This window comes from Novosphingobium acidiphilum DSM 19966, from assembly GCF_000429005.1.
GTDB classification, from domain to species: domain Bacteria; phylum Pseudomonadota; class Alphaproteobacteria; order Sphingomonadales; family Sphingomonadaceae; genus Novosphingobium; species Novosphingobium acidiphilum.
In genome coordinates this window covers 1-115343 of the sequence record NZ_AUBA01000010.1, presented here as the reverse complement: position 1 = coordinate 115343, position 115343 = coordinate 1, and the positions used below count along the sequence as shown (strand labels likewise).

General features: G+C 64.7%; 107 protein-coding genes, 1 tRNA gene and 1 riboswitch (1 of these 109 running past the window's edge). Of the genes, 45 read left to right on the top strand and 63 right to left on the bottom strand.

Annotation, left to right across the window (positions count from 1 at the left end; all coding sequences use genetic code 11):
* The 4 genes from G404_RS0110620 to G404_RS20615 form a co-directional block, all read right to left on the bottom strand.
* A protein-coding gene (locus tag G404_RS0110620) for a 5-(carboxyamino)imidazole ribonucleotide synthase (RefSeq protein WP_028641060.1) crosses the window boundary here: on the bottom strand, positions 1 to 765 show its 5' portion. The gene continues 294 nt to the left of window position 1, outside the view; 765 of the gene's 1059 nt are visible here — the first part of the coding sequence; it begins with the start codon at positions 763 to 765; its stop codon lies beyond the left edge, outside the window.
* A gap of 13 nt (positions 766 to 778) precedes the next feature.
* On the bottom strand, positions 779 to 1264 hold the full coding sequence (purE, locus tag G404_RS0110615) for a 5-(carboxyamino)imidazole ribonucleotide mutase (RefSeq protein ID WP_028641059.1): 486 nt from the start codon (positions 1262 to 1264) through the stop codon (positions 779 to 781).
* Entirely contained in the window at positions 1261 to 1962 is a 702-nt protein-coding gene (gene gpmA / locus G404_RS0110610; protein WP_028641058.1) for a 2,3-diphosphoglycerate-dependent phosphoglycerate mutase, read from the bottom strand. The genes purE and gpmA overlap by 4 nt, the downstream gene beginning before the upstream one ends.
* A gap of 151 nt (positions 1963 to 2113) precedes the next feature.
* Positions 2114 to 2263 (bottom strand): hypothetical protein, encoded by a 150-nt coding sequence (locus G404_RS20615; protein ID WP_169719700.1) that lies wholly within the window; start codon positions 2261 to 2263, stop codon positions 2114 to 2116.
* Between the two features lie 125 nt (positions 2264 to 2388).
* On the opposite strand from G404_RS20615, the gene G404_RS0110600 reads away from it, so the two are divergent.
* The 3 genes from G404_RS0110600 to G404_RS0110590 all read left to right on the top strand — a co-directional run bounded on the left by G404_RS0110600 (position 2389) and on the right by G404_RS0110590 (position 4470).
* Positions 2389 to 2463: transfer RNA gene (locus tag G404_RS0110600), tRNA-Thr, on the top strand.
* 61 nt (positions 2464 to 2524) lie between these two features.
* Positions 2525 to 3553, top strand: a complete 1029-nt coding sequence (locus tag G404_RS0110595; protein WP_028641056.1) for a threonine aldolase family protein — start codon at positions 2525 to 2527, stop codon at positions 3551 to 3553.
* Positions 3550 to 4470 carry a DMT family transporter gene (locus G404_RS0110590; protein WP_028641055.1) on the top strand — a complete coding sequence of 307 codons (921 nt, stop codon included), beginning with the start codon at positions 3550 to 3552 and terminating at the stop codon, positions 4468 to 4470. The genes G404_RS0110595 and G404_RS0110590 overlap by 4 nt, the downstream gene beginning before the upstream one ends.
* Here the strand turns inward: G404_RS0110590 and G404_RS0110585 are convergent.
* Positions 4380 to 5210, bottom strand: a complete 831-nt coding sequence (locus G404_RS0110585; protein WP_036521068.1) for a Rossmann-fold NAD(P)-binding domain-containing protein — start codon at positions 5208 to 5210, stop codon at positions 4380 to 4382. The genes G404_RS0110590 and G404_RS0110585 overlap by 91 nt on opposite strands.
* Entirely contained in the window at positions 5210 to 6478 is a 1269-nt protein-coding gene (locus G404_RS0110580) for a M48 family metalloprotease (RefSeq protein ID WP_245584491.1), read from the bottom strand. Before G404_RS0110580 ends, G404_RS0110585 begins: the two co-directional genes overlap by 1 nt.
* A gap of 135 nt (positions 6479 to 6613) precedes the next feature.
* Here G404_RS0110580 and pepN point away from each other — a divergent pair, with 135 nt between their 5' ends.
* Genes pepN through G404_RS20940 form a run of 4 tightly spaced genes read left to right on the top strand, consistent with a single transcriptional unit; the run spans position 6614 to position 10382 of the window.
* Positions 6614 to 9229 carry an aminopeptidase N gene (pepN, locus tag G404_RS0110575; RefSeq protein WP_028641052.1) on the top strand — a complete coding sequence of 872 codons (2616 nt, stop codon included), beginning with the start codon at positions 6614 to 6616 and terminating at the stop codon, positions 9227 to 9229.
* Positions 9226 to 10026, top strand: a complete 801-nt coding sequence (pgeF, locus tag G404_RS0110570; RefSeq protein WP_028641051.1) for a peptidoglycan editing factor PgeF — start codon at positions 9226 to 9228, stop codon at positions 10024 to 10026. Before pepN ends, pgeF begins: the two co-directional genes overlap by 4 nt.
* 24 nt (positions 10027 to 10050) lie before the next feature.
* Complete coding sequence (locus G404_RS20085) at positions 10051 to 10260, top strand: GIY-YIG nuclease family protein (protein ID WP_281170269.1); 210 nt, start codon at positions 10051 to 10053, stop codon at positions 10258 to 10260.
* Positions 10257 to 10382 (top strand): hypothetical protein, encoded by a 126-nt coding sequence (locus G404_RS20940; protein WP_281170268.1) that lies wholly within the window; start codon positions 10257 to 10259, stop codon positions 10380 to 10382. The genes G404_RS20085 and G404_RS20940 overlap by 4 nt, the downstream gene beginning before the upstream one ends.
* 12 nt (positions 10383 to 10394) lie before the next feature.
* On the opposite strand, the gene G404_RS0110560 is transcribed toward G404_RS20940, so the two are convergent.
* The 3 genes from G404_RS0110560 to galE form a co-directional block, all read right to left on the bottom strand.
* Positions 10395 to 11006, bottom strand: a complete 612-nt coding sequence (locus tag G404_RS0110560; protein ID WP_036521065.1) for an HAD family hydrolase — start codon at positions 11004 to 11006, stop codon at positions 10395 to 10397.
* Between the two features lie 94 nt (positions 11007 to 11100).
* Positions 11101 to 11226, bottom strand: coding sequence for a type B 50S ribosomal protein L36 (gene ykgO, locus G404_RS0110555; RefSeq protein WP_008069451.1), 126 nt, complete (start codon positions 11224 to 11226; stop codon positions 11101 to 11103).
* 71 nt (positions 11227 to 11297) lie between these two features.
* Complete coding sequence (gene galE, locus G404_RS0110550) at positions 11298 to 12302, bottom strand: UDP-glucose 4-epimerase GalE (RefSeq protein ID WP_028641049.1); 1005 nt, start codon at positions 12300 to 12302, stop codon at positions 11298 to 11300.
* A 163-nt stretch (positions 12303 to 12465) separates the two neighbouring features.
* Here galE and G404_RS18795 point away from each other — a divergent pair, with 163 nt between their 5' ends.
* Entirely contained in the window at positions 12466 to 13230 is a 765-nt protein-coding gene (locus G404_RS18795; RefSeq protein WP_245584490.1) for a DUF4136 domain-containing protein, read from the top strand.
* Positions 13231 to 13267: 37 nt separating this feature from the next.
* On the top strand, positions 13268 to 14407 hold the full coding sequence (locus G404_RS0110540) for a M14 family metallopeptidase (RefSeq protein ID WP_028641048.1): 1140 nt from the start codon (positions 13268 to 13270) through the stop codon (positions 14405 to 14407).
* Between the two features lie 189 nt (positions 14408 to 14596).
* Here the strand turns inward: G404_RS0110540 and arsC are convergent, their stop codons facing one another.
* Genes arsC through panC form a run of 4 tightly spaced genes read right to left on the bottom strand, consistent with a single transcriptional unit; the run spans position 14597 to position 17179 of the window.
* On the bottom strand, positions 14597 to 14938 hold the full coding sequence (arsC, locus tag G404_RS0110530) for an arsenate reductase (glutaredoxin) (RefSeq protein ID WP_028641047.1): 342 nt from the start codon (positions 14936 to 14938) through the stop codon (positions 14597 to 14599).
* Between the two features lie 44 nt (positions 14939 to 14982).
* Positions 14983 to 15492, bottom strand: coding sequence for a (2Fe-2S)-binding protein (locus tag G404_RS0110525; protein WP_028641046.1), 510 nt, complete (start codon positions 15490 to 15492; stop codon positions 14983 to 14985).
* Positions 15493 to 15503: 11 nt separating this feature from the next.
* On the bottom strand, positions 15504 to 16271 hold the full coding sequence (locus G404_RS0110520) for a class II aldolase/adducin family protein (protein ID WP_028641045.1): 768 nt from the start codon (positions 16269 to 16271) through the stop codon (positions 15504 to 15506).
* A gap of 17 nt (positions 16272 to 16288) precedes the next feature.
* Complete coding sequence (gene panC / locus G404_RS0110515) at positions 16289 to 17179, bottom strand: pantoate--beta-alanine ligase (RefSeq protein WP_028641044.1); 891 nt, start codon at positions 17177 to 17179, stop codon at positions 16289 to 16291.
* Between the two features lie 187 nt (positions 17180 to 17366).
* Between panC and G404_RS0110510 the strand changes: the two genes are divergently transcribed.
* From G404_RS0110510 to G404_RS0110495, 4 genes are read left to right on the top strand one after another with little or no spacing between them, the layout of a single operon-like run.
* Positions 17367 to 18185, top strand: a complete 819-nt coding sequence (locus G404_RS0110510) for a division plane positioning ATPase MipZ (RefSeq protein WP_036521105.1) — start codon at positions 17367 to 17369, stop codon at positions 18183 to 18185.
* Positions 18182 to 18475: a J domain-containing protein gene (locus tag G404_RS0110505; protein ID WP_028641042.1), complete on the top strand. Its 294-nt coding sequence runs from the start codon at positions 18182 to 18184 to the stop codon at positions 18473 to 18475. Before G404_RS0110510 ends, G404_RS0110505 begins: the two co-directional genes overlap by 4 nt.
* Positions 18426 to 19883: a phosphoglucomutase/phosphomannomutase PgmG gene (gene pgmG / locus G404_RS0110500; protein WP_051280525.1), complete on the top strand. Its 1458-nt coding sequence runs from the start codon at positions 18426 to 18428 to the stop codon at positions 19881 to 19883. The genes G404_RS0110505 and pgmG overlap by 50 nt, the downstream gene beginning before the upstream one ends.
* A gap of 46 nt (positions 19884 to 19929) precedes the next feature.
* The gene (locus tag G404_RS0110495) at positions 19930 to 22371 is read left to right on the top strand and encodes a ligase-associated DNA damage response DEXH box helicase (RefSeq protein ID WP_028641040.1); all 2442 of its coding nucleotides are present in this window, start codon (positions 19930 to 19932) and stop codon (positions 22369 to 22371) included.
* Positions 22372 to 22493: 122 nt separating this feature from the next.
* Here G404_RS0110495 and G404_RS0110490 read toward each other — a convergent pair whose 3' ends face one another.
* The 4 genes from G404_RS0110490 to G404_RS20080 all read right to left on the bottom strand — a co-directional run bounded on the left by G404_RS0110490 (position 22494) and on the right by G404_RS20080 (position 25175).
* Positions 22494 to 22928: an ExbD/TolR family protein gene (locus G404_RS0110490; protein ID WP_028641039.1), complete on the bottom strand. Its 435-nt coding sequence runs from the start codon at positions 22926 to 22928 to the stop codon at positions 22494 to 22496.
* A 78-nt stretch (positions 22929 to 23006) separates the two neighbouring features.
* Positions 23007 to 23534, bottom strand: coding sequence for an ExbD/TolR family protein (locus tag G404_RS0110485; RefSeq protein WP_028641038.1), 528 nt, complete (start codon positions 23532 to 23534; stop codon positions 23007 to 23009).
* Between the two features lie 111 nt (positions 23535 to 23645).
* A complete protein-coding gene (locus G404_RS0110480; RefSeq protein WP_028641037.1) occupies positions 23646 to 24413 on the bottom strand; it encodes a MotA/TolQ/ExbB proton channel family protein in 768 nt (255 codons plus the stop codon).
* Between the two features lie 99 nt (positions 24414 to 24512).
* Positions 24513 to 25175 (bottom strand): energy transducer TonB, encoded by a 663-nt coding sequence (locus tag G404_RS20080; protein ID WP_084601245.1) that lies wholly within the window; start codon positions 25173 to 25175, stop codon positions 24513 to 24515.
* Between the two features lie 370 nt (positions 25176 to 25545).
* Between G404_RS20080 and G404_RS0110470 the strand changes: the two genes are divergently transcribed.
* Together G404_RS0110470 and G404_RS0110465 are read left to right on the top strand one after the other, a co-directional pair.
* Entirely contained in the window at positions 25546 to 26469 is a 924-nt protein-coding gene (locus tag G404_RS0110470) for a hypothetical protein (protein ID WP_245584489.1), read from the top strand.
* Positions 26470 to 26552: 83 nt separating this feature from the next.
* On the top strand, positions 26553 to 27869 hold the full coding sequence (locus tag G404_RS0110465) for a homoserine dehydrogenase (protein ID WP_028641035.1): 1317 nt from the start codon (positions 26553 to 26555) through the stop codon (positions 27867 to 27869).
* A 10-nt stretch (positions 27870 to 27879) separates the two neighbouring features.
* Here G404_RS0110465 and G404_RS0110460 read toward each other — a convergent pair whose 3' ends face one another.
* Positions 27880 to 28344: a hypothetical protein gene (locus G404_RS0110460; RefSeq protein ID WP_245584488.1), complete on the bottom strand. Its 465-nt coding sequence runs from the start codon at positions 28342 to 28344 to the stop codon at positions 27880 to 27882.
* 115 nt (positions 28345 to 28459) lie between these two features.
* On the opposite strand from G404_RS0110460, the gene glpX reads away from it, so the two are divergent.
* Positions 28460 to 29449, top strand: a complete 990-nt coding sequence (glpX, locus tag G404_RS0110455) for a class II fructose-bisphosphatase (protein ID WP_084601243.1) — start codon at positions 28460 to 28462, stop codon at positions 29447 to 29449.
* A gap of 56 nt (positions 29450 to 29505) precedes the next feature.
* Complete coding sequence (locus G404_RS18790) at positions 29506 to 29904, top strand: TM2 domain-containing protein (RefSeq protein ID WP_245584487.1); 399 nt, start codon at positions 29506 to 29508, stop codon at positions 29902 to 29904.
* Positions 29905 to 30068: 164 nt separating this feature from the next.
* On the opposite strand, the gene rpoC is transcribed toward G404_RS18790, so the two are convergent.
* Complete coding sequence (rpoC, locus tag G404_RS0110445) at positions 30069 to 34349, bottom strand: DNA-directed RNA polymerase subunit beta' (protein WP_028641032.1); 4281 nt, start codon at positions 34347 to 34349, stop codon at positions 30069 to 30071.
* An 87-nt stretch (positions 34350 to 34436) separates the two neighbouring features.
* The gene (gene rpoB / locus G404_RS0110440) at positions 34437 to 38606 is read right to left on the bottom strand and encodes a DNA-directed RNA polymerase subunit beta (RefSeq protein ID WP_028641031.1); all 4170 of its coding nucleotides are present in this window, start codon (positions 38604 to 38606) and stop codon (positions 34437 to 34439) included.
* A 369-nt stretch (positions 38607 to 38975) separates the two neighbouring features.
* On the opposite strand from rpoB, the gene G404_RS0110435 reads away from it, so the two are divergent.
* The 3 genes from G404_RS0110435 to rplL all read left to right on the top strand — a co-directional run bounded on the left by G404_RS0110435 (position 38976) and on the right by rplL (position 40472).
* On the top strand, positions 38976 to 39182 hold the full coding sequence (locus G404_RS0110435; RefSeq protein ID WP_156906273.1) for a hypothetical protein: 207 nt from the start codon (positions 38976 to 38978) through the stop codon (positions 39180 to 39182).
* Between the two features lie 342 nt (positions 39183 to 39524).
* Entirely contained in the window at positions 39525 to 40040 is a 516-nt protein-coding gene (rplJ, locus tag G404_RS0110430) for a 50S ribosomal protein L10 (RefSeq protein ID WP_028641029.1), read from the top strand.
* 60 nt (positions 40041 to 40100) lie between these two features.
* A complete protein-coding gene (gene rplL / locus G404_RS0110425; protein WP_028641028.1) occupies positions 40101 to 40472 on the top strand; it encodes a 50S ribosomal protein L7/L12 in 372 nt (123 codons plus the stop codon).
* 85 nt (positions 40473 to 40557) lie between these two features.
* Here rplL and G404_RS0110420 read toward each other — a convergent pair whose 3' ends face one another.
* From G404_RS0110420 to G404_RS18785, 4 genes are all read right to left on the bottom strand, one after another.
* A complete protein-coding gene (locus tag G404_RS0110420; protein WP_051280522.1) occupies positions 40558 to 41880 on the bottom strand; it encodes an NRAMP family divalent metal transporter in 1323 nt (440 codons plus the stop codon).
* A gap of 43 nt (positions 41881 to 41923) precedes the next feature.
* Positions 41924 to 43132, bottom strand: a complete 1209-nt coding sequence (locus tag G404_RS0110415) for an MFS transporter (RefSeq protein WP_051280520.1) — start codon at positions 43130 to 43132, stop codon at positions 41924 to 41926.
* Between the two features lie 177 nt (positions 43133 to 43309).
* Positions 43310 to 44824 carry an aldehyde dehydrogenase gene (gene adh, locus G404_RS0110410; RefSeq protein WP_425411635.1) on the bottom strand — a complete coding sequence of 505 codons (1515 nt, stop codon included), beginning with the start codon at positions 44822 to 44824 and terminating at the stop codon, positions 43310 to 43312.
* Between the two features lie 179 nt (positions 44825 to 45003).
* Entirely contained in the window at positions 45004 to 45441 is a 438-nt protein-coding gene (locus tag G404_RS18785; RefSeq protein WP_028641024.1) for a c-type cytochrome, read from the bottom strand.
* Between the two features lie 73 nt (positions 45442 to 45514).
* Here G404_RS18785 and G404_RS0110400 point away from each other — a divergent pair, with 73 nt between their 5' ends.
* The 4 genes from G404_RS0110400 (at position 45515) to G404_RS0110385 (ending at position 50377) form a co-directional block, all read left to right on the top strand.
* Positions 45515 to 46930 carry an MATE family efflux transporter gene (locus tag G404_RS0110400; protein ID WP_028641023.1) on the top strand — a complete coding sequence of 472 codons (1416 nt, stop codon included), beginning with the start codon at positions 45515 to 45517 and terminating at the stop codon, positions 46928 to 46930.
* A 122-nt stretch (positions 46931 to 47052) separates the two neighbouring features.
* Entirely contained in the window at positions 47053 to 47340 is a 288-nt protein-coding gene (gene groES / locus G404_RS0110395) for a co-chaperone GroES (RefSeq protein ID WP_028641022.1), read from the top strand.
* Positions 47341 to 47386: 46 nt separating this feature from the next.
* Complete coding sequence (gene groL / locus G404_RS0110390) at positions 47387 to 49030, top strand: chaperonin GroEL (RefSeq protein WP_028641021.1); 1644 nt, start codon at positions 47387 to 47389, stop codon at positions 49028 to 49030.
* Between the two features lie 96 nt (positions 49031 to 49126).
* Complete coding sequence (locus G404_RS0110385) at positions 49127 to 50377, top strand: cation:proton antiporter (RefSeq protein ID WP_028641020.1); 1251 nt, start codon at positions 49127 to 49129, stop codon at positions 50375 to 50377.
* 89 nt (positions 50378 to 50466) lie between these two features.
* On the opposite strand, the gene G404_RS0110380 is transcribed toward G404_RS0110385, so the two are convergent.
* The 7 genes from G404_RS0110380 to G404_RS0110350 form a co-directional block, all read right to left on the bottom strand.
* Positions 50467 to 51144 carry a type 1 glutamine amidotransferase domain-containing protein gene (locus G404_RS0110380; protein WP_028641019.1) on the bottom strand — a complete coding sequence of 226 codons (678 nt, stop codon included), beginning with the start codon at positions 51142 to 51144 and terminating at the stop codon, positions 50467 to 50469.
* Positions 51145 to 51264: 120 nt separating this feature from the next.
* On the bottom strand, positions 51265 to 51783 hold the full coding sequence (locus tag G404_RS0110375) for a GNAT family N-acetyltransferase (protein ID WP_028641018.1): 519 nt from the start codon (positions 51781 to 51783) through the stop codon (positions 51265 to 51267).
* A gap of 10 nt (positions 51784 to 51793) precedes the next feature.
* Positions 51794 to 52996 carry a DUF445 domain-containing protein gene (locus G404_RS0110370; RefSeq protein WP_211230770.1) on the bottom strand — a complete coding sequence of 401 codons (1203 nt, stop codon included), beginning with the start codon at positions 52994 to 52996 and terminating at the stop codon, positions 51794 to 51796.
* A 53-nt stretch (positions 52997 to 53049) separates the two neighbouring features.
* Entirely contained in the window at positions 53050 to 56469 is a 3420-nt protein-coding gene (locus tag G404_RS18780) for an efflux RND transporter permease subunit (RefSeq protein ID WP_051280546.1), read from the bottom strand.
* A 22-nt stretch (positions 56470 to 56491) separates the two neighbouring features.
* On the bottom strand, positions 56492 to 57697 hold the full coding sequence (locus G404_RS18775) for an efflux RND transporter periplasmic adaptor subunit (protein WP_425411631.1): 1206 nt from the start codon (positions 57695 to 57697) through the stop codon (positions 56492 to 56494).
* A 320-nt stretch (positions 57698 to 58017) separates the two neighbouring features.
* The gene (sciP, locus tag G404_RS0110355) at positions 58018 to 58317 is read right to left on the bottom strand and encodes a CtrA inhibitor SciP (RefSeq protein WP_028641016.1); all 300 of its coding nucleotides are present in this window, start codon (positions 58315 to 58317) and stop codon (positions 58018 to 58020) included.
* On the bottom strand, positions 58310 to 58657 hold the full coding sequence (locus G404_RS0110350; RefSeq protein WP_156906272.1) for a hypothetical protein: 348 nt from the start codon (positions 58655 to 58657) through the stop codon (positions 58310 to 58312). Before G404_RS0110350 ends, sciP begins: the two co-directional genes overlap by 8 nt.
* A 149-nt stretch (positions 58658 to 58806) precedes the next feature.
* Between G404_RS0110350 and mnmA the strand changes: the two genes are divergently transcribed.
* The 5 genes from mnmA to G404_RS20360 all read left to right on the top strand — a co-directional run bounded on the left by mnmA (position 58807) and on the right by G404_RS20360 (position 64341).
* Positions 58807 to 59964, top strand: coding sequence for a tRNA 2-thiouridine(34) synthase MnmA (mnmA, locus tag G404_RS0110345; protein WP_245584486.1), 1158 nt, complete (start codon positions 58807 to 58809; stop codon positions 59962 to 59964).
* A gap of 107 nt (positions 59965 to 60071) precedes the next feature.
* The gene (locus G404_RS0110340) at positions 60072 to 61448 is read left to right on the top strand and encodes a cytochrome P450 (RefSeq protein ID WP_028641013.1); all 1377 of its coding nucleotides are present in this window, start codon (positions 60072 to 60074) and stop codon (positions 61446 to 61448) included.
* Positions 61449 to 61647: 199 nt separating this feature from the next.
* Entirely contained in the window at positions 61648 to 61908 is a 261-nt protein-coding gene (gene rpsT, locus G404_RS0110335; protein ID WP_028641012.1) for a 30S ribosomal protein S20, read from the top strand.
* A gap of 481 nt (positions 61909 to 62389) precedes the next feature.
* Positions 62390 to 63910 carry a chromosomal replication initiator protein DnaA gene (gene dnaA / locus G404_RS0110330; RefSeq protein ID WP_028641011.1) on the top strand — a complete coding sequence of 507 codons (1521 nt, stop codon included), beginning with the start codon at positions 62390 to 62392 and terminating at the stop codon, positions 63908 to 63910.
* A 146-nt stretch (positions 63911 to 64056) separates the two neighbouring features.
* Positions 64057 to 64341: a hypothetical protein gene (locus G404_RS20360; RefSeq protein WP_169719699.1), complete on the top strand. Its 285-nt coding sequence runs from the start codon at positions 64057 to 64059 to the stop codon at positions 64339 to 64341.
* Between the two features lie 286 nt (positions 64342 to 64627).
* On the opposite strand, the gene gyrB is transcribed toward G404_RS20360, so the two are convergent.
* The gene (gene gyrB, locus G404_RS0110320; RefSeq protein ID WP_028641010.1) at positions 64628 to 67153 is read right to left on the bottom strand and encodes a DNA topoisomerase (ATP-hydrolyzing) subunit B; all 2526 of its coding nucleotides are present in this window, start codon (positions 67151 to 67153) and stop codon (positions 64628 to 64630) included.
* 138 nt (positions 67154 to 67291) lie between these two features.
* On the opposite strand from gyrB, the gene G404_RS0110315 reads away from it, so the two are divergent.
* Together G404_RS0110315 and G404_RS0110310 are read left to right on the top strand one after the other, a co-directional pair.
* Entirely contained in the window at positions 67292 to 68698 is a 1407-nt protein-coding gene (locus G404_RS0110315) for a M20/M25/M40 family metallo-hydrolase (RefSeq protein ID WP_036521059.1), read from the top strand.
* 10 nt (positions 68699 to 68708) lie between these two features.
* Positions 68709 to 70136, top strand: a complete 1428-nt coding sequence (locus tag G404_RS0110310) for a M20/M25/M40 family metallo-hydrolase (RefSeq protein ID WP_036521058.1) — start codon at positions 68709 to 68711, stop codon at positions 70134 to 70136.
* A gap of 27 nt (positions 70137 to 70163) precedes the next feature.
* Here the strand turns inward: G404_RS0110310 and G404_RS0110305 are convergent, their stop codons facing one another.
* The gene (locus G404_RS0110305) at positions 70164 to 71000 is read right to left on the bottom strand and encodes an SGNH/GDSL hydrolase family protein (protein WP_036521092.1); all 837 of its coding nucleotides are present in this window, start codon (positions 70998 to 71000) and stop codon (positions 70164 to 70166) included.
* Between the two features lie 95 nt (positions 71001 to 71095).
* On the opposite strand from G404_RS0110305, the gene G404_RS0110300 reads away from it, so the two are divergent.
* Positions 71096 to 71644, top strand: a complete 549-nt coding sequence (locus G404_RS0110300) for a DUF2939 domain-containing protein (RefSeq protein WP_028641006.1) — start codon at positions 71096 to 71098, stop codon at positions 71642 to 71644.
* 10 nt (positions 71645 to 71654) lie between these two features.
* On the opposite strand, the gene G404_RS0110295 is transcribed toward G404_RS0110300, so the two are convergent.
* Positions 71655 to 72773, bottom strand: coding sequence for an alpha/beta fold hydrolase (locus G404_RS0110295; protein ID WP_036521056.1), 1119 nt, complete (start codon positions 72771 to 72773; stop codon positions 71655 to 71657).
* Positions 72774 to 73025: 252 nt separating this feature from the next.
* On the opposite strand from G404_RS0110295, the gene G404_RS0110290 reads away from it, so the two are divergent.
* Entirely contained in the window at positions 73026 to 73694 is a 669-nt protein-coding gene (locus G404_RS0110290) for an HNH endonuclease (protein WP_084601236.1), read from the top strand.
* Here G404_RS0110290 and G404_RS0110285 read toward each other — a convergent pair.
* From G404_RS0110285 to G404_RS0110275, 3 genes are all read right to left on the bottom strand, one after another.
* Positions 73667 to 74905, bottom strand: a complete 1239-nt coding sequence (locus G404_RS0110285) for a tetracycline resistance MFS efflux pump (protein WP_028641003.1) — start codon at positions 74903 to 74905, stop codon at positions 73667 to 73669. The two genes, G404_RS0110290 and G404_RS0110285, sit on opposite strands and share 28 nt — an antisense overlap.
* A 44-nt stretch (positions 74906 to 74949) precedes the next feature.
* Entirely contained in the window at positions 74950 to 75972 is a 1023-nt protein-coding gene (locus G404_RS0110280) for an NAD(P)H-dependent flavin oxidoreductase (protein ID WP_028641002.1), read from the bottom strand.
* A 170-nt stretch (positions 75973 to 76142) separates the two neighbouring features.
* On the bottom strand, positions 76143 to 77399 hold the full coding sequence (locus G404_RS0110275) for an aspartate kinase (protein WP_028641001.1): 1257 nt from the start codon (positions 77397 to 77399) through the stop codon (positions 76143 to 76145).
* Positions 77400 to 77479: 80 nt separating this feature from the next.
* On the opposite strand from G404_RS0110275, the gene ubiG reads away from it, so the two are divergent.
* Complete coding sequence (gene ubiG / locus G404_RS0110270; protein WP_028641000.1) at positions 77480 to 78220, top strand: bifunctional 2-polyprenyl-6-hydroxyphenol methylase/3-demethylubiquinol 3-O-methyltransferase UbiG; 741 nt, start codon at positions 77480 to 77482, stop codon at positions 78218 to 78220.
* Here ubiG and pnuC read toward each other — a convergent pair.
* The 9 genes from pnuC to G404_RS0110225 form a co-directional block, all read right to left on the bottom strand.
* Positions 78190 to 78768, bottom strand: coding sequence for a nicotinamide riboside transporter PnuC (gene pnuC / locus G404_RS0110265; RefSeq protein ID WP_028640999.1), 579 nt, complete (start codon positions 78766 to 78768; stop codon positions 78190 to 78192). The genes ubiG and pnuC overlap by 31 nt on opposite strands.
* The gene (locus G404_RS0110260) at positions 78768 to 79877 is read right to left on the bottom strand and encodes a phosphotransferase enzyme family protein (RefSeq protein WP_028640998.1); all 1110 of its coding nucleotides are present in this window, start codon (positions 79875 to 79877) and stop codon (positions 78768 to 78770) included. The genes pnuC and G404_RS0110260 overlap by 1 nt, the downstream gene beginning before the upstream one ends.
* 32 nt (positions 79878 to 79909) lie before the next feature.
* Positions 79910 to 82192 carry a TonB-dependent receptor gene (locus G404_RS0110255; protein ID WP_028640997.1) on the bottom strand — a complete coding sequence of 761 codons (2283 nt, stop codon included), beginning with the start codon at positions 82190 to 82192 and terminating at the stop codon, positions 79910 to 79912.
* Positions 82193 to 82221: 29 nt separating this feature from the next.
* Positions 82222 to 82331, bottom strand: a riboswitch (TPP riboswitch).
* A gap of 71 nt (positions 82332 to 82402) precedes the next feature.
* On the bottom strand, positions 82403 to 82843 hold the full coding sequence (locus tag G404_RS0110250) for an acyl-CoA thioesterase (RefSeq protein ID WP_028640996.1): 441 nt from the start codon (positions 82841 to 82843) through the stop codon (positions 82403 to 82405).
* An 84-nt stretch (positions 82844 to 82927) separates the two neighbouring features.
* The gene (locus G404_RS0110245; protein WP_028640995.1) at positions 82928 to 83275 is read right to left on the bottom strand and encodes an arsenate reductase; all 348 of its coding nucleotides are present in this window, start codon (positions 83273 to 83275) and stop codon (positions 82928 to 82930) included.
* 10 nt (positions 83276 to 83285) lie between these two features.
* Positions 83286 to 84311 carry an aromatic ring-hydroxylating dioxygenase subunit alpha gene (locus G404_RS0110240; protein WP_245584485.1) on the bottom strand — a complete coding sequence of 342 codons (1026 nt, stop codon included), beginning with the start codon at positions 84309 to 84311 and terminating at the stop codon, positions 83286 to 83288.
* Positions 84312 to 84313: 2 nt separating this feature from the next.
* Positions 84314 to 84826, bottom strand: a complete 513-nt coding sequence (locus G404_RS18770) for a GreA/GreB family elongation factor (RefSeq protein ID WP_051280516.1) — start codon at positions 84824 to 84826, stop codon at positions 84314 to 84316.
* The gene (locus G404_RS0110230; RefSeq protein ID WP_028640993.1) at positions 84823 to 85359 is read right to left on the bottom strand and encodes a GNAT family N-acetyltransferase; all 537 of its coding nucleotides are present in this window, start codon (positions 85357 to 85359) and stop codon (positions 84823 to 84825) included. The genes G404_RS18770 and G404_RS0110230 overlap by 4 nt, the downstream gene beginning before the upstream one ends.
* A gap of 16 nt (positions 85360 to 85375) precedes the next feature.
* Positions 85376 to 85687, bottom strand: coding sequence for an antibiotic biosynthesis monooxygenase family protein (locus G404_RS0110225; protein WP_028640992.1), 312 nt, complete (start codon positions 85685 to 85687; stop codon positions 85376 to 85378).
* A 77-nt stretch (positions 85688 to 85764) separates the two neighbouring features.
* On the opposite strand from G404_RS0110225, the gene aroC reads away from it, so the two are divergent.
* Complete coding sequence (gene aroC / locus G404_RS0110220) at positions 85765 to 86835, top strand: chorismate synthase (RefSeq protein WP_028640991.1); 1071 nt, start codon at positions 85765 to 85767, stop codon at positions 86833 to 86835.
* A gap of 32 nt (positions 86836 to 86867) precedes the next feature.
* The gene (locus G404_RS0110215; protein WP_028640990.1) at positions 86868 to 88178 is read left to right on the top strand and encodes a dicarboxylate/amino acid:cation symporter; all 1311 of its coding nucleotides are present in this window, start codon (positions 86868 to 86870) and stop codon (positions 88176 to 88178) included.
* Here the strand turns inward: G404_RS0110215 and G404_RS0110210 are convergent, their stop codons facing one another.
* From G404_RS0110210 to dapB, 3 genes are read right to left on the bottom strand one after another with little or no spacing between them, the layout of a single operon-like run.
* Entirely contained in the window at positions 88179 to 88577 is a 399-nt protein-coding gene (locus G404_RS0110210) for a hypothetical protein (protein ID WP_028640989.1), read from the bottom strand.
* Positions 88574 to 89266, bottom strand: coding sequence for an endonuclease III (nth, locus tag G404_RS0110205; RefSeq protein ID WP_028640988.1), 693 nt, complete (start codon positions 89264 to 89266; stop codon positions 88574 to 88576). The genes G404_RS0110210 and nth overlap by 4 nt, the downstream gene beginning before the upstream one ends.
* Entirely contained in the window at positions 89263 to 89991 is a 729-nt protein-coding gene (dapB, locus tag G404_RS0110200; protein WP_028640987.1) for a 4-hydroxy-tetrahydrodipicolinate reductase, read from the bottom strand. The genes nth and dapB overlap by 4 nt, the downstream gene beginning before the upstream one ends.
* 113 nt (positions 89992 to 90104) lie before the next feature.
* Between dapB and G404_RS0110195 the strand changes: the two genes are divergently transcribed.
* Complete coding sequence (locus tag G404_RS0110195) at positions 90105 to 90815, top strand: NAD-dependent deacylase (RefSeq protein WP_028640986.1); 711 nt, start codon at positions 90105 to 90107, stop codon at positions 90813 to 90815.
* Positions 90816 to 90914: 99 nt separating this feature from the next.
* Here the strand turns inward: G404_RS0110195 and G404_RS0110190 are convergent, their stop codons facing one another.
* From G404_RS0110190 to G404_RS18765, 6 genes are all read right to left on the bottom strand, one after another.
* On the bottom strand, positions 90915 to 91676 hold the full coding sequence (locus G404_RS0110190; RefSeq protein WP_028640985.1) for a HesA/MoeB/ThiF family protein: 762 nt from the start codon (positions 91674 to 91676) through the stop codon (positions 90915 to 90917).
* A gap of 161 nt (positions 91677 to 91837) precedes the next feature.
* Complete coding sequence (locus G404_RS0110185) at positions 91838 to 92893, bottom strand: ribonucleotide-diphosphate reductase subunit beta (protein WP_028640984.1); 1056 nt, start codon at positions 92891 to 92893, stop codon at positions 91838 to 91840.
* An 82-nt stretch (positions 92894 to 92975) separates the two neighbouring features.
* Positions 92976 to 93356 (bottom strand): PepSY domain-containing protein, encoded by a 381-nt coding sequence (locus G404_RS0110180; protein ID WP_028640983.1) that lies wholly within the window; start codon positions 93354 to 93356, stop codon positions 92976 to 92978.
* Between the two features lie 75 nt (positions 93357 to 93431).
* On the bottom strand, positions 93432 to 95441 hold the full coding sequence (locus tag G404_RS0110170) for a ribonucleoside-diphosphate reductase subunit alpha (protein ID WP_425411630.1): 2010 nt from the start codon (positions 95439 to 95441) through the stop codon (positions 93432 to 93434).
* 528 nt (positions 95442 to 95969) lie between these two features.
* Positions 95970 to 97559 (bottom strand): L-aspartate oxidase, encoded by a 1590-nt coding sequence (gene nadB, locus G404_RS0110165; RefSeq protein WP_028640981.1) that lies wholly within the window; start codon positions 97557 to 97559, stop codon positions 95970 to 95972.
* A 451-nt stretch (positions 97560 to 98010) separates the two neighbouring features.
* Positions 98011 to 98988: an ABC transporter ATP-binding protein gene (locus G404_RS18765; RefSeq protein ID WP_051280514.1), complete on the bottom strand. Its 978-nt coding sequence runs from the start codon at positions 98986 to 98988 to the stop codon at positions 98011 to 98013.
* Between the two features lie 98 nt (positions 98989 to 99086).
* On the opposite strand from G404_RS18765, the gene G404_RS0110155 reads away from it, so the two are divergent.
* From G404_RS0110155 to G404_RS18750, 8 genes are all read left to right on the top strand, one after another.
* Positions 99087 to 99308, top strand: a complete 222-nt coding sequence (locus tag G404_RS0110155) for a zinc-finger domain-containing protein (protein ID WP_028640980.1) — start codon at positions 99087 to 99089, stop codon at positions 99306 to 99308.
* Positions 99309 to 99350: 42 nt separating this feature from the next.
* Positions 99351 to 100793, top strand: coding sequence for a metalloprotease TldD (tldD, locus tag G404_RS0110150; RefSeq protein WP_028640979.1), 1443 nt, complete (start codon positions 99351 to 99353; stop codon positions 100791 to 100793).
* A gap of 65 nt (positions 100794 to 100858) precedes the next feature.
* Complete coding sequence (locus G404_RS0110145; RefSeq protein ID WP_028640978.1) at positions 100859 to 101287, top strand: hypothetical protein; 429 nt, start codon at positions 100859 to 100861, stop codon at positions 101285 to 101287.
* 41 nt (positions 101288 to 101328) lie between these two features.
* Positions 101329 to 101841 carry a GNAT family N-acetyltransferase gene (locus G404_RS0110140; RefSeq protein WP_028640977.1) on the top strand — a complete coding sequence of 171 codons (513 nt, stop codon included), beginning with the start codon at positions 101329 to 101331 and terminating at the stop codon, positions 101839 to 101841.
* Between the two features lie 22 nt (positions 101842 to 101863).
* Positions 101864 to 102331 carry a redoxin family protein gene (locus G404_RS18760; RefSeq protein WP_051280512.1) on the top strand — a complete coding sequence of 156 codons (468 nt, stop codon included), beginning with the start codon at positions 101864 to 101866 and terminating at the stop codon, positions 102329 to 102331.
* Between the two features lie 147 nt (positions 102332 to 102478).
* Entirely contained in the window at positions 102479 to 103165 is a 687-nt protein-coding gene (locus G404_RS18755; protein ID WP_084601234.1) for a PilZ domain-containing protein, read from the top strand.
* A gap of 94 nt (positions 103166 to 103259) precedes the next feature.
* Positions 103260 to 104873, top strand: coding sequence for an NAD(P)/FAD-dependent oxidoreductase (locus G404_RS0110125; protein WP_245584483.1), 1614 nt, complete (start codon positions 103260 to 103262; stop codon positions 104871 to 104873).
* Between the two features lie 116 nt (positions 104874 to 104989).
* Positions 104990 to 106816 carry a hypothetical protein gene (locus G404_RS18750; RefSeq protein ID WP_245584482.1) on the top strand — a complete coding sequence of 609 codons (1827 nt, stop codon included), beginning with the start codon at positions 104990 to 104992 and terminating at the stop codon, positions 106814 to 106816.
* A gap of 2 nt (positions 106817 to 106818) precedes the next feature.
* On the opposite strand, the gene G404_RS0110115 is transcribed toward G404_RS18750, so the two are convergent.
* The 8 genes from G404_RS0110115 to G404_RS0110095 form a co-directional block, all read right to left on the bottom strand.
* Entirely contained in the window at positions 106819 to 107739 is a 921-nt protein-coding gene (locus tag G404_RS0110115; protein ID WP_028640975.1) for a transglutaminase family protein, read from the bottom strand.
* Complete coding sequence (locus G404_RS0110110; RefSeq protein WP_028640974.1) at positions 107736 to 110240, bottom strand: circularly permuted type 2 ATP-grasp protein; 2505 nt, start codon at positions 110238 to 110240, stop codon at positions 107736 to 107738. The genes G404_RS0110115 and G404_RS0110110 overlap by 4 nt, the downstream gene beginning before the upstream one ends.
* A 9-nt stretch (positions 110241 to 110249) precedes the next feature.
* Positions 110250 to 113612, bottom strand: a complete 3363-nt coding sequence (locus G404_RS0110105; RefSeq protein WP_028640973.1) for a transglutaminase family protein — start codon at positions 113610 to 113612, stop codon at positions 110250 to 110252.
* A gap of 102 nt (positions 113613 to 113714) precedes the next feature.
* Positions 113715 to 113933 carry a hypothetical protein gene (locus G404_RS20740; RefSeq protein WP_211230767.1) on the bottom strand — a complete coding sequence of 73 codons (219 nt, stop codon included), beginning with the start codon at positions 113931 to 113933 and terminating at the stop codon, positions 113715 to 113717.
* Positions 113934 to 114030: 97 nt separating this feature from the next.
* Positions 114031 to 114387 (bottom strand): transposase, encoded by a 357-nt coding sequence (locus G404_RS20735; protein ID WP_211230766.1) that lies wholly within the window; start codon positions 114385 to 114387, stop codon positions 114031 to 114033.
* 55 nt (positions 114388 to 114442) lie between these two features.
* Complete coding sequence (locus G404_RS20990; protein WP_425411634.1) at positions 114443 to 114532, bottom strand: hypothetical protein; 90 nt, start codon at positions 114530 to 114532, stop codon at positions 114443 to 114445.
* A gap of 29 nt (positions 114533 to 114561) precedes the next feature.
* Complete coding sequence (locus tag G404_RS20985; RefSeq protein ID WP_084601232.1) at positions 114562 to 114876, bottom strand: HYD1 signature containing ADP-ribosyltransferase family protein; 315 nt, start codon at positions 114874 to 114876, stop codon at positions 114562 to 114564.
* Positions 114877 to 115028: 152 nt separating this feature from the next.
* The coding region (locus G404_RS0110095; RefSeq protein ID WP_156906270.1) for a transposase at positions 115029 to 115343 on the bottom strand (315 nt) is incomplete at its 5' end.

Here is a 115343-nt window from a genome sequence, read left to right as displayed (position 1 = left end):
GGTGGCAAAGAATTCCAGGGTCAGCACGCCGACATAGTCCAGCGCATCGGCAACTTTGCCCGCCAGCGCGCGCGCCTGCGGCACTTGCGCGGCGATCGCGGCAGGCGCGGGCACGGTCGATCGCGCCAGAATTCCGTTGTCATGTTCGTTCTGTGCCGAATCCCAGAACGCGATGGCGCCATCGGTGCCACGCGCCAGGATGACCGAAAATTCTCCGAAGAACGTGACAAAGCCTTCGTAGATCAGCGGCACCGGGGGCAGGTCAAGCGTGGCAGCCTGCCAGGCCGAAGCGATCCGCCACTGGCCTTTGCCGTCATAGCCGTCGCGGCGGGTCTTGAGGATGCCGGGTGCACCGATGCGGGCAATGGCGTCGGCCAGGTCGGCGTGGCTGTCGACCATGGCCCAGGGCGCGGGCTGTCCGCCCAGCGCCTCGACAAAGCGTTTTTCGTTTACGCGGTCCTGCGCCACTTCCAGCGCGCGCGCCGGCGGATAGAGCGGCGCGTGCGGCGCAAGCGCGGCCAGCGGGGGCGCGGCGACGTTTTCGAATTCGTAGGTGACAACCGCGCAATCTTGCGCAAACGCGGCCAGCGCCGCGGTGTCGTCATAGGCGCCCTGGGTAAATTGGGCGCAGACATCGGCGGCAATCGGTACCGGTTCCGGTGCATAGACATGCGCCCGATAGCCAAGCTGGGCTGCGGCCACCGCGATCATGCGGCCCAGCTGGCCGCCGCCGAGAATGCCGATCGTTGCACCGGGCGCAATCATCATCGCACCCCGCTCAGGCTGGCCGCTCGGCCACGGACGCGGCCTGTTCGGCGCGAAACGCGATCAGCCGCGCGGTCAGTGCGGGGTCCGATGTGGCCAGGATCGAGGCGGCCAGGATGCCCGCATTGGTGGCGCCTGCAGCACCGATCGCCAGCGTGGCGACCGGAATGCCGCCGGGCATCTGGACAATCGACAGCAGGCTGTCGAGGCCGTTCAGCGATCGCGATTGCACCGGCACGCCCAGCACCGGAAGGTGGGTCATGGCTGCCACCATGCCCGGCAGATGTGCCGCGCCGCCCGCACCCGCAATGATCACGCGAAAGCCCTGATCGTGCGCGGTCTTGGCAAATTCGACCAGCCGGTCGGGCGTGCGGTGCGCCGACACGATCCGGCAATCATGCACCACGCCCAGCCGTTCAAGCATCGCAGCCGCATGCTGCATGGTTTCCCAGTCGGACTGGCTGCCCATCACGATCGCCACAGGCACGGTGTCGGTCATATCGAGGGCCCCTGGCGTTCGGACAGGTAATAGCGCTCGGTTGCCACCAGCGCCTGATCGAGTTCGTAGATGATCGGCTGACCGGTCGGGATTTCCAGCCCGGTAATGTCATCATCCGAAATATCCGACAGATGCTTGACCAGCGCGCGCAGCGAATTGCCATGCGCTGCCACGATCACGGTTTCGCCGGCACGCAATGCCGGCGCGATCGCGGACTCGTAATAGGGCAGCACGCGCGCGATCGTATCCTTCAGGCTTTCGCTGTCGGGAATGGCGATCCCGGCATAGCGCGGATCGGCCGCCAGATCGAATGCGCTGCCCCGCGCCAGCGGCGGCGGCGGCACGTCAAAGCTGCGGCGCCAGATCCTGACCTGATCCTCGCCGTGTTTGGCCGCGGTCTCGGCCTTGTCCAGCCCGGTCAGCCCGCCATAGTGGCGTTCATTCAGGCGCCAGTCCTTGGTTTCGGGGATCCACAGGCGGCCGGCGGCTTCAAGCACCAGATGCAGCGTCTTGATCGCGCGGCTTTGCAGCGACGTGAACGCCACCGTCGGCAACACGCCGCGGTCTTTCAGCAGTGCGCCCGCGGCAAAAGCCTCGCCCGCGCCCTGTTCGGTGACATCGACATCCCACCACCCGGTAAAGCGGTTTTCCAGGTTCCACTGCGACTGGCCGTGGCGCACGAGGATCAGACGGGGCATCGGCGTTCCTGTTGTCGGAAAAATGAGAAGCCGCGCACTAGAACATCATGGCCGATTTGCAAATCACCCACGCTGTTCTATTTTTCGGCGGTGGCCCTGCTGCGTCCAAAAACGGTGCCGGCTTTCCTGCGCAAAACTGCGGGCCATGTGCTCACGATCCGGATTGGTCGGTTTCGGGGGGGGCGGCGGCCTCCATCGCGCGTGCCTGTGCCTTGCGCCGGCGCAGATTGGCGCGCAGCTGTTCGGCCAGGCGCGCCTGACGCTCGGCCTTGGCAGCCGTGGGGGAAGCGGGATCGGTCATCGCCGTTGATGTGACGAATGCCGCCCGCTTGCGCAAGCCCCGCTTGACAATGCGCACGCCCGCCGCCAAAGGGCGCCCCTGCCCCGGTGCCCCGCGCACCTTTCGGGCAGATCAGGAAATGGTGTGCTGCTGTAGCTCAGTGGTAGAGCGCATCCTTGGTAAGGCTGAGGTCGGGAGTTCAATCCTCCCCAGCAGCACCATTTCCTTCCGGCGCGCAGGCCATCTTGACCGCCGCGCAATCGCGCCCCATGCGTCGCGCCCATGAAATTCTTCTCAGACAACGCCGCCTCGGTCCATCCCAATGTCTGGTCTGCGATGCAGGCCGCCGACCGGCAAGACAACGGCTATGACGGCGATGCGCTGTCGCAACGGCTGGATCATGCGTTCAGCGACCTGTTCGGCCAGCCCGCCACCGCGCTGTGGGTGGCCACGGGTACTGCGGCCAATTGCCTGGCACTGGCGGCGATGGTGCCGCCCTTTGGCGGGGTGGTGTGCCACCGCGAGGCGCATATCGAAACCGACGAGGGCGGCGCGCCCGGGTTTTACATGCACGGCGCCAAGCTGATGCTGGCCGAAGGCGATGGCGCCAAACTGACCCCCGCGACGATCACCAATGTCGTCGCGCCGATCCGCCCCGATGTGCACCGGGTGCAGCCGCACGCCATTTCGATCACGCAATCGACCGAATATGGCCGGGTCTATACCCCGGCCGAAGTCGCCGAAATCGGAGCGCTGGCGCACGCGCACGATCTGTGGCTGCACATGGATGGCGCGCGGTTTGGCAATGCCGTGGCGCATCTGGGCTGCACCCCGGCGGCGGTCACGGTCGATGCCGGGGTCGACGCGCTGAGCTTCGGCTTTGTAAAGAACGGCGGCATGGGTGCAGAGGCCATCGTGCTGTTTGGCGCGGCGCGCGATGATGCCATGGTCGATGCGATCCGCCGCATGCGCAAACGCGCGGGCCACCTGCAATCAAAAGGCCGGTATCTCGCCGCGCAGATCCTGGCGCTGCTTGAAGGCGATTTGTGGCTGGACAACGCACGCGCCGCCAATGCCGCCGCTGCCGAACTGGCCGCCGCCGCGGGCGACAGGTTGATGCACCCGGTCGAGGCGGACGAGGTGTTTCTGGTGCTGGCCCCCGCAGAGGCCGCCGCCTTGCGCGCGCAAGGGTTCGATTTCTACGACTGGAACGCACCCGCAGGGGCGCCTGGCGCGGCACGCCTGGTGACCGCGTGGAACAGCGACCCTGCGCATGTCGAGGCCCTGGCGCGCGCGCTTGGCGCGCTATGACCGCGCAGGCCCGTGCCGCCCAGCCGCGCGTGATCGCGGCGTTTGTGGTGACCGCGCTGGTCTGGGGATCGACCTGGCTGGTGATCAAGGGCTCGATCGGGCCGGTCCCGCCAAGCTGGTCGGTCACCTGGCGCTTTGTCGGTGCGGCGATCGGCATGTTTGCGCTGGGGCTGGCGCGCGGCGATATAACCGTGCGTGCGCTGGTGCCCGAACGCGCGGTGCTGACCCACGCCGCGCTGATCGGGATCAGCCTGTTCTGCTGCAATTTTCAGTTTGTCTATCGCGCCGAAACGCACCTGACTTCGGGTCTGGTGGCGGTCGTGTTTGCGCTGCTGTTGCTGCCCAATGCGGTGTTCGGGCGGATCTTTCTGGGCACGCCGGTCACGCGCGGGTTCATCGCGGGCTCGGTGATCGCGCTGGGCGGGATCGTGCTGCTGATGATCAACGAATATCGCGCAGCGCCTGCGGGCAGCGATGTACCGCTGGGCGCGGCGATGACCGTGCTGGCCCTGCTGTGCGCGTCGACCGGCAATGTGCTGCAGGCCGCGCAAGTGGTGCGCAAGGTGCCCGCCGCGATGCTCCTGGCCTGGGCCTTTCTGATCGGCGCCACCGCCGATTTCGCGCTGGCCTGGGTGCTGTCAGGGCCGCCGGTGTTCGACTGGTCGCCGGTCTACATGGGCAGCGTCGCCTATCTGTCGTTGATCGGATCGGTGCTGACCTTTCCGCTGTACAACCTGTTGCTGCGCGAAATGGGGCCCGGGCGCGCGGCCTATAACGGAGTGCTGGTGCCGGTGGTGGCGATGCTGCTGTCGACCGTGTTCGAAGGCTATCGCTGGTCGGCGTTCAACGTGGGCGGTGCGGCACTGTCGCTGGTCGGGCTGGTCGTGGCGCTAAGATCGCGCAACCCTTCGCGATAAGTCGGGAACCTGGGCCGCCAGCCCAGCACGCGCTGCGCCTTGCCATTGGCGACGCGGCGGTTTTCGGCATAGAACGCGCGCGCCATCGGTGACAGGTCGGCCTGTTCCAGCGGTACCGGCGGCGGGGGTGCCACCCCGATCAGCCGCGCGGCCTCCTCGATCACGGCATTGGCGTCGCACGGTTCGTCATCGGCGATGTTGTAAACGCCCGGCATACCGGCAAGTCCGGCGATCACCCCGCCGGCAATGTCATCGACATGCACCCGGCTGAACACCTGCCCCGGCGCGATCAGGCGGCGCGCGGTACCGTCGCGCAGCCGGTCGAACGCACTGCGCCCCGGACCGTAGATCCCCGGCAGGCGGAACACCCGCGCGCCCAGTGCCTGCCATGCCAGGTCGGCATCGCTGCGCGCGCTGCGGCGGCCGTGGCCCACGGGCGCCGTTTCATCGACCCAGGCGCCGCCGCAATCGCCATAGACCCCGGTCGACGACAGATAACCGATCCATGGCGCCCGCAGCGCTGCGCCATACTGCGCCAGCACCGCATCGGCGCCATCGCGGCCCGGCGGCACGCTGGACAGCACATGCGTGGCACCGGCCAGTTCCGCCAAGACCGCCACGCCATCGTCAAATGCCACGGTCCCGCCGCGGCCCGTCCCGCCCACGTGCCAGCCCTGCGCGCGCAAGCGGCGGGCCAGAACACCCGCGCTATAGCCCAGGCCGAACACGAACAGACGCATCAGGGGCCTTTGGGATCGGGCAGCGGCGGCGGCGTGACTTCGGTCGCCCCGGGCACATGGTCCATCTTCCACTGCATCGCCGCGTGCACCCGCGTGCGGCCCGAGGGATGGTCGAAGAACAACGCCTCTTCCAGCGCGGAGGGCGCGATCTTGCGATAGGTCGACAGCTTCATCGCGGCGAGCGCAAAGCCGTCGGGTTCGCGCGCGGTGTCGAGGCCAAACGCATCGGCCGCGCTTTCGGTCCTGCGGGTCAGCGTGTTGACCACCGGCATGAACAGCAGCGACAACGCGGTCATCCCGCCCACCAGCACGGGCAGCGCCGCCGGATCGTCCAGCCCGCGTACCGTGCGTCGCCGGCCGCCCCAGATGATGGCACGCGGACCGATCCACGACAGCAGCCAGAATTCCAGTCCCAGGACCAGCGCCAGGCCGGCGATGCCGACCCAGACATGGCCCAGCACGTAATGGCCCATTTCATGGCCCACCACCGCCGCCGCCACCGGCACGCTGGTGCCCCTGACCAGATTGTCGGTCAGGCTGATCCGCACCGTGGGCCCCAGGCCCGAAACATTGGCCGAGATCCGGTCGCTTTGGCGCGAGGCGTTGAACACATAGATATGATCGGCGGGAATATGGTTGGCCGCCGCCATCGCCTCGATCCGATCGCGCAAGGCGCCGGCCGGCAATTCGCCATAGGTATTGAACAGCGGGGTGATGAACACCGGGGTGATCAGCGCAAACAGCGCCAGCATCGCTGCAACCACTGCCGTGCCGACCAGCCACCAGCTGCGGGGAAAGCTGCGGATGACCAGATTGATCACCGTCAGCAGGACCGCGCCCAGCACCACGGTCAGCAGCGTGACCACCACCTGATCGCCCAGCCAACCGAAAAAGCTTTGGTTCATCAGGCCGAAGCGGCGTTCGCGCCAGAAATCGACATAGATCGACCAGGGCAGGTTCAGCAGGGTCAGACACAGCAGGAACAGCGCCGCAATCGACAGCATGATTGTCCAGGGTCGCCATCCGCCACGCCGCATCCGGTCGCGCACCCGCACCAGCACGCCGCTGCGCGCGATCAGCCAGCAGATCAGCAACGTGACGATGGTGGAAACCATGTTCAGCCAGATGGCACCATCGAAATAGGCATCCGATCGTGCACGCGCGGCGGGGCTTAACACGGCAAGATACAGCGCAGTGGCATGATCGACATCAAACGGCGCGGCGCGCGCCAGCGACGGGGCCAACATGGCAAGGCCCGTCATCATCATCGCCCACACCCGCATCGCTTAAACCCCGAACCGTTCGACCCCAGCGCGCTGCGTGCGGGCGCGGCAGGGCACGAGTCAAGCCCGAAACGCGGTTTGGCCATTGGCCCCGGCGCCCGGAGTCCCTACATTGGCCGCATGAACGACATGTCCAGCGCCCCCGTCGCCTCGCCCGATCACCCCCCGGTCATCCGCAGGCTGGATTACCAGCCGCCCGCGTGGCTGGTGCCGACGATCGATCTAGACTTTGCCCTGTCGCTCGATTCGACTCGCGTGCGGTCCACTTTGACTGTCACCCGACAGGCCGCAGGCGCACCCTTGCGGCTGAACGGTGACGGCATCGCGGTGGCGGGTCTGACGGTCGATGGCCATGCGCACAATGCCTGGGCCATGGATGGCAACGATCTGGTGATCACCCTGCCCGGCGACCGGCACACCGTGGCCATCGAAACCGTGATCAACCCGGTTGCCAACACGCAATTGTCGGGCCTGTATGCCTCGGGCGGATTGCTGTGCACCCAGTGCGAGGCCGAGGGTTTCCGCCGCATCACCTTTTTCCCCGACCGACCCGACGTACTCAGCCGCTATGGCGTGCGCATGACCGGCGATGCCGCGCAATTTCCGGTGCTGTTGTCGAACGGCGATCCGGTGGCGCAGGGCAAGAACCCCGACGGCACGCACTGGGCGCAATGGAACGATCCCTGGCCCAAGCCTTCGTATCTGTTCGCGCTGGTCGCCGGCACGCTGGTTGCCAGCCGCGACCGGTTTGTCACGCAAGGCGGCCGCACGGTCGATCTGGCGATCTGGGTCCGTCCGGGCGATGAAACCCGCACCGGCCATGCCATGCGCAGCCTGATCGCCTCGATGGCGTGGGACGAAGCGGTCTATGGTCGTGAATACGATCTGGATGTGTTCAACATCGTCGCGGTGTCCGATTTCAACGCCGGGGCGATGGAAAACAAAGGGCTGAACATCTTCAACACCCGGTATATCCTGGCCGATCCGGAAACCGCCAACGACGGCGATTACGATGCGGTCGAAGGCGTGGTGGCGCACGAATATTTCCACAACTGGTCAGGCAACCGGGTCACCTGCCGCGACTGGTTCCAGCTGTCGCTGAAAGAAGGCTTTACCGTGCTGCGCGATCAGCAGTTCAGCGCCGATCACGGATCGCCCCCGGTCAAACGCATCGAGGATGTGCGCATTTTGCGCGCGGCGCAGTTTCCCGAGGATTCAGGGCCGCTGGCCCACCCGATCCGACCCGATTCCTATCAGGAAATCAGCAATTTCTACACCGCCACGGTCTACAACAAGGGGGCCGAGGTGATCCGCATGATGACCGTGCTGGCGGGCCCCGAACGGTTTCGCCAGGGCACCGATCTCTATTTTGACCGGCACGATGGCCAGGCGGCCACGTGCGAAGATTTCGTCAAGTCCATCGAAGATGGCGCAGGTCTGGACCTGACGCAGTTCCGCCGGTGGTATGAACAGGCAGGCACCCCGCGCGTCGATGTCGCGCTGAGCCATGCGGGCGATACTGTCACACTGACGCTGAAACAGACGGTGCCGCCCACCCCCGGGCAGACCGACAAACAGCCGATGGTGATCCCGCTGCGCACTGCGCTGTTCGATCCCGCAACCGGGCGCCATGCCGGCGAACATCTGCTGGTGCTGACGCAGGCGCAACAGAGCTTTGCCTTCACCGGCCATGCCAGCCGTCCGGTGCTGTCGATCAATCGCGGCTTTTCCGCACCCGTGGCGATCAACAATCCGACGCCCGATGCCGACCTGGTGTTTCTGGCCGCGCACGACGATGATCCATTTGCCCGCTACGAGGCGATGCAGCAGCTGGTGGTGCAGCACCTGGTGGCGGCGATCACCGACCAGCTGTCCGATGCGGCCCGCGATTTGGGGCGTGCGTCCATTGGCGAGGCGATGGCGGCAATTCTGGCCGATCCGGCGCTTGACGACCTGATGCGCGGCGAACTCGTGATCCTGCCTGGCGAAGCCTATCTTGCCGAACAGCTGAGCCCCGTCGATCCCACCCGCGTGCGCGCCGAGCGCGAAGCGCTGAAGGCCTGGCTGGGCACGACGCTTGCCAGCCAGTGGCATGCCCTGCACGATCGCACGAGCGCGGTCGCCTATGGCCTGGATGCCGCCGCACGCGGCGCGCGCAAACTGAAGACGCAGGCGCTGGTCTATCTTGCGCCGGCCGATCCGGCCGAGGCGATCCGCCGCGCCGCCGCGCAATACCGCACGGCCGACAACATGACCGACCGGCAGGGCGCGCTGATGGTGCTGTGCGGGCTTGACGGACCCGAGCGCGATGCCGCTCTGGCCGATTTCCACGACCGGTTTGCCGACAATCCGCTGGTAATCGACAAGTGGTTTTCGTTGCAGGCCGGATCGCTGAACCCCGGCGCGATCGACCATACCAAGGCCTTGGCGCACCACGCCGATTTCACGCTGACCAATCCCAACCGGGTGCGCGCGCTGTACATGGCGTTTGCCGCCAACACCGCTGCGTTTCATGACCCCGACGGCGAAGGCTATCGCCTGATTGCCGATCTGATCCTCGCGCTTGATCCGATCAACGGCAATGTCGCGGCACGGTTTGTGCCGCCGCTGGGCCGCTGGCGCAAGATCGAGCCGGCGCGCGCCGCGCTGATGCGCGCCGAGCTGGAACGGATCGCTGCGGTGCCGACGCTGTCGCGCGATGTGCGCGAACAAGTGGGCAAGAGCCTGAACGGATGAGCGTCGAGGTTCTGCAGCATCGCGCGCTGGCGGGCGCCGCCCATGGCTTTCTGGGCCGACGCGGCGGGGTCAGCGGCGGCATTCATGCCGGGCTGAATGTCGGCTGGGGCAGCGAGGATGATCCCGGGGCCACCGCGCAAAACCGCGCGCTTGCGGTGTCTGCCGTGCTGCCCGGCGCCGCGCTGGTCTGCACATACCAGACCCATTCGTCCGATGTGGTCACCGTGACCGCGCCCTGGCCCGAAGCCGAACGCCCGCCCGCCGATGCGCTGGTGACCGATCGGCCCGGCGTGGTGCTGGGCATTCTGACCGCCGATTGCGCCCCGGTGCTGTTCCACGACGCGCGCGCCGGCGTGATCGGCGCGGCGCATGCCGGATGGAAAGGCGCTTTCCACGGCGTGACCGATGCCACCGTGGCCGCGATGGAGGCGCTTGGCGCGCGGCGACAGGATATCGCCGCGGTCGTCGGCCCGTGCATCGCGCAGAAAAGCTATGAAGTGGACGACACCTTCGAGCGCCGCTTTGTCGAGGCTGACCCCGCCAACACCGGCTTTTTCCGCGCCGGTCGCGCCCGCCATGCGTGGTTCGATCTGGAAGGCTATGTCGCCGCCCGCCTGCGCGCGGCGGGCGTGGGCACGATCGGCCTGCTGGGCCAGGACACCTACAGCCAGCCCGACCGGTTCTTCTCGTTCCGCCGCGCCACGCACCACGGCGAGCCGGGCTACGGCCGCGAAATTTCGCTGATCGGGCTGAAGGTATGCGTGCCGCACGCAAGTGTGCCAAATTCTGGAACATGAACACAAACCTCGCCCATCCTGAGCGTGTCGAAGGATGCGGGGCACACCGACAATTTCAGCGCACGCCTCGCCCAACATCAGCAGGGCGTGGTTGGCAGGTACACCGCCGCGCGGCGGCCGGTGCATCTCGTCTGGTGCGAAGCATTTCCGACACGCGACGACGCGTGCGCAGCCGACAACCGTGATGGCCTATTGGGCGAAGGTCGCGCGCATCCTTCGACAAGCTCAGGATGAGCGGGACTTGTGTCGCCTGTTATACCTATACAACGGCCACGTGTCGGCGGATCGCCGATCTGCGCAACAAGCAATGGGCATCGTTCCTGGCCGAATTGCAGGCCAACAATTGCCTGCATTGAGCGCACGCCCGCCTAAAGCAGCGCGCGCGCCACCAGATCCGCCTCAAGCGCCGCCGCATCGCCCGTGAACCAGTGCACCTGCCAGCCAAGATCGCGCGCCGCAGCAACATTGGCGGCGTTGTCGTCGATGAACAGCATGCGTGCGGGCTCGCAGCCGAATCGCCTGGCGGCCAGGTGGAAGATCGCCGCATCGGGCTTGATCAGGCGTTCGGTGCCCGACACCACGATGTCGCGCATGTGGTTCAAAATCGGATAGGTCGGGCGGAACAGCGCAAACGATTCGGCGCCGAAATTGGTGATTGCATATTGCGGCACGCCGCGTGCGGCCAGCCGTTCCACCAGGCGATGCGTGCCCGCGATCGGCCCCGGCACCGACAGCAGCCAATGCGTGCGATAGCGTTCGATCCAGGCGCGATGGTCGGGGTGCGCAGCCGCCGCCTCGGCGATGAGATCGTCCATCGACACCCCTTCGTCATGGCGGGCGTGCCAGGCTTCGCTGACGACGGTGGTGGTAAAGCGCGCGCGTTCGGCGGGATCGGGGATGACATCGTGCCAGATGCGGGCGAAATCCCATTGCACCAGCACACGGCCGATATCCCACACCACGGCATCGATGGCGGCCATGATCGCATCCCCCAAATGACGAAACCCCCGCCGCGGGGCGAGGGTTTGTCAGATACCGTAACCCGGTTGCACCCCGCCTGCGGGGCGCATCGCGTCAGCCCTGGCGGGCCTTGAAACGACGCTGGGTCTTGTTGATCACATAGGTCCGGCCGCGACGACGGATCACGCGGTTGTCGCGGTGGCGGTCCTTGAGCGACTTCAGGCTGTTGCGAATCTTCATGACGAATCCTTATGCCCGATGCGACCGGGCCGAAAACAGAGTGGCGCGGGTATATGCGCCGCCGTGGAAAGTCAACATCCCCCGCGAATTTCGGTCAACCGCCGTTCCCATGCCAGCGCATGGCCGACGATCGTATCGAGATCGGCATAGCGCGGCACCCAGGGCAGCGTGGCCTTGATCAGCCGGTTGTCGGAGATCAACTGGTCGGGGTCGCCCGCGCGGCGCCCTTCGATGCGGCGATGGATGGTCAGGTTGGTCACCCGGTCCACCGCATCGAGCACGTCGAGCACCGAAAAGCCCTGGCCATAGCCGCAGTTCATGGTCAGCGAGCGCTGCGGATCGGCGATCAGCGCCTCAAGTGCCAGCACGTGTGCGGCGGCCAGATCGCTGACATGGATATAATCGCGCACCCCGGTGCCATCGGGCGTGGCGAAATCGGTGCCGAACACCGCCACATCCTCGCGTTTGCCCAGCGCGGCTTCCACCGCGACCTTGATCAGGTGCGTCGCGCCCGCGGTCGATTGGCCCGTGCGCGCCTGCGGATCGGCGCCCGCCACGTTGAAATAGCGCAGCGCGCAGAAATTGATCGCATGCGCGCGCGCTGTGTCGCCCAGCATGATCTCGGTCATCAGCTTTGACATGCCGTAGGGATTGATCGGCCGTTTCGGGCTGTCTTCGGTCACCGGAGAGGTCTCGGGAATGCCGTAGGTCGCCGCGGTCGAACTGAAAATGAAATGCGGCACACCTGCCGCAACCGCGGCAGCGATCAGCGATCGACTTTTGGCGGTGTTGTTTTCGTAATATTTCAGCGGATTTTCGACCGATTCGGGCACGATGATCGATCCGGCAAAATGCATCACCGCACCAATGCCCTGTTCGGCGAAGATCTGCGCCAGCAGGTCTGCGTCGGCAATATCGCCTTGATACAACGGTACGCCCTCGGGCACGGCAAAGCGGAACCCGGTGGTCAGATTGTCGATCACGGCCACGGGCCAGCCGGCATCGCGCAGCGCGAGCACAGCATGGCTGCCGATATAGCCTGCGCCACCGGTGACAAGTACGGGAACCTTGGTCATGCGCGCGAATCACCCCTGCTGGCCGATGGGCATTGCCCTAGCAGCCGCCGCCATAGAAGGAATCCCCCTAAGCATCCGTTGTAGTGGGGCAAGGTCCGGCCTAGGGTCGGCCAACCCATTCAGGAATTGCCAAACAATGCTGTCACGCCGTGCCACGCTGCTGATGTCCCCCGTGATCGCACTGGTTCTGGCCGTGCCGGTATGCGCGCAGTCCTATCCCGGCGGCTGGGGCGGGCGCGGGATGCGCAGTGGCTGGCCCGACGGGCCGCAGCGGGTGGTGACACAGGGCAACGCCGAACCCAGCAAACGCATCGATGTCGAAACCTTCCGCGCCGCCGATGGCGGCGACGCGCTGGGCAAAGGGCGGATCGTGGTGGTGGAAACCACCCCGCCTGCGCCACCTGCGCCGCCCGCAACCGCGCCCGACGAACTGCCCGGCACCAACGCGATGCCGGCATTGGACGACAAACTGCCGGTCTACGAAGCCGCAGTGATCGATCAGCTGGCCAACAAAGGCTATGACACCGCCGATGCCGCCAATCCGCAGCAGCTGATCGAAGTCAGCGTCGGTCACGATATCGTCGTGCCCGAAGAAGCGCCGCACCGGCCGGTCAGCGGCGAAGTCAGCATGGGGGTCAGCAATCGCGGATCTGGCTTTGGCGGGGCCCTGTTCATCGACTTGTCCAAACCGCGCAAGGCGATCGTTGCCACGCGTATCGATGTGCGCATCCGCGACAAGGACACGCGCCGCGTGCTGTGGGAAGGCCATGCCCAGGGTCAGGCGCGCATGACAGAAAACGGGCTGGACGATACGCGCATGGCCACGCGCCTGGCCACCGCGCTGTTCGCCAAATTCCCCGATGGCAAAGTGGTGCAGTCCTTGGCGGGCGCGCCACTGGCGCCGCCTGCTGCGGGCGGTGGCGAGTAACATTGCCCCGCGCACCGGTCGCGACTATCACCGCCCGATGACCGACCAACCGATCCTGATCGACGCCGCGTTTGACAGCGGCAATATCGAAGTGCTGTCGATCGACGGCACAACCGCGCACCTGGCCATCCGGCGCGATGCGCATTCGCAATTTTTCCAGTGGTTCCATTTCCGCGTGGCGGGTGCGGCCGGACGCGACCTGACCTTGCGCCTGACCGGTCTGGCGTCGGCCGCCTATCCCGGCGGGTGGCACAACTATCGCGCCGCCTTCAGCGAAGATCGGCAGTTCTGGGGCCGCACGCACAGCGACTATGACCCGGCCGTCGAAGGCGGCACACTGACCATCCGGCACCGGCCGGCGGGCGATCTGGTGTGGTTTGCCTATTTCGCGCCCTATTCGTGGGAACGGCACCAGGATCTGATCGCGCGCCATGCGTTGCAACCCGGCGTCGCGCACCGCGTGCTGGGGCACAGCATCGAAGGCCGCCCGATCGATTGCCTGACTTTGGGCAACGGCCCCAAACCGGTGTGGCTTTATGCGCGCCAGCATCCCGGCGAATCGATGGCCGAATGGTGGATGGAAGGCGCGCTGGCGCTGTTGACCGACCCCGCCGATCCGCATGGCCGCGCGCTGCGCCAGGCCTGCACGTTTCACATCGTGCCCAATGCCAATCCCGATGGTTCGGTGCGCGGGCATCTGCGCACCAATGCCGCCGGCGTGAACCTGAACCGCGAATGGCATGCGCCCACCGCCGACCGATCACCCGAAGTGCTGGCGATCCGCGACGCGATGGATGCCACCGGCGTCGATTTCGCGATCGATGTGCATGGCGATGAAGCGATCCCGCACGTGTTTGTCGCCGGTTTCGAAGGCATCCCATCGTGGCGCGAGGACCAGGGCGCAGGGTACCGCCGGTACCGCACCATCCTGGAACGCCGCACCCCCGATTTCCAGACGCGCCATGGCTATCCCGAGGCGCGCCCCGGCACCGCCAACCTGACAATGTCGACCAACCAGGTTGCGCAACGCTTCGGCGCGGTGGCGATGACATTGGAAATGCCGTTCAAGGACAACGACGACCTGCCCTGCGCCGCGCAAGGCTGGAGCCCCGAACGATCGCAGCTGCTGGCCCGCGCATGCCTGCAATCGCTGCATGAATGGCTGCTGTCACAATAGCATTTACGATGTTTTAACCGCCGGCTGCGCACAATGGCGCATGGTCCAGACCTTGCGCCACCCTGCCCTGCTGCTGCAGGAAGCCCTGCGCTTCACCGCCGTGCTCGGCTGCGCCACCGCGCTGATCGCGGCCGGGCGCTTTCTGCCCTATTGAGCGCGCCGCGCGCAGCGGCGCCGCACGTCGCGCGGTCAAACGATGTCCAGCACGCGTTCCTTGGGTCGGCACAGCCGCACGCCCTGGTCCGTTTCGACCAGGGGCCGTTCGATCAGCCTGGGGTCCGCCACCATCGCCGCCAGCACGCAGGCGTCATCGGCCTCGGGCAACCCGCGTTCCGCCGCGTCGGTGCCGCGCAGGCGCAGGCCCTGTTGCGGGGTCAGGCCCGCATCGCGGTAAAGTTGCGCCAGCTTTTCCGCGGTGGGCGGGGTTTTGAGGTATTCAACCACGGTCACCTCGGCGCCGGCGTCGTTCAGCAGGGCCAGCGTGTTGCGCGATGTGCCGCAGCCGGGGTTGTGCCAGATTGTGGCCTTCATCGATGGTCCTTTCCTGTGCGGCCCCCCTTCTGAGGGGGGACCTTTTACAGCCCGGGTGTTGTTGCAGTGGCCGGCGCCGGCACGCGCACGCCGGGTTCTTCGCCGCGCATGATGCGCCCTGCACGCGCGATCGTGCGCAGCAGGCGGGGTTGCACGCCGCAGCGACAGATGTTGGTGATGGCACGCGCAATGTCCGCCTCGGTCGGGTTGACATTGCGCGCCAGCAGCCCGGCGGCGGCGATCACCAGCCCCGGCGTGCAGAATCCGCACTGGATCGCCTGTTCGGCCACAAACGCCTGTTGCACCGGGTGGTTGCGATCGGGCGACAGGCCTTCGATGGTGATCACGGCGCGCCCCTCTGCCTCGCCCAGGCTCAACATGCAGCTGGGCATCGCCTGGCCGTCGACCAGCACCATGCAGGCGCCGCATTCGCCGGTGCCGCAGCCATACTTGGTGCCGGTCAGATTGGCCGCATCGCGCAAAGCCCACAGCAGCGGGGTCTGCGCATCGAGCTTGAACTCTACCGGCTGGTTGTTGACGGTCAGACGCGCCATGCCGGCAGCTTCTAATCGCGCCAGCTGCGGTCGATCTGATCGATCCGGCGGGTCCAGGCGGCAAAGTCGGTGGCGCCGGGCATGGTGCCGGGCACGGCCACTTCGCGCAAATCGCGCTGGTGCACCGCCACCACCTCGTCGGGGATACAGATGGCGGGCTGGCCCATCGACAGCGTGGCCATCTGGATTTCGCAGGCGCGTTGCAGCGCCCACATCTGGATGAACATCGACGGCAGCGTGGGCGCCAGCACCACCGGGCCGTGGTTGCGCAGCATCAGGATGTTCTTGTCACCCAGGTTCTGCAACAGCCGCTCACCCTCTTCGGCGCGCACCGTCACCCCTTCGAATTCGTGATAGGCCAGCCGTCCGATGAAATTGCAGGCATAGAAATTGATCGGCATCAGCCCCGCCTCCAGGCTGCACACGGCCATCGAAGCGGTGGTGTGCACATGGCAGATCGCGTTGGCCCAGTGCAGGTGGCGGTGAAACAGCGCGTGCTGGGTAAATCCCGCCTTGTTCACCGGATACTGGCTTGATCCGATAATATTGCCGTCGATATCGATCTTGACCAGATTGCTGGCCGTCACCTCGTTGTACAGCAGGCCATAGGGGTTGATCAGGAACGCGCCGTCTTCATCGGGCACTTTTACCGAGATGTGATTGTACACCGATTCGGACCAGCCGAGCAGGTCAAAGATGCGATAGCACGCCGCCAGTTCCTGCCGGGCCTGCCATTCGGCATCGCTGCAACCGATGTTGGATCTGATCTGTGTCGCCATTGTCATCCCTTCCCTGATTATGCGTTTTCGGTCTGGGGCATGATCGCCATCGCGGGATCAATCGCCATATTGTCGATCAGCCGCGTGCGGCCGATATGCGCCGCCACCAGCAATCGCGCCGCACCGCCGTGCCATTGCGCCAGATCATCCAGCGTATCGGCCGCGCGCAGATCGGCATAGTCGATCCGGTCAAACCCGGCGGCCAGCACCGCGCGGCGCAACCGGTCAAGCGCCATGCCGATCGCTTCGCCCGCCAGCACCGCGCCGACGCACAACCGCATCGCCCGATTGAGCGCGGCGGCCTGCGCGCGCTGGTCGGCGGACAGGTACCGGTTGCGGCTGCTCATCGCCAGGCCATCGGCTTCGCGCACGGTGGACACGCCCACGATCCGGTCGACATGCGGCTGCGCCAGATCCAGATCGCGCGCCATGCGGCGGATGATGGTCAGCTGTTGCCAGTCCTTTTCGCCAAACAGCGCCACGTCGGGCCGCACCTGGTTGAACAGTTTCAGCACGACCGTGGCCACGCCGTCGAAATGCCCCGGCCGGTGCATCCCGCACAGCACCCGATCGAGCCCGGCCACGCTGACCGTGGTGGCAAAACCATCGGGATACATTTCGGCCACGGTCGGCGCCCACAGCAGATCGACCCCGGCCGTGCGCAACTGGCGGGCGTCGGCGTCCATCTGGCGCGGATAGGCGTCCAGATCCTCGTTCGCGCCAAATTGCATCGGATTGACAAAGATCGACACCACCACGTGGTCGGCATGCGCACGGGCCTGCCGCACCAGCGTCATGTGCCCGTCGTGCAGCGCACCCATGGTCGGCACCAGCGCCAGGGTTTTTCCCCCGATTTTGAGCCCGGCCACGGCCTTTGCCAGCCCGGCGCGGGTAGAGACGGTTTGCATGGGGCCAGTGTCTCCTTTACCATCCCGACCAACGATGACCCTGCATGATCACGGTCGGGCACAACCCGGTTGCGGTCTTGTACAAGGGGTTGCGGTCGGGCCTTTCGCGCTATAGCCGATCCGGCCTAGCCCCGCACCCCGTGCCATTCAAGCGTCTGTGCCCGCCCAGCGGCCAAAGAAGGAAGAGATTGTGTCGAACGGCCCACACCGCATCGTGTTTGCCAACGAAAAAGGCGGCACGGGCAAATCCACCACCGCCGTGCATTGCGCCATCGCGCTGGCCTATCAGGGCGCGCGGGTGGCCGCGATCGATCTCGACAGCCGGCAGCGCACATTGCACCGCTATCTGGAAAATCGCGCCGAGACGCAGCGGCGGCGCGACATTGCGTTGCCCACCGCGAATTTTGCGGTCTACGCGGGCGACAGCGTGGAAGAACTGGATGCGCTGACCACCACAATGGGCGCGGATGCCGATTTCATCGTGTTCGACACGCCCGGCCGCGACGATCCGCTGGCCCGCCATGTGGCGACGCGCGCCGATACGCTGGTCACCCCGCTCAACGACAGCTTTGTCGATTTCGACCTGATCGGGCAGGTCGATGCCGAAACGTTCAAGGTGCGACGCCTGTCGTTCTATGCCGAACTGATCTGGGAGGCGCGCAAAAAACGCGCAATGGCAACCATCCGCGATGCCCGCCGGGAAATGGATTGGGTCGTGGTGCGCAACCGCACCGGCTATACCGAGGCGCGCAACCAGCGCCGCATTGACCAGGCGCTGACCGAACTGTCGCGCCGGGTCGGGTTTCGCGTGGCCAGCGGCCTGTCCGAACGCGTAATCTATCGCGAACTGTTTCCCAGCGGCCTGACCCTGCTCGACAAGGGACACCTGGGCGAACTGGGCACCAGCCATCTGGTCGCGCGGCAGGAATTGCGCACCTTGATCGCGGGGCTGAACCTGCCGACCGTTGCCACCAAAGGCCAGCTCGCGCTCGAAGGCGTGACATGATCCTTAAATTGGCCGAGCTTGCACTGCTCGGCAGTCTGGCGATCCGGTTTCTGACCGGGCAGTGGCCGTGGGTGTGGTGGCAGGCGCGCGATGCGCGCAAATCGGAACGGCGCGCGCGCACGCTGCTGGGCGTGGGCACCGACGCCGGGCGCGAAACCATCATCGATGCGCACCGCCGGCTGATCGCACAAGTCCACCCCGATCGCGGGGGCAGCAACGAAGCCGTCCACGAAGCCAACGATGCGCGCGATCTGCTGCTGGCACGGCTGGGCCCGGCCAACCGTGCCTGACCGGTTGCGGGTCGAACGCCATCGCTTCGACCCCGGCCTGTTGCGCGAATACGACATGCGCGGGGTGTGGGGCGAAACGCTGTCCCCGCGCGATGCCTGGTCCGTGGGACGCAGTTTTGCCACTGTGGTGCGCCGTGCCGGGGGTATGCGCGTCGCCGTGGGCTACGACGGGCGGCTAAGTTCGCCAAAGCTTGAGGCCGCGCTGGTGCAGGGGCTGTGCGATGGCGGGATCACCGTGCGACGGATTGGCCCGGCACCCACACCGCTGCTGTATTACGCGGTCGCTTCAGCCCCAGACGTGCACGGCGGCATAGAGGTAACCGGCAGCCATAACCCCAAGGACCACAACGGCTTCAAGCTGGATCTTGGCGGGCAACCGTTCTTTGGCAATGACATAGTCGATCTGGGGCGCATCGCCGCCACGGGCGAATGGGATCGGGTGTGCGATCGGGGCGGCATCGAGACAGTCGATCTGGCCGGGGCCTATGTTGAACGCATCCTCCACGCGCTGGACGGAATAGATCCGGCCGGCATTGAACCGCTGCGCATCGGCTGGGATGCGGGCAACGGCGCCGCCGGCCCGCTGATCGAACGGCTGGTCCGTCATTTGCCGGGGCAGCATGTCCTGTTCCACACGTCGGTCGACGGCCATTTTCCCAATCACCACCCTGATCCTACCGAGATCGAAAACCTTCAGGATCTGATCACCGCTGTCGCGTCGGGAAAGATCGATATCGGTTTTGCCTTCGATGGGGATGGCGATCGGCTGGGCGTGGTCGACGGGCGCGGGCGCGTGCTGTGGGGGGATCAGATCGTGCAGATCCTGGCGCAGGACCTGCTGGCCCGGTATCCCGGCGCGCGGATCATGGCCGATGTAAAATGCAGCCAGGTGCTGTTTGACGCGATCACGGCATGGGGCGGCATCGCGCAGATCGCCCCGACCGGGCATTCGCTGATCAAATCCGGAATGAAGCAATCTGGCGCCGTGCTGGCCGGCGAAATGACCGGTCACCTGTTCTTTGCCGATGACTATTACGGCTATGACGATGCGCTGTATGGCGCGCTGCGCGTGCTGGCGGCATCGGTGCGGTTGGGGGCATCGGTCACCGCGCTGCGCGATGCGATGCCCCGGACCCATGTCACGCCCGACTTGCGCTTTGCGGTGCCGGGGATCGATCCGTTTTCGGCGGTGGCGCAGATCATCGCCGTGCTGCGCGATGACGGTGTGGTGTTCGACGCCACCGACGGCGCGCGGGTGACCACGCCCGATGGCTGGTGGCTGCTGCGCGCCTCGAACACCCAGGCCATGCTGACCGCGCGCGCCGAAAGCCTGACCGCCAGGGGGCTTGCACGGCTGCTGGCCGATCTCGATGCGCGGCTGGGATCGGCGGGAATTCGCCGCATCTGATCAGGGGCAGGTGCCAAGACCTGCGCGGTGGTCTATCACGCGCGGCATGGACCACGCCCTGCCCCCCGAGATTGCCGCGTGGTTTGCCGGGCGCGGCTGGGCATTGCGGCGGCACCAGGTCGACATGCTGGCGGCGGCCGGGCGCGGACAGCACGCGCTGCTGGTGGCCGACACCGGCGCGGGCAAGACCCTGGCCGGCTTTCTGCCCACGCTGGCGGCGTTTGCGCCGTCGCGGCTAAACGGGGCCGCGCCGCCCGAGGGGTTGCACACGCTCTATGTCTCGCCGCTGAAGGCGCTGGCGCACGATGTGAAGCGCAATCTGCTGACCCCGGTCGAGGACATGGGTCTTGGCATCCGCATCGAAACCCGCAGCGGCGATACGCCAAGCGACCGCAAGGCGCGGCAAAGGGTGCGGCCGCCGCACGTGCTGCTGACCACCCCCGAATCGCTGTCCTTGCTGCTCAGCTATCCCGAAAGCGCCGACCTGTTTGCCGGTCTGCAACGCGTGGTGATCGACGAGATCCATGCCTTTGCCACGTCAAAGCGCGGCGATCTGCTGGCGCTGGCGCTGACCCGGTTGCAGGCACACAGCCCGGGCATGCGGCGTGTCGCGCTGTCGGCCACGCTGGGCGATCCGGAGGCCTATCGCGCGTGGCTGGCGCCGTGGGGCGATCTGGACAGTGTCGCGCTGGTCGAAGGCGACAGCGGCGCGCCGCCCGAGGTGGAAATCCTGGAACCGATCGATGCGCGCGTGCCGTGGGGCGGGCATGCCGGGACCTGGGCAGTACCGCAGGTCTATGACCTGATCCGGCGGCATCGCACCACGCTGATCTTTACCAACACGCGGTTTCTGGCGGAATATCTGTTTCAGCAGCTGTGGGATGCCAATGACGACACGCTGTCGATCGGCATCCACCATGGATCGCTCAGCCGCGAGGCGCGCGCCAAAGTTGAAAACGCCATGGCCCAAGGCCAATTGCGCGCGCTGGTGTGCACCGCCAGCCTCGATCTGGGGGTCGATTGGGGCGATATCGATCTGGTGGTGCAGATGGGCGCGCCCAAGGGTTCATCCCGCCTGCTGCAGCGGATCGGGCGCGCCAACCACCGGCTCGACAGTCCCAGCCGCGCGGTGCTGGTGCCGGGCAACCGCTTTGAATTTCTCGAGGCGCTGGCCGCGCGCGACGCGGTGAACGAAGGCCAGCGCGATGGCGATGAATTCCGGCCGGGCGGGCTCGACGTGCTGGCGCAACATGTCATGGCATGCGCCTGCGCGGGCCCGTTTGACGAGGTGGAATTGCACGCCCAGGTGCGATCGTCGCTGGCCTATGCGGGCATCGACGCGCCCGCCTGGCAGCGCGTGCTCGAATTCGTGGCAAGCGGTGGATATGCGTTGCGCGCCTATGACAAATTCAGGCGGATCGTGCGGCAGGCCGATGGCCAATGGCGACTGACGCATCCCGATCTTGCCGCACGGCACCGGATCAACGCCGGAATCATCGTCGATTCGGACATGCTCGAGGTGCGGTTTCGCAACGGCCGGTCGCTGGGCAAAGTCGAAGAGGATTTCGGGGCGCAACTGGCGCCGGGCGATACATTCCGCTTTGCCGGGCTTGATCTTGAGGTCGAAGGACTGCGCGACAATGCGGTGATCGTCCACGCCGCACGCAAATCGGCCCAGATCCCCAGCTATATGGGCGCGCGCCTGCCGCTGACCACGCATCTGGCTACGCGCGTCCAGGCGCTGATGACCGATCGCGCCGGCTGGGGACGCATGCCCGACGATGTGCGCGAATGGCTGGAAATGCAGGACTGGCGCAGCGCAATGCCGGGCCCCGGCACCTTGCTGGTGGAAAGCTTTCTGCACGGTGGCCGCGCCTACAGCGTGTTCTACACGTTCGCCGGGTGGACCGCGAACCAGTCGCTGGGCATGCTGATCACCCGACGGATGGAAAGCGCGGGGCTATCGCCGATGGGCTTTGTCGCCAATGACTATGCGCTGGCGGTGTGGGGGGTCAGGCCTGTCGCCGATCCGGCGTCCCTGCTGTCGCCGGCGATCCTGGCCGATGAATTCGACGAATGGGTGCGCAATTCATACCTGTTGCGCCGCGCCTTTCGCGAAGTCGCGGTGATTTCGGGACTGGTGGAACGCCAATTGCCCGGACAGCGCAAGACCGGGCGGCAGGTCTCGTTTTCAACCGACCTGATCTATGACGTGCTGCGCAAGTACGAACCCGGGCATCTGCTGATCGAGGCGGCCTGGGCCGATGCCCGCGCGCGGCTGACCGATCTGGGCCGGCTGGCCGACCTGCTCGATCGTGCGGCGGCGGGTCTGGTCCATGTGGAACTCGACCGCGTCAGCCCTCTGGCGGTGCCCGTGCTGGTGATGATCGGGCGCGAAAGCCTGCCGCTGGGCTCTGCCGACGAAGACCTGCTGGTCGAGGCGGAAGGGCTGGCGGCCATGGCCATGCGGCCCGACCGCGCCGATTGACCTGATCCGCCGATATACAAAACGGGGGACAAGGCCAAAGCCCTGTCCCCCGTTTCGTGTGTTGTGCCCACTGGTCGCCCGCGTTGCGGCGCGCGAACTGGCGGGTGCTTTGCCGTTAAGGCCTACTGCGCCTTGCCAAACGTCGCAAACTGCTCGTTGCCGACGAAGCCGAACTTGGTCACCTTGGAATCGGTGATGATCTTCAGGACCCGGTTCTCTTCTTCGTAGTTGGCATACGGTTCGGGCTGGAACTGCAGTTCCGGCTCGACCGGCAGTGCCTTGGTCGCCTGCAGCAGGGACACAAGGTTGCCCATCGAAATGGTGTTGCCATTCCACATGATGACATTGGCCGACGTCAGCACCAGCTTGTTCTTGTCCGGATGGACAACCGCGTTGGTTGGCGGTGCCGGTGCGGGCAGATTGATGCTCACCGAGTGGGTGGCCACGGGGATGGTGATGATGAACATGATGAGCAGAACGAGCATGACGTCGATCAACGGCGTCGTGTTCATTTCCATCATCGGCGAACCATCGTCCTTGCCGCCGCTCATTGCCATGGGTGGTACTCCTTGATCAGTGAAACTTGATCACTGCGATCGCTTTGATCTTGTCCGAAAACGGGTCAGCCGTCTGGCTTATGGATTCGGATCGATCGGGGTCGAGATGAAGCCGACCTTGGGATAGCCCGCGATCTGCACGTTGTAGATGGCGCCTGCAATGCACTTCCACGGAACGTGGGCGTCACCGCGGATGTGCACCTCTGGAACCTTTTCCGGATCCATATTGGCCGCACCGCCTTCGCGCTTCACGATGGCGTCAAGCCGGTCATAGGCAGCCTTGTACAGCTCGTTGTTGTCAACAGGCGTGGTGTTGTTGACATAGACACGGCACTGGCCGGTCGGGGAAGACCCCTGGTATCCGGGCTGTTTCGGGCTGCGCCCGGCGGCATCGGTCGAGACCACGGCGAGCTGAAGGTTTTCAGACTTGTCCTGGGTCTCTTCGGACTTCAGGATAGGCACTTTCAGCTTTTCGACGGTCTGGATAGCCACCGGAACCGCAATGAGGAAGATGATCAGCAGCACGAGCATCACGTCCACGAGCGGCGTGGTATTGATGTCCGACATCGGGCGTTCTTCGCCGCCGCCGCCTACAGACATTGCCATTGGTTAAATCCTATCCGAGTTGCCCCGCGTGGAACGGGTTGAATGATCTCGCCATCCCACGCGCGTTTCCGGACAGGGCCGGCCCGACAGGGCCGGCCCCGGTGTTGGTACTTACTTCTTCGCGGCAGGTGCCGGAGCAGCAGGCTTGGGCGCAGCAGCAACCGGCAGGGCCGGCTTGACCGCACCGTGCGAAGCGATGTTCGCCAGCACGTCGGTGCTGAAACCGGTCAGCAGTTCGGCGATACGCTTGTTGCGTGCCTGCAGGTAGTTGTAGGCAAGCACGGCGGGAACCGCGACGAGCAGACCGAGTGCGGTCATGATGAGCGCTTCACCGACGGGGCCTGCGACCTTGTCGATCGAAGCCGAACCGGCCAGGCCGATGTTGATCAGCGCGCCATAGATCCCGACCACGGTCCCGAACAGACCGATGAACGGAGCCGTCGCGCCCACGGTTGCCAGGAACGGCAGGCCACCGGCGAGACGGGCGTTGATCGATGCTTCCGAACGGGCAAGCGAACCATGCAGCCAGTCGTGGGCTTCGGTCTGGTCGACCAGCTTGGTGGTCTGGTCTTCAGCCTGGATCCCGTCGTCGACGATCTGGCGCCATGCGCTGTTCTTTTCCAGCTTGGCAGCACCTTCCTTGAGGGTGGCTGCGCGCCAGAAATTGGCAACGCCGTTCTTGTACTGACCCATGATCTTCGACTGTTCAGCATACTTGGTGAACAGGATGAAGAACGAACCGAACGACATGATCGCGAGGATCGTGAAAGTGGTGAGCGGAATCCAGTTCGGCTTGCCGCCGGGGAACAGGACTTCCACAAGACCAAACTTGTTCTGCGGCGCTGCACTGGCCGCAGCTGCGAGCGTCTGAATGAGCATTGACGATCTTCCTCTCAAGAATGCGTAAAAAGGGCTGAAATCTGGGCATTGAATGGGTGGTCCGGCAGGACCGAAGGGTGTGGCGACACGCTGTCGCGATCAGTCCTTCGGAATCTGCCAGCGAACCGAACTCGGGTAGGCGCCGGTGGCCGGGTTGCCATCACAGTCTGCGGCCGGAGTGAAGCGCGCGCGGCGCCGCATCAGATCGCAGGTGGTCTTGTCCAGTTCGGGGCTGCCGCTGGACCTGGTGATATCGCAAGCAGATACCTTGCCATCGGAGCCAACGCTCAGACGGAAGCCGGTAACGCCTTCCTGACCAAGCTGGAGTGCCCGAGTCGGGTAATCGTTGTCCGAAGCCCATTCGCCCGGACGGCCTTTTGGCGCAGCCGGTTTCGCAGCGCACGGCTTGGCCGGCGGCGCTTCTGTATGGATCGGTGCAGGTTGTGCAGTCGGAGTCGGCGGCAACGGCGGGGATTCCCGGACCGTTTCCATCGGCGGCGAAAGATTGGGCACGTTCATAGCCGGAGGCGGCGCCACAATCGGCGGAGGCGGAGGAATCTCCGACTTCGGCGGTGGCGGCGGCGGTGGTGGCGGCGGCTTGTCCGGGTCAATCTTGACCGCGGTTGCCACCTCCTTGATCTTCTTGAAGGCCGAGTACGCGAGTCCGGAGATCAGCGCGTAGCCGACAACAACATGAAGAAGAGCAACGACGATGAGCGCGGTGATCTTGTTACCGCTCATCTGTTGGTCAGCGTAAGCCATTCAGCTTCTTTACTCCATGATCTTCCTCATGACCCCGGGCACATGGATCTCTCCACGCGACAAAAGTCAAGACGGAGCCTAAGGCGGAATCACCGTCCCACCCGTCTGGCCAATCCAGCGATTTCTTTCCACCCTGCCGGCAACCCGGTCCGCCGACCCCTGACCCATGCGGCAAGGAAGCGCGACAAGGCCCGGTGGCAGCATTCGTCAGGCATTTGTTATAAGGTCTGCCCGATCGAGGCCGATCCTTAACGCCGAAGGTGGGGCCGCGCAATTCCTTTATCGGTTCACACCTGATTCACGAAAGATTGCCTTCCTCACACCCCTTGCGGCAGTGTCCAACGGCATGCCAACCCATCAGGACCATACGATGTCAAATCCCTATCGCCGCCCGCCCGAAGCATGCCGCGCATTGATCGCGGGCCTTGCCATCATTCTGGCGATCCCCGCTGCCAACGCGCGCAATGCGCAGGATTCCGCCACCGCGGGCACGTTGAGCGCTGCCCCCATGCCCCCCGAATCGGGGGTGACCGGGCCGCGTGACATGGCCGGACAAAGCTATGCCGATCTGGTCGATCTGGCCCAGAACAGTCCGGTGGTGGTGCGCGCGACGGTGCATCGCCAGATCCGCCTGAAGCCCGAAGAATCGCCAGGCCTGAAACCGGGTTTTGCCCGCCTTTATATCGAGGCGCAGACCAATGCCCTCCTGGTGGGGCCGGATCTGGGCGAATCGCTGCGCTATCTTGCCGACGTGCCGCTTGACGCCAATGGCAAGGTGCCCAAACTGACCAAGACGCAAGTCCTGGTGTTCGGCAGCGTCGTGCCGGGCAAGCCGGGCGAGTTGCGGCTGACCGCGGCGGACACGATGTTTGCGTGGAGCCCGGATCTCGATACCCGGGTGCGAACGATCCTGACCGATCTGATCAGCCCCGACGCGCCACCACGGATCACCACCCTGCGCGAGGCGCTGCACGTGCCCGGCAATCTGACCGGCGAGGGCGAAACCCAGTTCTTTTTCGCCACCGACAGCGGCAAGCCGGTGTCGATCTCGGTGGTGCGCCGCCCGGGCGAGCCCACGCGCTGGGGCGTCAGTTTCAGCGAGATCGTCGATCAGGCCGCACAGCCGCCGCGTCCCGAAACGCTGGCGTGGTATCGCCTGGCGTGCTTCCTTCCTGCCGGGGTGCCGGCGCGCGCGTCGATTTCGGACACCGAGGCCGACAAACGCATCGCCGAAGAGGATTACGTGCTGGTGCTGCGCGACCTGGGCCCGTGCCGGCGCAACCGGCAGCCCTAGCATGAAAAGCCTTCCCTCTTTTTTGCGCCATGTTCTAAGGCCGTGACGAACAGGCCGCCTGTTGCGGCCCGAACGGGGATATCATGAGCGAACCTTTGCGCATTGCGCTGGCCGGACTTGGCACTGTCGGCGGCGGCGTTGTCCGGCTGATCGAGGCCAACGCCGATCTGATCGCGCGGCGCGCAGGCCGCCCGATCCGGATCACCGCGATCAGCGCGCGCAACCGGGGCAAGAATCGCGGGTTCGACGCCACACGTTATGCGTGGGAGGACGACATGGTCATCCTGGGCGAACGCGACGATGTCGATGTGGTGGTGGAACTGGTCGGCGGCGCCGATGGTCCGGCGCTGGCGCTGGCGCGCACCACGTTCGAGGCCGGCAAGGGCCTGGTCACCGCGAACAAGGCGATGATCGCCCACCACGGGCTGGAACTGGCCAAACGCGCCGAAGCCGCGCATTGCGCGCTGCGTTTCGAAGCAGCGGTGGCCGGCGGAATTCCGGTGATCAAGGGCCTGAAGGAAGGCGCAGCCGCCAACCATATCCACCGGGTCTACGGCATCCTGAACGGCACCTGCAATTACATCCTGTCGACGATGGAAGACACCGGCCGCGATTTTGCCGATGTGCTGGCCGAGGCGCAGGCCAAAGGCTTTGCCGAAAGCGACCCGAGTTTCGACATCGACGGCATCGATGCGGCGCACAAGCTGTCGATCCTTGCCTCGATCGCGTTCGGCACGACGATCGACTTCGGCGCGGTCGACGTGACCGGCATCCGCCGCGTGCTCGCCGCAGATATCGCCCAGGCCGACGCGCTGGGCTATTACATCCGCCTGATCGGCATGGCCGATGTCGAAACCGATGCCACAGGCCAGACCCGGCTGTTTCAACGCGTGCATCCGCACCTGGTGCATCGCGATCATCCGCTGGCGCATGTCGACGGTGCGACCAATGCGGTGGTGGCCGAAGGCAATTTCGTGGGGCGCCTGCTGTTTCAGGGCGCGGGCGCGGGCGATGGCCCCACCGCCAGCGCGGTGGTCGCCGATCTGATCGATATCGCCCGCGGCGACATCGGCGCGCCGTTTTCGATTCCCGCAGCCGAACTGGAACCGGCGCCGCCCGCCGACAGCGGCCACCGCACGGGCAAGGCCTATCTGCGCTTTACCGTGGCCGACCGTCCGGGCACGCTGGCCGAGATTGCCGCCGCAATGCGCGATGCCGGGGTGTCGATCGAAAGCCTGATCCAGAAGGGCCGGGTCGAAGTCGCCGGCGAATCGCGCGCGCTGGTTTCGCTGGTGACCCACCACGGCCCCGAAAGCGGGATTGTCGAGGCGATGCGCCTGCTCGACGGATCGCCCGCGCTGGCCGAACCGCCGTTGGTGATGCACATCCTCGAAGATTAGGGTCCGGACCCTAGTTTCCGCGAATTTCGCCTTTGGCAATGCGGTCTGCGTCCGATCCCTCGGGTGCGGCGGGCAGCATGCGGAAATTGATGTCGGGCAACAGGCCCGGGGGGCACGCCGAGGGGAAACAGCTGCGAAATCCGATCGAATGACCGGTAATCCGGTTGCCCATCACGTCGGGCGCACGTGGCACGCCGTCATCGGTGGCGGTGGCCGAATTCAGTTCGCCGGTGATCGGCAGCCGATCCTTTGAATTGTCCTTTTTCTTGCCGCACACCGTGATTCCGCCGACCTGCCCGTTTTCATCGCAGCGCGGCTCGCGCGGGCTGACCAGAATTTGCTGCGCCAGGTTGGCATCCTTGGGAATGTCATCATCGACGTTTACAGGCAACGACGGTACCGGCTGATCAGCCGGCAATGGCGGCATCTGGTCCAGCGTGGCCTGGCCGCGGGCAATGGCCGGCGCAAACGCCACAAGCGCCGCAGCAAGAAGGAGTTGGGCACCTCTCGACAAGACCATCTTCCTCAGTCTAGGGCAATGCATACGTCTGCACGCCCATCATCCTCGCCCACCATTGCAGGGACCTACAGTGACCGAAACCATTGCACAACCCGCACCGTCTCATGTCCTTGATCGCGTTCTGGTGCTCGAAATGGTCCGCGTGACCGAGGCTGCGGCCATCGGCGCCGCCAGACTGATCGGCCGCGGCGATGAAAAGGCGGCCGATGCCGCCGCCGTCGAAGCCATGCGTGCCGCGCTCAACGAATTGTACATGGATGGCACCGTGGTGATCGGCGAAGGCGAACGTGACGAAGCGCCGATGCTGTTCATCGGCGAAAAGGTCGGTCTGGCCCCGGGCAAAGGCCCCAGGATCGACATTGCGCTCGACCCGCTTGAGGGCACGACCATCACCGCCAAGGCCGGACCCAACGCGCTGGCAGTGCTGGCCGTTGCCGAAGAGGGCGGCCTGCTGAACGCACCCGACGTCTATATGGACAAGATCGCGGTCGGCCCCGGATATCCTGCGGGGATCATCGATCTCGACAAATCGGTGACCGAAAACGTCACGGCCGTGGCCACTGCCAAAGGCGTGGCGCCGGGTGACCTGACCGTCTGCGTGCTCGATCGCACGCGCCACGCCGACATCATCGCCGAACTGCGTGGCCTTGGCTGCGGCATTGTGCTGATCCCCGATGGCGATGTCGCCGGCGTGATCGCCACCACCAACGAAGACACCGGCATCGACCTGTACATCGGCCAGGGCGGCGCGCCCGAGGGCGTGCTGGCCGCAGCCGCGCTGCGCTGCGTAGGCGGCCAGTTCAAGGGTCGCCTGGTGTTCCGCAACGACGACGAACGTGCCCGCGCCAAAAAGTGGGGCATCACCGACCTCAACAAGCAATACGACCTGACGGAACTGGCCAAAGGCGATTGCATCTTTGCCGCCACCGGCGTGACCGACGGTTCGCTGCTGGCGGGCGTCAAGCGCCACCGGTCGGGCATGCTGACCACCGAAAGCGTGGTCATGCGCGCCAGTTCGGGCACCGTGCGCTGGGTCAAGGGTGAACATCGCCGGGCATGACCGGACCAGGCACCTCGTGCGGGCAGGGGCGGATGCGCATTCGTCCCTGAAATGGCTTGACCGGTGGTATGCGCGGCGGCAGCGTGTCGGCCGCGGTTCGAACAGCGGGGGGCACGATGTCGGCGGACAACTATGCATATGATCAGGGCAATGCGGGCGGTCGTTTGAACGACATGCAAAGGCTGCTGATCGAGCAGAAGATTACGAATCAGATGCCGAATGTCGCCGTGGCCTATCTGCTGTGGTTTTTCCTGTGGCCGTTTGGCGCGCACCGTTTTTATCTGGGCCGTACCGGTTCCGGCATTGCCTTCGTTGTTTTGAGCATCACGCTTGTCGGATTGATCGTGACCGGGATCTGGGCGTTCGTGGATCTGTTTCTGATCCCCGGCATCGTGCGCGAACGCGTCGAAGTGCTGCGTAGCCAGTTCACCCTGCAAGCGCTCGCAAACGGCTGAATTGTACCAAGCTGCGGGCCGGTACCATGCCGGACGCCAACAAAAAGGCCGCTGCCGGATGATCCGGCAGCGGCTTTTTGTTTGGATCGAACAACCGGTGGGCAACGCCTCGGGCGTCGGACAGCGGTGCCCAACCCCCCGCCTGCGGCGGGGGGTTATCGGGTTCAGTCGTCGTCGCCCTTGATCAGGTAATCGCCGGCGTCGGCGTCGGTGCCATGGGTTTCGCCTTCGACAGCGGCCAGCGGGTCATCGCCGATGGCGGCTTCGGGGCCCTGCTTGAGTTCGGCGGCATGTTCTTCGGCTGCGGTCGTCGGCGCAACCAGGGCGTCTTCGAAACGCTTGGTTGCGGCGCGGAGTGCTGCGTCACGGCTGGTGGCCGCAACGCGCAGACGGTTCATGCTGGCACCGGTCCCGGCGGGGATCAGGCGGCCGACGATGACATTTTCCTTCAGCCCGATCAGGCTGTCGCGTTTGCCTTCGACGGCGGCCTGGGTCAGGACGCGGGTGGTTTCCTGGAACGACGCGGCAGAGATGAACGAACGCGTCTGCAGGCTGGCCTTGGTGATGCCCAGCAGCACCGGCTTGCCTTCGGCCGGCTGTTCACCCGGCTTCAGCTTTGCATTGTATTCGTTCATTTCTTCGAAGTCGAGCTGTTCGCCAGGCAGCAGGGTGGTGTCACCGCCGTCGGTGATTTCCACTTTCTGAAGCATCTGGCGCACGATCACTTCGATGTGCTTGTCGTTGATCTTCACGCCCTGCAGGCGATAGACTTCCTGGATTTCCGCGACGAGGTATTCCGCCAGCGCTTCGACGCCGAGCACTTCGAGGATGTCGTGCGGATCGGGCGAGCCCGAGATCAGGTTGTCGCCCTTCTTGACGTAATCGCCTTCCTGGACGTCGATCACCTTGGACTTGGGGATCAGGTATTCAACCGGTTCGCCTTCCTCGGGGATGATCGCGATCTTGCGCTTGGCCTTGTAGTCGCGGACGAATTCGATCCGGCCCGAAATCTTCGCGATGATCGCGTTGTCCTTGGGGCGACGGGCTTCGAACAGTTCGGCCACCCGCGGCAGACCGCCGGTGATGTCGCGCGTCTTGGCGGCTTCGCGGCTGGCGCGGGCAAGCACGTCACCGGCCTGGACGGTCTGACCGTCTTCGACCGACAGCGTGGTGCCAGGTGCCATCAGGTAGCGGCCGGCTTCGCCCGAATTTTCATCGAGCAAGGTCAGACGCGGACGGAGATCTTCCTTCTTGGCGCGGCCACCGGCGCGGTTTTCGGTGACAACGCGCTGGGCAATGCCGGTGGCTTCGTCAACGATTTCGGTCAGCGTGCGGCCGTCGATCAGATCCTGATAGCGAACGACGCCCGACTTGTCGGTGATCACGGGCGTGGTGAACGGATCCCATTCAGCGATCCGTGCGCCCAGCTTGATGGTCGAGCCATTGGGCAGCAGCAGATGGGTACCATAAGGCACACGGTGGACCGCGCGTTCGCGACCATCGGTGTCATAAACCGCGATTTCGCCATTGCGCGCCAGCGACAGGCGACGCCCGCGGCTGTCTTCGATGGTGGGGATATCGCGATATTGCACGGTACCATCGCACAGCGATTCAAGGTGCGACTGTTCGTTGACCTGCGCCGCACCACCGATATGGAACGTGCGCATGGTCAGCTGCGTGCCGGGTTCGCCGATCGACTGTGCCGCGATCACGCCGACCGCTTCACCGATATTGACCGGGGTACCGCGGGCCAGATCGCGGCCATAGCATTTGCCGCAGACACCGACCTGCGATTCGCAGATCAGCGGCGAGCGGATGCGGGCCGATTGCACGCCGGCGGCTTCGATCCGGGTGATCGCGGCTTCGTCCAGCAGCGTGCCGCTGGTTTCGATCACGATGCCGGTCTTGGCCTCGATCATGTCTTCGGCCAGCGTACGGCCCAGGATGCGTTCCCCGAGCGAGGCGATGGTCGACCCGCCCTGGACGATCGCGCGCATTTCCAGCGCGCGTTCGGTGCCGCAATCTTCGATCGTGACGACGCAGTCCTGCGACACATCGACCAGACGGCGGGTCAGGTAACCCGAGTTTGCCGTCTTGAGCGCGGTGTCGGCCAGGCCCTTGCGGGCGCCGTGGGTCGAGTTGAAGTATTCAAGGACGGTCAGGCCTTCCTTGAAGTTCGAGATGATCGGCGTTTCGATGATTTCGCCCGAAGGCTTGGCCATCAGACCGCGCATACCCGCCAACTGTTTCATCTGCGCCGGCGAACCGCGCGCGCCCGAATGGCTCATCATGTAGATCGCGTTGACCTGGCGTTCGCGGCCATGTTCATCGATCGGGCATGACCGCAGTTCGTCCATCATGGCCGCCGCCACCTGGTCGCCGCAACGACTCCAGGCGTCGATCACCTTGTTGTACTTTTCCTGCTGGGTGATCAGGCCGTCCTGATACTGCTGTTCGTAATCGGCCACCAGCGCGCGGGTTTCGTCGACCAGCGCATCCTTGCTCGGCGGGATGATCATGTCATCCTTGCCGAACGAGATCCCCGCCTTGAACGCGTTGCGGAAACCGAGCGACATGATCGCATCGGCAAACAGCACGGTCTCTTTCTGACCGGTGTGGCGATAGACCTGGTCGATGACGTCGGCGATTTCCTTCTTGGTCAGCAGGCGGTTGACCAGTTCGAAGGGCACGGTGTGGCTTTTGGGCAGGCATTCGCCGATCAGCATGCGGCCCGGCGTGGTGTCGTACCGCTTCAGATAGGTCTTGCCGCTTTCGTCGGTCTGCGGAACGCGCGCCACGATCTTGCTGTGAAGCGTAACCGCGCCTGCGTTGATCGCCTGGTGCACTTCGGCCATGTCGCCCAGCAACATGCCTTCGCCGGGTTCGCCCTTGCGATCCATCGACAGGTAATACAGCCCCAGCACCATGTCCTGCGAAGGCACGATGATCGGCTTGCCGTTGGCTGGCGACAGGATGTTGTTGGTGCTCATCATCAGCACGCGCGCTTCAAGCTGGGCCTCAAGGCTCAGCGGCACGTGGACGGCCATCTGGTCGCCGTCGAAGTCGGCGTTGAAGGCCGAGCAGACCAGCGGGTGCAGCTGGATCGCCTTGCCCTCGATCAGCACGGGTTCGAACGCCTGGATCCCCAGACGGTGCAGCGTCGGCGCACGGTTGAGCATGACGGGGTGTTCGCGGATCACTTCGTCCAGGATGTCCCAGACTTCCTTGCGTTCCTTTTCGACCCACTTCTTGGCCTGCTTCAGCGTCATCGACAGGCCCTTGGCGTCGAGCCGGGCGTAGATGAACGGCTTGAACAGTTCGAGCGCCATCTTCTTGGGCAGCCCGCACTGGTGCAGTTTCAGTTCCGGCCCGGTCACGATGACCGAACGACCCGAATAGTCGACGCGCTTGCCCAGCAGGTTCTGGCGGAACCGGCCCTGCTTGCCCTTCAGCATGTCGGACAGCGACTTGAGCGGGCGCTTGTTGGCACCGGTGATGATGCGGCCACGACGGCCGTTGTCGAACAGCGCATCGACCGCTTCTTGCAGCATGCGCTTTTCGTTGCGCACGATGATGTCGGGCGCGCGCAGCTCGATCAGGCGCTTGAGACGGTTGTTGCGGTTGATCACGCGGCGATAGAGATCGTTGAGATCCGACGTCGCAAAACGACCGCCGTCAAGCGGCACCAGCGGGCGCAGTTCGGGCGGAATGACCGGCACGACGTCAAGGATCATCCATTCGGGACGGTTGCCCGAATCGATGAACGATTCGACTACTTTCAACCGCTTGATGATCTTCTTGGGCTTCAGTTCCGACTTGGTCTCGGCCAGATCCTTGAGCAGGTCTTCGCGTTCCTGCACCAGGTCGAGGTCCATCAGCATCTGCTTGACCGCCTCGGCGCCGATCCCGGCGGAGAACGCGTCTTCGCCATATTCGTCCTGCGCGTCGAGCAGTTCGTCTTCGGTCAGCAGCTGATAGCGTTCGAGCGGGGTGATGCCCGGTTCGATCACCACATAGGATTCAAAGTACAAGATACGCTCAAGCTGCTTGAGCTGCATGTCGAGCAGCAGGCCGATGCGGCTGGGCAGCGACTTCAGGAACCAGATGTGCGCGACCGGCGCGGCCAGTTCGATATGGCCCATGCGTTCGCGACGGACCTTGGTCACGGTCACTTCGACGCCGCACTTTTCGCAGACGACGCCCTTGTACTTCATGCGCTTGTACTTGCCGCACAGGCATTCGTAGTCCTTCACCGGACCGAAGATGCGCGCGCAGAACAGGCCATCGCGTTCGGGCTTGAACGTGCGATAGTTGATCGTTTCGGGCTTCTTGATCTCGCCAAACGACCAGGAACGGATGCGTTCCGGGCTGGCAAGGCCGATGCGGATCTGGTCAAAGCCTTCGGGCTTGGCCATCTGGTTGGTGAACTTGGTCAGATCGTTCATATTGGCGTTCCTCGCTGGGAGGGGAAATTCGAAATTCGGCTGCGGCAACGGGGGTCGGTGGACCGGATGGCCCACCGACCGGCCCGGTTATTCCGCTGCTGCGGCCAGATCGTCGTCATCCTCGTCAAGCGAGGACAGTTCGACATTGAGGCCGAGGCTGCGCATTTCCTTGACAAGCACGTTGAAGCTTTCGGGAATGCCGGCCTCGAAGGTATCGTCACCCTTGACGATCGCTTCATAGACCTTGGTGCGGCCGACCACATCGTCCGATTTCACCGTCAGCATTTCCTGAAGCGTATACGCCGCGCCATAGGCCTGCAGCGCCCACACTTCCATTTCCCCGAAGCGCTGGCCACCGAACTGGGCCTTGCCGCCCAGCGGTTGCTGGGTGACGAGGCTGTAGGGCCCGATCGAACGCGCGTGGATCTTGTCGTCGACAAGGTGGTGCAGCTTCAGCATGTAGATGATGCCAACAGTCACCTTGCGGTCGAACGCTTCGCCCGAACGGCCGTCGTAGAGCGTGACCTGGCCCGAAGTGTCGAGCCCGGCCTTGGCCAGCATGTACGACACGTCGGGTTCGCGCGCGCCGTCGAACACCGGGGTCCCCATCGGCACGCCGGCCTTCAGGTTTTCGGCCAGTTCGACCAGTTCGCTGACATTGCGGTCCTCGATCTCGGCGTGATACTTTTCGCCGTAGACGTCCTTCAGCTTGTCGACCAGCGCGGTCGGCGGAGCCGCCGTTGCCGGATCGGGATTGGCATGGCGCCAGTCTTCCAGCGCCTCGCCGATCTGTTGGCCAAGGTTGCGCGCGGCCCAGCCGAGGTGGGTTTCGAAGATCTGCCCGACGTTCATGCGGCTGGGCACGCCCAGCGGGTTGAGCACGATGTCGACATGCGTGCCGTCCGCCAGGAACGGCATGTCTTCGACAGGCAGGATGCGGCTGATCACGCCCTTGTTGCCGTGACGGCCGGCCATCTTGTCGCCCGGCTGCAGCTTGCGCTTCACCGCGACGAAGACCTTGACCATCTTGAGCACGCCGGGCGCCAGTTCGTCGCCGGCTTCAAGCTTGCCCTTGCGATCTTCGAACTTTTCCTGGATCGATTTGACGGTGGCGTCGTACTGCGCCTGGACCGCTTCAAGCTGCGCCTGGCGGCCATCATCGGCCACTGCGAACTTCCACCATTCAAAGCGCTCGATATCGGCCAGCACCTGCTCGTCGATCTCGATACCCTTTTTCACGCCCTTGGGACCGGCGGCAACCACCTGGCCCATCAGCATGTCGCGCAGACGGTTGAATGTCGCGCGGTTCAGAATGCCGCGTTCGTCTTCGCGGTCCTTGGCCAGACGTTCGATTTCCTCGGCCTGGATCGCACGCGTACGGTCATCGATTTCGATACCGTGGCGGTTGAACACGCGCACTTCGACAATCGTGCCCGAAACGCCCGGCGGCAGACGCAGCGAGGTGTCGCGCACGTCGCTGGCCTTTTCGCCAAAGATCGCGCGCAGCAGCTTTTCTTCGGGTGTCATCGGCGATTCGCCCTTGGGCGTGATCTTGCCGACAAGGATGTCACCAGGATGCACTTCGGCGCCGATATAGACGATGCCCGCTTCGTCGAGGTTGCGCAGTGCTTCCTCGCCGACGTTGGGAATGTCGCGCGTGATGTCTTCGGGCCCGAGCTTGGTGTCGCGCGCCATCACTTCGAATTCTTCGATGTGGATCGAGGTGAACACGTCGTCCTTGACGATGCGTTCCGAGATCAGGATCGAGTCTTCGTAGTTGTAGCCGTTCCACGGCATGAACGCGACGAGCACGTTGCGGCCAAGCGCCAGCTCGCCCAGATCGGTCGACGGGCCATCGGCGATGATCGTGCCGGTGTTGACCACTTCGCCCACTTTCACCAGCGGGCGCTGGTTGATGCAGGTGTTCTGGTTGGACCGCTGGAACTTTTGCAGCGTGTAGATGTCGACGCCCGACTGGCCGGCCTCGATATCGCCCGCAGCGCGGATCACGATACGCGTGGCATCGACCTGGTCGACAATGCCGCCGCGCAGGGCGGCAATCGCCGCGCCCGAATCGCGGGCCACGGTTTCTTCCATCCCGGTGCCGACAAACGGCGCATCGGCCTTGACCAGCGGCACCGCCTGGCGCTGCATGTTCGAGCCCATCAGCGCGCGGTTGGCGTCATCGTTTTCCAGGAACGGAATAAGCGATGCGGCAACCGAAACCAGCTGCTTGGGGCTGACGTCCATCAGCGTGACGGTGTCGCGCGGGGCCATCACGAATTCGCCGTTCTGCCGGGCAGAGACGAGTTCTTCACCGAACGAGCCATCGGGGTTGAGCATGGCCGAAGCCTGCGCCACGGTGTGCTTCTGCTCTTCCATCGCCGACAGATAGGTCACATCGCTGGTCACCTTGCCGTCGATCACCTTGCGGTAGGGCGTTTCGATGAAGCCGTACTTGTTGACGCGGGCAAACGTCGACAGCGAGTTGATCAGGCCGATGTTCGGGCCTTCGGGGGTTTCGATCGGGCAGATGCGGCCATAATGCGTGGGGTGAACGTCGCGCACTTCAAAACCGGCGCGTTCGCGGGTCAGACCGCCAGGCCCCAAGGCCGAAACGCGACGCTTGTGCGTGACTTCGGACAGCGGGTTGGTCTGGTCCATGAACTGCGACAGCTGCGACGAGCCGAAGAATTCGCGCACTGCGGCCACCGCCGGCTTGGCATTGATCAGGTCGTTGGGCATGACCGTCGACACATCGACGCTGCTCATGCGTTCCTTGACCGCGCGTTCCATGCGCAGCAGGCCGACGCGATACTGGTTTTCCAGCAATTCGCCGACCGAACGCACGCGCCGGTTGCCCAGGTTGTCGATATCGTCGACTTCGCCCTTGCCGTCCTTCAGGTTCACCAGTTCCTTGACCACCGCCAGGATGTCGTCGGTGCGCAAGGTGGTGATGGTGTCAGGGCAGTCGAGGCTGAGACGCATGTTCAGCTTTACGCGGCCGACCGCCGACAGGTCATAGCGATCGCCATCGAAGAACAGGCCGTCGAACAGCGCTTCGGCGGTTTCGCGCGTCGGCGGTTCGCCAGGGCGCATCACGCGATAGATATCGGCCAGTGCGTGGTCGCGATCTTCGGCCTTGTCGGCCTTCATCGTGTTGCGGATCCACGGGCCGGTCGAAACGTGGTCGATGTCGAGCAGGTCAAGACGATCGACGCCGTTGCGATCGAGCACATCGAGGTTTTCCGGCGAAACTTCATCGCCCGCTTCGATCCAGATGCGGCCGGTGCTTTCGTCGATCAGGTCGAGCGCCGAATAACGGCCAAAGATTTCCTCGGTCGGGATCAGCAGCTGCTCCAGACCGTCCTTGCCGGCCTTGTTGGCGGCGCGCGGCGAAATCTTGGTGCCCGCGGGAAAGACCACTTCGCCCGATTTCGCATCGACAATGTCGAACGTCGGCTTGGTTCCGCGCCATTGGTCAAGCACGAACGGCACGCGCCAACCGCCTTCGGCACGCACCCAGGTGACCTTGGCGTAGAAATGGTCGAGAATCTGTTCGCCGTTCAGGCCCAGCGCATACAGCAGGCTGGTGACCGGCAGCTTGCGCTTGCGGTCGATGCGGACATTGACGATGTCCTTGGCGTCGAATTCGAAATCGAGCCACGACCCGCGATAGGGGATCACGCGCGCGGCAAACAGATACTTGCCGGACGAGTGCGTCTTGCCACGGTCATGGTCGAACAACACGCCCGGCGAACGGTGCATCTGGCTGACGATGACGCGCTCGGTGCCGTTGATGAAAAAGGTGCCGTTGCCGGTCATGAGCGGAATGTCGCCCATGTAGACATCCTGCTCCTTGATATCGATCAGCGACTTGGTCTCGGTTTCGTTGTCGACTTCGAACGTCGCCAGCTTCAGCGTGACCTTCATCGGCGCGGCGTAGGTGATCCCGCGCTGACGGCATTCGTTGACGTCATATTTGGGCGATTCGAGGACGTAGCCGTCCTTTTCCTTGATATCGAGGCTGGCGGTGCCGGCAAAATCCTGGATCGGGAACACCGAACGCAACGTCTTTTCCAGGCCCGAGACATAGCCGGTGGCCGGGTCGGAACGCAGGAACTGTTCGTACGATTCGCGCTGAACCTCGATCAGGTTCGGCATCTGCACGACTTCGTGATTGTCACCGAAGATCTTGCGGATGCGCTTGCTCACACCGGGGCGGGTGCCGTTGCCGGCAGGTGCCTTGGTAGCCATGGAGGGTTTGTGCCTCTTTGCTCGAATGGCCGGATAAACCGGCAGGAATAATGCCACGCGCGGGCGATGGCGCCATCAGAAGCAGCAAAAGGCCGCCAGCCGGACGCACACCGCCGCCCGCTTGTCAAAGCTGGGCAAAAGGTAGCATCGGCTGCAGCCTGCCGCGTCAGATGGAGATCCGCCGTTTCCTTCCGTGGCCTTCCCCCGCGCATGGGAAAGCCTTGCTCGAAACGCCGGACTTGCATCGCCATGTAGGGTTGCGCGTGCGGCTTGTCAAATCACGCACGATCCCATCGACGGCGGGAGAATTCTGATTTATGACATGTGCGCGAATCACGATTAGCCGTTCCAGGCGGGGGCTGCTGGTTCATGTTACACATCAGCATGTCGATCATCAGCAAATCGATCATCACCAAATCGATCATCGGCGCATCGCTCATGCAGTGGGTCACCGGCCTGGTCGCGCTGGTGATGGCCGCGCTGCACCCGGTGCCACGCCACGCCACGCAGCATCACCACCAGCCGGTCAAGCTGCCCGAACTGGCGATGACGCAATCGGTCGTCCGGCTGCGCTGAACCGCGATAGCCGCCCCGGGGCTTTCCCCGCGGTTCCTTGACTCTTCCCCGCGTCCTGCTAATGGCCCGGCCCTGACCACGGCGGGCCTGCCCGCATGGGTCATCCGTCCGAGACAGCTGGTGCCACCATCGGTGGCTTAATCATCCAGCCTAGGCGGGGAAAAGAGTTTCAACGGCCCCGTGATCCTGCTGGATCGGGTGCCGCGCGCCTCCGGGTGCTTCTCCTTCCCTCGTTGATACGGACTCGCCCGCAACGGCTGCGCCTTTGGCGCATCCGGTGCGGACACACGTAGCCGGTCATACGGGCATCGCCCCGTGCGACCATTTGTGAAGGAGTAAGGCATGGATCGTTCGCAAAAAGCCGATTCGGTCGCCTATCTTCATGGTGTTTTCAGCGAGGCCGGCGCGGTGGTGATCACCCGCAACCTCGGCATGACGGTGGCCCAGTCCACCGCCCTGCGCACGAAGATCCGTGAAGCCGGCGCGACCTACAAGGTTGCGAAGAACCGTCTTGCAAAGCTCGCCATCCAGGACACCGACTATGTCGGCATCGGTGACTTGTTCACCGGCCCGACCGCAGTTGCAGCCTCTGCCGATCCCGTCGCCGCCGCCAAGGCCGTCGTCGATTTCGCCAAGACCTGCGACAAGATCGAAATCCTGGGCGGCGGAATGGGCAGCCACGTGCTCGACGCCGATGGAATCAAGGCACTTGCCTCGATGCCGTCGCTCGACGAGCTGCGTGCAAAGCTCATCGGCCTCATTCAGGCTCCCGCGACCAAGATCGCCCAGGTTGTCACCGCTCCGGCGGCCAAGCTGGCACGCGTCTTTGCCGCCTACGCCGAAAAAGATGCCGCGTAAGACAGGTTCACACCACCATTTGCCCAATGTTCGGGCGCACCCATCTCAGGAGTAACCATCATGGCCGATATCGCCAATCTCGTTGCAGAACTGTCGAAGCTGACCGTTCTGGAAGCCGCTGACCTTGCCAAGGCTCTGGAAGAAGCATGGGGCGTAAGCGCCGCTGCTGCCGTGGCCGTGGCCGCAGCCCCTGCCGAAGCCGCTGCTGCGGTGGAAGAAAAGACCGAATTCGACGTCATCCTGACCGGTGACGGCGGCAAGAAGATCCAGGTGATCAAGGAAGTCCGTGCGATCACCGCGCTGGGTCTGACCGAAGCCAAGGCTCTGGTCGAAGCCGCTCCGAAGGCGATCAAGGAAGGCATTTCGAAGGCTGAAGCCGAAGAAATCAAAGCCAAGGTCGAAGCTGCCGGCGGCACCGTCGAAATCAAGTAATCCGGTTATGCCCGCGCCCATCGGGGGCGGGCATGGGTTGCACAAAAAGGGGCGGCTCCTTTGCGGGGGTCGCCCCTTTTTCTGATCAGCCCGGCAAAAACATGCACACCGCCGCCACGCCCATCATTGCCGTGGTCAGCCAGCCCATGCCGATCAGCCAGCGATTGCCGGTGTATTCACCCATCACCGCCTTTTTCGCGATCAGCAGGCAGATCACCGCCAACAGCGGCACCGCCACCACGCCATTGATCACCGCGCTCCAGAACAGCGCCTTCATCGGGCTGATCGGCGAATACTGGATGCCCAGGCCCAGCAACACGCTGACCGCGATCACCCCGTAAAAGCCGGGCTCGCGCCTGAAATTGCGTTCCAGACCCGATTTCCAGCCCATTGCCTCGGCCGCGGCATAGGCCCCCGATCCGGCCAGCACCGGCACCCCGATCAGGCCCACCCCGATCAGCCCGGTGGTGAACAGCACAAATGCAAATTGCCCGGCCAGGGGCCGCAGCGCCGTCGCCGCCTGCGCCGCGGTGGTGATATCGGTCACGCCTTTGACATGCAGCGTGACGGCGGTTGCCAGGATCACGCAAAACGCCGCCAGATCCGAAAACGCCATGCCCGACCAGGTGTCCCAGCGGATGCGCCGCAATTCGGCGCGGGCGATGGCCGGATCGTGCCCGATCAGGCCACGGCCCTTGTGGCGGTGCATGTCCTCGACCTCTTCGGACGCCTGCCAGAAAAACAGATAGGGGCTGATGGTGGTGCCGAACACGCCCACGATCATCGCCGCAGAAGTGGCGTTAAGCGCAAAGTGCGGCCACGCCGTGCGCAGCGCAACCTGGCCCCACGGCACCCGCACCGTGAACAACACCGCCGCATAGGCCAGCAGCGACAGCGTCAACCACTTGAGATAAAAGACATAGCGGTGATAGGCGACACCAATCTGCAGCGCCAGCGTCAGCGCCACAAACACCAGCGTCATCAGGTGACGATTGATCCCCGTGACCAGTTCGCCCGCCTCGCCCATGGCGGCGACGTCGGCGGCGATGTTCAGCGTGTTGGCAACCAGCAGCAGCACGATCACCGTGCGCAACACCACCGGGGGAAATGCCCCCTTGATATTGGCAGCCAGCCCTTTGCCGGTCACCCGTCCGATCTGCGCACACATCAACTGGACCGCCGACATCAGCGGATAACACAGCGGCATCGTCCACAGCATGTTCAGCCCGAACTGGGCACCGGCCTGCGAATACGTGGCGATGCCGCTGGGATCATCATCGGCAACCCCCGTGATCAGGCCGGGGCCGATCTGGGCCAGCGGATGCGCCGCAATTTTGCCCCACAGCGTGCGGATGGCGGAACCGCGTGGCAAATCGGGCGGCGCTGGTGTGACATCGGGCATGGTCATGGGCGGGACCATAGCCCCCTGTGGCCGCGACCGACAGCGCCGATCACGGCACGGCAAAGGCAAACACCGCGGCCCCTGCCGCGCAGACCACCCCGGCAAAGGCAAAGGCCCCGGAAAAGCTGCCGGTGGCATCGACGATCGCGCCTGTTACCACCGGGCCGACCACCCCCGACACACTGCCGATGGCACTTTGCACCCCCATCCAGCCCGCGGCATCGCGGGCGCCGGCATGGATCTGGCCCAGCGCAAACACCATCGTCGGCAAACAGCCCAGAAACACCCCGGTTACCACCAGTGCAGCCAGCAATTGCCCCGGCCCTGCGGCCAGCGCGATGCCCGCGATCCCGGCAATCGAGCCGATTTCCGCCACCACGCACAACCACCGCTTGACGCCAGAGGCCGCCGCCCCGCGCCGCACCAGCACGTCGGCAAGCTGCCCCCAGCCGAGCGAGGCGAGGGCCTGCGCGAGATACGTGGCCGTGGCCAGCCAGGTCATCGTCGGGATCGACAGCCCGCGCGCTTTGACCAGATAGGTCGGCAGCCAGATCGCCACAAAGAAAAAGCCGTAATTGGCCAGCGCATGCGCGGCACCCATCACCCACAAGCCGCGCCGCGACAGCAGCGCCCCGATGCTCGACGGCCGCGCGCCCGTGCCGCCTGGCCGCGGTTGCGGCAGACGCGCGCCCAGCATGGTCCACGGCACCAGCCAGGCCAGGGTCATCAGGCCGAATGCAAAAAACACCCAGCGCCAGCCATAACGCGCCAGGATCAGCCCGCCTGCCAACGTGCCGATCGCGGGCCCCAGCGCCAGGCCGACCGAAATCACCGCATTGGCCAGCCCGCGCCGATGGTGGGGCACGTGTTCGGCAATCAGCTTTGACGTCACCGGAAACAGCGCCGCCTCGCCCAGCCCCAGCATCAGCCGCAGCATGATCAGCATGCTCAGCCCTGCCGCCAGGCTGGTCAGCAGCGTGGCCGTGGCCCACAGCGCCACCGACACCGCCAGCACGCGCGCCGCCGGCCAGCGATCGGCAGCCATGCCAATGAACGGCTGCGCCAGGCCATACGTCCAGAAAAAGGCCGAAGCGGCCACGCCGAATTGCAACGCCGACAGCCCCAGCGCCTTGCCCATCAGCGGCGCGGCAATCCCGATTGCCCCGCGATCGACAAAGTTCAGCAGCACGGCCAACGCCAGCAGCCCGACCAGCAAGGCGATGACCGGGCGGGCCGGCGTGATGGTATGCGTGGTCATGCTGGCCCCCGGCGCTTGCTTGCGTCGGGCAATCTTATGGGGCGTATCTGCCAAAGTCACCCACGGTCGCCCCCCCGGGACAGATCGCGGGACCCCGCTGCCGTTTGCCGCGCCATTCCAGGCCAATTGCCGGTTGGGCCACACACAGACCACGGAGTGCCGACCACGCCAGGTGGCTTAGAAAAAGCCCAGTTTCTTGGGGCTGTAGCTGACCAGCATGTTTTTGGTCTGCTGATAGTGATCCAGCATCATCTTGTGCGTTTCGCGCCCGATGCCCGACTGCTTGTAGCCGCCGAACGCAGCATGCGCCGGATAGGCGTGATAACAGTTGGTCCACACCCGCCCGGCCTGGATCGCGCGGCCAAAGCGATAGCAGGTGTTGGCATCGCGGCTCCACACCCCGGCGCCCAGGCCATAGGCGCTGTCATTGGCGATCTGCAGCGCGTCATCGGCATCCTTGAACGTGGTGGTCGACACCACCGGGCCAAAGATTTCCTCCTGAAAGATGCGCATCTTGTTGTGGCCCTTGAACACGGTGGGCTGGATATAGAACCCGCCGGCCAGATCGCCCGACAGGCTTGCCACACCGCCGCCGGTCAACACTTGCGCGCCTTCATCGCGGCCAATCTGCAGGTAGCGCAGGATCTTGTCCTGCTGTTCGGCGCTGGCCTGCGCGCCGATCATCGTGTTGATGTCCAGCGGATTGCCCTGCACGATCGCCTCTACCCGCTTGATCGCGCGTTCCATGAACCGGTCATAGATCGATTCCTGGATCAGCGCGCGGCTGGGGCAGGTGCACACTTCGCCCTGGTTGAGCGCGAACATCACAAAGCCCTCGATCGCCTTGTCGAAGAAATCATCGTCGTGCGCGGCAACATCGGCGAAAAAGATGTTCGGGCTTTTGCCGCCCAGTTCCAGCGTGACCGGAATCAGGTTTTCGCTGGCATATTGCATGATCAGCCGCCCGGTCGAGGTTTCACCGGTGAACGCGATCTTGGCCACGCGTCTGGACGACGCCAGCGGCTTGCCAGCCTCAAGTCCGAAGCCGTTGACCACATTGATGACCCCTGCGGGAAGCAGATCGGCGATCAGTTCCATCAGCACCATGATCGAGGCCGGGGTCTGTTCGGCGGGTTTGAGCACCACGCAATTGCCCGCGGCCAGCGCCGGCGCCAGTTTCCACACCGCCATCAGGATCGGAAAGTTCCACGGAATGATCTGCCCGACCACGCCCAGCGGTTCGTGGAAGTGATAGCCGACGGTATCTTCGTCGATCTGCGACAGCGATCCTTCCTGGGAACGGATGCACCCGGCGAAATAGCGGAAATGATCGATCGCCAAAGGCATGTCGGCGGCCAGCGTTTCGCGGATCGGCTTGCCATTGTCCCAGGTTTCGGCCGTGGCCAGCTTTTCCAGGTTGTCTTCCATGCGGTCGGCAATGCGGTTGAGAATCAACGCGCGCGCCGCGGCCGTGGTCTGCCCCCACGCGGCGCGCGCGGCATGCGCGGCATCAAGCGCCAGTTCGATATCGGCGGCGCCCGATCGGGCGATTTCGCACACTGCGCGGCCGGTGATCGGCGAGATATTGTCGAAGTACCGGCCGTCAACCGGTGCGACCCATTGGCCCCCGATGAAATTGTCGTAGCGTTTGGCAAACGGCGAAACGAGCGCCTGCACGGCGTCTGCGGCCATCACGTTCATGACTGTGTCCTCTCCACGGTTGCATATTCCTGCGCGGCGGCCCGGTTGTTCCGGTGTCTGGCCGTGCCGATGCGATCCTGTACCCGCGCGCAGAAATTGCAAGCGGGTCGGGCTGGAGAGTGCACCGCGCTGGATGATCTGGCGAGTCAGACCTTAGGCGGTGTGGCCGCCTAGTGCAGGGTTTTCAGATAGGCGATGATCTGCCGGCGCTTTTCAGGATCGGGTTGCCCGGCGTATCCCATGCGGGTGCCGGGGATCATGGCGACCGGATTGGCCAACCAGCGATCGAGCGTGGCATCGTTGAGCACCAGCCCCGATGCCTTCATTCCTTGCGAAAAGTCATAGCCCGGCAGATCACCCATGCGCCTGCCATAAACGCCCCACAAGCTGGGGCCTACGATGGTCTGGCCCTTTTCGACCGAATGGCACGATCGGCAGATTCCGAAGGCGACCGGCGCCGCACCGCGTGCCACCGCGCCCGCCGGGCCATCGCCGGCAGCAACGGTTTCGGGATCGCCCGCATCGACGGTGACATCGGGTCGGGGATCGTCGCACGACGCCAGCAGCCCGGCCAGCACCAGGGCGATCACGATGCGTAGCGAAGACATGTCAGTTCCCATCCCGATCCCGGCCCCGGTTTGCCTTTCCTATCGGCGATGATCCGCTTATGGCACCCCCGCCATGTTTGAAAGCCCCCCTCGCACGCTCTATGCCGAATGGCGCGCCACGCTGGGGCTGGCGGGGCCGCTGGTCGCCGCGAACCTGTTGCAGATGGCCGTGTTTTCGCTCGACGTGGTGTTCGTGTCGCGGCTGGGGCAGGCCCAGCTTGCGGCATCGTCGCTGGCGGTATCGTTGTTCGGTCTGTTGATCTGGAGCCTGACCGGGCTGGTCGGTGCGGCGTCCCCCCTGATCGCGGCAGAACTGGGCCGCCGTTCGCACGCCGTACGCGAGGTGCGCCGGTCGTTCCGGATGGCCGCCTGGGCCGGGTTTGGTGCGGCGATCCTGGCGATGGGCGTATGCCTGATGCTCGGCCCGATCCTGACGCTGACCGGACAGGATCCGGTGGTCATCGCGCTGGCGGTGCCGTTCATGCAGGTCTTGATGTGGGCCGCGATCCCGGCGGTGATGGGTGCGCTGCTGCGCGGAACGGTCGCCACGCTGGGCCGTCCGGGGGTGGGCACGGCCATCACCGCGCTGGCCGTGGCTTTGAACGGTGCGGGCAACTGGATGCTGGTGTTCGGCCATCTGGGTCTGCCCGCAATGGGCCTGCGCGGCGCGGCACTGGCCAGCGTGATCACCAGCGCCAGCACCATGCTGCTGTATGTCATGGTGATCGCTGCCGATCGACGGTTGCGCCGCTATCACCTGTTCGGGCGCTGGTGGCGCAGCGATAGCGTACGTTTGCGCGATGTGCTGCGCATCGGTCTGCCGATGACCGCGACAATCCTGGCCGAGGCCGGGCTGTTCAGCGGCGCGGCGTTCCTGATGGGACGGATCGGTCCGTTGCCGCTGGCGGCGCACACGCTGGCGCTGCAATTTGCCGCGCTGACGTTCCAGGTGCCCTTCGGCATTGCCCAGGCCGCGACGATCCGCGTGGGCCGCGCATTCGGCGCCGGCGATCGCCACGGCATCCGGGTTGCGGGCAATGTCGCGTTCCTGACCGGGGTCGGTTTCATGTCGCTGGCCGCAGCGCTGCTGCTGTTTGCGCCACGCACGATCATCGTGGTCTATCTCGATCCCGCGCTGCCCGCCAATGCCGCGCTGGTTGCCCTGACCGTGCGGTACATGAGCGTGGCGGCCGCGTTCCAGTTGTTTGACGGGGCGCAGACGGTGGGCGCCGGGCTGTTGCGCGGCATTCAGGACACGCGCGTGCCGATGGCCATCGCCCTGTTCGGATACTGGGTGCCGGGGCTGGGCACCGCGGTCTATCTGGGGCTGTTCACGCCGCTGGGCGGGCTTGGCGTGTGGTTCGGACTGCTGATCGGATTGGTCGTGGTGGCAGCGCTGCTCATGTGGCGCTGGTATCATCGCGATCGGTTGGGGCTGCTGTCGGCCGATCGATCGTTTATCGAAGAATCTGTTGCCCACCCCTCTTGACGGCCCCTTGCCACGAACCCATATCCGCCTCGCTGGCACTCTCGATGCTTGAGTGCCAGAAAATTTCGCAACCTCGATCCGGCTGATATCGGCCGATCGTCGAAATGAGAGGCAAGCAACCCATGTCATTCCGTCCGCTGCACGATCGCGTGCTGGTGCGCCGCGTCGAAGCCGAGGAAAAAACCGCCGGCGGGATCATCATCCCCGACAGCGCCAAGGAAAAGCCGGCTGAAGGCGAAGTTGTCGCCATCGGCACGGGAGCCCGCGCCGAAAACGGCACGATCACCCCGCTCGACGTCAAGGTTGGCGATCGCGTGCTGTTCGGCAAGTGGTCCGGCACCGAAGTCAAGGTTGCAGGCGAAGACCTGCTGATCATGAAGGAATCGGACATCCTCGGCATCGTTGGCTGAGCGAATCATCCGAATTTCCAACCCGATTTCATAAGGAACAGGTACAATGGCTGCCAAGGAAGTCCGCTTTTCGCGCGACGCGCGCGAACGCATTCTCAAGGGTGTCGACATTCTTGCCGACGCGGTAAAAGTCACGCTTGGGCCCAAGGGCCGCAACGTGGTGATCGACAAAAGCTTTGGCGCGCCGCGCATCACCAAGGACGGTGTGACGGTTGCCAAGGAAATCGAACTGAAGGACAAGTTCGAAAACCTCGGCGCGCAGCTGCTGCGCGAAGTGGCCTCGAAGGCCAACGACAAGGCCGGTGACGGCACCACCACGGCCACCGTGCTGGCCCAGGCGATCGTTCGCGAAGGTCTGCGTTCGGTTGCCGCCGGGATCAACCCGATGGATCTGAAGCGCGGTATCGATCTGGCCGTGACCAAGGTTGTCGCCGATCTCAAGTCGCGCTCGACCCCGGTCAGCGGTTCGTCGGAAATCAGCCAGGTCGGCGTGATTTCGGCCAACGGCGACGTCGAAGTCGGCGAAAAGATTGCCGAAGCGATGGAAAAGGTCGGCAAGGAAGGCGTGATCACCGTGGAAGAGGCCAAGGGCCTCGAATTCGAACTCGATGTCGTTGAAGGCATGCAGTTCGACCGCGGCTATCTGTCGCCCTACTTCATCACCAACGCCGAAAAGATGATCGTGGAACTGGAGAATCCCTATATTCTCATCCACGAAAAGAAGCTGTCGTCGCTCCAGGCGATGCTGCCGATCCTCGAAGCCGTGGTGCAGACCGGTCGTCCGCTGCTGATCATCGCCGAAGACATCGAAGGCGAAGCACTGGCCACCCTGGTGGTCAACAAGCTGCGTGGCGGCCTGAAGATCGCTGCGGTCAAGGCGCCGGGCTTTGGCGATCGTCGCAAGGCGATGCTGGGCGATATCGCCACGCTGACCGCCGGTGAAATGATCTCGGAAGATCTGGGGATCAAGCTGGAAACCGTGACCCTGGCGATGCTTGGCCAGGCCAAGAAGGTTACCATCGACAAGGACAACACCACGATCGTCGACGGCAACGGTTCGGCTGACGACATCAAGGCCCGCGTCGAGCAGATCAAGGCCCAGGTTGAAGTCACCACCAGCGACTATGACCGTGAAAAGCTGCAGGAACGTCTGGCAAAGCTTGCCGGCGGGGTTGCCGTGATCAAGGTCGGTGGCGCTTCGGAAGTCGAAGTCAAGGAACGCAAGGACCGCGTCGACGACGCCCTGCACGCCACGCGCGCAGCCGTCGAAGAAGGCATCGTCCCCGGTGGCGGCACCGCACTGCTTTATGCCACCCGCGCGCTTGACGGCCTGCAGGGTGTCAACGAAGCGCAGACGCGCGGCATCGACATCATCCGTCGCGCGATCACCGCGCCGGTGAAGCAGATCGCCGAAAACGCAGGGTTTGACGGCGCGGTTGTCGCCGGCAAGCTGCTCGACCAGAGCGATGAAAATCTGGGCTTCAACGCCTCGACCGACATCTACGAAAACCTGAAGGCCGCCGGCGTGATCGACCCGACCAAGGTCGTGCGTACCGCGCTGCAGGATGCTGCATCGGTTGCCGGTCTGCTGATCACGACCGAAGCCGCGATCGTCGAACGCCCCGAAGATAAGGGCGCCCCGGCAATGCCCGGCGGCGGCATGGGCGGCATGGGCGGCATGGACTTCTAAGTCCACGCCACGCGCGCCAATCAGCACGAAATCGGGCCGGAAAGGGACACCTTTCCGGCCCTTTTTCTTATGCGCCCATGCAGATAGACTGCGCCGATGGACCTGTTTCAGATCACCGCGATTTTCCTGGGTGTGATGGCGCTGGTCGGCTGGATCAATGCCCGTACATTCGCGCTGCCGCAGAGCGTGGCGATGCTGGCCGCGGGGATTGCCTCGGCCGGACTGCTGTTTGTGGCGCAGACGTTCATCGGCCCGTTCTGGGGATTCGATTCGGTCCGCGGCGAAATTGCCCGGCTGAATTTCAGCGAGGCCGTGGTCAGTTACATGCTGGCATTCCTCATGTTCAGCAGCGGCATGCAGGTGGATCTGGGTGAATTCAGGCGGCGCCGGCTGGCCATCTGGACTTTGGCCACGCTTGGCGTGTTTGCCTCCACCGCGCTGGTGGGGTTCGGGGTATGGTGGGTGTCAGGCGCGGTCGGCCTGGCGTTGCCCTTGCCCTGGGCACTGGTGTTCGGCGCGCTGATCAGTCCGACCGATCCGGTTGCGGTGATGGGCCTGGCGCGGTCGGGCGTGCTGTCACAGCGGCTGGCTGCGGTGTTGCAGGGCGAGGCGTTGTTCAACGATGGGGTCGGGCTGGTGGCATTCACCGCCGCGCTGGCCTTCGCCACCAGCGGCGTGGCGCCCGGATTTTTGCAAACCGCGGCCGAGATCGTATTCGAAGTCGGCGGGGGTCTGGTGCTGGGCATCGGCGGGGGCGGGCTGGCCATCGCGATCCTGCGCACCGTTGATGACTATGTCGTGGAACTGACCGCTTCGCTCGCGCTGGCAACCGGGGTCTATGCGCTGGCGCTGGCGTTCCACGTGTCGGGTCCGATCGCGGCGGCGGCGGCGGGCCTGCTGATCGGATCCTACGGCGTTCAGATCGGAATGACCGAATCGAGCCGGCGCACGGTCGAAGGGTTCTGGCATCTGGTCGACGAACTGCTGACCGGATTGCTGTTCCTGCTGACCGGGCTTCAGGTGTTCGTCATTCCGTTCGACTTTGGCGAAATGCGCGTGTGGCTGTGTTCGATCGTGCTTGTCGCGCTGGCCCGGTTGATGGTCGTCGTTCCGTGGGGCGCCTATTTCAGCCTGCGCCACAACGAGCGCGGCGCCAGCATGATCCTGACGCTGGGCGGCCTGCGCGGCGGCATCAGCCTGGCCCTGGCCTTCACCCTGCCCCGCGGGCCGCCGCACGACTTGATCGTGGCGACCACCTTTGCCGTCGTGATCTTTTCGGTCCTGGTCCAAAGCCTGACGCTGGGTCCGGTGATCAGGCGCCTGACGCCCGATCCGGCCGCGGCATGATGTTGCCGGTCGATCGTTGAGCGCGCACGTGCGACGCGCGACAGGCGCGCAAGCCGCCAAGCGGCCCCCGCGCCTGTTGCCACGCCCGGTTACGCCAGGCTGGCCAGCAACGCTTCGGCCGCAGGCGCGCTGCTGGCCGGGTTCTGGCCGGTGATCAGCTGCCCATCGACCACCACATGCGGGGCCCAGTCGGCGCCCTTTTCATAATCGCCACCCTGCCCGGTGAACACGTCTTCGATCAGAAAGGGGACCACATCGGTCAGGCCCACGCCGGCCTCTTCGCTGTTGGAAAATCCGGTGACCTTGCGTCCCGCAACCAGCGGCCTGCCGTCGGTGGTGGTCACATGGCGCAGCACGCCGGGCGCGTGGCAGACAAAGGCGGTGGGTTTGTGCGCGGCGACAAATGCCTCGATCAGCGCGATCGAGGTGCGCGATTGCGCCAGGTCCCACAACGGCCCGTGGCCGCCGGGATAGAACACGCCGTCAAATGCATCGTGGGTAACCGTTGCCAGCGGCAAGGTCCGGGCCAGCGCCGCCTGCGCCGCCGGGTCGGTGGCAAAGCGGCGGGTGGCGTCGGTCTGGGCATCGGGCGCGTCGCTTTTGGGATCGATCGGCGGTTGACCGCCCTTGGGGCTGGCCAGCGTAACCTCGGCCCCGGCATCGAGAAATGCGTAGTAGGGCGCGGCAAATTCTTCGAGCCAGAAGCCGGTCTTTTCGCCGGTCGAGCCAAGCGCGTCGTGCGAGGTCAGAACCATCAGGATTTTCATGGCAAGTCCAATACATCGGGTTGCGCTGCGCAGATGGCGTCAGTGCAAAGGGGGGGGGGCGCCGGATATGGGGACGCACAGCCCCGAACACCACCCCCGCGTGCACACCTGCAAGGCGGGTCAGCGGCCGCGTTCGAGCAGGATCATGCTATGGTCTTCCAGCACATCTTCGCCAAAGGCCACAAATCCCAGCCGCGCAGCCACCGCGTGCGAAGCCCGGTTGTCCGGTGCGATCAGCGCCACCGTGCGGCACGCACCATGCTGGCGATCAAACCAGCCAAGCGCCGCCTCCATCGCTTCGGTGGCATAGCCCCGACCCCACGCCTGCTCGGCAATGATCCAGCCCGCTTCGACGACGTCGTTGAACGCGTCAAACCCGCGCCAGCTGTGAAACAGCCCGCAATTGCCAATGATGTCGGGCTTGCCGCGTTCGCGCACGACAAACGTGCCATAGCCATGCAGCGCCCAGCTGCCGGCATTGCGCGCCAGACGGGCAAAGCTGTCGGCCAGCGAAGGCGGGCGGTTGCCAAGGTGCCGGCGCACCGCGTCGGGGGCAATCAACGCGGACAGGCCAGCCAGATCGCCGGCTTGCGGCCTGTACAGTTCCAGCCGGTCGGTGATCAGCACGGGTTCGGTCATGGGCCTCAGGTTAAACGAAACCTTCGGCTGCGTGCAAGGCCAGGCCAACCAGCCCGCCCACCAGTGTCCCGTTGATACGGATGAATTGCAGATCGCGCCCGACCGCGCTTTCAATCCGCGCCGATACCGTGCGCGCATCCCAGCGGCGCACCGTTTCCGACACGATACGCACGATATCATCGCCATGCCGGCTGGCCAGCCCCGCCAGCGCGCGGCGGGCAAAGCGGTTGACCATGGCGCGCAAAGCCGGATCATCGCCCAAAGCGCGCCCAAACCCGGCAAGGCCTGCACCCAGTTCGCCGGTGCCGTCGCCCGGTGCACGCAGCATCGCGATCATGCCGGTGCGGCTGCGTTCCCACACGCCATCCAGCCAGGTGGCAAAAGCCGGATTGGCCAGCACATCGTCCTTCATCCGTGCCACGCGCTGCGCCATTGCCGGATCACCGATCAGATCGTGGGCCAAACTGTCCAGCGATACGTCGATCTTGCGCCGCATCGGGTGCGCCGGATCGATCAGGGTTTCGGCCAGCAAGGCATAAAGCGCATCGAGCAGCGCATTGGCCAGCCGATCGTCCAGCCCGGTCCAGCGCATCAGCGTGCTGGCGCGATCGTGGATCAGGCCGCGCAAGGCGGCTTCGTTGGCTTCGAGCAGCGCGCCCGCGCGGCGCAGTACGCTGTCGATCAGCGGCATGTGCCGTCCATCGGCAATCATCCCGGCCAGCACGTGCCCGGCCAGCGGGGCCAGGTCGACCCGCGCAATCTGTGCGCGCACCATCGCCTTGGCCGGGCGGCCGACTTTTTCGGGGTCGAGCGTTTCCAGGATCTCGGCGATCAGGCTGCCCAGGCTGTCGCCGATGCGGCCCGACCCGCGCGCCGGATTGGCCAGATAATTGCCCAGCACGCGCGCCACATCAAACTGGTGCAGCCGCCGGGCGACAACCGGCGGGGTCAGGAAATTGGCGCGCAGGAATGCGGCCATGCTGTCGGCAATACGGTCCTTGTTGACCGGGATGATCGCGGTGTGCGGGATCGGCAGGCCCAGCGGGCGGCGGAACAGCGCGGTCACCGCAAACCAGTCGGCCAGGCCCCCCACCATTGCCGCCTCGGCAAAGGCGGCGGCGTAACCCCAGGCAGGCTGGCGTGTCGCCAGGTGCCGCGCCACCACGAACAGGCCTGCCATGATCACCAGCAACGCACCGGCCACCAGCCGCATGCGCCGGCCGGGGTCTGCCGGAAACAGCGCGGGCCGGTGGCGCGCCGCGCGCGTCACTCGGCCGGGTGCATCCGGCTGGCTGCCGCGACCGCCTCATCCGCCAGTGGATCGGTCTTGGGTGTCAGCAAATACCGCGCAAGCCAGGGTCCGAGGCGCTTTTCCACGCCGTCGGCCAGGCTGAACCCGGCGGGCACGATCAGCAGGGTCAGCATGGTCGACAGCGTCAGGCCACCCATCACCACGATCCCCATCGGCGCGCGCCAGCCACCATCGCCGCCCAGCGACAGCGCGGTGGGCACCATGCCGGCGACCATCGCCACAGTGGTCATCACGATCGGCTGTGCGCGTTTGTGCCCGGCCTCGATAATCGCGGTGTGCTTGGGATTGCCTCCCGCCATTTCCTCGATGGCAAAATCGATCAGCAGAATCGAGTTTTTGGCCACGATGCCGAACAGCATCAGGATGCCGATGAACACCGGCAACGAAATCGCATTGCCCGTCACCGCCAGCAGCAACAGCCCGCCCAGCGGCGCCAGAAACAGCGATGCCATGTTGACCAGCGGCGAAATGAAGCGGTGGTACAGCAGCACCAGCACCGAAAACACCAGCAGGATGCCCGATCCCAGCGCCGCGCCGAAATTGCGCATCAGCTCTTCCTGAAAGCGGTCTTCGCCCGCGGCCTTGTTGGCCACGCCATCGGGCAGATGCTGCATGATCGGCAGACGGTTGATCGCGTCCATCGCCGTGCCTTTCTGCATGCCCGGCGGCAGGTCGGCACCGATGAACACGCGGCGGCTTTGGTTGTACCGCTGGATCGAGGTCGGGCCCGATCCGAACCCGATCGTGGCGACGCGCGACAAGGGCACCGAATCGCCGGCAAGCGTTGGCACCGGCAGATTTTCCAGCGTGGTCAGATCGCGGCGCGATGCCACCGGCAGCTTGACCCGGATCGGAACCTGGCGATCCGACAACGAGAACTTGGCGCTGTTCTGGTTGATTTCGCCCTGCGTGGCGATGCGGATCACCTGGCTAAGCGTCTGGGTGGTCACGCCCATCGAAGCGGCCAGATCGAAATGCGGAGTGATGACGATTTCCGGGCGGCGCAGATCGGCGCTGATCCGGGGACCGACCACCTGCTTCAGCGCGCTCATCTGATCAACCAGCGTCTGGGCGGTGCGTTGCAACAGGTCCGGGTCCGAACCCGACAGCATCACGCTGATCGCGCGGCCCGATCCACCGCCGGGTCCGCCGCCGTTCTGGTTGGCGAAACTGACCCGTGCATCGGGCACCTTTTGCAGCACCGGCGTCAGAGCGCGTTCAAACAGCACCGAGGTGCGTTTGCGATCGGGGCGCAGCTGGATGTAAAGGTTCGCCTTGCCTTCGCGGATGTCTTCCAGCGCGATGCCCACTTCCTGCTGGTGTTCGACCAGCGCCAGCACCTGATCGGCCTTGGCCTCGGTCTGCTGGATCGTGGTGCCGGGCACCATCTCGATGACGACCTGGCTTTCGTTCATGTCGGTGTCGGGAAAGAACTGCGTCGGCAAAGCCACCATCAGCACGAAAGTCAGCACCAGCGCGCCAAGCCCGATGCCGAGCATCCACACGCGATGATCGAACAGCCGCGCCCGCATGCGCATGCCGATCCAGCCATACCACAGCGCCAGGCGCCCGCCGCAAAGGCGCACCACCACCGTTGCCACGACAATCACCAGTGCCGCCGCCAGGACGCCGCCGATCAGCCCGGCAACAGGCGCAATCGCCGCGGGCAGTCCCATCAGCGACAGCGGCGTGTTGATCGCGCCAAAGCCCGATCCGAACGCAAACAGCGCGATGACACCGATCAGGATCAGCACCAGCGGATACCACCAGGCGCCGCGCCGGGGCACCAGGCCGATGCGCCGCGCTGCCGCCTTGCTGGTGTCGAGCGACCAGTGCAGCACCGTCATGTAACGGTCCATCCATGCACCGCCACCATGTTCGCGGCTGCCCTGCGGTGCCAGGAAATAGGCCGCAACCATCGGCGTGATCATGCGCGCCACAAGCAGCGAGAACAGCACCGCGACCACCACGGTCATGCCGAAATTCTTGAAGAACTGGCCCGACACACCCGGCATCAGCGCCACCGGCAGGAACACCGCGACAATCGAGAACGTGGTTGCGACCACGGCCAGACCGATCTCGTCGGCGGCATCGATCGCCGCCTGGAACGGTGTCTTGCCCATATGGATATGGCGCACGATGTTTTCGATCTCGACGATCGCATCATCGACCAGCACGCCCGCGACCAGCCCGAGCGCCAGCAGCGACATCGTGTTGAGCGTGATACCCATCAGCGTCATCACCCAGAACGTGGGGATCGACGACAACGGGATCGCCAGCGCCGACACGATCGTCGAGCGCCAGTCGCGCAGGAAAAAGAACACCACGATCACTGCCAGGACCGCGCCTTCGACCATGGCCGAAATCGAGCTGTGATACTGTTCACGGGTATAGGAGACGGAATTGAACAGGTTGGTGAAACGCACCCGGTGCCCCTGTTCGACCTCAAGCTGGTCCAGCTGCTTGACCGCCTGGTCATAGACCGACACGTCGGATTCGCCGCGCGCGCGGGCAATGCTGAAGGTAACCACCGGCTTGCCGTGAAACTTGGCAACCGACGTCACTTCGCTGAACCCGTCGCGCACATCGGCCACGTCGGCCAGCCGCACCGAATGCCCCATTGCCAGCCCGACTTCGACCTGGCTGAGGTCGAACGCGGTGCGCGCGTTGCCCAGCACACGCACGGTCTGGCGCGAACCGGCCACTTCGGCCCGACCGCCGGCCGCGTTCAGATTGACCTGGCGCAGAGCCTGGTTGATCTGGGTTGCGGTAATCCCTTGTGCGATCATTCGCGCCGGATCGAGCGTAACGGTAATTTCGCGATCGACCCCGCCCGACCGTTTGACTTCGGCCATGCCCGGCACCGCGAGCAGCCGTTTGGCCACCGTGTCGTCGATATACCACGACAGCTGTTCCATGGTCATGTCGTCGGCGGCCACCGCAAAGTAGGCGATCGGACTCGATGACGTTTCGGCCTTGAACACCTGCGGTTCAAGAATGCCTTCGGGCAATTCGCCGCGCACCCGGTCCACCGCGTTCTTCACTTCGTTGACCGCGGCGTTGATGTCCTGCCCGATCTTGAACTGGACCTGGGTGGTGCTCTGGCCTTCTTCGGCGGTCGAGGTGATCGTATCGACGCCGGCAATCGAACGCACGCTGGCTTCGATCTTCTGGGTGATCTGGTTGCCGATTTCGGTGGGCGCCGCGCCCGGCTGAGAGATCGAGACGATCACCAGCGGAAATTCGATATCGGGGGTGTCTTGCACCTTCATTGTCATGAAGGCGAACACGCCGATGACGGTCAGGCCCAGAAACAGGACAATCGGCACCACCGGGTTGCGGATCGACCAGGCGGACAAGTTGCGAAAGTTCATGGCGCCGCCCTCTTTCGCCCGATCATTTGGCGCGCGCAGGCGGACCGGCCGCCGCGCCGCCGTCAAGCATCGGCTTGACCTTGTCACCGGGGTTGAGGAACCCGCCGGCACGCAGCACGACGCGTTCGTCGCCGTTCAAACCCTTGAGCACGGCAATTCCCGAAGCGGTCACATCGCCGATGGCAATGGCGCGGCGGGCGACCTTGTTGTCGGTGCCCACCACGTAGACATAGGCGCCGTTGGCATCGGACAAAATCGCGGATTCGGGCAGGATCGGTGCGGTGGTCGTGCCCGAATGCAAGGTTGCCGTGGCAAACCCGCCCGGGCGCAGCGCCTTGTCAAAGGGCAGCGCGATGCGCGCAATGCCCTGACGCGATGTCGGATCGATCACCGGGGCCAGTTGCCAGACATGCCCGGTGAAATGCTGGGCCGTGCCCACCGGATTGACATCGGCGGGATCGCCCACCGCCATGCGCGCCAGATTGCTTTCAGACAGACGCGCCTGCATTTCCAGCTCGCCATCGCGCGCAATGCGGAACAGCGTGCCGCTGCCCGGGCTGACGATCTGGCCGGGTTCGACCTGCCGGGTCAGCACCAGACCCGCTTCGGGCGCAACGATGTTCAGCCGTGCGGCGCTTGCGCGCAACTGGCCCAGTGTGGCGCGCGCCACGCGCACCTGGGCCATGGCGGCATCGCGCGTGGCCACCAGCTGTTCGATATCGGCGTTGGAAATGAACCCGTTGGCGACGAGCTTCAGCGACCGGTCAAGCTTGCTCTGCGCCAGGCGGGCATTGGCTTCCTGCACTTGTACAGTGGCTGCCTGGCTGGCAATTTCTTCGGACTGGACCGAACGGTCGACCACCGCCAGCACCTGGCCCTTGTTGACCCAGCTGCCGGCATCGACCAGCACTTGCACCACTTTGCCGCCTTCGCCGGCGACGCCCACCGGCAGATCGCGCCGCGCCGCCAGGGCGCCGCTGGCCGTTACCGAGCCTTGTACCGTGATCCGGCCCGGCACCACGACCGTGACGGACTGGGCATTGGCGTCGGCTTGTGCCGCCACAGGCGCGGCAGACATCTTTGACGCGGCGAACCAGCCGCCCAGCACCAGCAGCGCGACCAGCCCGAGGCCGATCAGCACCACCCGCAGCGAGGGGCCGCGGCGGCGCTCGACGTAGGCGATATCGGCCTGTGCGCCGGTTCCGATCGTGTCTGTTCGGGTCGTCACGGTATCCACACAACCATTCCCAATCGCCGGCACCCCGATCGGCGCGTGATCCCGGATCGGATCGGCGCAATCGCCCGCTTCGGTGTGCCGGACTCCGTTTAATGCAAAATGCTGCATCAGGCCATGTCTGGCCCTAGCAGTCCTGATGGTCGCATAGAGCGTGTTCCGACAAGTTACAATTCGCGCTCTACGAACGACTTGCTGCGAAACTGGCATGACTTGCGCGCGCCGGACAATGCCGCGCATGCCCAAACGGCACAGGCCGCCGATCGGTCACGACCGGCAGCCTGTGTGCAAGCGGAAAAAGACGCGTCAGGCGGTTAGTATTTCTGCTGCCGCTCGTAAAGGTCGCGATAGTGCTGGATGCGGGTCACCCGCAGGCCCTGCATGCCCGAACGATCGACCGCGCGCTGCCACGAGGCAAATTCTTCAAGCGTCAGGTTATAGCGTGCGCACACTTCATCGATTGTCAGCAGACCGCCGTTGACCGCGGCGACCACTTCGGCCTTGCGCCGCACGACCCAGCGCGTGGTGCTGGGCGGTGGCAGGCTGTCGATCGTCAGGGGCTCGCCAAGGGGCCCGATCACCTGTGCAGGCCTGATCTTCTGATTTTCAATCATGGCAGTTCTCGTCGGCTTGGCGCTGAGCGTACTCGGTCAGCGGGTTTTCGCGGCTGCCCGATGATGTGCCCTGATTGTCTTTTCTATTGACTGAAGAGGTTGAGTTAACAAAACCTTGCGGTGCACCATGGTGTTCAAGCATATGCGCCGCAGCGAGGTGAAAGCTGCCGCCTGTGGCGGTGCCGCCCGCCGTGACGCCGGGGCGGATGTCCGCGCCCGACTGCAGACGGCGCAAATCCTGCGCCGCCACCAGCCTGGCGCACAGTTCGCTCCAGCCGAGCGGTCGCCGCCCGCCGGGGATGTCGTACGATTCGATCGCACGAGAATCGGAAAAAGCCATGTCCATGCACCGGTCTTACCCCCGACGTGGATAAAGGACGGTAAAGGCCGCCTTTACCCGAAGTTAGCCATAGTTAAGCGCGACGAAACGGTTGCCCTGCGGCCGCACAGGCCATGGCGCGGCCGCGCAAAAACGCCTATGGCGCGCCGATGACTGCCGCCAACGCCCCGATTTGCGCCGATCCGATGACCGATCCGGCCGCCCTGTTCGACCTGCCGCGCCCGGCGCGCGATTGCCGGATCGTGGTTGCCATGTCGGGCGGGGTCGACAGTTCGGTGGTTGCAGCACTGGCCGCGGCAAGCGGAGCCGAAGTGATCGGCATGACTTTGCAGTTGTATGATCACGGCGCCGCCACCGGGCGCAAGGGCGCCTGCTGTGCGGGCGATGATATCCGCGACGCGCGCGCCGTGGCCGACCGACTGGGCTTTGCGCATTATGTGTTCGACCACGAATCCGATTTTCGCGCGTCCGTGGTCGAACGCTTTGCCGACGATTATCTGCAAGGACGCACCCCGATCCCGTGCATCCGCTGCAACATGGGGCCCAAGTTCACCGACCTGTTGCGCATGGCGCAGGACCTTGGCGCCGATTGCCTGGCCACCGGCCATTATGTGCGGCGCGTCGACGATGGCGGCGCGATCACCTTGCAGCGCGCGATCGATCCGGCGCGCGACCAGTCCTATTTCCTGTATGGCACGACCGACGCGCAACTGGCCTATCTGCGCTTTCCGCTGGGCGGCCTGCCCAAAAGCGATGTGCGCGCGATCGCCGCGGCCATGGGCCTGGGGGTCGCGGCCAAGCCCGACAGCCAGGACATCTGTTTCGTGCCCGATGGCGACTATGCCCGCGTGGTCAGCGCGATCCGCCCCGAAGGCACGCGGCCCGGCGATATCGTCCACGCCCAGACCGGCGCGGTGCTGGGCGCGCACAAGGGCATCATCCATTTCACCGTCGGCCAACGCCGCGGGCTGGAAATCGGCGGCCAGGCCGAACCGTTGTATGTCATCGCGCTCGACGCGCCCGGCGCACGGGTCCTGGTCGGCCCGCGCGCGCTGCTGGCGGTCGATGCCGCGCACCTGATCGATACAAACCGCATCGGCCCGTTGCCGCACGGCACCGCGCTGACCGCCAAAGTGCGTTCGCTGGCCAAGCCGGTACCGATCGTGCTCGACGGGCCGCTGGGCGACGGGGCGGCCACCACGATTCGGTTCTGCCAGAGCGAGTTCGGCGTGGCACCGGGGCAGGCCGCGGTGATCTATGCCGGGGAACGCGTGGTCGGCGGTGGCTGGATCGACCGCACGCAATAGGCACCCGGTTCCCCTTTCGCGTTGCTGACATTCATGTCATTAGTCTTGCAAACGAGGAGACAGACATCGTGGCCAGCACCGTGCTTGCGCCGGACCGTTCCGGCGATATGCAGACCGATCGGGGCAATCCCCACTGGGTGCGCTATCCCGGCGATGCCGCGCTCGATGCGATCCCCGGCGAAGACGGCTGGCCGGTGGTGGGCACCACGCTGATGCAGCTGGCCGATCCCGACGGCTTTGCCCGGCGCATGATCGCAACCTATGGCCCGGTCTATCGCAGCCGCAGTTTCGGCCAGCGCGGGGTCGACCTGATCGGACCCGAGGCCAACGAGCTGGTGCTGTTCGATCGCGACCGGCTGTTTTCCAGCGAACAGGGCTGGGGCCCGATCCTCAACCAGCTGTTCCCGCGCGGCCTGATGCTGATGGATCACGATGCCCATCGGATCGACCGGCGCGCGCTGCAGGGCGCGTTCAAGCCCGAACCGATGAAGGCCTATTGCGACCTGCTCAATCGCGATATCGCCAGCGCGACACAGGCCTGGGGCAACGGCGCAGACCGCTTTGGCCTGCGCATGTACGACGCGATCAAGACACTGACGCTGCAAACCGCGGCGACCAGTTTTCTGGGCATCCCGCTGGGGCCCGAGGCAGACCGGCTGAACCATGCCTTTACCGCGATGGTCCAGGCCTCGGTCGCGCCGATCCGTCGCCCCTTGCCGTTCACCGCAATGGGCCGCGGGGTCGCCGGGCGCCGGCTGATGGCGCGCTGGTTTACCCAGCTGCTGGACGAACGCCGTGCCAATCCGGGGCAGGACATGTTCAGCCAGTTCGCGCTGGCCACGCGCGATGACGGCAGCCTGCTGCCCGCCGACGTGGTGGTCGATCACATGATCTTTCTGCTGATGGCCGCGCACGACACCATCACCAGTTCGTTCACCACGCTGATCTGGCAGCTGGCGCAAAATCCCCAGTGGCAGGACCGCCTGCGCGCCGAGGCGCTGGCGGTTGCAGGTGAAGCCGGCCGGCCTATCGCGCATGCCCACCTTGGCCGCATGGAACTGACCGATCTGGCCTTCAAGGAAGCCTTGCGCATCATGCCGCCGGTCCCGGCACTGCCGCGACGGGCCTTGCGCGATTTCACCTTTGGCGGCCATCGCATTCCGGCAGGAACCACGGTCGGGATCAATCCGGCCTATGTCCACACCGATCCCGCGCTGTGGCCCGATCCCCTGCGGTTCGATCCGTTGCGCTTTACCGCCGACAAAGTGGCCGCACGCCACAAATACGCGTGGGTGCCGTTCGGCGGCGGGGCACACATGTGTCTGGGCCTGCATTTTGCCACGATGCAGACGCGAATACTGGCGCATCACATCCTGACGCGCTATGACATAAGCGCAGCGCCCGGCTATGCCCCGCGCTGGCAGGCCTGGCCGATTCCGCGCCCGCGCGACGGCTTGCGGCTGGAATTGCGGCGAATCTGTTGACGAGCAGCGCAGGGGCCGATATGGGCGCGCCTTTCCTGCGGGCTTGCCCGCCTGTCCCGTGCGTACCGATTGACCAGGCCCTGGTGCCCGTTCAGCCGCCACCACGCCCGGGGCATGACCGGATTGATACTGGCAGCAACCACGAGATTGTTCGGCCCCTCACCTGGTGGGCCGCCATAGGACGAGAAGCGAACACAACATGGCCAACACGCCGCAAGCCCGCAAGCGCATCCGCCGCAACGAAAACCGCGCCGCCATCAATGGCGCGCGTCTTTCGCGCATCCGCACCTTCGTCAAGAAAGTCGAATCGGCGATTGAAGGCGGCGACAAGTCTGCCGCAGCCGACGCGCTGAAGGCGGCGCAGCCCGAACTGGCGCGCGGCGTGGCACGCGGCGTGCTGCACAAGAACACGGTTGCCCGCAAAGTATCGCGCCTGTCGAAGCGCGTCGCGGCGCTCTGATTCGGACCCGAATCGGGACCGGCGCAGAACCCTAAATAGGCACTTTCCCTCAGGGACAGTGCATGGGTCATCCAGATTGGGGCTGGCGTGTTTCACGCCAGCCTTTTTCGTGCCCGCTTCGATGACAGATCGATGACAGGGGTGTGAAGGCTAAATGGCGGATTCATCGCGATTCGCCGGTCCCCCACGGGCAACTGTCAATCTTTTCAAATACTTAAAAAATTTCCATGGTGTCACTGGTGTCAAGGATATTTATTTCAGATCCTTTGCGTTCTTCTGCTTGCGAATCTCGGCCAGTCGCCAATAGACAGGGGCTCGGATCGTTGCGGTGCCGCCCCATCAGGGTCGATTCCCGCAACGGTGATCCAGAACCATTGGCCACCACTCGGCCGCCCGGGCCTATGTCCGGGCGGATTGAGAAGGTGTTTCTGTCGCGGCGGGGGGCTGTCGCGGTACACAACGACAGGCGAGACCATACACCGTGAAGATCGACGATTACATGAATGGTGGGCCTTCGGGACGCAGTCTGGGCACCACCGGCACGGCAGGTGGTTTGGCGACGCGCGATCATGGCGGGCACGCCCCGCGCAAGAACCGGGATGCCGCCGGCGTCGATGACAGCGAAGCGGTCGGCCTGGCCGCCGATTGGGCCGACATCAGCCAGGGCCTGAAAAAGGACCTGGGCCCGCAATTGCACAGCCAGTGGATCAAACCGATCCAGGTCGGCACCTTCTGCAAGGAAACCGGCACGCTGGACCTGTTCCTGCCGACCGAGTTTTCGGCCAACTGGGTGTCCGACCGTTTTGCCGATCGCCTGTCGCTGGCATGGAAAATTGCCCGGTCCGAAGTGAACCAGGTGCGCATCAGCGTTCACCCGCGCCGCCGCGCCACCCCCGATCTGCGCCTGCCCGGCGATGCGCCTGTGGCAGCCCATCGCGCGCCCGCCCCGATCAGCGCAGCCGATGCCCTGTCGGGCACGCAAAGCGGCCTCGACCCGTCGCTGACTTTTGCCGAATTCGTATCGGGCGCGGGCAATGTGCTGGCGCTGAATGCCGCACAGCGCATGGCCGCGATCGAAACCCCGCAATTTTCGCCGCTCTACCTCAAGGCCTCGACCGGCCAGGGCAAGACCCACCTGCTGCACGCCATCGGTCATGCCTATGCCGCCGCACGCCCCGGCGCGCGCATCTTCTATTGCTCGGCCGAACGCTTCATGATCGAATTCGTCCAGGCCATGCGCAGCCACGAAATGATCGAGTTCAAGGCCCGCCTGCGCGGATTTGACCTGCTGCTGGTCGACGACATCCAGTTCATCATCGGCAAATCCAGCACGCAGGAAGAATTCCTCCACACCATCGATGCGCTGCTCGGCGCGGGCAAGCGCCTGGTCGTCGCCGCCGATCGCGCCCCCCAGGCGCTCGACGGGGTCGAACAACGCCTGCTGTCACGCCTGTCGATGGGCCTGGTTGCCGATATCCAGCCCGCCGACATCGATCTGCGCCGCAAGATCCTTGAACACCGCCTGTCGCGCTTTGCCAGCACCCAGGTGCCCGCCGACGTGATCGAGTTTCTGGCGCGCACGATCAACCGCAATGTCCGCGAACTGGTCGGTGGCCTGAACAAACTGATCGCCTATGCCCAGCTGACCGGGCAACCGGTGTCGCTGCAGCTGGCCGAAGAACAGCTGACCGACATCCTGTCCGCCAACCGCCGCCGCATCACGATTGACGAAATCCAGCGCGCCGTGTGCCAGTTCTATCGCGTCGACCGCACCGAAATGGCCAGCAAGCGCCGCGCCCGCGCAGTCGTCCGGCCGCGCCAGGTCGCCATGTACCTCGCCAAAGTGCTCACGCCGCGGTCCTACCCCGAAATCGGCCGCAAATTCGGCGGCCGCGATCATTCGACCGTGATCCACGCAGTGCGCCTGATCGAGGAACTGCGCACGCGCGACGCCGAAATGGACGGCGATGTGCGGACGTTGCTGCGGCAATTGGAAGACTGACGGGAAGGACGCCTCCGGCGGGCGGTTTTTTGCCTCCGGCGGGCAAGGGCCATTGCCCTTGCATCCCGTAAATTGGAATTTGCGCGCGGGAGATGTACGCTGGGCCGATGCGGCATCGACACACAGCGGCGATCTTTTTTTGCTTGGTGGCCTACGGCGTGTCTTCACCAGCTGGTGCTGACGCTTCTCAAACGCAGCGCATACTGGCTGCGTTGTCAGCTCATGATCGGGGGCGTTTCGAGATTTTGGACGCAACTGAAGAGGTTCGATCCGGCCAGCACGTGACCTGCGGTATGTATCGCAAGATCGGCAGCAGGGGCCCGGCAAATCTTTTTGGTTGGATCAACAACAGGTTGGTCCTGAAATTCGGGCCAAACTGGAACGCCGCAACAATCTGCCTGATCAAGCACTACAATGCGCCTTTGCCTTGACCGCATCCCTCCAGAATTTGCGCTTTAGACTGGCCGCTCTGTGCGGGCTGACTGATTGCCAGCGTCCGCATCCGATCACCATGCCCCCCCGGATCCCGACCTGCCCCCGGAAGACAATCAGCCGCTGCGCGGCTGCACACCACGCCAATGCCCAGTGCAAATCCAAATATCTGGGATGCAAGGGCAATGGCCCTTGCCCGCCGGAGGCAAAAAACCGCCCGCCGGAGGCGAAAAAACCGCCCGCCGGAGGCATAAAACCCCCGCAGGCGCAGGTCAGCCCAGCCGTTCAAACATCCAGATTGGCCACGTTCAGCGCGTTGTCCTGGATGAATTCGCGGCGGGGTTCGACGACGTCGCCCATCAGCCGGGTCAGGATTTCGTCGGTCACGTCGGCGTCTTCGATTTTCACCTGCAGCAGCGTGCGGTGATCGGGATCGAGCGTGGTTTCCCACAGCTGGTCGGCGTTCATTTCGCCAAGGCCTTTGTAGCGCTGGATCGACAGGCCCTTGCGCCCGGCGGCGAACACCGCGTCGAGCAACTGCGAAGGGCGGCCGATGGCATCGCCGGTGGCGCTGGCGCGCACGGGGGCGGGTGCCGGTGTTTCGTCATCGGCGGCATCGACCGGTTCGACCGGTTCGGCGGTGGTTGCGGCAGAGCGCACCAGCCGCGCCTTGCCTTCGTAGGCTTCGGCCTGTTCTGCCGCCAGGCGGTGCAGACGGCGCGCCTCCTGGCTGATCAGGAATCCGGGTTCGATCACGTGGTGGTCGGTCACCCCGCGCCACAGGCGTTGCACCAGGTATCCGCCTTCGGCCGCGATCTGCGCGGTCCAGCGGGCCTCTGGGTCGCCGCGGTTGAGCCATTCGGCGCCGCGGGCAAGGGCTGCGATGCGGGTGTCGTCAGTCAGCGCGGGATCGAGCGCACCGGCCAGCGCCAGCGCCTCGATGATCGTGGTGTCATAGCGTTTGGGCACGAACGCCATCAGATCGCGCAGTTTGAGCGCGTGATCCATCAGCGCGACCAGATCGGCCCCGCCGCGCGCGCCACCGGTGGTTTCGAGCACGCGCCCGGCCAGCCCGGCCTCAACCAGATAGCGGTCGAGTGCGGCGTTGTCCTTCAGATAGACTTCGCTGCGGCCCTTGGCGACTTTGTACAACGGGGGCTGGGCGATGAACAGGTGGCCCTGCTTGATGATTTCGGGCAGCTGGCGGTGAAAGAACGTCAGCAGCAGTGTGCGGATATGCGCGCCGTCGACATCGGCGTCGGTCATGATCACGATCTTGTGATAGCGCAGTTTTTCGATGTTGAAATCGTCGCGGATGCCGGTGCCCATGGCCTGGATCAGCGTGCCGACTTCTTTCGAGCTGATGATCCGGTCAAACCGGGCGCGTTCGACATTGAGGATCTTGCCCTTGAGCGGCAGGATCGCCTGGATCGTGCGGTCGCGGCCCTGTTTGGCCGAGCCGCCGGCAGAATCGCCTTCGACAAGGAACAGTTCGCATTTCGACGGATCGCGTTCCTGGCAATCGGCCAGCTTGCCCGGCAGGCTGGCGATATCCATCGCGCCCTTGCGCCGGGTCAGTTCGCGCGCCTTGCGTGCGGCTTCGCGTGCGGCGGCGGCATCGATGACCTTGTGGATCACGGCCTTGGCATTGGCGGGGTTTTCTTCCAGCCACTGGTTCATCTTGTCGGCCATCAGGCTTTCCAGCGGCTGACGCACTTCGGAACTGACCAGCTTGTCCTTGGTCTGGCTGGAAAACTTGGGATCGGGCAGCTTGACCGAAACGATCGCGGTCAGGCCTTCGCGCATGTCATCGCCTGACAGCGTGACCTTTTCCTTTTTCAGCAGGCCCGACCGTTCGGCATAATTGTTGATCGTGCGGGTCAGCGCGGCGCGGAATGCAGCGAGGTGCGTGCCGCCATCGCGCTGCGGGATGTTGTTGGTGAAACACAACACGTTTTCGTAATAGCTGTCGTTCCATTGCAGCGAGACATCGATGCCCACGCCATCGCGTTCGGCGCTGATCGCGATCGGATCGGGCACCAGCGGCGCCTTGTTGCGATCGAGATATTTGACGAAAGCCGCGATGCCGCCGACGTAATAGAGATCGTGTTCCTTGACCTCGGCATGGCGTTTGTCGCGCAGCAGGATGCGCACGCCCGAATTGAGGAACGCCAGTTCGCGATAGCGGTGTTCCAGCTTGTCGAAATCGAACTCGGTGACGTTCTTGAAGGTGTCGTGGCTGGCAAAAAAGGTTACGCGCGTGCCCTTTTTCATTTTGCCGTCGATCACCGGCGCGGGTCCGCGCACCACCAGCGGCGCCACGGCATCGCCGTGGGCGAAACGCATCCAGTGTTCCTGCCCGTCGCGCCAGATCGTCAGTTCAAGCCATTCGGACAAGGCGTTGACCACCGACACGCCGACGCCATGCAGACCGCCCGACACTTTGTAGGCGTTATCGTCGCTGGTGTTTTCGAATTTGCCGCCCGCGTGGAGCTGGGTCATGATCACTTCGGCGGCAGAAATGCCCTCTTCCGAATGGATGCCCGTAGGGATGCCGCGACCGTTGTCTTCGACCGACACCGACCCGTCGGGGTTGAGTTCGATCAGCACCAGATCGCAATGCCCGGCCAGCGCCTCGTCGATCGCATTGTCCGAAACTTCGAACACCATGTGGTGCAGGCCCGACCCGTCATCGGTATCGCCGATATACATGCCGGGGCGCTTGCGCACGGCATCAAGACCCTTGAGGACCTTGATCTGATCTGCGCCATAGGAATTGGTGTTGGGAATGTTTTCGTTGGTGCTGGCCATGGCTTTGCCATAGCACCTGTCACAGGAATCCCAAGCTAAACCGCCATGTTTTGCACAGTGGCAACCACTATGTCATGAAAGCGGCCCTGCCGGCGCGCAGGCATTGCGCGCCGGCCAAATCTTGGCACAACGCGCATCATGTCCCTGCTGTTCACCCCCCTGATTCTGGCTGCTGCCGCCGCAGCAGCCCCCGCGCCCGATGCCGACGAGGCGGCATTTCGCCAGACCTATCGCACGCTGGTCGAAACCGACACCACGCTGGCGCACGGCGATTGCACGCTGGCGGCTGCGCGCATGGCCGATGTGCTGCGCGCGGCGGGCTTTGGCGAAGACCAGCTGATCGCCTATGTCGCGCCCGATCATCCCAAAGAAGGCGGGCTGATCGCGATCTGGCCGGGGCGGTCGACGGCGACGAGGCCGCTGCTGCTGGTCGCGCATATCGACGTGGTCGAGGCCAGGGCCGAAGATTGGCCGCGCGATCCGTTCGCGCTGGTCGAGGCACAGGGCTATTTCCACGCGCGCGGTGCGTTTGACGACAAGGCGCAGGCGGCCATCTTTGTCGATGCGATGGCGCACCTGGCGCGCGACCATGCCCGGCCAAAGCGCACGATCAAGCTGGCGCTGACCTGTGGCGAGGAAACCAACGGTGCATTCAACGGCGCCGAATGGCTGGCCGCCAACCACCGCGACTGGATCGATGCGGGCTTTGCGCTGAACGAGGGCGGGGGCGGCCATACCGATGGCCGGCCGGTTGCAGCCGGCGGACGGATCGTGGCGCAGACGATCCAGGTGGGCGAAAAGACCTTTGCCAATTTCCGCCTGGAAACGCGCAACCGCGGTGGGCACAGTTCGGCCCCCAGGCCCGACAACGCGATCTATCAACTGGCCCACGCGCTTGACCAGATCGAGGCGCACCGCTTTCCGGTGGAGTTCAACCCGACGACGCGCGCCTATTTCCAGGCGGTGGGTGCTGCGCGCGGCGATGCGACAGGGCAGGCCATGCTGGCACTTTTGGCCGACCCCACGGACAAGGCCGCGCTGTGGCAGGTCGATACCGACGCATTCCTGCATGGCAATATCCGCACGACATGCGTGGCGACAATGCTCGACGCGGGCCATGCGCCCAATGCGCTGGCGCAGCGCGCGCGCGCCAATATCAATTGCCGGATATTTCCCGGCCACACGGTCGACGAGATCGGCCATACGCTGGAACGCGTGATCGGCGATCCCGAAGTCAGCGTGACCGCACTGCCCCCGCTGCGCCCGGTGCCGCCGCCTCCGCCGCTCGATCCGGCCGTGCTCGAACCGGCGCAGCATCTGGTGGCGAAATACTGGCCCGGCGTGGTGCTCGCCCCTGCCATGGCCAATGGCTATACCGACGCCACGTTCCTGACCGCCGCGGGCATCCCGACGTATGGTGTGCCGGGTCTGTGGGGCGATGCCGACGGCAATGGCGTCCACGGGCTTGATGAACGCGTCGAAGTGCGCTCTGTCATGACCGGGCGGCAATTTCTCAATGATCTGATCCGCGCTTACGCATTCTAGGGGATTTCTGATGATCGCACGCATTCTGGCCGGCGCCGCGCTTGGCGCATTGGCTTCGACCGCCGCGCTGGCTGCCGACGACCCGACCGAGGCGGCGTTTCGCGCGACGTACAAGGAACTGGTGGAAACCAATACCACCGTGTCGACCGGCAGCTGCACGCTGGCGGCGCAGCGCATGGGCGCGCGGCTGAAGGCGGCCGGCTTTGCCGACGATCAGATCACCTATTACGCCACCCCCGAACACCCGCGCGATGGCGGGCTGGTTGCGGTGCTGCCCGGCACATCGAACACGCAAAAACCGATCCTGCTGCTTGCGCATATCGACGTGGTCGAGGCCAAGCGCGCCGACTGGACCCGCGATCCGTTTACCCTGGTCGAGGAAAATGGCTATTTCTGGGCCCGTGGCACCTTTGATGACAAGGCGATGGCCTCGGTCTGGGTCGACACCATGGCGCGGCTCAAAGCCGGGCACGTGAAGCTGCGCCGCACATTGAAACTGGCGCTGACCTGCGGCGAGGAAACCAGCGGTGCGTTCAATGGCGCCGACTGGCTGGCCAAGAACAGGCGCGATCTGATCGATGCCGAATTTGCCATCAATGAAGGCGGCGGCGGCATGACCGACGGCAAAGGCCTGGGCGAAGGCGGGCATCTGACCGCGATGAGCGTGCAGGTCGGCGAAAAGGCGTCGCAGGATTATCGCGTCGAAACCCGCAACCCGGGCGGCCACAGCTCGATTCCCATCCGCGACAACGCGATCTATCAACTGTCCGATGCGCTGCTGCGGCTGCGCGCGTACGAGTTTCCCGCCGAATTGAACGACACCACCCGCGCCTTTTTCGCGCGCGCCGGAGCCGCGCGCGGCGGCCCGGTGGGCCAGGCCATGCAGACCGTGGCCAGCGCCGCCCCCGACAGCGACGCGTTCAAATCCGCGGTGGCGCTGCTCGACCACGACCGCAGCCTGCATTCCACGCTGCGCACCACCTGCGTTGCGACGATGCTCGACGGCGGCCACGCCACCAACGCGCTGCCGCAGCGCGCCGGCGCCATCGTCAATTGCCGCATCTTTCCCGGCCACTCGTTCGCCGAAGTCAATGCAACGCTTGTCAAAGTGTTCAACGATCCGGGGGTGACGGTGACCACCAACGATCCCAACCATCCGCTGGCCAAGGCCCCGCCGATGGACCCCCAAGTGATCGGCCCGATCGAAGCGCTGAGCGCGAAATACTTCCCCGGGGTGCCGCTGGTGCCGACCATGTCGACCGGCGCCACCGATGGCATCTATCTTGAAGCGGTCGGCATCCCGACCTATGGCGCGCCCGGCATCTGGGCCAACCCAGACCTCAACGGCATCCACGGGCTGAACGAACACCTTGAAGTGGCTTCGTTGATGAAGGGGCGGGCGTTTCTGTACGATCTGGTGCTGGCTTACGCAAAGTAAGGGGGGAAGGTTCGAGGGCTATTGCCTTCAAAGCCCGCGTTGGCGCACGCGTTGGGCCAGCAATTGCGCCGTGGCGGCCATACCTGCCGTATTGGGGTGGTAGAATGTGCCGTCGGCGCGCACACGGTCGGCGTTGTTGCCATTCACCCATGGGCTGGCGGAGCAGACACCGTGGGTGCGCGAGGCGGTATCGAGTGCCAGCAGTTCGGCGCCGGTATCGTGCGCGGCACGCGCGGTGATCGCGGCAAGGCGCGCCGCCAGCGTGCGCAACGTGGCGATCTGGGCCTGGCTCAGGCGGGTTTTCGCGCACGTCTCGCCAGCGCCGAACAGCGTGAAATACTGCACCAGAATGATCCGCGCCCGGGGCGCCGCGGCATGGATCTGCGCAATCGCGGTGTGCAGCGTTGCCGACAGCCTGGCTTCGTCCTGCGGCGTCGGGATCACCGCTGCGGGGCAAGCCGACCGCTTGCCATCGTCACGATCAACCCTGTTGGCGCACTCCATCGCATTGACCAGTCCCAGATAATTGAGGTCATTGCCCCCGGCAGTCACGGTTACCAGCCGGGTTTGCGGCGTGACCGCGGCGATCTGTGGCGGCAATTCGTCCCACGGATTCACAATATGCGCGGCCTTTGCGCCCGAACAGCTGACATCGGTCAGATCGAGATTGAGCCGATGCGCCAGCACGTGCGCATAGTTGGCGGCCGACCGGCCGCACCTGTCGGGCGGGGTGTCGGCGCTTTGGCCGATCCAGGGCCCGGCGGCGAACGAACTGCCCATCGCGACATAGCCGCTGTGCGGCGCGATCGGCCTGGCCGTGGCCGAAGTGGCAGCAAACAGAGCCAATGCCATGATGCGGCGCATGATCGTGCTCCTGACGGGCGAAAATTCGACGAACAGCATAGGCATTTGTCCGGCACACCGTAAAGTGTGCGCATCGATCGGGGTGGAGGCACGCGATGAAGCGGTGGTTGTTGGGCGCGGTGGTGCTGGTCATGGTCGTAGCGGGCGGCTGGTTCTGGGCGTCGCCGATCGTGGCGATGCATGCGCTGAAAAGCTCGGCACTGGCAGGCGACCGCGATGCGCTGAACGCGGAAGTCGATTTTCCCGCTGTGCGCGAATCGCTGAAAAGTCAGCTGAAAGCCGCGATGATGGGCAAGATGGCCTCCGACGCAAATCGGTCCAACGGCGACGGGTCGAACGGGTTTGCCGCGCTGGGCGCGATGTTTGCGATGGCTGTGGCCGACACCGCGATCGACGCCGTGGTCAGCGCCGACGGGATCAAGTCGCTGGTCGAGGCGGGCACGTTGCAAAAGCCTGGCGAAACCAGGCCCGACGACGCCGACAGCAAGCCCCCCGAATGGGTGATCGAGCGCAAGGGGCTGGACCGGTTCACCGCGCATCCGTCGGGCAAGGACAACGATCACCCGCCGGTGCTGGTGTTCAAACGGACCGGCCTGTCATGGCGGCTGAGCGATATCGTGCTGCCCGGCGATCCGGCAAAGTAGGGGATGGACGCTAGTTCAGAAAGTCCTTGATCGCGTCGTTCAGAAACTTGCCATCGCCGGGGCCCGCGCCCGCGCCCGCGGGATGGCCCCACAGGCTGGGAATAGGCTTGAGCGTGGCATGCGGGATGAACGCGGCCTCGTACCGCGCGTCTTCCACGGGGAAATAGAGGTCGGTCGCGCCAGGCATGTACAGCAGCGGGGCCTTGATCGACCCCAGGGCCTTTTGCGTATCGCCGTTGAAGCCGGGGGTGGTGCCGACATCGTGGCGTTGCCAGGCGCGCATCTGCAGGATCAGGTCGTTGGCATCGGCGCCGGGGATGAACCTGGTCCGGTACATCCGGACGACCTTGTCAAACGTCACATCGGCGGGCGCCCCTTCGCGCCACAGCTCCTTGCGCCACCATTCCTGCGAATAGAGCCAGCCGGTCCACACCAGATTGAACGCCTCGATCCCCTTTTCGGGCGGGGTTTTGTAATCGCCCCCGGCATAGACCGGGTCGGCCTCGATCGCCGCGATCTGGCTTTCCAGCCGGACAATGCCGTGGCCATACGTGCGCGCGGTGCCCGCCGTGGCCACCAGCCGGTCGGCAAAGTCGGGATGGCTGACCCCCCACTGGAACACCTGTTGCGCGCCCATCGAAAATCCGATCACTGCGCGCACATGCGTCACGCCATAGGTCTGCGCCAGCAATTGCCGCACGATTTCGACATTGTCGCGGATCGTGGTGACCGGAAAGCGCGGCCCATGGAACGGTTCGGCGGTGTTGCTGGGTGACGATGACCGGCCATTGCCGAACATTTCGGTGGCGACGATGAAATAGCGGTCGGGATCAAGCGCCAGATCCTTGCCGATCAGCCATTCATAGCCGTGCCAGTCGGCCATGTAATGCGATGGCACCAGCACCACGTTGTCCTTTGCGGCATTGAGCCGGCCATATGTGCCAAACATGACTTTGGCCTCGGGCAGCACGGTGCCGGATTCGGTGACGAAATTGCGGGCAGTAAACACGTGCTCGTCCCCTTTGGGTGTGACCGGCGCATCGGCCGCATGCGCCGGCGACAGCGCCATCGCGCCGGCCAGCAGGGCAAGGATCGACAGCAGGATCGAGGTGCGGCGCGGCGAAACCATTGGAGGCACTTTCAAGATCGGTGACAACCGCCGAACACCCGACAGCGCGCTGCGGTCTGGCGCAACCGGGACTTGGGGGCAATCGGATTGCACCGCTTGTGCAAAAAGCGCCCGGGCGACGACACAGTGCTTGACGAGCGACTCGTACCTGTGGTGCAACCTGCGCATGCGTCATGAAGCGGTCATGCGGGTATCCCATGGCTCCCCCAGCGGGAGCAGCGGGGCTCCTGCGTTAGACAACCGGTCCGGAGCATGCTTCATAAGGCGTTGATGGAAAGGGCGGCTTCGGCCAGGCCCCATGGCGGCGACAGCGCCGAGCGGTTCGATATTGCGCGTTATGTCGGCGACACCGGGTTTGCCGGGCACAGCAGCAGCCGTCACCTGTCGAACTGTCCGGCACTGGTCCTGAACGCCGACTACACCCCGCTCAGCTATTACCCGCTCAGCCTGTGGCCATGGCAAACCGCGATCAAGGCGGTGTTTCTGGAACGGGTCGACATCATCGCGACGTATGAACGCGAAGTGCACAGTCCGTCGCTCGACATGCGCATCCCCAGCGTGATCGCGCTGCGGCAATATGTGCGGCCCAGCGAATTTCCGGCGTTCACGCGTTTCAATCTGTTTTTGCGCGACAAGTTCATGTGCCAGTATTGCGGCAGCCACGAACAGCTGACCTTTGACCATGTCGTGCCGCGCCGACTGGGCGGGCGCACCACCTGGGAAAATGTCGCGGCGGCCTGCGCCCCGTGCAACATGAAAAAGGGCGGCCGCACGCCTGAACAGGCGCACATGCGCCTGATCGAAGAACCGATCCGCCCGACCACCTGGCAATTGCAGGACAAGGGCCGCGCGTTTCCGCCCAATTACCTGCACGAAAGCTGGCGCGACTGGCTTTACTGGGATGTCGAACTGGAAGGGTGAACCACGCCGAGCTTGGCCGCGCCTTTCAGGAACAGCGCCAGCGTGACCAGCCCGAACAGCGTCGCCAGCGCCATCGGCATCATCGGCGCATTGATCCAAGCACCGGGCCCGCTGCAATGCGCCAGGGTCTGGGCATACAGCGGGGGGCCGACGATCTGCGCGATCGCGCTGACAGATTGCGCCGCGCCCTGCAATTCACCCTGGCTGCGGGCATCGACCGCCTGGCTGTTCAGCCCCGAAATCGACGCCTGAACAAACCCTTCGAGCGACCCGATCGCGATGGCAAGGTACACCACCCAGGTCTGTGTCGCGGTCATGTACAGGACGGTGGCTGCCGCCAGCCCTGCCACCCCCAGCATAACCGCGCGGCGTTCACCCAGCAGCGGCAGCACGCGGCGCAGGCCCAGCCCCTGAACCAGGGCCGAACTCAGCCCGACCAGCGCCAGCGCCCAGCCGACCTGGCGCGCGGTAAAGCCATAGGCGGCGATCGCCATGTACGACCACACCGCCGGATAGACGATATGCGACAATTGCCACACGCCCAGCGCGGCCACGAACCACAGCACGGTCTCGCTTTGTCCGCGCAGCGCGCGCAACGATGACAGCGCGTTGGCCGTGCGCCAGTCAAACCGACGACGCAGCTCTGGCGCCAGCGATTCGCGCACAAAAAACAGGCCGAACCCGAAATTAGCCAGCGCCAGCAGCGCCGCCGCCAGAAACGGCAGGCGCGGCTCGATCGTGCCCAGCACACCGCCCAGCGCCGGCCCCACGACAAACCCCACACCGAATGCCAGTCCCACCAGGCCAAAGCTGGCGGCGCGTTTTTCGGGCGGGGTGATATCGGCAATATAGGCATAGGCGGCCGAATAACTGGCCCCGGTCACCCCTGCCAGAAGCCGGCCGACGATCAGCCAGCCGAACACCGGGGCCCACCATTGCAGCAGATAATCCAGCCCCAGCGCCAGGATCGCCACCAGCATCACCGGGCGCCGCCCGAAGCGGTCGGACAGATTGCCGATGACCGGGGCGCAGACGAACTGCATCATGGCATAGCCCGCCCCCAGCCACCCGGCATAGGCCGCCGCCACATTGATCGTGACATGCGCCAGGTTCATGATCAGCGAAGGGAACACCGGAATGACAATGCCGAACCCCAGCATGTCGATCAGCACGACGACGAACACGAAACCCAGTGAAGCGCGATGCGGCATGCAGTGGTTACCCCGTTTCGATCAGGCCTTTGCCGGATGGCAGATCACGCCACTTTCAGACGCTTGCCCAGGGCCAGTTCGCATTCGTCAAGCAGATTGCCCATAATCGTGGCCACCGGCAATTCCTGTGTGACCAGGCCCACCGATTGTCCTGCCATGATCGAGCCGCGTTCGACATCGCCGTCGATCACCGCGCGACGCAAGGCGCCGGCCCAGAAATGTTCGATTTCCAGCTGCGCCGCGCCCATGTCGAGGCTGCCCGCATCGAGCGCGTGGGCGACTTCGATCTGTTTTGCGGTGAATTCCTCGGTGCCCTTGTTCTTCAACGCGCGCACCGGGATCACCGGCAGCCGCGGATCAACCTGGACCGAGGCGATCGCATCGCGCGCATTGGCGCGGAAAAACGCCTTTTTGAAATCGGGATGCGCGATCGATTCGGTGGCAGCGGCAAACCGTGTGCCCAACTGCACCCCGGCGGCGCCCATTTCCAGATAACCGGCCATCGCCTCGCCACGGCCGATACCACCGGCCACGAACACGATATGATCTTCGGCAAGCGCGGGCAGGAATTCCTGCGCCAGCACGCCGGTCGAAACCGGGCCGATATGCCCGCCGGCCTCGCTGCCTTCGATCACCAGCGCATCGGCGCCGCTGCGGAACAGTTTTTTGGCCAGCGCGATGGTCGGGGCAAACACCAGAACTTTGGCGCCAAAGGCCTTGATCGCCTCGATGCTGCCCTTGGGCGGGATGCCGCCGGCCAGCACGACATGGCTGACGCGGTGCCTGGCGGTGACCGCGATCAGATCGAACAGCATCGGGTGCATCGTGATCAGGTTGACGCCGAACGGCCGGTCGGTCAGCGCGCGCGTCGCGGCAATTTCGGCATCGAGCAGGTCGGGGGTCATCGCACCGCACGCGATCACGCCGAAGCCACCGGCATTGCTGATCGCCGACACCAGATTGCGTTCTGAAACCCAGCTCATCGCACCGCACAGCACGGCGTGTTCGCTGCCCAGGAATTCGGCGCCGCGCGCCATGAGAGCCGCTGTCTTTGGATAGGCGGTCATGGTATCGTTCGTTCCTCAAATGCTTGGTGCGGCGTTCCTGCCCCGGCCCGCTTGCGCCCCTTTACGGTGGGTCGCCATGCTGGGCAAGGGCCGGGCCACCGCGACGAACGCCCAGCGCCCCGATCGGACCCGATCGCCACGGCCTGCCCCGGGCACGGATTTACGGACGCCTATTCTGCGTCAAGGCCATAGGCGGTGTGCAGCACGCGCACCGCCAGTTCGGTTTCGTCCGAATCGATCAGCACCGAGACCTTGATTTCCGATGTGCTGATCGCCTGGATATTGATGCCGCGGTCGGCCAGCGCCTTGAACATCGTGGCGGCCACGCCGGCGTGGCTGCGCATGCCGACGCCGACCACCGAAATCTTTGACACTTTGCTGTCGGTGCCGAGTTTTTCATACCCGATCCCGGCGCGATTGGCATCGAGCACCGCCTTGGTGCGTTCCAGATCGGCCTGCGGCACGGTAAACGTGACATCGGTATCGGTGTCGGCGCGCCCGACGTTCTGGATGATCATGTCGACGTTGATGTTCGCTTCGGCCAGCGGCCCGAAAATCAGCGCGACCGCGCCCGGCCGGTCGGGCACCGCGGTCAGGATGACCTTGGCATCGTTCTTGTCGGCGGCAATCCCGGTGATCAGCTGACGTTCCATATCAAGGCCCTCGAGTTCTTCATCAGACACGATCATCGTGCCGGGCAGGGTGTCGGCGGCAGGCGCGGTTTCGTCGATGAACGAGGACAGCACCTGTACGCGCACGTTTTCCTTCATCGCCAGGCTGACCGAGCGCGTCTGGAGCACTTTCGATCCGACCGAGGCCAGTTCGAGCATTTCCTCGTACGTCACGTTCTTCAGCTTGCGCGCCTTGGCAACGATACGCGGGTCGGTGGTATAGACCCCGTCGACATCGGTGTAGATGTCACAGCGATCGGCGCGGATCGCCGCGGCCACCGCCACCGCCGAAGTGTCCGATCCACCCCTGCCCAGCGTGGTCAGTCGGCCCGCGTCGCTCAGCCCCTGAAACCCCGGGATCACCGCGATTTCGCCCGACGCCATCGAGGCGAGCAGCGCCACCGCGTCGATCCCCTCGATCCGCGCCTTGGACGCGGCATCGTCGGTGTGGACCGGCAATTGCCAGCCCAGCCATGACCGCGCCCTGCACCCCAGCGCCTGCAGATGCAGCGCAAGCAGGCCCGAAGTGACCTGTTCGCCGCTGGCCACCACCACGTCGTATTCGGCAGGGTCATACAGCGCGCTGGCTTCGCGGCAGAAATTGACCAGGCGATCGGTTTCGCCGGCCATGGCCGAGACCACCACCGCCACTTCATGCCCGGCCGCCTGTTGACGCTGCACGATCCGCGCAACGCGGCGGATGCGCTCGGTGCCGGCCATCGACGTGCCGCCGAATTTCATCACGATGCGGGCCAAGCGGGCTGCTCCCATGCAGTGAAACAATATTTCCCACACGGCCCATGGACCGTATCAGCGGGGCGCTTTACGGGTGGGGCATGAGCAATGCAACACCGATTCCGGCCACGATCCGCCCCGATGAAGCCGCCCATTTCGGTCGTCTGGCCGATGACTGGTGGGATCCGGCGGGTTCATCGGCGATGCTGCACACACTGAACCCGGTCCGGCTGGGTTTCATCCGCACCGCGATCGATGCGCATTTCGGTTCGGCACGACGCGCGATGCGGCCTTTGATGGGCCGGCGTGCGCTGGATGTCGGGTGCGGCGCGGGCCTGTTGACCGAGCCTTTGGCGCGGCTGGGCGCGGCAGTCACCGGTGTGGATGCGTCGCACGACAATGTCCGCGTGGCCACCGCCCATGCCGCCGCAGGGGGCCTGGAGATCACGTATCACTGCGGCGATGTGGCGCAGCTCGATCTGGCCGGCTTCGATCTGGTGACCAGCATGGAAGTGATCGAACATGTCGCCGACAAGGCGGCGTTCGTGGCCGCGCTGGCCGGCGCGCTGGGCCAGGGGGGCCTGATGATCCTGTCGACCCCCAACCGCACCGCCGCATCGCGCCTGCTGCTGGTCGAAGGGGCCGAACGGATGGGGATGATTCCGCGCGGCACGCACCATTGGCACGATTTCATCACCCCGATCGAATTGCACGACCTGCTGGCCAACGCGGGCCTTGCCATGGGCAATCCGCAAGGCATCGCGTGGAGCCCCGCCAAAGGCCTGCATCTGTCGGACAATCTGGCGCTGAACTATATCGTCACGGTAACCCGCGCGGCCTGATCGCCGCGCCGCCATTGGCGATATCCCAGCACGGCCAGCGCGATCATCGCGGCATAGAGCCCCGCGGTCAGCCACAGCCCCTTGAACACGAACATGCCGACATAAAGGCTGTCGAGCGCGATCCACGCCAGCCAGTTCGCCGCATGGCGGCGCGCGGCCCAGAATTGCGCGACCAGGCTGAAGCTGCTGAGTGCTGCATCCACCCACGGCAGCGCCGCGTCGGTATAGTGGCTGGTAAACCAGCCGATCGCCACCGCGCCCGCAGCACCCGCAGCCAATGCCGCCGCCGCGGGCCGCACCGCCAGCGGTTCGACCACGATCGTGCCGGTTGCGGCCTTGCCCCGCGCCCACATTATCCAGCCATAGACAAGGCCTGCGCCAAACAGCGCCTGCAGCACCATGTCGGCATAAAGCCGCACATCGAGGAACAGTTTGAAATAAAGCGCGCAGGCGACAAGGTTGACCGGCCAGCACAGCATCGCGCGCCGCGCGGTCAGCCAGATGGCCATAAAACTGGTCACGACCGCGATGATTTCGAGCATGGACATCACGCGCTGGCCCCGCGTTCGAGCGCGGCCAGAAATTCCCGGCCGCGCGGCGCAGCGAACCAGTCCGCATGATCGAGGCAATAGCCCTGCCATGCCAGCGTGGCCGCAGCGCGGTCGGCCAGAATGCCGGCAAAATAATCGACCTCGGATAGCGCGAATTCGACATGGACCACCGGCAACAACCGCACGAGCGTGGCCACATCGTCCGCGTTCAGCGGTGTAACCGTGCGATACCCGGCCAATAGCGTCAGCGCGGCCTGCGGATCGGCGCGGGCATGACCCTGGCCCTCTGCCAGATCGAGCCAGGGGATCGCGGTGCGTTCGATCGCGGTGGCCAGATCGTGCAGCGCGCACGTCTGCGTCGCAAGGCCAAAGTCGAACACCGTGCTGACGCTGCCGTCCGCCGCCCACAGCAGATTGGACGGATGCCAGTCGTTGTGCGTCCACAGCAAGCGCTGCCGGGCCAGGCGTTCGGGCAGACCCTGCCCCCATGCGGCAAACCGCCGCGCCAGATCGTGCTGCCAGGGCAGGTCCGCCAGAAAGCGCGCCAGCGCCGGACGCCGGGCGACATAGGCCTCGGCGGCGGCCAGCGGATCGGCCGCAGGTATGATCGTAAAGCTGCCGATCAGCGGATCGGGGCCACGCGCCGGCGCTGTGAAATCGCGCGCCGCGCGGTGCAGTTGCCCCAGCGCGATACCCGCCGCATGGGCGTGGGCATGGCTGAGAAAGGGGGTCCAGGACGGCCTGTCGCGATAGAGATCAAGGCCCGCCGACCGCGCGTGCAGTTCATATGTCCATTCGCCCTGCGCCAGCACGCCGCCACCGTCGCGTGTGGCCATGACCTGCGGCACCGACAGGCCGTTCGCGCGCAGATGCGCGATAAAGCTGTGTTCTTGCGCCAGTGCATCGGGCGACCGCACCGCGCGGTGATGGCGCTTGAGCACGAACGCGCCCGCATCGGTGGCGACCAGCGCGGCGGCCGAAAACGGGCGTGGCGAATGCCAGGACAGATCGATCAGGTGCCCGGCCGCCGGAAAATGCCGCAGCACGGCGCCGGCTTCGCCCGGGGTGATCGCGGGCCAGGCCGCGGGTTCCAGCGCGGTGCCCATGCCGTGCACCAGATGCCCCGCCCGATCCACGTTCAGAACGCCCGCGCCAGCGTGACGACAAAGGCGCGGCCGCTGCCGATGTAATAGACAGGCGCGGTGCCCGAAATCGGCGTGCCATTGCGGCCGGTCGTGTCTTGCGCATTGGTGCTGATCGCTTCGACCCCCGACAGCACATGCGGATTGGTCGCGTTGATTACGTTGAGCCGCAGATCGGTACGATTGGCATCGACCAGCCCGGCCAGATGCACGCCGATCGACAGATCAAGCGTGGCATAGCCCGCGATGCTCTCGTCGTTGGTAAAGGTCGAATATTGCCGCCCGACATATTTCAGCGCGGTGCTGCCGAACAGCCGGCCCCGGTCATACGTGGTGCCCAGGCCGAACTGCACAGTCGGGCTCGACACCGCGTGCCGGCCGCTGGTGGGCAGCAGATCGCCATCCACCGGCAGGTCGCTGTCGATGCGCGCGTGCAGGTATTCGCCCGACAGATAGACCGAAAATCCGCGAACCGGGCGATAGTCGACCTCTGCGTCCAGGCCATACGAAGTCTGGCTGCCCGCGTTCACGGTCGAATTGACCAACGCGCCATCCGCATCGATCACCGTGGCCAGCTGACGGTTGCGGAAATGGTAATGAAACCCGGTCAGCGACAGCGACAGCACCGGTCCGATAAAGCGATAGCCCAGTTCTTCGGACACCGCATATTCGTTGCGCAGCGCGGTCGTGCCCGCCCCGGCCAGCGCGCCGCCGTCATAGCTGTTGTACAAGGTGTATTCGTCGGGCGCGCGGAAATTGGTGGCCACGTTGGCAAAGACCTGTTGCCGGTCATCCAGGCGGTAATGCAGCGCCGCGCGCGGCAGCGCGGCAAAGCTGGCGAAATGCACCACCGATTGCGGCCCCGGCAGGTAGTTCATGCCGCTGTGCAGCACGCCCACGCCCTTGAACCCCAGATCGAGACCCAGCCGCGGCGTTACCGCAATGCTGTCGGCCACGAAAACCCCCTTGGTCACGGTGATCGTGCGTTCGTTTTCATAGGCCAGCAGCTGGCCATCGGCGGTCTTGATCGCGTTGGACCGGTATCCCCAGATGTCGATCGGGGTGCCGCCGGCATCGATCGGGGTATAGGACTGGATATCGTGATCGGTGCCATAATCGAACCACACCCCGGCGGTGATCGTGTGCGCGCCCGGGTGCCAGATCAGCTTTGCCACGTCGCCCGCGCGCATCTGTTGACCGGTGTAATTGCCCAGCACGGTCGCCACTCCGTCTTCGGCGCCGGGCAGCACGATCGGCTGGGTCAGCAGCGTGGTGCCCTGATAATTGCCGGTGGTGGTCAGCTGCGTGCCATACGGCGAATTGCCATAGCCAAGCTGGAAATAGCCGGTGCTGTCGAACGTCAGCCCATCGCCCAGTGTCAGGTGCACCGGGGCCGCGGCATAGAGATTGCGGAACGGGCTGCGATAGAGCCGCCAGTAATTGGTATCACCATCGGTATAGCGGGCGTCATAGTTGAACCCGCGCCCTTGCGCCTGCCACTGCGCCAGCGTCGCGCCGGGATATGTCGAGGTATCGGCATCGTTGAACGACACACTGATGCTGGCGCGGTTGCCATTGCCCCATTCGTCAAGAAGCTTGGCATCTACGTGCTGGCGCGTGTCGAAGCCCGCCCCGCGCCAGTTGTCGGCCCGGTTGAACGAATACGACACGAAACCGCGAAGGCCGCTGGTGCCCAGCAGGCCGGTGTCATAGCGGGCAAACAGGCGCCCTTCGTTGTAGGACCCGGCCGACAGATCAAGCTGCGCCCCGCGCCGCGCCCTGGGATCATCGAGCGTCAGCGACAACAGACCGCCGGCGGTGCCGACCAGCGGCGAATCGATATCGACCGCGCCTTGCGTCAGCGTAACCGCCTTGACGTTTTCGTTGTCGGCAAACTGCGCGGGATAGGCATAGTAATAACCGATGTCGTTCTGCGGCGCGCCCTCCATCAGCACGCCGATCTCGTCCTGGCCCAGGCCGCGCAATGTCAGGCTGGAACTGACCGACAGGCCATAGGGGTCGGTCATCGCCACGTTGGCACCGGGCAGCAGATTGACCAGCTGAAACGCGTTCAGCGTCGGGGCCTGTTTGCTGATGAAATCGGTGGCGATCGCGCTGACCGATCGCGGCGCGGTCTGGTCGGGCAGCAGGCCCTCGGGATCGGGATGGCCGACCACCTCGATTTCGGGCGGGGCGGGGGCCTCGGCCAGCGCGGGCGTCGCGCCCATCAGCAACGGCAGCAGGCTCGCCGACAGGCGCACGGCAAAACGGGTCTTCATCACGCGTCCACTCCACTGGAGGGACGACGGACCAGGCCGCCTGCCCTCCCTACGCCGGTGTCAACCGGATCAGGTTCAGCGGGTCGTGGTCTGCTGACCACCTCTCAGCCGCGCGTCAGCGGCCCCCCGGGGTGCGAGCGGGATCTAGGCGCTAAGTCGCGGCATGGGAAGGGGGATTGTGTGTTGCTGCCTGCCTGAACGGGCAGGGAGTCAATCGGGCAGCTGCGTTGCAGCCGGATCGATGGCGGGTTTGCTGACCGGCAGAAACCGCTCGATCAGATCGCGCGCCAGGCGCGCCGGCCGCAGCGTGGCGGCATCGATGCAGCACCAACTTGATTGCACTTCGGCCAGGACCTCTTCGCCGCGCTTGATCACGGTCTGGTACATCGCGCGTGCGCCCTGCACCTTTTCCAGCACGACATGTGCGATCGGTGCATCGTTGAGGAACGTCGGGCGGCGATACGTGATCTCGTGCTTCAGCGCGACCCACAGATGCGCCGCCACGGCCTCGGCCGGGGCCAGCGCGCGCCAGTGATCGATCACCGCATCCTGCACCCATTTCAGGTACGACGCGTTGTTGACATGACCCATGAAGTCGATGTCGGCCGGATCAATGTGAATGGCGAAAAGATGGGGGACGGTGGTGCTCACCCCGGCGGCATACCACGCCCGCAGCAGCCCTGCCACAACCGATGTTCGGACTTGCGCGCGCCCGGCCACAAAGGTGGCGCAGGCTTACGCCAGTGCCGCCGCCCATTCCGCCTCTTTGAACCCCACCAGCAGACCGCCGGGGTGTTCGACAATCGGCCGTTTGATCAGCGACGGCTGCGCCACCATCAGCGCGACGGCTTTCGCGGCATCGATATCGGCTTTGTCGGCGTCGGACAGTTTGCGAAACGTCGTGCCCGCGCGATTGAGCACGCGGTCCAGCCCCGCCTGTTCCACCCAGCGCGCCACTTGCGCGGCATCGGCACCGGCCTTTTTGTAATCATGAAAGCTGCACGCGATCCCGCGCGCCTCAAGCCACACACGCGCCTTTTTGACCGTATCGCAATTGGGAATACCGTAAACCGTCAATGCCATCGCGCGTTCCTCAGGCCGATTGTTCGGCCGCGATCAATTGCCCCAGCCGGTGGCGATAGCGCAAGGGGCCGGCGTCGGTGGCGATCGAAATGTGCGGGTCCTGGCACGTGTCCATGCCGCGTTGCACCTCGTTGAGCACCGCCAGATCCTCGCTGAACGCAGACAGCACGGCGGCGGACATCGCCTGCGACAGGTGGGCATCGTCGGGGCGGACATTGCGCAGCTGAAACCAGTAATACCGGCTGCGGCTTTCTGTTTCGGGCGTGATGAAATTGTACGAATCCATCAAGAACGCGTCTTTGCCCCAGTCGGTCTGCGCATCATCGCCGCCCTGGCCCGCGGGCACGAACACCGCCTTGATCACGGCATGCGAAGGATAGCGCACCTCGTAATGCTGCAAGCGGTCGGCATGGCCCGCAAACGGCACCAGATCGCGATAGAACGGCGTGACCGGCGCATCCATGATCCAGCGCGACACGGTATAGCCCGAGGGCGCTTCACGAATGCGCATGGGCACCGCTTCGCATGACGATCCGCCAAAGCTGGTGGGATGGACCCAGGCGACATGGCTGGGATCGAGCAGGTTGTCGGTGATCAGCAGATAGTTGCAGTCATAGACCATGCTGGCGCCGCGGTTGTACCCCCAGGCGGGCGATCCCCATTCGGCGATGTGAATGATCGTGGCGGGATCGGCCAGCGCGGCATCGCCCATCCAGATCCACACCAGGCCATAGCGTTGGGCCACCGGGTATCCGCGGATATCCGCGCCCCTGGGCACGCCCTGCTGGCACGGCACCGTCACACAGCGGCCATCGGCGGCAAATTGCAACCCGTGATAGCCACAGGCGATCCGGTCACCCAGGACCTGTCCGCGCGCCAAGGACAGCCGGCGGTGCGAACAGAACGCCGACACCGCGGCGGGATCGCCATCGGCCTTGCGCCACAGCACGACCGCATCGCCCAGGATCTGCTGCTCGACCGGCCGTTCGTCGATCTCGTCGGCCCATGCGGCCACGTACCAGGCATTGCGCAGCATCACTATTCCGTCCGTTGTCCTGTTTGCCGGCGCAATGCGCGCGCCGGTCCATCCCCGTCCACCGCGATCGCTTCGATCACGATGGCATCGGCCCGGCCGGCAAAGTCGATCACTTCGCCGGGTTCGGCATCGATAATCGCGCGGCTGAGCGGCGCCGAAAACGACAGCAGGCCTGCCGCCGGATCGGCCTCGTCATCGCCGACCAGCGTGATCGTGCGCGGCTGGCCGTTCAGCCGCAGCGTCACGGTGCAGCCGAACGCCACGGCGCGGCCATCGGGCCGCGGCATCAGTTCGGCGGTCGCCTGCCGCGTGCTCCAATACCGATGGTCGCGCCGCGCCGATTTCAGCGCGGTCTCGTCGGTCAGTGTCGGGATCACGGCTTCGAGTTCGGCGCGCCTGGCCGCGATCAGCGCCAGCCCGCGCGCCGTTACCCGGTTGGGGCCGGGCGGGATCGGCAGTTCGAATTTGGGTTCCAGGTGTTCGTCATCGCCTTCGCGGCGGAATGCCACGCTCATTCAGGCGCGCCTTGCCGCCGCGCCGGATCGACCAGCGCCATCAATTGCAGATCGATCCAGCGTCCGGCGATGAATTGCGCCGCGCGCAGCACGCCTTCGGTGGCAAAGCCCAGCTTTTCATACAACGCGATGGCCGGCGCATTGTCGGCGTGGACCGCCAGCGTAAGGCGGGTCAGATTGAGATGGTCGCGGCAAAAGGCGATCGTCAGTTCCATCGCCTCGCGCCCCAACCCGCGCGCCCGATCTTCCACCCGGCCGATCAGGATGCCCAGATTGGCGCTGCGGTGGATCGGCTCGATCGCGGTGATCTGGACATAGCCGGCAATTTCGGCCCGTCCGATGCGCCGCACCGCCATGAAGATGCGGCGCGGATCACCCATCGGATTCAGCCAGAAATCACGCTCGCGGTCCAGATTCTTGGGCATGTAGGGTTCGTTCAGCCGCGCGATTTCGGGATCGTCGCCCCACACGAACAGGCGCGACAGATCTTCGGGCAGGATCGGGCCGATCGCCACCTGGCGTCCGTTCAGCATTGGTCGCGCCCCCTTTCTATTCCGCTTGCCGGGCAAAATGGTGAACCCGGCTCGGCACGCCGCTGAACATCGAATAGCTGTCGTAGTAGATGCGCCGGCCCTTGTCCTGCATCGCGGCGTGATCGGTAACGCGCCGCCAGCCCAACGCTGCAGCCTCGTCGATCCACTCGGAGATCGCCACCACTTCGCCGTCGTCGGCTGAATAGGTCTTGAACGCAATGAACCCGGGCTGTTCCATGGCCAGCCGATGCATCCGATCGGCATCGGCGGCATAAGCCGGGCCATCGATATCGGCCCTTTTGCGGTTGCGGAACACGACCAGGTACATGTCTGTGGTTCATAGCCAAGGCGGGCGCTGCTGCAACAGTGGACTTTTCACGCCGAATGGGGAAAAGCCGGGAACCTATGAGCCGCAACACTTTCGGACACGTTTTCCGCTTCACCACCTGGGGCGAAAGCCACGGGCCTGCCCTTGGTGCAGTCGTGGATGGCTGCCCTCCGGGCCTGGCGCTGACCGAAGCCGATATTCAGCCGTTGCTTGACGCGCGGCGCCCCGGTCAGTCGCGCTTTACCACGCAGCGCCAAGAACCCGACCAGGTGCGCATCCTGTCGGGCGTGTTCGAAGGGCGCACCACCGGCACCCCGATCAGCCTGATGATCGAAAATGTCGACCAGCGCTCAAAAGACTATTCGCAAGTCGCGCAGGCCTATCGCCCGGGGCACGCCGATTATGCCTATGACGCCAAATACGGGTTTCGCGATTATCGCGGCGGCGGGCGTTCGTCGGCCCGCGAAACCGCGGCGCGCGTGGCCGCAGGCGCGGTGGCGCGGCTGGTGATCCCCGAAGTGGCGATCATGGGCTATGTCAGCGCGATCGGCGGCGATGCGATCGATCCGGCCCGTTTCGATGCGGCCGAAATCGCGCGCAATCCGTTCTTCTGCCCCGATCCGGTTGCCGCCGCACGCTGGGAAGCGCTGGTCGATACCGCGCGCAAGGCCGGATCGTCGCTGGGCGCGGTGGTCGAATGTGTGGCCACCGGAGTTCCGGCGGGCTGGGGCGCACCGCTTTATGCCAAGCTCGATGCCGAGCTGGCGCATGCGATGATGGGGATCAACGCGGTCAAAGGCGTGGAGATCGGCGACGGCTTTGCCGCCGCCGCCAATTCGGGTGAAGGCAATGCCGATCCGATGCGGCCTGGCGATGCCGGGTCCCCGGTGTTCACCGCCAACCATGCCGGCGGTATCGCCGGGGGCATCTCCACCGGCCAGCCGGTGGTGGTGCGCGTGGCGTTCAAGCCGACCTCGTCGATCCTGACCGCGATGCCGACAATCACGCGCGAGGGCGAGGCGACCGACCTGTTCACCAAAGGTCGTCACGACCCCTGCGTCGGGATCCGCGGCGTGCCGGTGGTCGAGGCGATGATGGCCGCGGTGCTGACCGATCAAAAGCTGTTGCATCGGGCCCAATGCGGCTGACCCTTTGAATTGCCCCCCAGGAGCACGATGACATGGCGCGCCGACTGACCCTTTTCATTCTGATCGGCATGTTTGCCGGTATCGCGCTGGGTGCCGGCCTGCATGCGGGGCTGGCCGCGCAGCCGGCGACGTTGAGCGGCGTGGCGGGCATGCTCAACCTGCTGCCCGAAGTGTTTCTGCGCCTGATCAAGATGATCATCGCACCGCTGGTCATGGCCACGCTGATCACCGGGATCGCGGCAATGGGTGACAGCAGCGCGCTGGGCCGGATCGGCGGACGCGCGCTGGGCTGGTTTGTCGCGTCCAGCCTGGTGTCGATCGGCATGGGGCTGGTGCTGGTCAATCTGTTCCAGCCGGGTCACGGATTGCACTTTACCGCGCTGAGCCAGGTTGGCGCGGTGTCGACCGCCGATTTCACCTTTCGTCACTTTGTGCTGGAAATCGTGCCGACCAGCGTGATCAGCGCGATGGCCGAAAACAACGTCCTGCAGATCCTGGTGTTTTCGCTGTTTGCCGGAATCGCGCTGTCGGCGCTGGGCGACAGGGGCGCCCCGCTGGTGCGCGGGGCCGAGGCGCTGGTCGATCTGATGCTGACGATGACCGGCTATGTGATGATGGCCGCGCCCTTTGCGGTGTTTGGCGCGCTGGCATCGGTGATCGCCACGCGCGGGCTGGGCATTGTCATCACGTATGGCAAGTTCGTGGCCGAATTCTACGGCGGCCTGGCGCTGTTTTGCGCGCTGCTGTTCGTGCTGGCGATGGCGTTTCTGGGGCGGCGCGCCACGCTGTTGCTGCGCTATATCCGCGAGCCGCTGTTGCTGGCCTATTCCACCGCCAGTTCGGAAAGCGCGCTGCCGCGGCTGTTCGAGGCGCTCGACCGCTATGGCGTGCCGCGCCGCATTTCGGGGTTTGTGCTGCCGCTGGGATATTCGTTCAATCTTGGCGGGTCGATGATGTACACCAGCTTTGCCACGCTGTTCATCGCGCAGGCCTACAACATCCCGCTGTCGGCGGGGCAGCAGATCGCCATGCTGCTGACGCTGATGATCACGTCAAAGGGCATCGCCGGGGTGCCGCGCGCCAGCCTGGTGGTGATTTCGGCCACGCTGACCCAGTTCGGACTGCCGATCGAGGGGATCGCGCTGCTGCTTGGCGTCGATACTTTCCTCGACATGGGGCGCACCGTCACCAACGTGTTCGGCAATGCCATCGCCACCGTGCTGATCACGCATTGGGAAGGCATGCTGCAAACCCCGCTCGATCCCGATGCGCCGGTTGCCCTGCCGCCGCATGACACCCCCGAACACGGCCGCAAGGGCCTGCACCTCGACCCGCAGGGGTAACTATTTGCCGATTTCCACGGGTTGAAACCGGCCCATGCCGCACGATCCGCGCGGACCGCCGCCGGGGCCGCCAAAGTCCATGACGGTGATGATGTCGGTGCTGCACAGTTCGCTGAGCGAGGTTTCGTATTTGAACGCCCGATAGGTGCCCAGGCCGTTGCAACGCTGCGGCAGGGTCACACGATACCACCGCGTGCCGCTGTCATGGAAATCGATCGTCCAGTCATCCTGCACACGGCTTTCGCGGATGCTGCCCAGCGGCACGCAATCGCGCGGCGGTCCGTTGGGGCGCGCCAGCGGCACATTCCTGCCGTGTCCGTCATCGCCGCCGCCGGGAATGGGCGCACAGCCTGCCAGTGCCACGATAGCCGTGGCCAGCGTCAAAGCGATCCGCATCATGCTGTCGTCTCCTTGGCCTTGCGCGCCGGTCTGGCCGGCGCCGCTTTCGCCCCCGGGTCGACAATCTTCGCCTTGTAACGGCAAAGGTCAATAACCGGGCAGTGCCAACATTCGGGCCTGCGCGCCTTGCACACATAACGCCCGTGCAGGATCAGCCAGTGATGCGCGCCCAGCCGAAACGGCGCGGGCACTTTTTTCTCCAGCACCTTTTCCACCGCATCGGGGGTCTTGCCCCTGGCCATGCCGGTGCGGTTGCCCACGCGAAAGATATGCGTGTCCACCGCAAAGGTTTCCATCCCGAAGGCGCAGTTCAGCACGACATTCGCGGTCTTGCGCCCCACACCCGGCAACGCGGTCAGCGCATCGCGATCGGCCGGCACTTCGCCGCCATGATCGCGGATCAGCAGTTCGGACAGCGCGATGACGTTTTTCGCCTTGGCATTGAACAAGCCGATTGTCTTGATGTGCTGCTTCAACCCGTCTTCGCCCAGTTCCACCATCTGCGCCGGGGTGTGGACGATCTCGAACAGCCGCCTCGTCGCCTTGTTTACCCCGACATCGGTGGCTTGCGCCGACAGGGTTACCGCCACCAGCAACTGATAGGTGTTGCCAAAGGCCAGCTCGGTCTCGGGCGCAGGGTTGGCCTCGGCCAGACGGCGAAAGAATTCGAAGATCTGGTCGCGGGTCAAAGGTCGAGCACCTGCGGCATGGTATAACGCCCCGGCGCCCGCCCGATCAGCCAGTGCGCCGCACGCACTGCACCGCGCGCAAAAATACCACGGTTTTCGGCCAGGTGCGACAGCGTCAGCCGCTCGTTGTCGGCCAGGAAATGCACCGCATGATCGCCGGCCACGCTGCCCCCGCGCAAACTGGCAAAGCCGATCGCGCCCGGCACGCGCGCGCCGGTCAGGCCGTCGCGGCCGCGCTGGGCCACATCGCCCAGCGCTTCACCCCGGCCGTCGGCCGCCGCTTCGCCCAGCAGAAGCGCGGTGCCCGAAGGCGCATCCACCTTCATGCGGTGGTGCGTCTCGACAATTTCGATGTCCCAGTCGGGGCCCAGCCGTTGTGCCGCCTCGCGCACCAGATGCGCCAGCAGCGTTACGCCCAACGACGTGTTGCCGGTCTGCAGGATCGGGATCGACACCGCCGCGCCATCGATCAGCCAGTGGTGCCGTTCGGCAAGCCCGGTGGTGCCCACGACCATCGGCACACCCGCCGCAATCGCCGCCTCGAGATTGGCTTCAAGCGCGCCGGGTGCCGAAAAATCCACCATGACATCGCTGTGCGCCGCCAGTGCCGCCAGGTCGCCGTCCCTGTCCACGCCACCCGCATAGTCATGCTCCGCTGCCGCAACCGCGGCCTGCAATGCCTGGCCCATGCGACCCGCGCTGCCGATTATCCCGATTCTGGCCATTGCTTCCCTCGTTGCTGGTGGCGCGTCTTTTGGGCGTTGGCAGGCGCCTGTGCAAGGCGCGTTTCCCTGCCGGGCCATGGCCAAATGCCGCAAGGCGCGCCATGATGCGCGCCATGAACAGACCCCGTTCCATCGTCATCCTGACCGGTGCCGGCATTTCGGCCGAAAGCGGTATCGACACCTTTCGCGCAGGCGCCAATGGCGGTCCAAGCCTGTGGGAACAGCACCGCGTCGAAGACGTCGCCACGCCCGAAGCGTTTGCCCGCGATCCCGACCTGGTTCTGCGTTTCTATGACATGCGCCGCGCTGCGATCCAGACCAAGGAACCCAATGCCGCGCACCGCGCGCTGGCCCGGCTCGAACGCGAATGGGCAGGACCGGTCACGGTGGTCACGCAGAACGTCGATGATCTGCATGAACGCGGCGGATCACACGCCGTGATCCACATGCACGGCGAACATCTGAGCGCGTGGTGCACCGCGTGCGATGTCCGCACCCGTTGGACCGGCGCGCTGATCGACCGTCCGGCCTGCCCGGCGTGCGGCGCGCGCGCGCTGCGCCCCGATATCGTGTGGTTTGGCGAAATCCCCTATCGCATGGACGCGATCCAGACCCTGCTGGCCGATGCGGACCTGTTCGTATCGATCGGCACCTCGGGCGCGGTCTATCCGGCCGCCGGGTTTGTGCGGCTGGCGCGCGAACTTGGTGCGCAGACGCTGGAACTCAATCTGGAACGCTCGCAAGGGTCGGCGTGGTTCGACCAGACCCGGCTGGGCCCCGCCAGCGAAATCGTCACCGCCTGGGTGGACGAACTGCTCGGCTAGAGCACCGTGCAAACAAGTGGGCACCGGTTTTTTGCAACACACGATGCGAAAACAAAGGCGCGTGATGCGTGTTGCGTGTCAGATCAAACGCAACACAGATCAGGCGTGGCAGGTCCGGCATTCGGGGTCTTTGGGAATGCGCATCGTGCGCAGGCCTGGCGTCAGGCCATCGATCACGTGCAGCCGGCCCCATTGCGGATCGCCCAGCGTCGATACCCCCGCCGTGACCACGCGCAGCGCCTGCATCGCCGCAAAAGCTCCGACCATGCCGACCATCGCGCCCAGCACACCCTGATCGGCGCACGTATCGCAATCGGTGGCATCGAATGCATCGCCGACAAAACACCGGTAACAGGCCTGATCGGGCAGATGTCCGGCAAAATTGCCCACCTGCCCCTGGAACCGACCCAGCGCCGCGCTTGTCAAAGGCACGCCCAACGCCACACAGGCATCGGCCACCGCCAGCCGCGTCGCAAACGCATCGGTGCCATCCAGCACCACATCCGCCCCCGCCAGCAGCTGTGCCGCACTGCCCGCATCCAGCCGGACGCGATGCGCCACGATCGTCAGCGCGGGGTCAAACCGCGCCGCCCACCGCGCCGCGACTTCGACTTTGGGGTGGCCGATGTCGTCAGGCGCAAACAGCGTCTGGCGTTGCAGGTTCGACAGATCGACATCATCGTCATCGATCAGCGTCAGCCGCCCGATCCCCGCGCCCGCCAGATACTGCAGGGCCGGATTGCCGATCCCCCCCACCCCCACCAGCACGACATGCGCCTGCACCAGCCGTGCCTGCCCCGCACCGCCCAGTTCGGGCAGGACGATATGGCGGGCAAAGCGATCGAGACGGTCGGGGGTCATCGCCGGCAAATAGGCAGGAAGACGGGAATTGCGAAGGGCTTTTTGTACCTGCGGCACGGGCTTTGCGGCCGGCGCAGGTGCTTTCGCGCCTGCCGATGGTACAAAAAAGGCCCGGCCTGCACATCGCAAGCCGGGCCATTTTCAACGCAATCGCTGTCGTGTTACTCGGCCGCGATCCCCGCCGCGCCGAACATGTCGAGCGCCATTTCCGACATCGGTTCGATATTGGCCGCAGACTTCGCCTTGCGGCGGCCGTCGAACGCGCCCCACACGTCGTTCCAGCTGCCACGGGTGGCGGCCTTGGAATATTCGGTGGCGCGCGTTTCGAAGAAGTTGGCGTGTTCGACACCGTTGAGCAGCGGGGCGAGCCACGGCAGCGGGTGGTCTTCGATCATGTAGATCGGCTGGAACCCGAGCTGGCTCAGGCGCCAGTCGGCGATATAGCGGATGTAGCGCTTGATTTCCTTGGCCGACATGCCGGGCACCGGTCCCTGTTCAAAGGCCAGGTCGATGAACGCGTCTTCCAGCCTGACGGTTTTCTGGCAGGCATCGATGATGTCTTCCTTGACCGACTTGGTCAGGCACCCGCGTTCCTGGACGAACGCGTGGAACAGGCGGGTGATGCCTTCGCAATGGAGTGTTTCATCGCGGACCGACCACGACACGATCTGTCCCATGCCCTTCATCTTGTTGAAGCGGGGGAAGTTCATCAGCATGGCGAACGATGCGAACAGCTGCAGCCCTTCGGTAAAGCCGCCAAACATGGCAAGCGTGCGCGCGATGTCTTCATCGGTGTCGACGCCGAACTGCTGCAGATAGTCGTGCTTGGCCTTCATTTCCTCGTATTCGAGGAACATGCCGTATTCGCTTTCGGGCATGCCGATCGTGTCGAGCAGGTGCGAATAGGCCGCAACATGCACCGTTTCCATATTGGAAAACGATGCGAGCATCATCTTGATCTCGGTCGGTTTGAACACGCGGCCGTATTGTTCATGATAGCAATTTTGCACATCGATGTCGGCCTGGGTGAAAAAGCGGAAGATCTGCGTCAGCAAATTGCGTTCGTGATCGCTGATCTTCTGCGCCCAGTCGCGGCAATCTTCACCCAGAGGCACTTCCTCGGGCATCCAGTGGACCTGCTGCTGGCGTTTCCAGAACTCGTAGGCCCACGGATATTCGAAGGGCTTGTAGGCATTGCGGGCTTCGAGAAGGGGCATGGCAGCGAACTCCGGGAATTGCGTGTATGGTTTTACGCCAGATTGGGCGAAAGGGGAATCGCCCGGCAGGGCGAGCAGAAAATCATTTCCAGAACCAGCGAGGCGCCAGCGCACGGCTTGCACGGTTGCGCCACATCTGGATGTAAAGCCACAGGCCCGAACCGGCAAAGAACACCATGGCAAACCCGGACACTGTGGCAATCACCACGCCGACCGGACCAAAGCTTTCGCCCGAATGGAGATGATGCAGCAGACCGACCAGCGCCCGCGGATCACCGGGCTTTGGCTTGGGCCGGCACGAATAGTCGGGCGGACACACGAAGCCGGACGGGGGCGTTGCCGCGTGCTGACGGCCTTCGCCCTGCCCGAACAGCGGCACGATCTGGCTGAGCACGCCGGTCACCGCGATCCACAGCAGGAACACGCCAAAGCACACCGAAAGCCAGCGGTGCCATTTACGCATGGGACACCGCCGGATCGCGACAGGGCAAGAGGGTCATGATCAAAAGATCCATGATCGCAGGGTCCTTGCGCGCCATTACTGGCAGGCAAGGCACTCCTCGTAATCGGTCTGCTGCGTGTGCAGTTCGATCACCGGCGCATCGGCGGTGTTGTCGGCTTCGACGCCGCCGGCAAAGCCTGCGCGCTGCACCGATTTCGAGCGCAGGTAATAGAGCGACTTGATGCCCTTTTCCCATGCCTGATAATGCAGCATCAACAGGTCCCACTTGTCGACATCGGCGGGGATATACAGGTTCAGCGACTGCGCCTGGTCGATATAGGGGGTGCGATCCGCTGCGAATTCGAGCAGCCAGCGCTGATCGATTTCAAAGCTGGTCTTGTAAACCGCCTTTTCCTCGGGCGACAGGAAATCGAGGTGCTGAACCGAGCCGCCGCGTTCAAGGATCGAATTCCACACATTGGTGGAATCCTTTGATTTCGCCTGGAGCAGCTTTTCGAGATAGGGGTTCTTCACCACGAACGAACCCGACAGCGTCTTGTGCGTGTAGATGTTGGCCGGGATCGGCTCGATGCAGGCCGACGTGCCGCCGCAGATGATCGAGATCGATGCGGTCGGCGCGATGGCCATCTTGCACGAAAAACGCTGCATCACGCCCATGTCGGCGGCATCGGGGCAAGGTCCGCGTTCCTGCGCCAGCAGCAGCGAGGCTTCATCCGCGCGCGAAGCGATGTGGCGGAACATCTTGAGGTTCCACGCCTTGGCCATCGCGCTTTCAAAGCCGATGCTCTTTTTCTGCAGGAACGAGTGGAAACCCATCACGCCCATGCCAACCGAGCGTTCGCGCGCGGCAGAATACTTGGCGCGGGCCATTTCGTCCGGTGCGCGGTCGATGAAATCCTGCAGCACATTGTCGAGGAACCGCAGCACGTCGCCCACGAACTGCTTGTCTTCGTGCCATTCGTCCCAGGTTTCAAGGTTGAGCGACGACAGGCAGCACACCGCGGTGCGGTCGTTGCCGAGATGGTCGCGCCCGGTCGGCAGGGTGATTTCCGAACACAGGTTCGAAGTCGATACCTTCAGCCCCAGATCGCGATGATGCTTGGGCATGGTGCGGTTCACCGTGTCCGAAAACACGATGTAGGGCTCGCCCGTGGCAAGACGCACTTCGACCAGTTTCTGGAACAGGCTGCGCGCATCGACCTTGCTGCGCACGGTGCCGTCCTTGGGGCTTTTCAGTTCGAATTCGCGTCCGTCGCGCACCGCTTCCATGAAATCGTCGGTCAGCAGCACGCCGTGGTGCAGATTGAGCGCCTTGCGGTTGAAATCGCCGCTGGGCTTGCGGATTTCGAGGAATTCCTCGATTTCCGGGTGCGTGACGTCAAGGTAACACGCCGCCGAACCGCGGCGCAGCGATCCTTGCGAAATGGCAAGCGTCAGGCTGTCCATGACGCGGACGAAGGGGATAATGCCGCTGGTCTTGCCGTTCAGCCCGACGCTTTCGCCGATACCGCGCACTTTGCCCCAATACGTGCCGATGCCGCCGCCGCGCGACGCCAGCCAGACATTTTCGTTCCAGGTGGCAACGATGCCTTCCAGGCTGTCTTCGACCGAATTGAGATAGCACGAGATCGGCAATCCGCGCCCGGTGCCGCCGTTGGACAACACCGGCGTTGCCGGCATGAACCACAGGCGCGAGATATAATCATACAGCCGCTGCGCATGATCGGCATCATCGGCATAGGCCGCTGCCACGCGCGCGAACAGATCCTGGTAGTTTTCGCCAGGCAGCAGATAGCGATCGTCAAGCGTGTCCTTGCCGAACACGGTCAACAGCGCATCGCGCGACGGGTCGGTGCGGATATCGAACCGGCGGGCGTGAACCGCCTTGGAATCTTCCTGATGCAGGCGCGCCTGCGGCGCCACCAGCGCTGCCGTACCAAGATCCTTTGCCATCATGCCAAGCGCCTTTTCCGCGCCCGACAGATCGGCCCCGGCCTCGTCAAGGCCAAGTGTGCCATCTGCCGCGCCGCTATCACCAGTCCTGAAATCCACGCCACCATCCCCGAATGACCATGATCCCGGCATCCGGCCGGGTCCATGGCAAAGCTGTCATCTTGCACCGCGCCGTCATCCGACTCAGCGGGTTGGCCCCAGTGTACCATCACCCGGAACAAACCGTGAATCAAATTGCCGCCCCATACGGCCCCCGCGCCTGGCAACAGACAGGTTTCAGCGCCGACACCGCGGTGCCGCCACTGTTTCACGCCCCGTTGTCGAAGCATGCTGTCTGCAACTAGGTCTTGAGGTCCCCGGCCTGTGCAACCACTACCTATAGTGCCGGAACGCAGAAATGAGACAAGAGGGTAATACACGCAAGAGCGATTCGGTTCGTCGCACGCACGATTCGTTTCATCGTGATGACACCTGTTGTGCAGTGCAGCGACGCGTGGGGCGAGCGCCATTTCAAGCCCGAATTGCAGCGCCGCAAACAAAATTTCGGCCGGCTGACGATCCTGTGGACAAGGCGCCTGTCCAGACCCGCTGTGGCGATTATCCACAATTGCCACAGGGCCGCCGCTGCGGCGGCACGCGAACCCCGACCGGACCGGCCCTTCAGGGAACCAGAATCGTGTCCCGCGCGGCCGGATGGGTGGCAGGATAATCCTGGTTGAAATGCAGCCCCCGGCTTTCGCGACGCGCGCGCGCGCTCTTCACGATCAGGTCGGCGGTTTGCAACAGGTTGCGCAATTCGATCAGGTCGGCGGTGACGCGAAAATGGCTGTAATATTCGTGCACTTCGTTCTTGAGCAGCGTGATGCGGTGCGCCGCGCGTTCGAGCCGCTTGTTGGTGCGCACGATGCCGACATAGTTCCACATGAACCGGCGCAGTTCGGTCCAGTTCTGCTTGATCACGACCTCTTCGTCCGAACTGCCGACGCGGCTTTCATCCCATGGCCGGATCGGCGGCGGCGGCGGGAAATCGTCCCACAGCGCCAGGATGTCGCGGGCCGAAGCATCGCCGAACACAAAGCATTCCAGCAGGCTGTTCGACGCCAGGCGATTGGCCCCGTGCAGACCGCTTTCCGAACATTCGCCGACGGCATAAAGCCCCGGCAGATCGGTCCGCCCAGCCAGATCGACCAGGACCCCGCCGCACGTGTAATGCTGGGCGGGAACCACCGGAATCGGCTGACGCGTCATGTCGATGCCCAGCGCCAGCAGCCGTTCATGGATATTGGGGAAATGGGCGCGGACGAATTCCGGGTCCTTGTGGCTGATGTCGAGATGGACATAATCGAGCCCCAGCCGCTTGATTTCGTGATCGATTGCGCGCGCGACAATATCGCGCGGGGCCAGTTCGGCGCGCACATCAAACCGCGGCATGAACCGTTCGCCCGTGGTCGGCAGCAGCAAATGACCGCCTTCGCCGCGCACCGCCTCGGTGATCAGCAGGTTCTTGACCTCAAGATTGTAGAGGCAGGTCGGGTGAAACTGCATGAATTCCATGTTCGACACCCGCGCGCCGGCGCGCCACGCCATGGCAATGCCGTCGCCGGTGGCGCCACGCGGTGCGGTGCTGAACAAATACGTGCGCCCGGCCCCGCCGGTCGCCAGGATCGTCGATCGCGCCACGTGGCATTCGACGCGGCCCGTCGTCGCATCCAGCGCATAGACGCCCCACACACGCCGGCCCGCGGCACCATCGTCACCGCCATCGGCACGATGCCGGTCGGTCACCAGATCGATTGCCACGCTGTGCGGGCGCAAGGTGATGTTGGGATGCGCATGCGCGGCCTTGAGCAGCGCCTCCTGCACGGCAAACCCGGTGGCATCATCGACGTGGACGATGCGCCGGTGCGAATGCCCCCCTTCGCGGGTCAGGTGCAGTGCGCCTGCCTCTTCGTTGAACGGCACGCCCAGCGCGGCCAGCCGGCCGATCGCTTCGGGCGCATGTTCCACCACGAATTCGACCGTTTCGCGACGGTTCAACCCGCCACCGGCAACCATCGTATCGCGGATGTGATCCTCGAACGTATCGCCCTGGTCGAGCACGGCGGCGATCCCGCCCTGCGCCCAGGCCGTCGATCCGGCATCAAGCGCACCTTTGGCGAGCACCAGCACCTTCAACCGCTCTGCCAGTACCAGCGCCGCGGTCAATCCTGCCGCGCCCGATCCAACGATCAATACGTCATGGTCTGTCAAACTGGTCCGGCCTTCGCGATTGCAGCGGGCATTGCCCCCTGTGCCGCGACCTAGAGGGAATTACAGCATTTGGGAATCGCACTTTTTACGGCAGGGTCACGTAAATAGGGCAGTCAGGCCCGAAGCGCAAACTGCGGCGTCGCCGGAATTAACCAAAGATAAGTGTCGCCTTCGCGCCTGCACAATGATACGGATTGCATCATAAGTTTTTGACGAAAACGCGGGGACGATTCCCATGCACTTCGGTCGCCTGTCCTGTTTTTTCAACGCCCATAAACCCGTTCGACATTCGGTTGAATGGGACGGGCTGAACTATGTCGGCACATGCAAATCGTGTGACTGCACGATCCGGCGCGTCCGAAAAGGAGCCTGGCGCCGCCTAAGCGAATCGCTTGCGAAAAGTGCCGGTCAGAAAATCTGACCCGGTCACGCTGCGGCTATACGCGCGCAATTAACCATTCTGGCCCGCCGCGCCTTCGTCTGCCCGATCGTTTGACTGTGCGCTGGTCAACGATACGAACACATCTTCCAGATCGGCCTCGCGGGTTGTGACATCGACAATGCCACAGCCAAAGTCTTGAACCAGCGCCAGCACCTGGCCGGCATTGGTCTGGTCCTTGTCATAGGAGATTTCGAGTTGCCGGTCTGCGCCCAGCACGCTGCGGCGGAACAGGGGATGCTGCGGTGCAACCTCGATCGCGCGGTCAAGCGTCAGCACGACCACCTTTTCGCGGGCCATATCGACCAGTTCGCGAGTCGGCTTGTCGGCGATCAGCCGGCCATGGTTGATAATCGCGATGCGATCGCACAGTTCTTCGGCCTCTTCGAGGTAATGCGTGGTCAGAACCACTGTTACCCCGTCGGCATTGAGCTGGCGCACCAGTTCCCACAACTGCCGGCGCAATTCCACATCGACGCCCGCGGTGGGTTCATCAAGCACCAGCACGGGCGGGGCATGCACCATCGCCTTGGCAATCAGCAGGCGCCGGCGCATCCCGCCCGACAGCGATCGCGCATGGGCGTGCGCCTTGTCCGCCAGGTGCACCGCATCAAGCAATTCCATCGATCGGCGTCGCGACTGCGGCACACCATACAGCCCGGCCTGGATCTGCAGCACTTCGAAGGGCGTGAAAAACGGATCGAACACGATTTCCTGCGGCACGATCCCGATCGAGGCCTTGGCGTTGCGGCGGTCGTGATCGATATCGTGGCCCCAGATCGACACCGTACCCGAGGTCTTGACCACCATCCCGGCCAGCGTGTTGATCATGGTCGACTTGCCCGCCCCGTTGGGGCCAAGCAGGCCAAACACCTGGCCACGCGGCACATCGAGGCTGACGCCGGCGAGCGCCAGTTTGCCTTCCCCTTGCCCGGCGGGGGCGTAACGTTTGACGAGATCGCGGATGCTGATGGCGGAAATCTGTTGCATGGCTGCCTACCTGCCGTGCCGCGGGCCTCGCGTAAAGGCCGTACTGGCGCAGACAGCCGCTTGTCGGCGCACGGTGCGTTTGCTAGTTCGCCAAAGCCATGAACAACGCCCCTGAAACCACCTATTCCGCTTCGACCCGAGTCAGCTGCGACGGCGCCGGAAATATCCGTTCGACCGGCGGCTTCAAGCCATCGGCGCTGGGCCACCCGCGCGTCTGGCTGGAAATCGATGTTCAGGGCTATGTCGATTGCGGCTATTGCGACCGGCGGTTCATTCTCAAGGGCGGCCCCGCCGACGGGGCGAGCAGCCAGGTCGCCTGAAACGGTAGCATGCGCCGCAAAGCGGTCCTATAGACTGGGCCCATGACCCAGATTTCCGACCCCCGCGCCCTGCTTTATCGCCCTGGCCTGCTGACCCCGGACGATGCCCGCCGCCTGACCGCCGCAGCGCTTGGCGCGTGCGATGATGGCGAGCTGTATTTGCAATTCATCGCCAGCGAAAGTTTCGGCTTTGACGACGGGCGGCTGAAAACCGCCGATTATTCGCGCGATGCCGGGTTCGGCCTGCGCGGCGTGTCGGGGGAAATGACCGGCTTTGCGCATGCCAACGAGATTTCCGCCGCTGCCATCGCGCGGGCAGGCGAAACGCTGAAGCTGCTCGATCCCGCCAGCGGCAGCCCGGCGCCGCCGCCGCGGTCGAGCAACCGTCACCTTTACACCGATGCCTCGCCGCTCGATGCGGTGCCGTTCGAGGCCAAAGTGCGGCTGCTCGAATCGATCGATGCCGCCGCGCGTGCGCGCGATCCGCGGGTTGTGCAGGTTTCGGCATCGCTGTCGGGCAGCTGGTCGGTGATCGAGATCGTGCGCGCCGACGGGTTTGTCGGCCATGACATCCGCCCGCTGGTCCGGCTGAACGTCGGGATCGTGGTCGAACAGGACGGACGGCGCGAAACCGGCAGTTTTGGCCTGGGCGGGCGGCGGCTTTACGACGATCTGTTCACGCCTGAAACCTGGAACCGTGCGATCGACAGCGCGCTGGCGCAGGCGCTGGTCAATCTGGATGCGGTGGCAGCACCCGCGGGCGAAATGACCGTGCTGGTCGGCCCCGGCTGGCCCGGTGTGCTGCTGCACGAGGCGGTCGGCCACGGCCTGGAAGGCGATTTCAACCGCAAGGGCACAAGCGCCTTTTCCGGACGCATCGGCGAACGCGTGGCCGCGCCCGGCGTCACCGTCGTGGACGACGGCACCTTGGGCAACGATGCCGGTGGCGGCCGCCGCGGATCGCTGTCGATCGACGACGAGGGCACACCTACGCAGGAAAACGTGCTGATCGAGGATGGCATCCTGAAGGGTTACATGCAGGATCGGCTTAATGCGCGGCTGATGGGCGTGGCGCCGACCGGCAACGGGCGTCGCGAGAATTATGCCCATGCGCCGATGCCACGCATGACCAACACCTTCATGCGATCGGGCAACGACGATCCCGCCGAATTGCTGTCGCGGGTCAAGAACGGGATCTTTGCCAAATCGTTCGGCGGCGGCCAGGTCGACATTACCAGCGGCAAGTTTGTGTTCAGTTGCACCGAGGCGTACCGCGTCGAAAACGGGCGGATCGGCGCACCGATCAAGGGCGCGACACTGATCGGCGATGGCCCGACCGTGCTGACCCGGGTGCTGGGCATCGGCAACGACATGGCGATCGATGAAGGCGTCGGCATCTGCGGCAAAGGCGGCCAGAGCGTGCCGGCCGGCGTCGGCCAGCCAACGCTGCTGATCGACGGCCTGACGGTTGGTGGCACAGGGTAGAGTCAGCCGCGGTTCAGGTCGGTCATGAGACGGTTTGATCCGCATATGTGCAAAGGGTGTCCAGGATGATTCGCGAACATCACGCGCTGACAATCGCACTTGCCGCAACGCTGGCGATCGGCGCCGGCGCGGCTGTGGCCGATGCCAAGCCCCGGTTGACCGGTGAAGCCGAACTGGCCGACATGCTGAAGGATCGCGTGCCGGGCAAACCGGTCGATTGCATCGATCTGCCGATGGTCAGTTCATCCACCGTGATCGACAAGACCGCGATCGTCTACCAGATGGGCGGAACGTATTACGTGCAACGCCCGCGCTCTGGCGCCGAATCGCTCGACAGCGACGATGTGCTGGTCACGCGTCTGACCACGTCGGAACTGTGCAGCATCGACACGGTGCAGTTGCACGATCGCTCTTCGGGCTTTTGGCGCGGGTTTGTCAGCCTGGACAAATTCGTGCCCTATACCCGCCCGCGCAAGGTTGCGCCGTCGAAGTAGCGGCTTTGCAAGATCGGGCGGCCGCGGTTATGGCGCAGGCCATGACCTTGCGCCTTGCCACACCCGCCGACACCGAAGCACTTTCCGATCTGGGCCGCCGCGCCTTCACTGCCAAATTCGGCGATCTGTACAGCGCGGAAAACCTTGCGAAATTTCTGGACGACACCCACACGCCCGCAAAGGTCGCGGCACAGCTGGCCGATCCGGGAATGCGTGTCGCGGTGATCGAGGACAGCGGCGCGGTCATCGCGTTTTGCAAGATCGCGTTTGCCAGTACGTTGCCGCGCCACAGCGATGCGCGCGCGCCATTCGAGCTGAAACAGCTGTACACCGATCCCGATCGGCTGGGGCGCGGTCTTGGCGCCCGCCTGATGGATTGGGCGCTGGATCAGGCGCGCCATGCCGGTGCCGACGAATTGCAGCTGTCGGTTTATTCCGACAACCCCGATGCCCACCGGTTCTATGCACGCTATGGCCTGGCAAAGATTGCCGATATCACCTTTACAGTGGGTGATCATGTCGACCCGGAATTCATGATGGCCGTGAAATTGTGACAACGCATCAGGAGTGCGCCAGATGACCAAACGCGGTTCTACTACCCTGTTTCTGGCGCTGTGCCTGTCCGTGTTCGGGCCCGGTGCGTCCATGGCCCGGGCCGAACCGGCCACGCTGGATCTGGCAAAATATCGCGGCAAGATCGTGATCGTCGATTTCTGGGCGTCGTGGTGCGGCCCGTGCAAACAGGCGCTGCCGTTCATCGCGCAACTGTCGCATCGTTACCGCGCAGGCGATGTGGTGGTGATCACGATCAACGAAGAACGCCAGCGCACCGCCGGTGAGGCATTTATGCGCCAGGTCAAGTCGAGCCTGCCGGTGATCTGGGACAGCACGGGTGCAATCGGCAAAACCTGGGCGGTTAATGAAATGCCAACCACGTTGCTGTTTGACCGCACGGGGAAAATGCGCTTTCGCCATCAAGGCTTTTTCATCGAAAAGTCGGCTGAATATCAGACGCAACTTGATGCTTTGGTGAAGGAACACTGAAACGTCGCGGGAATATTGAAAAATCTCGGTAATTCAGCACTGGTAACCGATTTTCAACAATACCTGATCTATGCTATCCACGAACTGCCGATTGCTGATGGTGCCAATGTCGGCGCATTGGCAACAGGAAGGATAGCGGCTTTGTCCATGGATAGCGAAGGCCAGGATCCTCCGGGCGCGTCGGGCCCACCCGATGCGGGCAGTCCTGCGCCATCGGGCGCGGACTTGCGCGGCGCGCCGCGCTTTGCCCTATTGCTGCGCGTGGCGAAGCTTGTGGTCAACGGACGCGAACGGTTTTGCGTGATCCGCGATGCGTCTGCCACCGGGCTGAAAGTGCGCCTGTTTGCCCCGCTGCCCCATCCGGCCGATCTGGCCATCGAAATGGCCAACGGCGATCGCCACCGCATCGAATGCATGTGGAACGCCAACGATCACGCCGGATTGCGCTTTGTCGAACCGATCGCGCTGGATCGCCTGATGGACGAAGCCCGCGGCACCGGCCGGCGCCGCCATGTGCGGCTGCGCGTCACGTTGGCCGGGGTGCTGACGTCGGGCAAAGAGGCCGTGCCGGTATCGTTTCACGACATTTCACAACAGGGCGCCTCGTTCGACAGCGACAAGTGGCTGCTGATCAACGAGCTGATCAAGATCGAAACCGACGTGTTGCCGCCGGTCTTTGCCAAAGTGCGCTGGCGCAATCATCCCCGCTATGGCGTGATTTTCGAACAGACCTTCCAACTTGAAGACCTGGCGCGGCGCTGCGCCGATCTGCCCGCGCCCGACAGTGCGCAGCCCAAAGGCAAAACCGGCGGGCAGCAGGGCAACGCCACGTGAATTTTCGCAATTCCCTGTCGCAGCGTTAACCATCTCTTATCCAATTTCGTTCACCTCGGTTCCCAAGGCAACTGACCAGTTGAAGGGGCGAAAGATGGCGAACGAAGTTGACATGCAGACGACGAACGGCACTGCGCAATCACAATACGATGTCGACGTGGCGATCATTGGCGCAGGACCGGCCGGACTGACCGCAGGATATCTTCTTTCGCGCCAGGGCTACAAAGTCGCGATTATTGAAAAAGACCCGCATTATGTCGGCGGGATCAGCCGGACGGTCGAACACGAAGGCTATCGCTTTGACATCGGGGGCCACCGCTTCTTTTCAAAATCGCAGCAGGTCGTCGATCTGTGGAACGAAATCCTGCCCGACGATTTCATCCAGCGTCCGCGGATGAGCCGGATCTATTACGAAGGCAAATTCTACAGCTATCCGCTGCGCGCGTTCGAAGCACTGGGCAATCTGGGCATCCTGCGTTCGACTGCGTGCATGGCCAGCTATGTCTGGTCGCGCTTTTTTCCGATCAAGGACGTGCGCAGTTTCGAAGACTGGACCAGCAACCAGTTCGGCAAAAAGCTCTATTCAATCTTCTTCAAGACCTACACCGAAAAGGTGTGGGGCATGCCCTGCGACGAGATGAGCGCAGACTGGGCAGCGCAGCGCATCAAGGGTCTGTCGCTGGGTGCGGCGGTGATTGACGGGCTGAAGCGCAGCCTGGGCCTGAACAAGCGCCCCAACAACGGCATGCAGACCAAGACGCTGCTTGAAACGTTCCGCTATCCGCGCCTGGGGCCCGGCATGATGTGGGATGCCGCGCGCGACCGGATTGTCGAGGCGGGCAGCACCGTGCTGATGGGCCATGGCCTGAAACAACTGGCCAGCGACAGCCAGGGCGGCTGGCGCATGACCGCCACGCGCGCCGATGGCGGCGAAACCGTGATCCGCGCCGCGCACGCCATCAGCTCTGCGCCGATGCGCGAACTGGCCGCGCGCATGCACCCGCTGCCGCAGACCACGCTCGAAGCCAGCCGGCTGCGTTACCGCGACTTTCTGACCGTGGCGCTGAAGATCCGGTCCGAGGATCTGTTCCCGGACAACTGGATCTATATCCACGACAGCAAGGTGCGGGTCGGCCGTATCCAGAATTTCCGGTCGTGGTCGCCCGAAATGGTGCCCGATGACGGCGTCGCCTGTGTCGGCCTGGAATACTTCTGCTTTGAAGGCGACGATCTGTGGGCATCGACCGATGATGCGCTGATCGAACTGGCCACCAAGGAAATGGCGATCCTGGGGCTGGTCAGGCCCGAACAGGTGATCGGGGGCGCGGTGGTGCGCCAGGAAAAAGCCTATCCGGTCTACGACGACGAATATGCCGCCAATGTTGCGGCGATGCGGGGCGAACTGGAACAGGCCTATCCCACGCTGCACCTGGTCGGCCGCAACGGCATGCACCGCTACAACAACCAGGACCACGCGATGATGACCGCGATGCTCAGCGTCGAAAACATCATGGCCGGTTCGCGCGTCTATGACATCTGGTGCGTCAACGAAGATGCCGAATACCACGAAGCGGGTGACGAAGGCGACACCAAGGCATTGCCCAGCCGCCCCGGTCAGCGCACAATCAGCGAAGACAGCCAGGCCGCGCTGGACTCGGTTCGTGCCGTGCCCGAACGCGTGAAGAAGGACGGTCGCAAGGCCGCCTGAGCCGGAACAGGCCATGCGCCGGCCCTGATCCGGGCCGGCGTCTGGCCGTTTGCACCGGTATTTTTCCTTTTCTGCCTCCGTCGCACCGGGGCTGTTTCAGGCATGGTTGTTCGCTGATGGTCGGTATCCCGCTCAAATTTGCACCCGCCGCAACGCCGGTTCGGCTGGTCGGCCTGACCGGCGAAACGCGCGGGCAGGCATGGCCGCTGCGCGTGGTGATCATGTGGCTGGTGCTGGCGGCGATGTTGCTGATGATCAATGCACCGATGATCCGGGCCGAACGCTTCGGCGATCCCGACGATGCACTGCGGCTGATGCAAGTGCGCGATTTGCTGGGCGGGCAAAGCTGGTTCGACGTGCACCAGTACCGCATTGCCGCGCCCGAGGGCGTGGCGATGCACTGGTCGCGGCTGGTCGATGTGCCGCTGGCGGCGATGATCGTGATCCTGCGGCCCGTATTGGGCACGCCCATGGCCGAACTGGTGACCGCGGCAACCGTGCCGCTGCTGACGTTGCTGGCCGCGCTGATGCTGGTGGGGCGGCTGACTGCGAAATTCTTTGATGTCGAAACCGTGGGCATTGTCTGCCTGGTGACCGGCATCGGCGGGCCGCTGCTGTTCCAGATGACACCGCTGCGGATCGATCACCATGGCTGGCAGGTGGTGCTGTCGCTGGCCGCGCTCAATGGTCTGGCCGCGCGCGATGGGCTGCGCGGTGGTGCGGCGATCGGGCTGTCGCTGGCCGCCTTGCTGGCAATCTCGATCGAAGGCCTGCCGATGACAGCGGTGTTTCTGGGCGTGCTGGCGTTGCGCGGACTGACCACACGCGGCGGGCGGGGCTTTGCCGGGCTGGCCTCGGCCAGCGCGGTGCTGGCGCTGGGCAGTGCGGCGATCTTTGCCGGCACACGCGGGTTTGGCGATCTGGCCACGCATTGCGACCAGGTTTCGCCGATTCACCTGGCGCTGTTTGCCGCCGTGGCGCTTGGCACGGCGGCGCTGGTCGTCCTGGCGCCGCGCCGCTGGCCGGTGGCGCTGGGCGTGCTGGGTGCGACCGGTGCGGCGGCGCTTGCGCTTTATCTTGGGGTTGCGCCGCAATGCCGGGGCGGCGCTTTCGTGGCGCTTGACCCGATGGTCTACAAATTTTGGTACGAAGGCGTCGCCGAAGGCATGCCGTTCTGGCACCTGCCGCCGGTGATCGCGATCGAAACCGTGGGCGTTCCGCTGATCGGACTGGCTTCGATCGCGGTGCTGTGGCGCGATGCAACCAGTGCGGCCGAACGGGCCTGGTGGCGCGATCATGCGCTGGTGCTGATGGGCGCATTTCTGATCGGGGCCATGCTGGCGCGTGCTTCGGCCACGGCCTGCGGGATTGCCGCAGTGCCGACGGGCGCATTGGTGCTGCGCTGGATCGTGGCCTTGCGCACTGCGCCGCTGCTGCGCCGCGTGGTTGGCTATGCCGGCATTCTGCTGATGCTGATGCCACCGCTGCCGGTGGTGGCGTGGACCCGGCTGACCGCACAGGCCACCGGCAATGCGGCTGCGGCCGGGATGCCTGCGGTATCGCAATGCAGTTATCCGATTGCCGCGCGCGCGCTGGATACCCTGCCCGCGACCGACCTGTTCCTGCCGCTGGACATCGGGCCCGACATTCTGGTGCGATCGCACCAGCGTGTCGTCGCCACCGGTCATCATCGCGGCGCGGCGGGCATGCACGATGTGATCGCGGCGTTTCTGGGCACGCCCGATCAGGCCCATGCGATCATCACCCGGCGCCACGCCACGATCATTGCCGTGTGCCCCGACATTCCCGAACCGGCCAACTACCGCTATTACGCGCCAAACGGCTTCATGGCGCAACTGCTGCGGGGCAAGACCCCGCCCTGGCTGCAGCCGGTCAACCTGGCGCCAGGCAGCCACATGCTGTTCTGGCGCGTCAAAGGCTGACGTCAGGCCCCCACCGGCGCAACATCGACCGACATCGTCATCGTCTGGCCCGCACCACCGTGGAACACGCCGTCCAACGGCGCGACATCGGCATAGTCACGGCCCATCGCGGTAAAGATGTGGTCAGATCGCGCCAGCGTGTCGTTGGTCGGATCGAACCCGACCCAGCCAAGTTCGTCACCGCACCACAAGTTGGCCCAGGCATGGGTGGCATCGGCCCCCACCAGCCGGGGCTGACCTGGTGGCGGAATGGTGCGCAGGTATCCGCTGACATACGCCGCGGGAATGCCGTGCGCGCGCGCAGCCACGATCATCACATGGGCAAAATCCTGGCATACGCCATGGCGCGCCTGGAACGCCTCGTCGGGCAGGGTACGCGTGGTGGTGGCGCCGCCGTCATATTTGAATTCGCGATGGATCGCGCGCATCAGCGCGCAACCGGCGGCAAGCGCACCCTGCTGCGTCGGAAAGAACCGCGCGGCCCAGGCGGCAATTGCCGGCGAACTGGGCGCCATCGGCGAAGGGTAAAGATAGCTGGCCGGACCCATCGCGGTCAGATCCCGGCTGCACGCGGCGCGTTCGCGCACATGGGCCACGGTCGGTCCGCCCATCACCGGATCGATCGCATCGGCATTGCCCCCGACATACATCGCCGCGATCAGCGAAGGCTCGGACACTTCGACGCGAAACCGGGTTTCGATGCGCAACCGCGACAGCGGTCGGCGGATGGTCAGGCGGCTGCGGTTGACAATGAACGGGCCGGATTCCTCCTGGATCGACCACGGCGCCGGATCGATTGCCAGATTGAACCGTTCGAGCAGCTGCCCCGGCCATGGCGCCGGGCGCAGGCGCAAGTTGAACCGCGCCAGCCGCACCGGACTGGCATAGGTCATCGTGGTCAGATTGCGGATATCGTAGATCATGCCAGCAGGCTGTCACCGCCGACGCTGCGGCTTTTTTCGTATTGCAGGAAATAGCGCGCAGCGATCGTGTCCGACAACGCCAGCAGGCGCGCCTCGGTGTCCTTCAGCAATGCGGCATCGAATGCCTCGATTGTCACCGCGCGCAACGGGCCCTGGATCGCGCGCGCCTCCAGCAACGGGGCCTCGGGCATCATGTCTTCGGTCAGGCTGGGCAATGCGGCGATATGCGCGCAGATCGCATCGACCTGAAACATCAGGCTGCGCGGATTGTCTGGATCGAGCAACAGGATATCCAGCACCGGATCGCGGCGCGGCCCGGCCAGATAGCGCGCGCGATAGGTGATCTGGCTGTCCGACAGATCGAGCAGCACGCCCAGCGCCTCTGCCGGGTCCTCCGCGCTGCCCAGGCCCAGCATCTCGACCATGCCGCAGATCGCCAGCGCGCGTTCAAGCCGGCGCCCCAGGTCGATGAACCGCCACGACGGTCCGCGATGAAAATTTTCCGCCAGCATGCCCGACAGCGCGCTCGACCGTTCGATCAGTTCGCGCGCAACACGCAGCAGCGCGCCCGGCCGGTGCGAATCAAGGCTGGGCAGCGGGCGGCTGACAATCCGCCAGAAATCGGGGGTAAAACGATCGCGCAAAGTCAGTCCGGCGGCGCGGAACCGCGCCAGAATTGTGCCAACCCCGCCCGGCAGGGTGTTTTCCGACAGCGCCGCGCGCGCCAGCTGCACCACGGGCAAGCGCGCGGTGGCCGGCGTGATCGCGCCCCAATCGACCAGCAGTTCGCGCAGCGCCGCCACGGTTTCGGGATTGCTGCCGGCGGCGGCATCGACTTCGATCATGCTGCCCAGCACCGCCCGGATGACGCGCAGGGTGATTTCCGCGCGTTCGACATAGCGCGCAAACCAGAACAGGTTGTCGGCGGCCTGGCTGGCCAGGATGCCGCCGCCGCGCAGCACTTTGGGCGCTTCGGCAATGCGCGAGGGCGCGGCAAACGACGGGGCGGCATCGTCGACGATGCACACATCGGCCGACATGTCGCCTTCGCCCAGCCATGCGCCCAGCGCCCCCCCGGCGCCGTTGCCCGATGACGACAGCCGGGCGAAGCCGCCGGGCATCACGGTCCATTCGCCATCGCTGCCACGCGCCACAAACGCGCGCAGCGTGAAGGCGCGCGGCGCGAAGTGTTCGTCGATCAGCGCCGGCGTGGTCGCCTGGGCCAGGATTTCGTGCCCGCAATAATCGAGCGGCCGCCGCTCCATCGCCGACAGCAGGTTGGCGCGACTGATCCGCGACAGCGTTCCGGCCGCCAGCCCGCGCCCGGCAGGCACGCCTTCCACCTTGCGGCCAAACGCCGATACCACCATCAGATCGTCTAGCCGGTCGCGCAGGATCGCCGCCTGTTCGGGCTGTCCACACCACCAGGTCGCGACATTGGGCAGGATTGGCGCTTCACCCCGGACGGTTTCGCACAGCCGCGGCAAAAATGCTGCGAAGGCCGGTGATTCAAGCACCTCGGCACCCGGTGCGTTGACCAGTTCCACACCGCCGCGCAACCACGCCTCGAACCCGTCGGGCACGCCGATCTCGCTGCGCGAATCAAAGGCCAGCGGGTCAAGCGCATTGGTATCGATCCATCGCCACAGCGCGTCGATCCGTTTGGGCCCGGCAATCGTGCGCACATAGAGCCGGTCGTCGCTGACCGTCAGATCGCGCCCTTCGACCAGCGGAAACCCCAGATAGCGCGCCAGATGCGCCTGTTCGGGATAGGACTGGTTGAGCCGGCCCGGGGTCAGCAGCGCAATACGCGGCGCCTCGCGCGTGCAGGCGCGCGCCATGCCGCTGCGCATTTCGGCAAAAAACTGCGCCAGCCGCCGCACATGGTTGTCGTTGAGCAGCGCGCCGGTGCTGCGCGACAGCGCCAGCCGGTTTTCCAGCGCATGGCCGATGCCATTGGCCAGCCGCAGCCGATCGCCCGCGACATGCCATTGCCCGCCCGGCCCGCAGACCAGATCGGCGGCATAGACCGTTACGAAATTGCCCGCCGCGGTGTCGCGCGCACGGATCACGTTGCGCGCGAAAAACCGGCTGCCGGCAACCAGCGCCGCAGGCAGATGCCCGTCGGCCACCAGCCGCTGTTCGCCGTAGATATCGGCGGTGACGGCCTCGATCACTTCGGCCCGCTGGATCAGCCCGCGTTCGATCGCCGCCCATTGCGAGGCGCCGATCACCAGCGGCATCGGCGACAGCGGCCAGGGCCGTTCCTCGGCCTCGCCGGTCATGCGAAAGCTGAGACCGAGCTCCTGAATCTGGCGTGCGACCATTTCGGCCACCGGAATTCCCGCCTCTTCGCGCAAGGCGACAAGCCCGCCGGCCATCGCCTGCCAGCGCGCGGCCAGATCGGGCGGGGCAAGCCGGAACAGGTCAAGCGCATCGGCGCCGACCGGATAGTCCTTCAGCCGCGCCCGGGCCGGTGGGGATGCAGGTCTGGTGGCCAAAGCTGCCGTTCAGACCCGGACGGGTCGGCGCAGATCGAGCGTCATCGGAAATTCCCCCGGAAATTCGGACGGCAGTGGCGCCATCGCGCCCGGAGTATGGCCGTGCGGGATAAATCGGGCAAGCCGCCGCGCTTCGGCCTCGTACGCATTGACCGGCACTGTGTCATGATTGCGCCCGCCGGGATGCGCGACGTGGTAAACGCAACCGCCCAGTGATCGCCCCGACCACAAATCGATCACGTCGAATGTCACCGGCGCCTGCGGGGGCATCTGGGGATGCAGGCAATTGGCCGGCATCCAGGCCTTGTACCGCACCCCGCCGACGCCTTCGCCATCGATGCCGGTGGGCGTCATCGGCACCCGCCGGCCGTTGCACGCAATCACGTGGCGCCCCGCGACCAGCCCGGTGGCGCGCACCTGCAGACGTTCGGTGGACGCGTCGACATAGCGCACGGTGCCGCCGATCGCGCCGGTTTCGCCAAGCACATTCCACGGTTCCAGCGCATGGCTTATTTCCAGACCGACCCCGCCCGCCTCGATCGTACCATGCACCGGGAAACGGAACTGGCGCTGCGCTTCGAACCAGACAGGATCAAAATCGTACCCCGCCGCGCGCAGATCGCCCAACACGTCAAGGAAATCGGTCCAGACATGATGGCCCAGCATGAACCGGTCATGCAATTGCGTGCCCCAGCGCACCAGCGGCCCATCGCACGGCGCCCGCCAGAACCACGCGACCAGCGCGCGGATCAGCAATTGCGCAGCCAGCGACATGCGCGGCTCGGGCGGCATTTCAAAGCCGCGGAATTCGACCAGGCCCAGCCGTCCGGTCGGACCATCGGGCGAAAACAGCTTGTCGATGCAGATTTCGGTGCGGTGGGTATTGCCCGTCACGTCGACCAGCAGATTGCGCAGCAACCGGTCGACCATCCAGGCCGGCGGCGGCGTGACCGACGGGTGGGGGATCTGCGACAGCGCAATTTCCAGCTCGTACAGGGCATCGTGCCGCGCCTCGTCGATGCGCGGGGCCTGGCTGGTCGGGCCGATGAACAGGCCTGAAAACAGATAGCTGAGCGACGGATGCCGCTGCCAGTACAGCACCAGCGATTTGAGCACGTCGGGCCGCCGGATGAACGGCGAATCGAGCAGGCTGGGCCCGCCCAGCACGATATGGTTGCCCCCGCCGGTGCCGGTGGCGCGGCCGTCGATCATGAATTTGTCGGCGGTCAGCCCGACCTGTGCCGCGCATTCGTACAGACCCTGCGTGATGGCGACCGATTCGCGCCAGGTGGCGGCGGGCTGGATGTTGACCTCGATCACGCCGGGATCGGGCGTGACCTTCAGCACCATCAGCCGGGGATCGGGCGGCGGGGGATAGCCTTCGATCCGTATCGGCGTGCCCTGGTGTTCGGCCACCGCTTCGACACTGGCGACCAGATCGAGCCAATCCTCCAGCGTTTCGACCGGCGGGATAAACACGCACAAGTGATCGCCGCGCGGTTCCACCGTGATTGCGGTGCGCACCGCGCCCTCGATCGCGGTCTGTTCGGCATAGCCTTGCGTGCCGGCCCCCTGGGTTTCAACCGCAACCGAACGCTGCGCCGGTGCGTCGCGCGCCTGTTGCCCGCGTTCGATCACGTGCGCGCGCACATCGGGCAAGGGGCCGCGCGGTTCGGCGGTGTCGCGCGGATGGATATAGGGGTAATCGGCCGGTGCAACATAAGGCAGCGATCCCAGCGGCAGGCGATAGCCCAGCGCCGCATCGCCCGGCATCGCAAACAGCACCCCGCGCCGGACGCGCCAGCGTTCGGATCGCCACTGGCGCGCCGGATGCCGGGCCGAGGCCTGCCACCACGCCTGGATCGGCAGGACATAACCGACCGGCCGGGTCAGTCCGCGCTGAAATGTGCGCATCATCCGCGCGCGTTCCTCGGGATCGTCCAGCCTGGGATCGGTCGGCGCAGCATTGTCGGGCAATTGCGCCTCGCGCACGATCCATTCGACCGCATCCTCGTAGACGGGCTGGGCAAAATCGACATCGACCCCCAATGACCGTGCGGTTGCGTGCAGGAACCGTTCGGCATCGCCGGCATCGACGCGCGTGTCGGGCGCGACATCGGGCAGGGTGCTGCGCGCGATCAGCCGCGCATCGTTCCACACCGGCACGCCATCCTTGCGCCAATACAGTGAATAGCCCCAGCGCGGCAGGCTTTCGCCCGGATACCATTTGCCCTGCCCGTGGTGCAGCAGCGATCCCGGCGCAAACCGGTCGCGCAACAGCCGGATCAGCCGGTCGGCATAGACCGCCTTGGTCGGGCCAACCGCCTCGGCATTCCATTCGCCGGCCTCGAAATCGCCGTCGCGGACAAATGTCGGCTCTCCGCCGATGGTCAGGCGCACATCCTGCGCCGCCAGGTCGACATCCACCGCGTCGCCCAGCGCCATCAGCGCATCCCAGCGCGGGTCGGTGAACGGCTTGGTTATGCGCACCGCCTCGGCAATGCGCGACACCTCCATCGCAAAGGAGAAATCGCTGTCGACCGCCTCCATCACCGCGCCCTCGATCGGCGCGGCAGAGCGGTAATGCGGCGTGGCGCACAGCGGAATATGCCCCTCGCCGGCAAACAGCCCCCAGGTCGCATCCAGCCCCAGCCAGCCGGCGCCGGGCATGTACACTTCGGTCCAGGCGTGCAGATCGCACACATCCTGCGCCACGCCGCGCGGGCCATCGACCGCCGCCACATCGGGGGTCAACTGGATCGAATAACCCGACACGAACCGCGCGGCAAAACCCAGATGGCGCAGCAATTGCACCATCAGCCAGGCCGAATCGCGGCATGATCCGCTGCCGATTTCCAGCGTTTCTTCGGGTTCCTGCACACCCGGTTCCAGGCGGATGACATAGTCTACGGCCTGGTTCACCGCCTGGTTGATCGCCACCAGAAAATCGATCGTGCGTCCGGTGGACCCGAAAAACCGGTCGAGCAATGCGGCAAAACGCGGTCCTTGCGGCTCTGTTTCAAAACAGGCGGCCAGATCGGTGACCAGCCGGTCATCATAGGCAAAGGGATAGGTTTCGGCGTAGACCTCGACAAAGAAATCGAACGGGTTGATCACTGCCAGCTCTGCCAGCAGATCGACCTCGATCGCAAAATGATCGACAGGATCGGGAAACACCACCCGCGCCTGCCAGTTGCCGAACGGGTCCTGCTGCCAATTGATGAAATGGTTGGCCGGGCTGATTTTCAACGCATAATTGGGCACCGCCGTACGGCTGTGCGGCGCAGGGCGCAGGCGGATCACCTGCGGCCCCAGCCGGACGGGCCTGGCATATGTATAACGGGTGAGGTGGTGCAATCCGGCCTTGATCATGGATCGGGACATTGCGCGATTGCAGAGCCCGCCGCAACGACGAATGGATGGGCGGTCTGCGGCCGATACACCCTTGTTGCAACCCGTTCGCGCGCCGCAATGTCAGGCACCGTCCTGCTTGGGCTTTGGCCCACGCTTTTGCGGCGCAAGCGTCATGCCGGCGCGGGCCTCCATGGCGGCGATCCATTCGGGCGAGCCGACAGGGCGCCCGATACGCTCTGCCTTGCGCAAGGCGGCATACGTCGGCGCCTCATCGAATTCCTGCCCAAGGAATGCGGCAAAATCACCGACCCGTTTCAGCGCGGGCGCGACACTCGGCAACGTGATCGTTTTGCCCCGCGATCATGGCGCGGGTGCTGGACCACGGCCAGTCCTGCGCCTTGCGCACCAGTCCCGCGCGCACCGGATTGAGCGCGACCTAGCGCAGTGCGGTGACAAAGTGCGCCTCATCCATGGCCACAGAGCCGTACCGCCCATGCCACAAATGCCCCGTGGTGCGGCGGCGTGCATTGATGAACCCGGTATAGCGGCGATGCAGATCGCCAAAGGTGCGCCACAAACCATCCTCGTCCTGCGGGCAAAGGATGATGTGCACGTGGTTTGGCATCAGGCAATAGGACCAGATCTCGACCCCGGCGCGCTCCGCGCCATCGGCCAGAAGATCAAGGCAAAGTGCGTAATCGCCATCCTCGAAAAATGTCTGCTCGCGGCGGTTTCCACGCTGCGTGACATGGTGCGGAATGCCGGGCAGAACCATTCTTGCGAGACGTGACATCCCCCTCCATCACACCTGCCTTCTCAATGATGCAATAAAGGGGTTTTCGCACCTGTCACGGTAATTCCCTGACCTCCCACAGGCGGGGGTTCAACTCGCTATACAGCAATGTCGGCGTGTCCGGCGAAGTATGCAGCCATGTCACCTTGATGTATTTCACTTCACCGGCACCTTTCAGCTTCTAAGAAGTCTACCTGTCAAATCCAGGGGCGCTTCATTCGGGATGACATAAACGCCCGCACGGCCTTCCACCGCTCCCAAGCCAGTCGCGTCGATCTCCACATAATGCGTAAACCTACTACCTTGGAACGGTTGGCCGAGGAAGTCGCGCGACAACTCGGCGGGTGTTCTGGTGCCAGGGACGATGTCCGAAACATACTGTCCGTTCCCATATCGAACGTCCTTGGTTCCTACTTCCCACAATGATGGATTGAGAGAGTTGCTGTCGGTGATCCCCGCTACACCTGCTTCATTCGTGTAGTGATACAGGACTTGACGGCCTGCCGCGCCTCCTTCGCCAACGGCTGCTGTCTCTGCGGCAACAGTATTTTAAGGCTTAGAATTACGGTGACGCTGCACTTAATTGTCCCTCGGTTTTGGGGTTGCGGTGACACTTTACCAGGGGTTGCGGTAACACTTTACTAGGCGGCGTGGACAAATTTGAGCCAGTATCTGGCTGAGGCGATATGGACCATGCTGAGGAAGCTTTCTGCAAGCTGATCGTAGCGGGTAGCGATGGCGCGGTTGATTTTCAGGCGCCCGAAGAAGCGTTCGATGTGATTGCGTTCCTTGTAGAGCGTGCGATCATGTTCGACTTTAATCCGGCGGTTTGAGCGACCCGGGATGACGGCTTGGATGTTGCGATTGGCAAGATCGGCTCGGATTGCGTCTGCGTCGTACCCCTTGTCGGCCAGGAGCGCCTTTGGTGCTCGTTCCGGCAATGCAATCAAAGTGTT

Coding starts and splice junctions, on each gene's coding strand:
- G404_RS0110140 (WP_028640977.1), top strand. CDS start 101,329: ATGACCTTGCGCCTTGCCACACCCGCCGACACCGAAGCACTTTCCGAT.
- G404_RS0110470 (WP_245584489.1), top strand. CDS start 25,546: ATGTCAAATCCCTATCGCCGCCCGCCCGAAGCATGCCGCGCATTGATC.
- G404_RS0110295 (WP_036521056.1), bottom strand. CDS start 72,773: ATGGTTTCGCCGCGCCGCACCTCGATCCTGCTGTCGATCCTTGCCCTG.
- rpsT (WP_028641012.1), top strand. CDS start 61,648: ATGGCCAACACGCCGCAAGCCCGCAAGCGCATCCGCCGCAACGAAAAC.
- G404_RS0110115 (WP_028640975.1), bottom strand. CDS start 107,739: ATGATCTACGATATCCGCAATCTGACCACGATGACCTATGCCAGTCCG.
- sciP (WP_028641016.1), bottom strand. CDS start 58,317: ATGATTGAAAATCAGAAGATCAGGCCTGCACAGGTGATCGGGCCCCTT.
- purE (WP_028641059.1), bottom strand. CDS start 1,264: ATGACCGACACCGTGCCTGTGGCGATCGTGATGGGCAGCCAGTCCGAC.
- G404_RS0110505 (WP_028641042.1), top strand. CDS start 18,182: ATGATCCTTAAATTGGCCGAGCTTGCACTGCTCGGCAGTCTGGCGATC.
- pepN (WP_028641052.1), top strand. CDS start 6,614: ATGAACGACATGTCCAGCGCCCCCGTCGCCTCGCCCGATCACCCCCCG.
- rpoC (WP_028641032.1), bottom strand. CDS start 34,349: ATGAACGATCTGACCAAGTTCACCAACCAGATGGCCAAGCCCGAAGGC.
- G404_RS0110540 (WP_028641048.1), top strand. CDS start 13,268: ATGACCGACCAACCGATCCTGATCGACGCCGCGTTTGACAGCGGCAAT.
- G404_RS0110560 (WP_036521065.1), bottom strand. CDS start 11,006: ATGGCCGCCATCGATGCCGTGGTGTGGGATATCGGCCGTGTGCTGGTG.
- arsC (WP_028641047.1), bottom strand. CDS start 14,938: ATGAAGGCCACAATCTGGCACAACCCCGGCTGCGGCACATCGCGCAAC.
- G404_RS0110435 (WP_156906273.1), top strand. CDS start 38,976: ATGTTACACATCAGCATGTCGATCATCAGCAAATCGATCATCACCAAA.
- G404_RS20735 (WP_211230766.1), bottom strand. CDS start 114,387: ATGTCACGTCTCGCAAGAATGGTTCTGCCCGGCATTCCGCACCATGTC.
- G404_RS20940 (WP_281170268.1), top strand. CDS start 10,257: ATGAGCGGGACTTGTGTCGCCTGTTATACCTATACAACGGCCACGTGT.
- G404_RS0110185 (WP_028640984.1), bottom strand. CDS start 92,893: ATGCCCCTTCTCGAAGCCCGCAATGCCTACAAGCCCTTCGAATATCCG.
- G404_RS0110305 (WP_036521092.1), bottom strand. CDS start 71,000: ATGCGCCGCATCATGGCATTGGCTCTGTTTGCTGCCACTTCGGCCACG.
- G404_RS0110280 (WP_028641002.1), bottom strand. CDS start 75,972: ATGACCGCCTATCCAAAGACAGCGGCTCTCATGGCGCGCGGCGCCGAA.
- G404_RS0110480 (WP_028641037.1), bottom strand. CDS start 24,413: ATGCTCATTCAGACGCTCGCAGCTGCGGCCAGTGCAGCGCCGCAGAAC.
- pgeF (WP_028641051.1), top strand. CDS start 9,226: ATGAGCGTCGAGGTTCTGCAGCATCGCGCGCTGGCGGGCGCCGCCCAT.
- G404_RS0110170 (WP_425411630.1), bottom strand. CDS start 95,441: ATGCCGGGATCATGGTCATTCGGGGATGGTGGCGTGGATTTCAGGACT.
- dapB (WP_028640987.1), bottom strand. CDS start 89,991: ATGGCCAGAATCGGGATAATCGGCAGCGCGGGTCGCATGGGCCAGGCA.
- G404_RS0110495 (WP_028641040.1), top strand. CDS start 19,930: ATGGACCACGCCCTGCCCCCCGAGATTGCCGCGTGGTTTGCCGGGCGC.
- G404_RS20615 (WP_169719700.1), bottom strand. CDS start 2,263: ATGACCGATCCCGCTTCCCCCACGGCTGCCAAGGCCGAGCGTCAGGCG.
- G404_RS0110385 (WP_028641020.1), top strand. CDS start 49,127: ATGGACCTGTTTCAGATCACCGCGATTTTCCTGGGTGTGATGGCGCTG.
- G404_RS0110520 (WP_028641045.1), bottom strand. CDS start 16,271: ATGGCGACACAGATCAGATCCAACATCGGTTGCAGCGATGCCGAATGG.
- G404_RS0110195 (WP_028640986.1), top strand. CDS start 90,105: ATGAACAGACCCCGTTCCATCGTCATCCTGACCGGTGCCGGCATTTCG.
- G404_RS0110350 (WP_156906272.1), bottom strand. CDS start 58,657: ATGGCTTTTTCCGATTCTCGTGCGATCGAATCGTACGACATCCCCGGC.
- G404_RS18755 (WP_084601234.1), top strand. CDS start 102,479: ATGGATAGCGAAGGCCAGGATCCTCCGGGCGCGTCGGGCCCACCCGAT.
- ubiG (WP_028641000.1), top strand. CDS start 77,480: ATGAGCAATGCAACACCGATTCCGGCCACGATCCGCCCCGATGAAGCC.
- G404_RS0110370 (WP_211230770.1), bottom strand. CDS start 52,996: ATGCGGCTGGTGGCCGGTGCGTTGCTGGTGATCATGGCAGGCCTGTTC.
- pnuC (WP_028640999.1), bottom strand. CDS start 78,768: ATGTCCATGCTCGAAATCATCGCGGTCGTGACCAGTTTTATGGCCATC.
- G404_RS0110230 (WP_028640993.1), bottom strand. CDS start 85,359: ATGCTGAACGGACGCCAGGTGGCGATCGGCCCGATCCTGCCCGAAGAT.
- rplL (WP_028641028.1), top strand. CDS start 40,101: ATGGCCGATATCGCCAATCTCGTTGCAGAACTGTCGAAGCTGACCGTT.
- G404_RS0110155 (WP_028640980.1), top strand. CDS start 99,087: ATGAACAACGCCCCTGAAACCACCTATTCCGCTTCGACCCGAGTCAGC.
- tldD (WP_028640979.1), top strand. CDS start 99,351: ATGACCCAGATTTCCGACCCCCGCGCCCTGCTTTATCGCCCTGGCCTG.
- mnmA (WP_245584486.1), top strand. CDS start 58,807: ATGACTGCCGCCAACGCCCCGATTTGCGCCGATCCGATGACCGATCCG.
- G404_RS0110595 (WP_028641056.1), top strand. CDS start 2,525: ATGAAATTCTTCTCAGACAACGCCGCCTCGGTCCATCCCAATGTCTGG.
- G404_RS0110210 (WP_028640989.1), bottom strand. CDS start 88,577: ATGATGCGGATCGCTTTGACGCTGGCCACGGCTATCGTGGCACTGGCA.
- G404_RS0110375 (WP_028641018.1), bottom strand. CDS start 51,783: ATGACCGAACCCGTGCTGATCACCGACCGGCTGGAACTGTACAGGCCG.
- pgmG (WP_051280525.1), top strand. CDS start 18,426: ATGCGCGCGATCTGCTGCTGGCACGGCTGGGCCCGGCCAACCGTGCCT.
- G404_RS0110340 (WP_028641013.1), top strand. CDS start 60,072: ATGCAGACCGATCGGGGCAATCCCCACTGGGTGCGCTATCCCGGCGAT.
- gyrB (WP_028641010.1), bottom strand. CDS start 67,153: ATGGCCAGCACCAACGAAAACATTCCCAACACCAATTCCTATGGCGCA.
- G404_RS18770 (WP_051280516.1), bottom strand. CDS start 84,826: ATGAGCGTGGCATTCCGCCGCGAAGGCGATGACGAACACCTGGAACCC.
- G404_RS0110260 (WP_028640998.1), bottom strand. CDS start 79,877: ATGGGCACCGCGCTGGAACCCGCGGCCTGGCCCGCGATCACCCCGGGC.
- G404_RS18765 (WP_051280514.1), bottom strand. CDS start 98,988: ATGCAACAGATTTCCGCCATCAGCATCCGCGATCTCGTCAAACGTTAC.
- G404_RS18760 (WP_051280512.1), top strand. CDS start 101,864: ATGACCAAACGCGGTTCTACTACCCTGTTTCTGGCGCTGTGCCTGTCC.
- G404_RS18795 (WP_245584490.1), top strand. CDS start 12,466: ATGTCCCCCGTGATCGCACTGGTTCTGGCCGTGCCGGTATGCGCGCAG.
- panC (WP_028641044.1), bottom strand. CDS start 17,179: ATGCAAACCGTCTCTACCCGCGCCGGGCTGGCAAAGGCCGTGGCCGGG.
- aroC (WP_028640991.1), top strand. CDS start 85,765: ATGAGCCGCAACACTTTCGGACACGTTTTCCGCTTCACCACCTGGGGC.
- gpmA (WP_028641058.1), bottom strand. CDS start 1,962: ATGCCCCGTCTGATCCTCGTGCGCCACGGCCAGTCGCAGTGGAACCTG.
- G404_RS0110245 (WP_028640995.1), bottom strand. CDS start 83,275: ATGGCATTGACGGTTTACGGTATTCCCAATTGCGATACGGTCAAAAAG.
- galE (WP_028641049.1), bottom strand. CDS start 12,302: ATGACCAAGGTTCCCGTACTTGTCACCGGTGGCGCAGGCTATATCGGC.
- G404_RS0110180 (WP_028640983.1), bottom strand. CDS start 93,356: ATGCGTAAATGGCACCGCTGGCTTTCGGTGTGCTTTGGCGTGTTCCTG.
- G404_RS0110380 (WP_028641019.1), bottom strand. CDS start 51,144: ATGAAAATCCTGATGGTTCTGACCTCGCACGACGCGCTTGGCTCGACC.
- G404_RS0110525 (WP_028641046.1), bottom strand. CDS start 15,492: ATGGCGCGTCTGACCGTCAACAACCAGCCGGTAGAGTTCAAGCTCGAT.
- rplJ (WP_028641029.1), top strand. CDS start 39,525: ATGGATCGTTCGCAAAAAGCCGATTCGGTCGCCTATCTTCATGGTGTT.
- G404_RS0110105 (WP_028640973.1), bottom strand. CDS start 113,612: ATGATCAAGGCCGGATTGCACCACCTCACCCGTTATACATATGCCAGG.
- G404_RS0110485 (WP_028641038.1), bottom strand. CDS start 23,534: ATGGCAATGTCTGTAGGCGGCGGCGGCGAAGAACGCCCGATGTCGGAC.
- G404_RS0110310 (WP_036521058.1), top strand. CDS start 68,709: ATGATCGCACGCATTCTGGCCGGCGCCGCGCTTGGCGCATTGGCTTCG.
- G404_RS0110315 (WP_036521059.1), top strand. CDS start 67,292: ATGTCCCTGCTGTTCACCCCCCTGATTCTGGCTGCTGCCGCCGCAGCA.
- groL (WP_028641021.1), top strand. CDS start 47,387: ATGGCTGCCAAGGAAGTCCGCTTTTCGCGCGACGCGCGCGAACGCATT.
- G404_RS0110285 (WP_028641003.1), bottom strand. CDS start 74,905: ATGCCGCATCGCGCTTCACTGGGTTTCGTGTTCGTCGTCGTGCTGATC.
- G404_RS0110415 (WP_051280520.1), bottom strand. CDS start 43,132: ATGACCACGCATACCATCACGCCGGCCCGCCCGGTCATCGCCTTGCTG.
- rpoB (WP_028641031.1), bottom strand. CDS start 38,606: ATGGCTACCAAGGCACCTGCCGGCAACGGCACCCGCCCCGGTGTGAGC.
- G404_RS0110465 (WP_028641035.1), top strand. CDS start 26,553: ATGAGCGAACCTTTGCGCATTGCGCTGGCCGGACTTGGCACTGTCGGC.
- adh (WP_425411635.1), bottom strand. CDS start 44,824: ATGGCCGCAGACGCCGTGCAGGCGCTCGTTTCGCCGTTTGCCAAACGC.
- G404_RS0110300 (WP_028641006.1), top strand. CDS start 71,096: ATGAAGCGGTGGTTGTTGGGCGCGGTGGTGCTGGTCATGGTCGTAGCG.
- G404_RS0110590 (WP_028641055.1), top strand. CDS start 3,550: ATGACCGCGCAGGCCCGTGCCGCCCAGCCGCGCGTGATCGCGGCGTTT.
- groES (WP_028641022.1), top strand. CDS start 47,053: ATGTCATTCCGTCCGCTGCACGATCGCGTGCTGGTGCGCCGCGTCGAA.
- G404_RS0110420 (WP_051280522.1), bottom strand. CDS start 41,880: ATGACCATGCCCGATGTCACACCAGCGCCGCCCGATTTGCCACGCGGT.
- G404_RS0110490 (WP_028641039.1), bottom strand. CDS start 22,928: ATGGCAATGAGCGGCGGCAAGGACGATGGTTCGCCGATGATGGAAATG.
- G404_RS0110580 (WP_245584491.1), bottom strand. CDS start 6,478: ATGATGATGACGGGCCTTGCCATGTTGGCCCCGTCGCTGGCGCGCGCC.
- G404_RS18785 (WP_028641024.1), bottom strand. CDS start 45,441: ATGTCTTCGCTACGCATCGTGATCGCCCTGGTGCTGGCCGGGCTGCTG.
- G404_RS0110585 (WP_036521068.1), bottom strand. CDS start 5,210: ATGCGTCTGTTCGTGTTCGGCCTGGGCTATAGCGCGGGTGTTCTGGCC.
- G404_RS0110240 (WP_245584485.1), bottom strand. CDS start 84,311: ATGCTGCGCAATGCCTGGTACGTGGCCGCATGGGCCGACGAGATCGAC.
- G404_RS0110290 (WP_084601236.1), top strand. CDS start 73,026: ATGCTTCATAAGGCGTTGATGGAAAGGGCGGCTTCGGCCAGGCCCCAT.
- G404_RS0110215 (WP_028640990.1), top strand. CDS start 86,868: ATGGCGCGCCGACTGACCCTTTTCATTCTGATCGGCATGTTTGCCGGT.
- G404_RS0110225 (WP_028640992.1), bottom strand. CDS start 85,687: ATGTACCTGGTCGTGTTCCGCAACCGCAAAAGGGCCGATATCGATGGC.
- G404_RS18780 (WP_051280546.1), bottom strand. CDS start 56,469: ATGAACTTTCGCAACTTGTCCGCCTGGTCGATCCGCAACCCGGTGGTG.
- G404_RS20080 (WP_084601245.1), bottom strand. CDS start 25,175: ATGGCTTACGCTGACCAACAGATGAGCGGTAACAAGATCACCGCGCTC.
- G404_RS0110145 (WP_028640978.1), top strand. CDS start 100,859: ATGATTCGCGAACATCACGCGCTGACAATCGCACTTGCCGCAACGCTG.
- G404_RS18750 (WP_245584482.1), top strand. CDS start 104,990: ATGGTCGGTATCCCGCTCAAATTTGCACCCGCCGCAACGCCGGTTCGG.
- G404_RS0110255 (WP_028640997.1), bottom strand. CDS start 82,192: ATGAAGACCCGTTTTGCCGTGCGCCTGTCGGCGAGCCTGCTGCCGTTG.
- G404_RS0110125 (WP_245584483.1), top strand. CDS start 103,260: ATGGCGAACGAAGTTGACATGCAGACGACGAACGGCACTGCGCAATCA.
- ykgO (WP_008069451.1), bottom strand. CDS start 11,226: ATGAAGATTCGCAACAGCCTGAAGTCGCTCAAGGACCGCCACCGCGAC.
- G404_RS0110400 (WP_028641023.1), top strand. CDS start 45,515: ATGTTTGAAAGCCCCCCTCGCACGCTCTATGCCGAATGGCGCGCCACG.
- G404_RS0110190 (WP_028640985.1), bottom strand. CDS start 91,676: ATGACCCCCGACCGTCTCGATCGCTTTGCCCGCCATATCGTCCTGCCC.